90 protein-coding genes are annotated in these 103,591 nt (G+C 66.2%); 60 read left to right on the plus strand and 30 right to left on the minus strand.

Annotated elements, in window-relative coordinates:
- The first annotated feature begins 340 nt into the window (after nucleotides 1-340).
- From LPW26_RS13155 to LPW26_RS13195, 9 genes are all read left to right on the plus strand, one after another.
- A complete protein-coding gene (locus LPW26_RS13155) occupies nucleotides 341-661 on the plus strand; it encodes a HesB/IscA family protein (protein ID WP_238735819.1) in 321 nt (106 codons plus the stop codon).
- Between the two features lie 39 nt (nucleotides 662-700).
- Nucleotides 701-1,699: a Fe-S cluster assembly protein NifU gene (nifU, locus tag LPW26_RS13160; protein WP_238735822.1), complete on the plus strand. Its 999-nt coding sequence runs from the start codon at nucleotides 701-703 to the stop codon at nucleotides 1,697-1,699.
- Nucleotides 1,696-2,925: a cysteine desulfurase NifS gene (gene nifS / locus LPW26_RS13165; protein ID WP_238735824.1), complete on the plus strand. Its 1,230-nt coding sequence runs from the start codon at nucleotides 1,696-1,698 to the stop codon at nucleotides 2,923-2,925. The genes nifU and nifS overlap by 4 nt, the downstream gene beginning before the upstream one ends.
- Nucleotides 2,918-4,087, plus strand: a complete 1,170-nt coding sequence (gene nifV, locus LPW26_RS13170) for a homocitrate synthase (protein ID WP_238735829.1) — start codon at nucleotides 2,918-2,920, stop codon at nucleotides 4,085-4,087. The genes nifS and nifV overlap by 8 nt, the downstream gene beginning before the upstream one ends.
- A 165-nt stretch (nucleotides 4,088-4,252) precedes the next feature.
- Nucleotides 4,253-4,609 (plus strand): nitrogenase stabilizing/protective protein NifW, encoded by a 357-nt coding sequence (gene nifW / locus LPW26_RS13175; protein ID WP_238735831.1) that lies wholly within the window; start codon nucleotides 4,253-4,255, stop codon nucleotides 4,607-4,609.
- A gap of 327 nt (nucleotides 4,610-4,936) precedes the next feature.
- The gene (locus tag LPW26_RS13180; RefSeq protein WP_238735833.1) at nucleotides 4,937-5,782 is read left to right on the plus strand and encodes an electron transfer flavoprotein subunit beta/FixA family protein; all 846 of its coding nucleotides are present in this window, start codon (nucleotides 4,937-4,939) and stop codon (nucleotides 5,780-5,782) included.
- 25 nt (nucleotides 5,783-5,807) lie between these two features.
- Nucleotides 5,808-6,914: an electron transfer flavoprotein subunit alpha/FixB family protein gene (locus tag LPW26_RS13185; RefSeq protein ID WP_238735835.1), complete on the plus strand. Its 1,107-nt coding sequence runs from the start codon at nucleotides 5,808-5,810 to the stop codon at nucleotides 6,912-6,914.
- Nucleotides 6,915-6,926: 12 nt separating this feature from the next.
- A complete protein-coding gene (locus LPW26_RS13190; protein WP_238735836.1) occupies nucleotides 6,927-8,234 on the plus strand; it encodes an FAD-dependent monooxygenase in 1,308 nt (435 codons plus the stop codon).
- A gap of 39 nt (nucleotides 8,235-8,273) precedes the next feature.
- Nucleotides 8,274-8,570, plus strand: a complete 297-nt coding sequence (locus tag LPW26_RS13195) for a ferredoxin family protein (RefSeq protein WP_238735837.1) — start codon at nucleotides 8,274-8,276, stop codon at nucleotides 8,568-8,570.
- Nucleotides 8,571-8,631: 61 nt separating this feature from the next.
- Here LPW26_RS13195 and LPW26_RS13200 read toward each other — a convergent pair whose 3' ends face one another.
- Nucleotides 8,632-9,519: a helix-turn-helix domain-containing protein gene (locus tag LPW26_RS13200; RefSeq protein WP_238735838.1), complete on the minus strand. Its 888-nt coding sequence runs from the start codon at nucleotides 9,517-9,519 to the stop codon at nucleotides 8,632-8,634.
- Nucleotides 9,520-9,801: 282 nt separating this feature from the next.
- Here LPW26_RS13200 and LPW26_RS13205 point away from each other — a divergent pair, with 282 nt between their 5' ends.
- The 3 genes from LPW26_RS13205 to LPW26_RS13215 are packed head-to-tail and all read left to right on the plus strand — an operon-like array spanning nucleotide 9,802 to nucleotide 12,924.
- A complete protein-coding gene (locus tag LPW26_RS13205; protein WP_238735839.1) occupies nucleotides 9,802-10,965 on the plus strand; it encodes an NADH:flavin oxidoreductase/NADH oxidase in 1,164 nt (387 codons plus the stop codon).
- A 50-nt stretch (nucleotides 10,966-11,015) separates the two neighbouring features.
- Nucleotides 11,016-11,297, plus strand: coding sequence for a DUF485 domain-containing protein (locus LPW26_RS13210; RefSeq protein WP_238735840.1), 282 nt, complete (start codon nucleotides 11,016-11,018; stop codon nucleotides 11,295-11,297).
- 4 nt (nucleotides 11,298-11,301) lie between these two features.
- Complete coding sequence (locus LPW26_RS13215; RefSeq protein ID WP_249785178.1) at nucleotides 11,302-12,924, plus strand: sodium:solute symporter family transporter; 1,623 nt, start codon at nucleotides 11,302-11,304, stop codon at nucleotides 12,922-12,924.
- A 75-nt stretch (nucleotides 12,925-12,999) separates the two neighbouring features.
- Here LPW26_RS13215 and LPW26_RS13220 read toward each other — a convergent pair whose 3' ends face one another.
- The 3 genes from LPW26_RS13220 to LPW26_RS13230 form a co-directional block, all read right to left on the minus strand.
- Nucleotides 13,000-13,659 (minus strand): DUF2478 domain-containing protein, encoded by a 660-nt coding sequence (locus tag LPW26_RS13220; RefSeq protein ID WP_238735842.1) that lies wholly within the window; start codon nucleotides 13,657-13,659, stop codon nucleotides 13,000-13,002.
- A gap of 218 nt (nucleotides 13,660-13,877) precedes the next feature.
- Nucleotides 13,878-14,333, minus strand: coding sequence for a cupin domain-containing protein (locus LPW26_RS13225; RefSeq protein ID WP_238735843.1), 456 nt, complete (start codon nucleotides 14,331-14,333; stop codon nucleotides 13,878-13,880).
- 61 nt (nucleotides 14,334-14,394) lie between these two features.
- Nucleotides 14,395-14,667, minus strand: coding sequence for a phosphopantetheine-binding protein (locus LPW26_RS13230; protein ID WP_238735844.1), 273 nt, complete (start codon nucleotides 14,665-14,667; stop codon nucleotides 14,395-14,397).
- 352 nt (nucleotides 14,668-15,019) lie between these two features.
- On the opposite strand from LPW26_RS13230, the gene LPW26_RS13235 reads away from it, so the two are divergent.
- On the plus strand, nucleotides 15,020-16,243 hold the full coding sequence (locus LPW26_RS13235; RefSeq protein ID WP_238735845.1) for an acyl-CoA dehydrogenase family protein: 1,224 nt from the start codon (nucleotides 15,020-15,022) through the stop codon (nucleotides 16,241-16,243).
- A 32-nt stretch (nucleotides 16,244-16,275) separates the two neighbouring features.
- Nucleotides 16,276-17,217 (plus strand): amino acid--[acyl-carrier-protein] ligase, encoded by a 942-nt coding sequence (locus tag LPW26_RS13240; protein ID WP_238735846.1) that lies wholly within the window; start codon nucleotides 16,276-16,278, stop codon nucleotides 17,215-17,217.
- A gap of 245 nt (nucleotides 17,218-17,462) precedes the next feature.
- On the opposite strand, the gene LPW26_RS13245 is transcribed toward LPW26_RS13240, so the two are convergent.
- Genes LPW26_RS13245 through LPW26_RS13255 form a run of 3 tightly spaced genes read right to left on the minus strand, consistent with a single transcriptional unit; the run spans nucleotide 17,463 to nucleotide 19,801 of the window.
- Nucleotides 17,463-18,194, minus strand: coding sequence for an SDR family NAD(P)-dependent oxidoreductase (locus tag LPW26_RS13245; protein WP_238735847.1), 732 nt, complete (start codon nucleotides 18,192-18,194; stop codon nucleotides 17,463-17,465).
- The gene (locus LPW26_RS13250) at nucleotides 18,187-19,569 is read right to left on the minus strand and encodes a class I adenylate-forming enzyme family protein (protein WP_238735848.1); all 1,383 of its coding nucleotides are present in this window, start codon (nucleotides 19,567-19,569) and stop codon (nucleotides 18,187-18,189) included. Before LPW26_RS13250 ends, LPW26_RS13245 begins: the two co-directional genes overlap by 8 nt.
- Nucleotides 19,556-19,801, minus strand: coding sequence for an acyl carrier protein (locus LPW26_RS13255; RefSeq protein WP_182915439.1), 246 nt, complete (start codon nucleotides 19,799-19,801; stop codon nucleotides 19,556-19,558). Before LPW26_RS13255 ends, LPW26_RS13250 begins: the two co-directional genes overlap by 14 nt.
- 105 nt (nucleotides 19,802-19,906) lie before the next feature.
- On the opposite strand from LPW26_RS13255, the gene LPW26_RS13260 reads away from it, so the two are divergent.
- On the plus strand, nucleotides 19,907-20,773 hold the full coding sequence (locus LPW26_RS13260; RefSeq protein ID WP_238735849.1) for an acyl-CoA acyltransferase: 867 nt from the start codon (nucleotides 19,907-19,909) through the stop codon (nucleotides 20,771-20,773).
- A gap of 31 nt (nucleotides 20,774-20,804) precedes the next feature.
- On the plus strand, nucleotides 20,805-22,484 hold the full coding sequence (locus LPW26_RS13265; RefSeq protein WP_238735850.1) for a thiamine pyrophosphate-binding protein: 1,680 nt from the start codon (nucleotides 20,805-20,807) through the stop codon (nucleotides 22,482-22,484).
- Between the two features lie 186 nt (nucleotides 22,485-22,670).
- Here LPW26_RS13265 and LPW26_RS13270 read toward each other — a convergent pair whose 3' ends face one another.
- Together LPW26_RS13270 and LPW26_RS13275 are read right to left on the minus strand one after the other, a co-directional pair.
- The gene (locus LPW26_RS13270) at nucleotides 22,671-23,615 is read right to left on the minus strand and encodes a branched-chain amino acid aminotransferase (protein ID WP_238735851.1); all 945 of its coding nucleotides are present in this window, start codon (nucleotides 23,613-23,615) and stop codon (nucleotides 22,671-22,673) included.
- Nucleotides 23,615-25,435 carry a long-chain-acyl-CoA synthetase gene (locus LPW26_RS13275; protein ID WP_238735852.1) on the minus strand — a complete coding sequence of 607 codons (1,821 nt, stop codon included), beginning with the start codon at nucleotides 25,433-25,435 and terminating at the stop codon, nucleotides 23,615-23,617. The genes LPW26_RS13270 and LPW26_RS13275 overlap by 1 nt, the downstream gene beginning before the upstream one ends.
- Nucleotides 25,436-25,707: 272 nt before the next feature.
- On the opposite strand from LPW26_RS13275, the gene LPW26_RS13280 reads away from it, so the two are divergent.
- Nucleotides 25,708-27,012: an O-acetylhomoserine aminocarboxypropyltransferase/cysteine synthase family protein gene (locus LPW26_RS13280; protein ID WP_238735853.1), complete on the plus strand. Its 1,305-nt coding sequence runs from the start codon at nucleotides 25,708-25,710 to the stop codon at nucleotides 27,010-27,012.
- Between the two features lie 13 nt (nucleotides 27,013-27,025).
- Nucleotides 27,026-28,021 (plus strand): homoserine O-succinyltransferase MetA, encoded by a 996-nt coding sequence (gene metA / locus LPW26_RS13285; protein WP_238735854.1) that lies wholly within the window; start codon nucleotides 27,026-27,028, stop codon nucleotides 28,019-28,021.
- A 207-nt stretch (nucleotides 28,022-28,228) separates the two neighbouring features.
- Here metA and LPW26_RS13290 read toward each other — a convergent pair whose 3' ends face one another.
- Complete coding sequence (locus LPW26_RS13290) at nucleotides 28,229-29,581, minus strand: lipopolysaccharide biosynthesis protein (RefSeq protein WP_238735855.1); 1,353 nt, start codon at nucleotides 29,579-29,581, stop codon at nucleotides 28,229-28,231.
- A 252-nt stretch (nucleotides 29,582-29,833) separates the two neighbouring features.
- On the opposite strand from LPW26_RS13290, the gene LPW26_RS13295 reads away from it, so the two are divergent.
- Complete coding sequence (locus tag LPW26_RS13295) at nucleotides 29,834-30,193, plus strand: VanZ family protein (protein ID WP_238735856.1); 360 nt, start codon at nucleotides 29,834-29,836, stop codon at nucleotides 30,191-30,193.
- 16 nt (nucleotides 30,194-30,209) lie between these two features.
- On the opposite strand, the gene LPW26_RS13300 is transcribed toward LPW26_RS13295, so the two are convergent.
- Entirely contained in the window at nucleotides 30,210-31,730 is a 1,521-nt protein-coding gene (locus tag LPW26_RS13300; protein ID WP_238735857.1) for a glucosamine inositolphosphorylceramide transferase family protein, read from the minus strand.
- On the minus strand, nucleotides 31,727-32,929 hold the full coding sequence (locus LPW26_RS13305; protein ID WP_238735858.1) for a glycosyltransferase family 4 protein: 1,203 nt from the start codon (nucleotides 32,927-32,929) through the stop codon (nucleotides 31,727-31,729). Before LPW26_RS13305 ends, LPW26_RS13300 begins: the two co-directional genes overlap by 4 nt.
- A 425-nt stretch (nucleotides 32,930-33,354) precedes the next feature.
- Between LPW26_RS13305 and LPW26_RS13310 the strand changes: the two genes are divergently transcribed.
- Genes LPW26_RS13310 through LPW26_RS13320 form a run of 3 tightly spaced genes read left to right on the plus strand, consistent with a single transcriptional unit; the run spans nucleotide 33,355 to nucleotide 38,070 of the window.
- Complete coding sequence (locus tag LPW26_RS13310; protein WP_238735859.1) at nucleotides 33,355-35,412, plus strand: GumC family protein; 2,058 nt, start codon at nucleotides 33,355-33,357, stop codon at nucleotides 35,410-35,412.
- On the plus strand, nucleotides 35,409-36,746 hold the full coding sequence (locus LPW26_RS13315) for a VpsF family polysaccharide biosynthesis protein (protein WP_238735860.1): 1,338 nt from the start codon (nucleotides 35,409-35,411) through the stop codon (nucleotides 36,744-36,746). The genes LPW26_RS13310 and LPW26_RS13315 overlap by 4 nt, the downstream gene beginning before the upstream one ends.
- Before the next feature lies 1 nt (nucleotide 36,747).
- Nucleotides 36,748-38,070, plus strand: a complete 1,323-nt coding sequence (locus tag LPW26_RS13320) for a glycoside hydrolase family 5 protein (protein ID WP_238735861.1) — start codon at nucleotides 36,748-36,750, stop codon at nucleotides 38,068-38,070.
- Nucleotides 38,071-38,095: 25 nt separating this feature from the next.
- Here LPW26_RS13320 and LPW26_RS13325 read toward each other — a convergent pair whose 3' ends face one another.
- The 3 genes from LPW26_RS13325 to LPW26_RS13335 form a co-directional block, all read right to left on the minus strand.
- A complete protein-coding gene (locus tag LPW26_RS13325; RefSeq protein WP_238735862.1) occupies nucleotides 38,096-39,016 on the minus strand; it encodes a WecB/TagA/CpsF family glycosyltransferase in 921 nt (306 codons plus the stop codon).
- Nucleotides 39,017-39,264: 248 nt separating this feature from the next.
- Nucleotides 39,265-40,242: a UDP-glucose 4-epimerase GalE gene (gene galE, locus LPW26_RS13330; RefSeq protein ID WP_238735863.1), complete on the minus strand. Its 978-nt coding sequence runs from the start codon at nucleotides 40,240-40,242 to the stop codon at nucleotides 39,265-39,267.
- A 38-nt stretch (nucleotides 40,243-40,280) separates the two neighbouring features.
- The gene (locus tag LPW26_RS13335; protein ID WP_238735864.1) at nucleotides 40,281-41,516 is read right to left on the minus strand and encodes an O-antigen ligase family protein; all 1,236 of its coding nucleotides are present in this window, start codon (nucleotides 41,514-41,516) and stop codon (nucleotides 40,281-40,283) included.
- A 247-nt stretch (nucleotides 41,517-41,763) separates the two neighbouring features.
- Here LPW26_RS13335 and LPW26_RS13340 point away from each other — a divergent pair, with 247 nt between their 5' ends.
- The gene (locus LPW26_RS13340) at nucleotides 41,764-42,753 is read left to right on the plus strand and encodes a Bug family tripartite tricarboxylate transporter substrate binding protein (protein WP_238735865.1); all 990 of its coding nucleotides are present in this window, start codon (nucleotides 41,764-41,766) and stop codon (nucleotides 42,751-42,753) included.
- Between the two features lie 102 nt (nucleotides 42,754-42,855).
- Nucleotides 42,856-43,821: a S1C family serine protease gene (locus tag LPW26_RS13345; protein WP_238735866.1), complete on the plus strand. Its 966-nt coding sequence runs from the start codon at nucleotides 42,856-42,858 to the stop codon at nucleotides 43,819-43,821.
- Nucleotides 43,822-44,025: 204 nt separating this feature from the next.
- Here the strand turns inward: LPW26_RS13345 and LPW26_RS13350 are convergent, their stop codons facing one another.
- Complete coding sequence (locus LPW26_RS13350) at nucleotides 44,026-45,111, minus strand: BMP family ABC transporter substrate-binding protein (RefSeq protein ID WP_238735867.1); 1,086 nt, start codon at nucleotides 45,109-45,111, stop codon at nucleotides 44,026-44,028.
- 244 nt (nucleotides 45,112-45,355) lie between these two features.
- On the opposite strand from LPW26_RS13350, the gene LPW26_RS13355 reads away from it, so the two are divergent.
- The 6 genes from LPW26_RS13355 (at nucleotide 45,356) to LPW26_RS13380 (ending at nucleotide 51,421) form a co-directional block, all read left to right on the plus strand.
- Complete coding sequence (locus LPW26_RS13355) at nucleotides 45,356-45,640, plus strand: hypothetical protein (protein ID WP_238735868.1); 285 nt, start codon at nucleotides 45,356-45,358, stop codon at nucleotides 45,638-45,640.
- Nucleotides 45,641-45,707: 67 nt separating this feature from the next.
- The gene (locus LPW26_RS13360; protein ID WP_238735869.1) at nucleotides 45,708-46,406 is read left to right on the plus strand and encodes a cysteine hydrolase family protein; all 699 of its coding nucleotides are present in this window, start codon (nucleotides 45,708-45,710) and stop codon (nucleotides 46,404-46,406) included.
- 101 nt (nucleotides 46,407-46,507) lie between these two features.
- Complete coding sequence (locus tag LPW26_RS13365; protein ID WP_238735870.1) at nucleotides 46,508-46,999, plus strand: hypothetical protein; 492 nt, start codon at nucleotides 46,508-46,510, stop codon at nucleotides 46,997-46,999.
- A 330-nt stretch (nucleotides 47,000-47,329) separates the two neighbouring features.
- Complete coding sequence (locus LPW26_RS13370) at nucleotides 47,330-48,886, plus strand: Do family serine endopeptidase (RefSeq protein WP_238735871.1); 1,557 nt, start codon at nucleotides 47,330-47,332, stop codon at nucleotides 48,884-48,886.
- Nucleotides 48,887-49,073: 187 nt separating this feature from the next.
- Complete coding sequence (locus LPW26_RS13375; RefSeq protein WP_238735872.1) at nucleotides 49,074-50,117, plus strand: SDR family oxidoreductase; 1,044 nt, start codon at nucleotides 49,074-49,076, stop codon at nucleotides 50,115-50,117.
- Nucleotides 50,114-51,421, plus strand: coding sequence for a DUF2254 domain-containing protein (locus LPW26_RS13380; protein WP_238735873.1), 1,308 nt, complete (start codon nucleotides 50,114-50,116; stop codon nucleotides 51,419-51,421). Before LPW26_RS13375 ends, LPW26_RS13380 begins: the two co-directional genes overlap by 4 nt.
- Before the next feature lie 12 nt (nucleotides 51,422-51,433).
- Here the strand turns inward: LPW26_RS13380 and LPW26_RS13385 are convergent, their stop codons facing one another.
- Nucleotides 51,434-53,650 carry an alpha,alpha-trehalose-phosphate synthase (UDP-forming) gene (locus LPW26_RS13385; protein WP_238735874.1) on the minus strand — a complete coding sequence of 739 codons (2,217 nt, stop codon included), beginning with the start codon at nucleotides 53,648-53,650 and terminating at the stop codon, nucleotides 51,434-51,436.
- 264 nt (nucleotides 53,651-53,914) lie between these two features.
- Here LPW26_RS13385 and LPW26_RS13390 point away from each other — a divergent pair, with 264 nt between their 5' ends.
- Nucleotides 53,915-54,319: a BA14K family protein gene (locus tag LPW26_RS13390; protein WP_238735875.1), complete on the plus strand. Its 405-nt coding sequence runs from the start codon at nucleotides 53,915-53,917 to the stop codon at nucleotides 54,317-54,319.
- A 247-nt stretch (nucleotides 54,320-54,566) separates the two neighbouring features.
- Nucleotides 54,567-55,532, plus strand: a complete 966-nt coding sequence (locus LPW26_RS13395; RefSeq protein WP_238735876.1) for a cation diffusion facilitator family transporter — start codon at nucleotides 54,567-54,569, stop codon at nucleotides 55,530-55,532.
- Here the strand turns inward: LPW26_RS13395 and LPW26_RS13400 are convergent, their stop codons facing one another.
- Nucleotides 55,533-56,921, minus strand: coding sequence for a hypothetical protein (locus LPW26_RS13400; RefSeq protein WP_238735877.1), 1,389 nt, complete (start codon nucleotides 56,919-56,921; stop codon nucleotides 55,533-55,535). It abuts the gene before it with no gap.
- Between the two features lie 581 nt (nucleotides 56,922-57,502).
- Between LPW26_RS13400 and LPW26_RS13405 the strand changes: the two genes are divergently transcribed.
- The 4 genes from LPW26_RS13405 to LPW26_RS13420 all read left to right on the plus strand — a co-directional run bounded on the left by LPW26_RS13405 (nucleotide 57,503) and on the right by LPW26_RS13420 (nucleotide 61,886).
- Nucleotides 57,503-58,372: an ADP-polyphosphate phosphotransferase gene (locus tag LPW26_RS13405; protein WP_238735878.1), complete on the plus strand. Its 870-nt coding sequence runs from the start codon at nucleotides 57,503-57,505 to the stop codon at nucleotides 58,370-58,372.
- A 103-nt stretch (nucleotides 58,373-58,475) separates the two neighbouring features.
- On the plus strand, nucleotides 58,476-59,249 hold the full coding sequence (fabI, locus tag LPW26_RS13410; protein ID WP_238735879.1) for an enoyl-ACP reductase FabI: 774 nt from the start codon (nucleotides 58,476-58,478) through the stop codon (nucleotides 59,247-59,249).
- 19 nt (nucleotides 59,250-59,268) lie between these two features.
- Complete coding sequence (locus LPW26_RS13415) at nucleotides 59,269-60,687, plus strand: bifunctional enoyl-CoA hydratase/phosphate acetyltransferase (protein WP_238735880.1); 1,419 nt, start codon at nucleotides 59,269-59,271, stop codon at nucleotides 60,685-60,687.
- Complete coding sequence (locus LPW26_RS13420; protein ID WP_238735881.1) at nucleotides 60,684-61,886, plus strand: acetate/propionate family kinase; 1,203 nt, start codon at nucleotides 60,684-60,686, stop codon at nucleotides 61,884-61,886. Before LPW26_RS13415 ends, LPW26_RS13420 begins: the two co-directional genes overlap by 4 nt.
- A gap of 53 nt (nucleotides 61,887-61,939) precedes the next feature.
- On the opposite strand, the gene LPW26_RS13425 is transcribed toward LPW26_RS13420, so the two are convergent.
- A complete protein-coding gene (locus LPW26_RS13425; protein WP_238735882.1) occupies nucleotides 61,940-62,872 on the minus strand; it encodes a PaaI family thioesterase in 933 nt (310 codons plus the stop codon).
- A gap of 153 nt (nucleotides 62,873-63,025) precedes the next feature.
- On the opposite strand from LPW26_RS13425, the gene LPW26_RS13430 reads away from it, so the two are divergent.
- Nucleotides 63,026-63,346 (plus strand): hypothetical protein, encoded by a 321-nt coding sequence (locus LPW26_RS13430; protein ID WP_238735883.1) that lies wholly within the window; start codon nucleotides 63,026-63,028, stop codon nucleotides 63,344-63,346.
- Nucleotides 63,347-63,462: 116 nt separating this feature from the next.
- Complete coding sequence (locus LPW26_RS13435; protein WP_238735884.1) at nucleotides 63,463-64,203, plus strand: thermonuclease family protein; 741 nt, start codon at nucleotides 63,463-63,465, stop codon at nucleotides 64,201-64,203.
- A gap of 4 nt (nucleotides 64,204-64,207) precedes the next feature.
- On the opposite strand, the gene LPW26_RS13440 is transcribed toward LPW26_RS13435, so the two are convergent.
- Complete coding sequence (locus LPW26_RS13440; RefSeq protein ID WP_238735885.1) at nucleotides 64,208-65,008, minus strand: enoyl-CoA hydratase/isomerase family protein; 801 nt, start codon at nucleotides 65,006-65,008, stop codon at nucleotides 64,208-64,210.
- 114 nt (nucleotides 65,009-65,122) lie between these two features.
- On the opposite strand from LPW26_RS13440, the gene LPW26_RS13445 reads away from it, so the two are divergent.
- Nucleotides 65,123-66,679: a class I adenylate-forming enzyme family protein gene (locus tag LPW26_RS13445; RefSeq protein WP_238735886.1), complete on the plus strand. Its 1,557-nt coding sequence runs from the start codon at nucleotides 65,123-65,125 to the stop codon at nucleotides 66,677-66,679.
- Nucleotides 66,680-66,863: 184 nt separating this feature from the next.
- Here LPW26_RS13445 and LPW26_RS13450 read toward each other — a convergent pair whose 3' ends face one another.
- Nucleotides 66,864-67,751, minus strand: coding sequence for an IclR family transcriptional regulator (locus tag LPW26_RS13450; protein WP_238735887.1), 888 nt, complete (start codon nucleotides 67,749-67,751; stop codon nucleotides 66,864-66,866).
- Between the two features lie 126 nt (nucleotides 67,752-67,877).
- On the opposite strand from LPW26_RS13450, the gene LPW26_RS13455 reads away from it, so the two are divergent.
- The 6 genes from LPW26_RS13455 (at nucleotide 67,878) to LPW26_RS13480 (ending at nucleotide 73,367) form a co-directional block, all read left to right on the plus strand.
- Nucleotides 67,878-68,756 (plus strand): MaoC/PaaZ C-terminal domain-containing protein, encoded by an 879-nt coding sequence (locus tag LPW26_RS13455; RefSeq protein WP_238735888.1) that lies wholly within the window; start codon nucleotides 67,878-67,880, stop codon nucleotides 68,754-68,756.
- A gap of 89 nt (nucleotides 68,757-68,845) precedes the next feature.
- Entirely contained in the window at nucleotides 68,846-70,090 is a 1,245-nt protein-coding gene (locus LPW26_RS13460; RefSeq protein ID WP_238735889.1) for an ABC transporter substrate-binding protein, read from the plus strand.
- Nucleotides 70,091-70,093: 3 nt separating this feature from the next.
- Nucleotides 70,094-70,813 (plus strand): ABC transporter ATP-binding protein, encoded by a 720-nt coding sequence (locus tag LPW26_RS13465; protein WP_238735890.1) that lies wholly within the window; start codon nucleotides 70,094-70,096, stop codon nucleotides 70,811-70,813.
- Entirely contained in the window at nucleotides 70,806-71,510 is a 705-nt protein-coding gene (locus tag LPW26_RS13470; protein ID WP_238735891.1) for an ABC transporter ATP-binding protein, read from the plus strand. Before LPW26_RS13465 ends, LPW26_RS13470 begins: the two co-directional genes overlap by 8 nt.
- 10 nt (nucleotides 71,511-71,520) lie before the next feature.
- Complete coding sequence (locus LPW26_RS13475; protein ID WP_238735892.1) at nucleotides 71,521-72,384, plus strand: branched-chain amino acid ABC transporter permease; 864 nt, start codon at nucleotides 71,521-71,523, stop codon at nucleotides 72,382-72,384.
- Nucleotides 72,381-73,367, plus strand: a complete 987-nt coding sequence (locus tag LPW26_RS13480; RefSeq protein ID WP_238735893.1) for a branched-chain amino acid ABC transporter permease — start codon at nucleotides 72,381-72,383, stop codon at nucleotides 73,365-73,367. Before LPW26_RS13475 ends, LPW26_RS13480 begins: the two co-directional genes overlap by 4 nt.
- A gap of 54 nt (nucleotides 73,368-73,421) precedes the next feature.
- Here LPW26_RS13480 and LPW26_RS13485 read toward each other — a convergent pair whose 3' ends face one another.
- On the minus strand, nucleotides 73,422-74,489 hold the full coding sequence (locus LPW26_RS13485) for a glycosyltransferase family 4 protein (RefSeq protein WP_238735894.1): 1,068 nt from the start codon (nucleotides 74,487-74,489) through the stop codon (nucleotides 73,422-73,424).
- Nucleotides 74,490-74,745: 256 nt separating this feature from the next.
- Between LPW26_RS13485 and LPW26_RS13490 the strand changes: the two genes are divergently transcribed.
- From LPW26_RS13490 to LPW26_RS13505, 4 genes are all read left to right on the plus strand, one after another.
- Entirely contained in the window at nucleotides 74,746-76,503 is a 1,758-nt protein-coding gene (locus LPW26_RS13490) for an ABC transporter ATP-binding protein (RefSeq protein WP_238735895.1), read from the plus strand.
- A gap of 67 nt (nucleotides 76,504-76,570) precedes the next feature.
- Nucleotides 76,571-78,772: an amylo-alpha-1,6-glucosidase gene (locus LPW26_RS13495; protein WP_238735896.1), complete on the plus strand. Its 2,202-nt coding sequence runs from the start codon at nucleotides 76,571-76,573 to the stop codon at nucleotides 78,770-78,772.
- 45 nt (nucleotides 78,773-78,817) lie between these two features.
- The gene (locus tag LPW26_RS13500) at nucleotides 78,818-79,381 is read left to right on the plus strand and encodes a PRC-barrel domain-containing protein (protein ID WP_238735897.1); all 564 of its coding nucleotides are present in this window, start codon (nucleotides 78,818-78,820) and stop codon (nucleotides 79,379-79,381) included.
- A 1-nt stretch (nucleotide 79,382) separates the two neighbouring features.
- On the plus strand, nucleotides 79,383-80,702 hold the full coding sequence (locus tag LPW26_RS13505; protein WP_406677550.1) for an MFS transporter: 1,320 nt from the start codon (nucleotides 79,383-79,385) through the stop codon (nucleotides 80,700-80,702).
- Between the two features lie 113 nt (nucleotides 80,703-80,815).
- Here LPW26_RS13505 and LPW26_RS13510 read toward each other — a convergent pair whose 3' ends face one another.
- Together LPW26_RS13510 and LPW26_RS13515 are read right to left on the minus strand one after the other, a co-directional pair.
- Complete coding sequence (locus LPW26_RS13510; protein ID WP_238735899.1) at nucleotides 80,816-81,007, minus strand: hypothetical protein; 192 nt, start codon at nucleotides 81,005-81,007, stop codon at nucleotides 80,816-80,818.
- A 137-nt stretch (nucleotides 81,008-81,144) separates the two neighbouring features.
- The gene (locus LPW26_RS13515; RefSeq protein WP_238735900.1) at nucleotides 81,145-82,002 is read right to left on the minus strand and encodes a VOC family protein; all 858 of its coding nucleotides are present in this window, start codon (nucleotides 82,000-82,002) and stop codon (nucleotides 81,145-81,147) included.
- A 116-nt stretch (nucleotides 82,003-82,118) separates the two neighbouring features.
- Here LPW26_RS13515 and LPW26_RS13520 point away from each other — a divergent pair, with 116 nt between their 5' ends.
- Nucleotides 82,119-83,420 carry an NAD(P)/FAD-dependent oxidoreductase gene (locus LPW26_RS13520; protein ID WP_238735901.1) on the plus strand — a complete coding sequence of 434 codons (1,302 nt, stop codon included), beginning with the start codon at nucleotides 82,119-82,121 and terminating at the stop codon, nucleotides 83,418-83,420.
- Nucleotides 83,421-83,607: 187 nt separating this feature from the next.
- On the opposite strand, the gene LPW26_RS13525 is transcribed toward LPW26_RS13520, so the two are convergent.
- The 6 genes from LPW26_RS13525 to cysD all read right to left on the minus strand — a co-directional run bounded on the left by LPW26_RS13525 (nucleotide 83,608) and on the right by cysD (nucleotide 91,588).
- Nucleotides 83,608-85,245: an ABC transporter ATP-binding protein gene (locus LPW26_RS13525; RefSeq protein WP_238735902.1), complete on the minus strand. Its 1,638-nt coding sequence runs from the start codon at nucleotides 85,243-85,245 to the stop codon at nucleotides 83,608-83,610.
- A complete protein-coding gene (locus LPW26_RS13530; protein ID WP_238735903.1) occupies nucleotides 85,242-86,072 on the minus strand; it encodes an ABC transporter permease in 831 nt (276 codons plus the stop codon). The genes LPW26_RS13525 and LPW26_RS13530 overlap by 4 nt, the downstream gene beginning before the upstream one ends.
- A gap of 4 nt (nucleotides 86,073-86,076) precedes the next feature.
- On the minus strand, nucleotides 86,077-87,054 hold the full coding sequence (locus LPW26_RS13535; protein WP_238735904.1) for an ABC transporter permease: 978 nt from the start codon (nucleotides 87,052-87,054) through the stop codon (nucleotides 86,077-86,079).
- Between the two features lie 24 nt (nucleotides 87,055-87,078).
- The gene (locus LPW26_RS13540) at nucleotides 87,079-88,695 is read right to left on the minus strand and encodes an ABC transporter substrate-binding protein (protein WP_238735905.1); all 1,617 of its coding nucleotides are present in this window, start codon (nucleotides 88,693-88,695) and stop codon (nucleotides 87,079-87,081) included.
- A gap of 138 nt (nucleotides 88,696-88,833) precedes the next feature.
- Complete coding sequence (gene cysC / locus LPW26_RS13545; RefSeq protein WP_238735906.1) at nucleotides 88,834-90,750, minus strand: adenylyl-sulfate kinase; 1,917 nt, start codon at nucleotides 90,748-90,750, stop codon at nucleotides 88,834-88,836.
- 43 nt (nucleotides 90,751-90,793) lie between these two features.
- Entirely contained in the window at nucleotides 90,794-91,588 is a 795-nt protein-coding gene (cysD, locus tag LPW26_RS13550) for a sulfate adenylyltransferase subunit CysD (protein ID WP_238735917.1), read from the minus strand.
- 361 nt (nucleotides 91,589-91,949) lie between these two features.
- Here cysD and LPW26_RS13555 point away from each other — a divergent pair, with 361 nt between their 5' ends.
- The 10 genes from LPW26_RS13555 (at nucleotide 91,950) to cybH (ending at nucleotide 103,539) form a co-directional block, all read left to right on the plus strand.
- A complete protein-coding gene (locus tag LPW26_RS13555; RefSeq protein ID WP_238735907.1) occupies nucleotides 91,950-92,690 on the plus strand; it encodes a phosphoadenylyl-sulfate reductase in 741 nt (246 codons plus the stop codon).
- A gap of 124 nt (nucleotides 92,691-92,814) precedes the next feature.
- Nucleotides 92,815-93,804, plus strand: coding sequence for a sulfate ABC transporter substrate-binding protein (locus tag LPW26_RS13560; protein WP_238735908.1), 990 nt, complete (start codon nucleotides 92,815-92,817; stop codon nucleotides 93,802-93,804).
- A 330-nt stretch (nucleotides 93,805-94,134) separates the two neighbouring features.
- Nucleotides 94,135-94,971, plus strand: a complete 837-nt coding sequence (gene cysT / locus LPW26_RS13565; RefSeq protein WP_238735909.1) for a sulfate ABC transporter permease subunit CysT — start codon at nucleotides 94,135-94,137, stop codon at nucleotides 94,969-94,971.
- A gap of 4 nt (nucleotides 94,972-94,975) precedes the next feature.
- Entirely contained in the window at nucleotides 94,976-95,893 is a 918-nt protein-coding gene (gene cysW, locus LPW26_RS13570) for a sulfate ABC transporter permease subunit CysW (protein ID WP_238735910.1), read from the plus strand.
- Nucleotides 95,883-96,929 carry a sulfate/molybdate ABC transporter ATP-binding protein gene (locus LPW26_RS13575; RefSeq protein WP_238735911.1) on the plus strand — a complete coding sequence of 349 codons (1,047 nt, stop codon included), beginning with the start codon at nucleotides 95,883-95,885 and terminating at the stop codon, nucleotides 96,927-96,929. Before cysW ends, LPW26_RS13575 begins: the two co-directional genes overlap by 11 nt.
- Nucleotides 96,930-97,158: 229 nt before the next feature.
- Nucleotides 97,159-98,160, plus strand: a complete 1,002-nt coding sequence (locus LPW26_RS13580; protein ID WP_238735912.1) for an NADH-quinone oxidoreductase subunit B family protein — start codon at nucleotides 97,159-97,161, stop codon at nucleotides 98,158-98,160.
- Complete coding sequence (locus LPW26_RS13585; RefSeq protein WP_238735913.1) at nucleotides 98,157-99,602, plus strand: nickel-dependent hydrogenase large subunit; 1,446 nt, start codon at nucleotides 98,157-98,159, stop codon at nucleotides 99,600-99,602. The genes LPW26_RS13580 and LPW26_RS13585 overlap by 4 nt, the downstream gene beginning before the upstream one ends.
- 237 nt (nucleotides 99,603-99,839) lie before the next feature.
- Entirely contained in the window at nucleotides 99,840-100,979 is a 1,140-nt protein-coding gene (locus LPW26_RS13590) for a hydrogenase small subunit (protein WP_238735914.1), read from the plus strand.
- Nucleotides 100,980-100,997: 18 nt separating this feature from the next.
- Nucleotides 100,998-102,791 carry a nickel-dependent hydrogenase large subunit gene (locus LPW26_RS13595; RefSeq protein WP_238735915.1) on the plus strand — a complete coding sequence of 598 codons (1,794 nt, stop codon included), beginning with the start codon at nucleotides 100,998-101,000 and terminating at the stop codon, nucleotides 102,789-102,791.
- A 22-nt stretch (nucleotides 102,792-102,813) separates the two neighbouring features.
- Nucleotides 102,814-103,539 (plus strand): Ni/Fe-hydrogenase, b-type cytochrome subunit, encoded by a 726-nt coding sequence (cybH, locus tag LPW26_RS13600; RefSeq protein WP_238735916.1) that lies wholly within the window; start codon nucleotides 102,814-102,816, stop codon nucleotides 103,537-103,539.
- The last annotated feature ends 52 nt before the right edge of the window (nucleotides 103,540-103,591 follow it).

Consider the following 103,591-nt stretch of genomic DNA (forward strand, 5'->3'; position numbering starts at 1 on the left):
GGGGGGGGGGGGGGGCGCGCGCGGGGGGGGGGGGGGGGGCCCGCGAAGTTACGAAACCCTGTGCCCGCGGCTCACCCCACCCCGTCCCGCATCCCGCTTCGCGGGCTGCGTGCCGACCCTCCCCCTCCAGGGGAGGGTGAAGAGAGCGCCGGCGCTCCGTGCTCCCGGACTATTAGCTGCGATCCATTGTCGGAAACCGTCGCCTTCGTGACCATGTCGCAACTCCGACATTCGTCGATGGCTCATCTAAATCCCAATCAATCCAGCGGCTTGCTGCGGCGCTTCGGCGTTGGCACAGCGGTTGCAATTGCTCATGTCGGACCAACGCAAGGAGCCGATCATGATCATCCTGACCGAACAAGCTGGTAACGCCGTCAAGGCTGCGATGTCGCGGGCGGGCAAGACTGATGGTGGTCTGCGGATCATGGTCGAGGCGGGGGGGTGCGCTGGTTACAAGTACCTGATCGGCCTCGATCCCGCGCCGCGCGACGACGATGCGGTCGTCGAAGCGGCTGGTGTTCGGGTGTTCGTCGATCCGGACTCGCAGCCGCTGCTCAACGGTATGACCATCGACTTCGTCGAGAGCCTGGAAGGCTCCGGCTTTACCTTCGACAACCCCAATGCCGAAAACAAGTGTGGCTGCGGCAAGTCGTTCGGTTGAGGCAGACTTCAGGCAAGTTCAGGCAGGGATGCGCGCGTCATGCTGGATAATCTCGACAGGCTCGACGACCACTTTGTTAGTCCGCGCAATGCCGGCGTGCTGTTGCAGGCCAATGCGGTCGGCTCGTTCGGCACGCTGCGCTGGGGCGACTCGGTCAAGCTGATGCTGCGGATTGATCGGCGAACGAATCGGGTCGACCGCGCGCAGTTCCAGGCTTTCGGCTGCAGCGCGGCGATCGCGGCGGCTTCGGCCACCACCGAGATGCTGAGCGGCAAGAAACTCGACGATGCGGCGGCGATCAGCGCCGCCGACATCGCGGACTATCTCGGCGGCCTGCCGGCGGAGCGGATGTATTGCGCGGTGATGAGCTACGAGGCGTTGCAGCGCGCGATCGTAGCGTATCGCGGCGGCACCGTGCTGCAAAAGACCGATGCGACGCCGTCGTGCAAGTGCCTCGGCGTCAGCCAGATGATGATCGAACGCACCATCCGCTTCAACCGGCTGACCAGCATGGAGCAGGTGACCCAGCACACCAAGGCGGCGGGCAGCTGCAGCTCCTGCTTCAAGCAGATCGAGGGCCTGCTGGCGCGCGTCAATGCCGAGATGGTCGAGGACGGCCTGATCGAAAAGCGCGACGCGTATCAGCTCGGCTCGACGCCGCAGCGCGCGCTCGACCTCAAGCCGCGCGGCGAGCCGCAGCCCGGAACTAACATCTTTTCGGCCAAGATCGCCCCGGCGCATCTGCGCGCGACGCCGCGGCCCGAGCCGGCACGTGCGGCGCCGACGGCGACGACCACGCTCGAACTCGACGCGCCGACGCAGGCGACGCTGATCGCCGAGGCGCTCGACGAGCTGCGCCCGCATCTGAAGCGCGACGGCGGCGATTGCGAACTCGTCAGCATAGAGGGCAACATCGTCTATGTCCGGCTGTCGGGCAATTGCGTCGGCTGCCAGCTCTCCTCGGTGACGCTGTCGGGCGTGCAGGCCAAGCTCGCCGACAAGATCGGGAGGCCGCTGCGCGTGGTGCCGGTGTCATGACGGAGTCCCGCGTCGCACAGCCGCCGGCCAACATCGTCTATCTCGATGCCAACGCGACGACGCGCACCGATCCCCGCGTGGTCGATGCGATGCTGCCGTTCTTCTCCGGTTATTTCGGCAATCCATCGTCGAAGCACGCGCTCGGTGGCCACGCCGCGAGGGCGGTGAAGCGCGGCCGCGAGCAATTGCAGGCGCTGCTCGGCGCCGCGTCGCCGCACGAGCTGATCTTCACCTCCGGCGGCACCGAGAGCATCAACACGGCGATCCTGTCGGCGCTGGAGGCGCTGCCGCGGCGGCGCGAGATCATCACCACGTCGGTCGAGCATCCGGCCGTGATGGCGCTGTGCGCCTGGCTGGAGAAGGCCAAGGGCATTCGCGTTCACGTCGTCCCGGTCGATCGCCAGGGCCGGCTCGATATCGCGGCCTATCGCGCCGCGCTGTCCGATCGCGTCGCGCTGGTGTCGATGATGTGGGCCAACAACGAGACCGGGGTGATCAACCCGATCGCGGATCTGGCCGAACTGGCCAAAGAGGTCGGCGCGCTGTTCCACACCGATGCGGTGCAGGCGGTCGGCAGGTGCCCGATCGATCTGCAATCCACCGCGATCGACATGCTGTCGCTGTCGGGCCACAAGCTGCACGGGCCGAAAGGCATCGGCGCGCTGTATGTCCGCGGCGGCGCGCCGTTCAAGCCGCAGATCAAGGGCGGCCAGCACGAGCGCGGACGTCGCGCCGGAACCGAGAACGTGACTGGCATCGTCGGCCTCGGCATCGCGGCCGAACTCGCCGCCGCGGCGATGGCCGACGAAGACATCCGCGTGCGGGCCCTGCGCGATCGGCTGGAGCGCGAAATCCTGGCGCAGGTCGATCACTGCGTCGCGATCGGCGCCCGCGCCGAGCGGCTGCCGAACACGTCGAGCATCGCGTTCTCGTTCATCGACAGCGAGGCGATCGTGACGCTGCTCGATCGCGCCGGCATTGCGGCGTCGATGGGCTCGGCCTGTTCGACCGGCTCGTTCGAACCCTCGCATGTGCTGCAGGCGATGCAGGTCGCCGAGGATGCGGTGCGCGGCGGCGTGCGGTTCTCGCTGTCGCGCGACAACTCCGACGCCGACATCGATCGCGCGCTCGCGGTGATCCCCGGCGTGATCGCCAAGCTGCGTTCGATCTCGCCGTTCTGCGCCAACCAGGGCGCGCAGCAGTCGCTGGGGCGTGCTCATGTCTGATCTCGCCACATCCGCCGCGTCACGACTCCCGGTCGTCCTCAACGACACCACGCTGCGCGACGGCGAGCAGGCACCCGGCGTTGCCTTCTCGGCCGCCGAGAAGCTCTCGATCGCGCGTGCGCTCGCAGACGCGGGCGTGCCGGAGATCGAGGCCGGAACGCCGGCGATGGGGCTCGATGAGATCGCGGCGATCCGCGCCATCGCCGAGGCCGGCCTGCCGCTCACCACGATCGCCTGGTGCCGGATGCGCACCGAAGACGTCGACGCGGCGCTGGCGGCCGGCGTGACGATGGTCAACGTCTCGGTGCCGGTGTCGGACGTCCAGATCGCCGCCAAGCTCGGCGGCAAGCGCAGCAACGCGATCGAGACGGTGAAGCGCGTGGTGGGATACGCGCGCGACCGGGGGCTGGACGTTGCGGTCGGCGGCGAGGACTCCTCGCGGGCCGATCAGGAGTTTCTCGCCGAAGTGATCGCGACCGCGAAGGCGGCCGGCGCGCGGCGCTTCCGCATCGCCGATACGCTCAGCGTGCTCGATCCGTTCAGCAGCTTCAAGCTGCTCGCGGCGCTGCGTGCAGCCACCGATCTCGAACTCGAATTCCACGGTCACGACGATCTCGGCCTCGCCACCGCCAACACGCTGGCGGCTGTGCAGGCCGGCGCCACCCATGCGTCCGTCACGGTGATCGGCCTCGGCGAACGCGCCGGCAATGCGCCGCTCGAAGAAGTCGCGGTGGCGCTGAAGCAACTCTACGGTCGCGACACCGGCATCGTGCTGTCGGAACTGCGCCACGTCGCCGATGTGGTGGCCGAAGCCGCGGCGCGGGCCATCCCGCTCAACAAGGCGATCGTCGGCGAACACGTCTTCACCCATGAATCCGGCATTCATGTCGACGGCCTGCTCAAGGATCAGCGCACCTACCAGTCGCTCGATCCGCTGCTGCTCGGCCGCTCCAACCGGATCGTCATCGGCAAGCACTCCGGCCTGTCGGCGATCACCTCGTCGCTGGCCCGGCTCAACCTGCCGGCGACCGCCGACGAGGCGCAGGGCATTCTGGCGCAAGTGCGTCGCTACGCGGTCGCCCACAAGGGCCCGGTCGGCAATGAGACATTAACGGCAATCTGGCGCGAAGTCCGCGACCGGCCGCTGCCGAGCTGTGCGTGAGATGGCGGAGTTGGTCACCATCAGGCGTCCACGTTCAACCGTCATTGCGAGCGAAGCGAAGCAATCCAGAAGCGCCGTGGACCGGGCTGGATTGCTTCGTCGCTGCGCTCCTCGCAATGACGGCGGGGAGGGGCTGGCGGTGAACCTCAAACGAAGGAGACTGACATGAGCGCGTCCCTGGCGACCACGACCGAGCCCGCCGATATCATCGGCCAGTTGCAGCGCGCCGGTTCGGCGGAAGAGTTCTTCCAGCTGCTCGGCGTCGACTACGACCCCAAGCTGCTCAACGTCGCCCGTCTGCACATTCTCAAGCGGATGGGCCAGTATCTCGCCGGCGAGGATCTCACCGGCCTGCCGCAGGGCGAAGCGGCGGCGCGTTGCAAGGCGGTGCTCGAACGCGCCTACGCCGACTTCCTCGCCTCGTCGCCGCTCGATCAGCGCGTCTTCAAGGTGCTCAAGGACGCAGTGGCGCCGAAGTCGCCGCGCAAGGCGGCGTTCGTGTCGCTCGACGCGCTGAAGTAACCGCGGCGTACACCTCACCGAAAATACTTACCTTTCCGTCATGGCCGGGCTTGTCCCGGCCATCTGCGTCTTTTCCGGCTCTCCCTCCGCAAGGCGTGGATGCCCGGGACAAGGCCGGGCATGACGGCGCGTTGCGGATCAACCTCGCCGAACGCGCTGTCGCCTTCCTGACAAGTGTCACACTTGTCGGGTCGCCTTCATGGCGAAAGCCTGTCGGGCTTCGCGACAGATCGGCCAATGCCTTGCTTTCCCGAATGAATCCGGTGCGTCGCGAAGTTGGTACGGGGCTTGCTGATAGGTCTCTGTCAGCTTAGCGCGGAGCACATCATGCATATCGTCGTTTGTATCAAGCAGGTTCCGGACTCGGCGCAGATCCGCGTGCATCCGGTCACCAACACGATCATGCGCCAGGGCGTCCCGACCATCATCAATCCTTATGATCTGTTCGCGCTCGAAGAGGCGCTGCGGCTGCGCGACAAGCTCGGCGGCGAGGTCACGGTGCTGACCATGGGACCGCCCTCGGCCGAGGACTCCTTGCGCAAGGCGTTGACCATTGGCGCCAATCGCGCGGTGCTGCTGACCGACCGTTTCTTTGCCGGCGCCGACACGCTCGCCACCAGCTACGCGCTCGCCGCCGCGATCCGCAAGATCGGCGCGACCTTCGGGGCGCCCGATATCGTGTTCACCGGCAAGCAGACGATCGATGGCGACACAGCGCAGGTCGGCCCGGGCATCTGCAAGCGGCTCGACTTCCTGCAGCTCACTTACGTCTCGAAGGTCTGCTCGGTCGATCTCGCCGGCCGCACCATCGAGGTCGAGCGCCGCTCCGAGGGCGGCGTGCAGGTGCTGCGCAGCAATCTGCCCTGCCTGATCACGATGCTGGAAGGCACCAACGAGGTGCGCCGCGGCTCGATGCAGAATGCGCTGAACGCCGCCCGCGCCGAGATGGTGAAGTGGAGCGCGCAGGATGCCGGCGTCGAGGATATCTCGAAGTGCGGCCTGCGCGGCTCGCCGACCGTGGTGAAGCGCGTGTTCGCGCCGACGCCGCGCGCCGAGAAGGCCAAGGTCGTCGAGGCCGCGGGCCAGCCGCCGGCCGAGGCGCTGATCGACGAAATTTTCAAGCTCCGCCCCAAGCTCGAAGCCGAGATGTTCGAGCTGGCCCGCGGATTCTGACACCTCTTACAAGAAAGCCGTTGCGATGAGCCAGCCAGCCAAGCCTGCACCGCAGCCCGCCGGACGCGCCTCCGCCAAGAAGGAGCTGTCCGAGCACTTCAAGCAATACAAGCACGTCTGGGTCTTCATCGAGCAGGAGCGCGGCCACGTGCATCCGGTGTCGTGGGAGCTGATGGGCTCCGGCCGCCGGCTCGCCGACAAGCTCGGTGTCCAGCTCGCCGCCGTGGTGATCGGCCCGAAGGGCGAGGCGACGCAGGCCGCGGTGGCGGAGTCGTTCTGCTACGGCGCCGACCTCGCTTACATCTGCGCCGACGACGTGCTCACCGATTATCGCAACGAGTCCTACACCAAGGCGCTGACCGATCTGGTCAACACCTACAAGCCGGAGATCCTGCTGCTCGGCGCCACCACGCTCGGTCGCGACCTCGCCGGTGCGGTGGCGACCACGCTGCTCACTGGCCTCACCGCCGACTGCACCGAACTCGAAGTCGACGCCGACAATTCGCTCGCCGCGACCCGGCCCACGTTTGGCGGCTCGCTGCTGTGCACGATCTACACGCTGAACTTCCGTCCGCAGATGGCGACCGTGCGGCCGCGCGTGATGTCGATGCCCGACCGGGTCGAGAAGCCGGTCGGCCGCGTCATCGAATTTCCGCTCGGCCTGGTCGAGGCCGATATCGTCACCAAGATCCTGGCCTTCGTGCCGGATCGCGACAAGGCGACGTCGAACCTCGCTTATGCCGACATCGTCGTCGCCGGCGGTCTCGGGCTGAATTCGCCCGAGAACTTCCAGCTCGTGCGCCAGCTCGCCAGCGTGCTCGGGGCCGAATACGGCTGCTCGCGGCCGCTGGTGCAGAAGGGCTGGGTCTCGGCAGACCGCCAGATCGGCCAAACCGGCAAGACCATCCGGCCGAAGCTCTACATCGCGGCCGGCATCTCCGGCGCGATTCAGCACCGCGTCGGCGTCGACGGCTCCGACCTGATCGTCGCCATCAACACCGACAAGAACGCGCCGATCTTCGACTTCGCCCATCTCGCTCTCGTCACCGATGCGATCCGGCTGTTGCCGGCGCTCACCGAGGCGTTCCGCAAGCGGCTGTCGCCGCACACCCGCGACCGGATCGCAAGCTAACAGGAGGCTGCCATGATCGAGGAACGTTTCGACGCCATCGTGGTCGGCGCCGGCATGGCCGGCAATGCCGCCGCGCTGACGATGGCCAAGCGCGGCCTGAAGGTGCTGCAGATCGAGCGCGGTGAGTATCCCGGCTCGAAGAACGTGCAGGGCGCCATTCTCTACGCCGACATGCTGGAAAAGCTGGTGCCCGACTTCCGCGAGGATGCACCGCTGGAGCGGCATCTGGTCGAGCAGCGGTTCTGGATGATGGACGGCAAGTCGCACACCGGCCTGCACCATCGCTCGGACGACTTCAACGAAGAGAAGCCGAACCGCTACACCATCATCCGCGCGCAGTTCGACAAATGGCTGTCGAGCCGCGCGCAGGAAGCCGGCGCGATCGTGCTGTGCGAGACCACCGTCAAGGAACTGGTGCAGGACGCCTACGGCAAGGTGATCGGCGTGATCACCGACCGTGACGGCGGCGAGGTCCATGCCGACGTCGTGGTGCTGGCGGAGGGCGTCAACGGCCTGCTCGGCACCAAGGCGGAGCTGCGCGCGCGGCCGACGCCGGAGAACGTCGCGCTGGCCGTGAAGGAGATGCACTTCCTGCCGCGCGAGACCATCGAGGCGCGCTTCAATCTGAAGGGCGACGAAGGCGTGGTGATCGAAGCCGCCGGCACGATCTCCGCCGGCATGACCGGCATGGGCTTCATCTACACCAACAAGGAGTCGATCTCGGTCGGTATCGGCTGTCTGGTCTCCGATTTCCAGAAGTCCGGAGAGACGCCCTACGATCTGCTCGACCGCTTCAAGAAACACCCTTCGGTCGCGCCGTTGCTCGAGGGGTCGGAAGTCAAGGAATATGCCGGACATCTGATTCCGGAAGGCGGCTACAACGCGATCCCGCAGCTCTACGGCGACGGCTGGGTCGTGGTCGGCGACGCCGCGCAGCTCAACAATGCGATGCACCGCGAGGGCTCGAACCTGGCGATGACATCGGGACGGATCGCCGGCGAGGCGATCTTCCAGGTCAAGTCGCGCAAGGATCCGATGACCAAGGAGAACCTGGCGCTCTACAAGAAGATGCTGGACGACAGCTTCGTCATCAAGGATCTGAAGAAGTACAAGGATATGCCGGGCCTGCTGCATATCCAGTCGCAGAACTTCTTCCTGACCTATCCGCAGCTCGTCAACAAGGCGCTGCAGAACTTCGTCCGGGTCGACGGCACGCCGAAGCTGGAGAAAGAGAAGACCACGATCAAGTCGTTCGTTTCGGCGCGGTCGTGGGGCGGGTTGTTCGGCGACGCGTTCCGCTTCGCGCGGGCGTGGCGCTGAGCGTAGCAAGCGATAGTTCAGGAATTGGAGAGGCCAATCATGACCACGGAAGCCCCCATTCGGGTCGAAGACAAGCTGTTCCAGAACCGCTATCTGGTCGACGTCGGCAACGCCCACATCAAGGTGAAGCCGCACACCAAGCCGTCGCCGCAATTGCTGGCGCTACTGAAAGTATGCCCGGCGCATTGCTACGAGCTGAATTCTAACGGCCAGGTCGAAGTGACGCCCGACGGCTGCGTCGAATGCGGCACCTGCCGGGTGATCGCCGAGGGCGGCGGCGAGCTCGAATGGAACTACCCGCGCGGCGGCTACGGCGTGCTGTTCAAGTTCGGCTGAGCGTAATCAACGTCGAGAGCGGGACGGCCGAGACGGCGGCCCCGCGCCTCACTCCCACGCCTTATTCCCGCGCCGAGCGGAACAGGCCGGGAGTCACACCGAGTTGTTTGCGGAACACCTCCGACAAATGGCTCTGGCTCGAGAAGCCCGATTCCAAGGCGACCTCGACGATCGGCAGGTCGGTCGAGGCGAGCAGGTCCTTGGCTTTCAGAATCCGGCGCGAAACGACGTACTGGTGAACGCTCATGCCGAGGCGTTGATTGAAAGCGCGCGACAACGATCTCGGGGAAAGGCCGGCTTCCCGCGCGAGGGCCTCGAGCGGCAGGTCATCGGCGATCCGCTCGGCGATCAGTTGGCAAACGCGTCGCAGCGCGTGCTCCGGCGCCGCAGGAGCGTCGCCCTCGAATGCCGAGGAGCGGCCCGCCGCCGTGTAGTTGCGGACGACGTGTGCGTAGGCCGCGTGGGCGAGTTCATCCGCATAATAGCGTGCCCCGGCGTCCTCGGGCAGCCGTAACATTTTCAGGACGGCGAGGGCCAATTGCTCGAGCAGGGGATCGTGCACGCCCAGCGGCACGTCCAGTTCCACCCGCCCCACATGCTCGCTGCATAGCCGCGCGGCCGCCTCGTCCAGCAGATCCTGGCGAAGATACAGGGTCAGCATCTCCGAGCGGCCATGACGGTGCCATTCACTCGCCTCCAGCGCGGGAATGAGGTGGAATTGCCGCGGCCGAAGGGTGGTGGTTTCGACGGCGCCGCCGCCGCCGACGCGCTTCCGGATCCGGGCGGGTTGGCTGACGCAATAGCCGAGGCACGGGTTGCCGATCGGCGCGAGTTCACCGCACCAGGTATCGACCGCAATCAGTGCCGCTTGGATGTTGGACCATCCACGGCCACTGCTGCTCGCCAGCGTCGCGTTGCGTGGCCAAGAACCAATATCGTGCATGCGCATTCCGGACTCCTGGTCGCCGAGGCCTGCGCCCGGCCCGAGATCAGCGAAGCGATCTTCGATTGACCGAATTCTGTTAGCCATCGGCCGGATTATGGAAGAGGCCGAACTATCACGCGGCCAATATGAATGAAGGTCAAGCTGAGCGTTGGCTCAAATGCCGGCAGCAGCTGCCGAATTCGTAGCTGTTCTGCCGACTACGCGAGCAGGCGATGCAAAACGCAGGACCCGAGGTTTCAACTGATCGAAATGCAACCCCGCTCAGTGCGGGGAAATGAGGTCGATATGCCGTCTCTTTTCAGCGAGTTGAAAGTACGTGACGTGACCTTGCGAAACCGCATAGCGGTCTCGCCGATGACGCAATTTTCCTCTCCGGACGGTATCGTCACCGACTGGCATTTGGCCCATCTCGGGTCCAAGGCTGTGGGCGGCGCCGGAATGGTCGTGGTCGAGCAGGCGGCGGTCTCGCCTGAAGGCCGGATGTCGACGACCTGCGCCGGCCTGTGGAACGATGAGCAGGGCGTCGCGCTCGCGCGTCTCGCCGGCTTCGTCAGCTCGGTCGGCTGCGTGCCCGGAATTCAGCTCGGCCATTCCGGTCGACGGGGATGCGTGGAGGCGCCCTGGTTGGGCGGCGGCCATCTTCCTGCGGACCATCCCGATGCCTGGGAAATGATAGGCCCGTCCGCGGTGGCGTTCGGCGGCGTCATGCACCGCACGCCCCGTGAAATGACGCTGGACGATATCGCCGCCATGGCCCGCAACTACGCTGCGGCAGCGCGGCGGGCGCGCGAGGCCGGCTTCGCGTGGCTGGAGATACACGCCGCGCACGGTTTTCTGCTGTCGAGCTTCTTCTCGCCGCTCTCCAATCATCGCACCGACCAGTATGGCGGCGACTTCGCGGGGCGAAGCCGCTTTCTGTTGGAGGTGGTCGATGCGGTGCGCGCGGAGTGGCCGGATCGGCTTCCGCTCTCGATGCGCTTCGGCGTGACGGAGTTTGCGCCGGGTAGCCAGACCATCGAGGAATCGGTGGCGCTGGCCCGCATGCTGAAGCCGCGTGGTGTCGATCTCGTCGACGTCTCCTTCGGTGGCAACTCGGGACAGGCGCAGACGCCGTGGGATGCCGAAGGCTTCATGGTGCCGGCGGCGGAGCGCATCCGCAGGGAAGCGGACATCCTCACTGCCGCGAACTGGAATCTGGCCGACCCGCATTTTGCCGATGCCATCGTGCGCGAGGCGCGGGTCGACCTGGTGATGCTCGGCCGCCCGATGCTCGCCAATCCTCATTGGCCGGTCTACGCCGCCATGGTGCTCGGCCACGAGCGCCCCTACGACCTGCTGCCGGTCCAGTTCAGTACCTGGCTCAACAAGTACCAGCGCAGCCGTGTCAACGACGGCTTCGGCCACATCACCGGCCGGGCGACGGTGCCGGAAATTGCTGCCGCCGAATGAGCGGCCTTCGACAACACCCTCCCTCCCATCTCCAGTATGGAATGAAACCGATGTCCGCACTCAAGATGTCCTTACACGACGAGCCCGCGAAGGAAGCCGTACTACCTGCCGCGCGGCTCGGCTGGATTCTCGCCGCCGTCCAGGCGCTGATCTACGGCTCCTTCATCGCGACCTTCATCATCTCCCCGGCGAGCATGACGCGGCCGCTGGCTCCAGGACTTTCTATCACCGTCGCAGTGGTCTTCGGCCTCTGCGTGGTGTTCTCGACCATCGCCCTCGCGGGACTCTACGTCCTGATCGCCAATCGCACAGCCACCGAACGGGGAGAGTGACGCCATGAATGCTGGCAAGACTGCCAAGATTGCAACGACCCTTGCGGTCCTTCTCCCGGTGCTCGTGACCGGGACTTCCGCGCTCGCCGCAGAGCCGGCCGGCGGCGGCGCCAACGCCACCGCAATCTCTTTGTTTGTCGCCATCGTGCTGGTGACGCTGGGCATCACGGCGTGGGCCGCGAAGCGCACCCGATCGACCTCCGATTTCTACGCGGCCGGCGGTCAAATCTCGGGCTTCCAGAACGGCATCGCGCTGGCTGGCGACTTCATCTCTGCCGGTGCGCTGCTCGGCCTCGCGGGTCTGGTGTTCGCGTCCGGGTTCGACGGACTCATCTTCGCGGTCGGCTACTCCACGGGATTGCCGCTGGTGGTGTTCCTGGTGGCGGAGCGCTTGCGAAGACTCGGCCGCTTCACCATTGCCGACGTGCTCGCCACCCGGCTCGACGAACGGCCGATTCGCATCTTCACGGCCTTCGCGACTCTGGTGATTGTCGTCTTCTACCTGATTGCCCAGATGGTGGGAGCAGGGCAACTGATCCGGTTGCTGTTCGGCTTCGACTACATCTATGCCCAGCTTCTGGTCGGCGCCCTGATGATCTGCTACGTCGTGTTCGGCGGCATGATGGCGACGACATGGGTGCAGATCATCAAGGCCGCGATGCTGATCGGCGCGGGGTTGATCATGACGATCGCCGTGCTCGCCCATTTCGGCTTCAGCTACGATGCCGTTATCGCGCGCGCCATCGCCGTGCATCCTCGGCACGAAGCCATGATGTCGCCGCAGGTGTTCTCCGGAGGCACCCTGCAGACCATCTCGCTCGGTCTCACCCTGATGCTCGGCACCGCCGGCCTGCCCCACGTCCTGATGCGCTTCTTCACCGTTCCGGACGCCCGTGCAGCCCGCGTTTCGGTGTTCTGGGGAACGCTGTGCGTGAGCGGGTTCTTCGCGCTCATCTTCGTCCTCGGCTTCGGCGCGCTCGCTATCATCGGCGGCGACCCGAGCTACGTCGATGCGAACGGAGCGGTGCGCGGCGGCGGCAACATGGCCACCATCCACCTCGCACACGCCCTGGGCGGCAATCCGCTGATGGGGATCGTCTCGGCGGTGTCGTTCGCCACCATCCTCGCGGTCGTGGCGGGCCTGACGCTGGCGGGCGCCTCGTCCGTTTCGCACGATCTCTACGCCCGGATCCTCCGCCGCGGACGATCCAGCGAAGCCAGCGAGATCATGATCTCCCGCTTCGCAACCGTCGGGCTCGGGCTGCTCTCGGTGGCGCTCGGCATCGTGTTCCAGACGCAGAACGTCGCCTACATGATCAGCCTTGCCTATGCCATCGCCTGCAGTTCGACGCTGCCGCTGCTGCTGCTGACGTTGTACTGGGGCGGGTTGACGACGCGCGGCGCCATCAGCGGCGGCATGGTCGGCCTCGGCGCGGCGGTGATCCTCACGGTCCTCGGCCCCCCGGTATGGGTCAAGGTGCTCGGCAACGCGGCGCCGATCTTCCCGATCGATCCGCCGACCATCGTCTCCATGCCGCTGGCCTTCTTCACCGCCTGGTTCGTATCGGTGATGAGCCGCCGGACCGAGCAAGTATCGATGGCCACCGGCCTGGAAGCTGCGGAATAAAGCGGCACTGAGAACGATCGCAGAATCGACCGCCGGACGATTGTCGAAATCGCCCGGCGGTCGTCCGTCTGATCTTCAGGCTGCCGAGGTCAGCGCCTGTTGCACGCCGAGCCGGCGCGGCTGCACCCCGAGGCCGCGCCGCGCAAGCCATTGCTGCACCCGCGGCGAGTCGATCATCGCCTCTTCGGCGAGGCCGTTGGTGAATTCGCGCCAACTCGCCAGGCGACGCTCCGGCACGCCGACCACGACGGGAATCCCCAGATCCACCGCTTCGGTGATCGCGTCGGCGAGGCCGCCGCCGGTGGCTTCGAGCTGGCCGAATTTGTTGACGATCAGCAGTTCAGGGCACTTCTGGAATGCCGCGCTGATCAGCGCGGCCGCGTCCTGCATGGCGGTTGGATCAACCCGGCAACCGCTCGCCTGCGGGGTCTGGTCATCGGCAAGCTGCAGGATAATGCGCGACGACAGCTCCTCGATTTCCATATCGCAGCGCGGGGTTCCGTCGCGCGTGGCGTGATAGGCGACGATCCCGGCTAACGGGACGCCGCTGTCACGCAGCCGGTAGCCCAGCTCCGAAATCGTCCGGCAGGCTGCGGCGCCGTCCGAATAGACGAGCGCAAGAATCGAAGGTCTGCCGCTTCGGCCGAGAGTGTACCCCATCGTGTCCCGCCACGCTCCAATAAGACTTTCGCAGCATCGAAATGCCAGAATCGGCGCGGCCCGGCTTTGCGACAAATCAATCTCGTGAGCGGACGTGAAACGACAGAAAATGTCTCAGTGCAGTACGAACGCGAAGACCGTCTAAGTCATCCGCCGAGCGAGGGCCCTCACGAAGGGTTCGCGTACAAGCTGTTCGGCTATGCGTTCGGCACGACAAAGGGCGCCTCGCGACAGCGCGGCGCCCGGTTTGGTCGATATCAGGCTAGACGACGTCTGGAGCGTCCCGCGGAGAATTAGTTCGCGCCGAGCAGCGACTGCGTCGTGCGCTGACCGGAAGGCGTCAGCATCGAACGTAGCTTGGCGTAGATCCGGACGGCGAGGCCGATCAGCTTCGGCTGGGTGCGGCGACAGAACGCGATCTTGCGGATGTGGCCTTCGACATGCCAGCGCGCGCTGGCGCCGTCCTTGAAGAAGATCACGTCACCCGGCCCGTAGCGCTTTGCCGGCAGACCGTCGCCCTCGATCACCACCGAGCCTTCGAGGATGCAGATCGTTTCGTCGATGTCGTAGTGCCACTCGAACTTGCCCTCGGTGCAGTGCCAGATGATCGTCGAGGCCATGCCGTCGGCGCTGCGTGACAGGGGGCAGTTGGTCGCCACCGGATTGCCTTCGAGAATCCACGACGGCTCGATCGGTGCGGGCTTCAATTCGACTTGCGTCGTGGCGGTGAGGATCAGATTGCTGGTCATCCGGTCGGCTCCTCTGAGGTGCTACGGTTCATTGGTGTGATGCTGGGATGTCGAATGGAATTCAGGCGGCCTGCAATTGAAGGCGACGAAGAACGAGACGCTCGATGGTCTCGACCGACGTGAAGTTCTCGGGAGTGATCTCGGATTGCGGCAGCATGAGATCGAACGCCGCCTCGACGCCGAGCATCAGATTGACCATCTCCATCGAGGTCAGTCCGGCATCGGCCAGGCGCGTGTCGGGCTGCACGGGGCCGGAGGCCGCGTTCTGTGCGAGGATCGACTGCACCAATTCGAGGATTGTGGTCTGAACGGCAGTGGATGTGCCGGCCTGCATGGCTACCTCCGGGGCGGTGTTTCGCGCGCGTGGCCAAATCCCTCGCGTCGCGTATTTTGATTAGTCGAGATGTAATCGCAGAAAACTTGCGGAAACAATTGCGGCGCATTGTCCGCATCGGCTTTCGAATTTTAACGCTAACGGGAAACCCGCGATTTCTCGGTATTCATACAAGCCCGGATTAACCCTCGAATTCGAATGCAAATTGATTCACTTTGAATCATCTCGACGTCGCCAAGGCTCGTCCGTAGCGTGTCAGTCGCAAGATGCGGCGCGCAACGTCCTGCTGATCGCGCGGTGCAGCGTCCCGACTCATCACTTGCACTGTCCGTCTCAAAGGAGACCCGCCGCCATGGCGATGATGACTGATCATGCGGTCCACGATTTTGCCCCATCGGCCGTTCCGTTCCGGCACGCTGCTGTCCCATTGTCGCAACGCGTGGCACAGGTCGCCGCGATCGCGGCGGTCGAAGCCGACAGCGTCGACCAGGAGTCGCGCTTCCCGGCGGCCGCGATCGAGGCTGCGCGTGCTCACGGCCTGCTCGGCGCCCAGATCCCGGTCGAACTCGGCGGCGAGGGCGCGTCGATCCACGACGTCACCGAGATGTGCTACACGCTCGGCCGCGCCTGCGCGTCGACCGCGATGATCGTGGCGATGCATCAGACCAAGGTGGCTTGCCTGGTCCGCCACGGCCGCGGCAGCGCCTGGCACGAACAATTGATGCGCCGGCTCGCGGCGGACCAGCTGCTGCTGGCGTCGTCCACGACCGAGGGCAATAACGGCGGCAACATCCGCGCCAGCGCTGCGGCGATCGAAGTGACGGCCGAGGCGGTGTCGCTGGTACGCGACGCCACGGTGATCTCCTACGGCGCCCAGGCCGACGGCGTGATGACGATCGCGCGCCGCGCCAATGATGCGGCCGCGTCCGATCAGGTGCTGGTGGTGTTCACCAAGGAAGACTACACGCTGCGGCCGACGCTCAGCTGGGAGACGCTCGGCATGCGCGGCACCTGCAGCCGCGGCTTCGAGCTCAAGGCCAACGGTCTCGCCGCGCAGGTGTTCACGGATCCGTACGACCGCATTCACGCTCAGACCATGACGCCGGTGGCGCATCTGTCATGGTCGTCGGCCTGGGCCGGCATCGCGGCGGCGTCAGTGGAGCGCGCGCAGGCCTTCATCCGCAAGGCGGCGCGCGGTGCCGGCGGGCAGCTGCCGCCCGGCGCCGCGCACTACAATGCGGCGAAGCGCTCGCTGATCAAGCTGCGCGCGCTGATCGCCGCCAATCTCGATACGTTCGCGGCGGCGGAGTTCGACGAGCGCGCGCTCGGCTCGCTGGATTTTCAGTCGGGCATCAACCTGCTCAAGGTCGAGGCTTCGGAACTGGCGGTGGAAACCGTGATGAGCGCGATGCGGGCCTGCGGCCTGGCGGGCTATCGCAACGACGGCGACTTCACGATCGGGCGGCATCTGCGCGACGTGCTGTCGTCGCCGCTGATGATCAACAACGACCGCATCCTCGCCAATATCGGCACCGCCAGCCTGATGGCCGCCGTGCCGGCGACGCTGCGCGACTGATCAACGAACCAGATTCAGAGGAGTCACTCCGCATGAACGTCGCGATCCGCTCCATCCCGTCGGAAGCCGCCGCGCAGCCGGTCGATCCGCTCGATCATCTCGCCGCGCATCTGTTCCACAAGCTCGGCGCCGACGGCGTCTATGCGCGCACCGCGCTGTATGAAGGCATCGTCGAGAAACTCGCGGCGCTGATCTCGCGCCATCGCGAGACCGGCACCGAAGTGATGCGGTTCCCGCCGGTGATGAGCCGGGCTCAACTCGAGAAGTCCGGTTATCTGAAGAGCTTTCCGAATCTGCTCGGCTGCGTCTGCGGCCTGCACGGCACCGAGCAGGAGATCAACGCGGCGGTGAGCCGGTTCGACGCCGGTGGCGATTGGACCACCTCGCTGTCGCCGGCCGATCTCGTGCTGTCGCCCGCGGCCTGCTACCCGGTCTATCCGATCGCGGCGAGCCGCGGCCCGCTGCCGGCCGGCGGCCTGCGCTTCGACGTCGCCGCGGATTGCTTCCGCCGCGAGCCGTCGAAGCATCTCGACCGGCTGCAGTCGTTCCGGATGCGCGAATACGTTTGCATCGGCGCGCCGCAGGATGTCGCCGAGTTCCGCGAGCGCTGGATGGTCAAGGCGCAGGCGATCGCCCGCGATCTCGGCCTGGCGTTTCGGGTCGACACCGCGTCCGATCCGTTCTTCGGCCGCGTCGGCCAGATGAAGGCGATCAGCCAGCAGCAGCAGGCGCTGAAGTTCGAACTGCTGGTGCCGCTGCGCTCGGAAGAATCCCCGACCGCCTGCATGAGCTTCAACTATCACCGCGAGCATTTCGGCGTGACCTGGGGCATCGACGACACCGACGGCAACCCCGCCCACACCGGCTGCGTCGCCTTCGGCATGGACCGGCTCGCAGTCGCGCTGTTCGCCACCCACGGCATCGATACGAGCGCGTGGCCGGCGAGCGTGCGTGAGGTGCTGGCGCTGGACTAACAAACGCGCCGTCGTTCCGGGGCGCGCGTAGCGCGAACCCGGAAGCTCGTCTGTGGACACCAGCCTCTCCACGTCATTCCGGGATGCGCTGCGAAGCAGCGCAGGCCCGGAATCCATATCCACTGTCATTGCATTGAAGCACGGCTGCTGCAACGCCCATGTATCACCGAGAGTCCAGGGAGTATGGATTCCGGGTTCGCGCTTCGCGCGCCCCGGAATGACGAGAGGTTGGTAATCGAAGCGAGCTACGCCGTATTCCCGGCGTCGATGGTTTGCACCGATCCGGTGATGTTGCGGCCGCCGTCGCCGAGCAGGTACTCGACCATGCGGGCGACGTCGTCGGCTTCGGCGAGGCGGCGCAGGGCGCTGCGGTTCGCGATCTTGTCGCGGCCTTCGCCGGCGAGGCCAGAGGTCAGCTCGGTGTCGATGAAGCCGGGCGCGATGGCGTTGACGGTGATGCCGAGCCGGCCGACTTCGCGCGCCAGCGACCGCGTGAAGCCGATCGCCGCCGCCTTGGTGGCGCCGTACACCGACAGGCCGTTGTAGCCGGTCGAGCCGATGATCGATGACATGTTGATGATCCGCCCGCCGCCATCCGCCATCATGTTGCGGACGACGTACTTGGTCAGCACCATCGGCGAGGTTACGTTGATGCGCAGCAGCGCTTCGATCTGGCTGTTGTGCATCGTCGCCAGCACGCCCTCGGTGCCGATGCCGGCATTGTTGACGAGGCCGTAGATGGAGCCGAACTCGCGGCGCAGTTCCTTGACGAAGCCGGGGATGGCGTCGATCTCGCCGAGATCGAACGGCTTGAAGGCGATCGAGCCGTCGCCGTTCGCCGCGGCCGCGATCGCGGCCTTCAGCTCGTCGCTCTCGCGCCGCGCCACGGCGATCACCCCGTAACCGCCGGCTGCGAGGCGCTGCGCGATCGCCAGCCCGATGCCGCGGCTGCCGCCGGTCACGACGACTTTACGCATGACGGGCCAGCTTGCCGGAGGCGGTGACGTCGAGCTGCGGCACGAAGTTGACCACCGCCGGCACCTTGTGGGCCGGCAGCGCACGCCTGCACTCGGCGAGGATCGCCTCGCGGATCTCGCCGGTGCGTCCGGAGTCCGACACGTTGGCCAGCAGCACGTCGGCGACCACCAGCGCGCCGGTGATCGGGCTGCGCCGCGAGCGGATCCGCGTCATGCGGACCGCGGGGTGACGGTTGATCACGGCTTCGACTTCCTCCGGATGCACTTTTAGGCCGCCGACATTGATGATGCCGTCGCGGCGGCCGACGAAGTAGTAACGATCGTCACGCAGCTCGACCATGTCGCCCGTGTCGATGAAGCCCTCGGCATCGGCGAGCTGCGGTGCGCCGGCGCCGACGTAAGTATGCGCGGTGCGGCCGGAGCGGATCCGCAGCGAGCCGTCGACGACCTTCATCTCGACGCCGGTGGGGCTGGTGCCGATCATCGCGGCGGGAAAGCCCTCGCGACCATCATTGACCGCGAAGCCGACGCCGGCCTCGGTCGACGCGTAGGCATGGCCGATCGACGCGTCGGGAAAGGCGCGGCGCAGGCTGTCGAGCACCGCCTGGTCGGCGATCTCGCCCGACAGCCGCACGTAGTTCGGGCGGAAGCTGGTGATCGCGGCACTCATCAGCGCCTTGCGCCAATGCGACGGCGTTCCCGAAAGATGCGTGACGCCGCGTGCGGCGAGCCGCGCCAGATGATTGATCACCTGCTCGCCCGGCGCCGACAGCACCATCGAGCCGCCGCCGAGCACGGCGCGCAGGAAGATCTGCAGACCGCCGTAGCGGCGGATGTCGTAGAAGGTCGCCCAGGTCGGCGGCGTGCCAGACGGCGCACCATCGGCAACGATCGCGCCGGTCAGGGCAGCCAGCGTATGGGCCACGATCTTCGGCGCACCTGTGGTGCCGGAGGTCAGCATCAGCCACTGCGTGCTATGCGCCAGCTCCGGCGGCTGCGCCGACCGCAACGGCAGCGCTGCCGGCACGATCAGGTCGACGCCGAGGCCGGCCCAGCGTGCCGCATCGTCGGTCACGATCGCGTCGATCTGCGCGTCCGCGATCAGCGTGGCGGCGTAGTCCATGTTGAAGTCGGGCGGGCACAGCAGCATCCGCCGCACCACGCCATCGAGCTCGATCATCGCGATGCCGCTGAGCAGCTGCGTCGACAGCGACAGCACCACGGCGCGGCCCGCCAGCTCCGGGAGTCGGCCGCCCAGCACGGTTCCGCGTGCGATGTCGGCGATCGCGACGGTGTCTGCCGCGTCGGACAGCGTGCGGTCGCTCACACCCGCCGCGAGATAGTTGCGCAGCGCGCTGATTTCACGCGGGGACATTCTCGTACGCCTTGATGAAGTCGCCCAGCGTCACCGGAAAGATCGCGTCGTCGGCGGTGGTGAACGGATCGACGCCGAGCGTGTCCTCGAGCCGTGCGACCAGAATGGCGAAACACAGCGAGTCGAAGCCGGATTGGTGTAGTACCAGATCGTCGGTGAGCGCCGGCAGCTTGCGGTTCTGCTCGGCTGCGATCTCTTCCATCATCTTCACAATCGTTAACCGTACAGACATCGTTATTTCGCCTTCCTGATCGATCCGTGAGACAACACCATAGGGCGCAAAGATGAAGCGAATCTATGTGCGTAGCTCGCAATTCCGGTCGATTGGTAAACGCTGATGAACGCCCCTCAAGTGCGCTGCCGTGAAATCGTCGAAGGCGATATCGAAGCGGTCTCGGACCTGCTGACGCGGGGGTTTTCGGGTCGTACGCACGATTACTGGCGCAGCGGTCTCCACCGCCAGCGCGCACGGGACATTCCGGCTGATTGTCCGCGTTACGGTTATCTGCTCGAGACCGAGGGCCGGCCGGTCGGCGTGCTGCTGCTGATCTATGCGCCGCGCGGTTCGGGTCTGCTTCGCTGCAACGTGTCGAGCTGGTATGTCGACCCCGAGTTCCGCAACTACGCGACGATGCTGACCTCGATGGCGCAGAAGAACAAGGCGGTCACCTACGTCAACATTTCGCCGGCGGTGAATACCTGGCCGATCATCGAGGCGCAGGGCTTCCGCCGCTATTGCGCCGGCATGTTCGTGGCGGTGCCGCTATTGTCGCGCGCCGAGCCCGGCATGCGGGTCGAACGTATCACCGGCGACACCGGCGCGGTGGCCGGGCTGCCGGAGGCCGAGTTCGACTTGCTGCGCAGCCACGCCGGCTATGGCTGCCTGTCGCTGGTGGCGCGCGTCGGCGGACAGGCGATGCCGTTCATCTTGCTGCCGAAGCGGATGAAGCACGGCCGCTATCCGACGCCGGCGATGCAACTGGTGTATTGCCGCGACGTGGCGGAGTTCGTGCGCTGCGCCGGCGCGCTCGGCCGCGCGCTGCTGTGGCGCGGCGCTCCGCTGGTGGCGCTCGACGCCAACGGACCGATCGACGGTCTGAAGGGCCTCTACTCGGATTCGCGCGGCCGCAAATACTTCAAGGGGCCGAACCCGCCGCGGCTCGGCGATCTCACCGAAACCGAACTGGTGCTGTACGGCCCGTGACGGCCGGCGCCTCACAACACAGGGAAACGCCATGCATCAACCGCTGAAGAGCCGCACCGCCGCGGAGGCGCTGGTCGATCAACTCGTGATCTGCGGTGTCAAGCACGTGTTCTGCGTGCCGGGCGAGAGCTTTTTGCCGGTGCTGAACGCGCTGCGCGACCGCGACATCACCATCACGGTGTGCCGCCACGAAGGCGGCGCCGCGATGATGGCGGAGGCGATCGGCAAGGCGACCGGCCAGCCCGGCATCTGCTTCGTCACTCGCGGGCCGGGCGCCACCAACGCGTCGGCCGGCATTCACGTCGCGCGGCAGGATTCGACGCCGATGATCATGTTCGTCGGCCAGGTCGAGCGCAGCGTCAAGGAACGCGAGGCGTTTCAGGAACTCGATTATCGCGCCGTGTTCGGCAGCATGACGAAGTGGACTACCGAGATCGACGATGCGGAGCGCGTCACCGAACTGGTGTCGCGCGCGTTCTACACCGCGACCAGCGGCCGGCCCGGTCCTGTCGTGGTGGCGCTGCCGAAGGATATGCTGAGCGAGCGCGTCAATGTCGGCAACGCGCCCGGTTACAAGCAGGTCGAGACCTCGCCGGGCGACGAGGAAATGCTGGAACTGGCGGCGCTGCTGGCGAATGCGCAGCAGCCGCTGCTCGTGCTCGGCGGCAGCCGCTGGAGCCTGAAGGCGCGCGAGCAGATCGAGGACTTCGCGACCCGCACCGGTCTGCCGGTCGCCACCAGCTATCGCCGCGGCACGCTGTTCGACGTGATGCATCCGCGCTATGCGGGCGATCTCGGCCTCGGTCCCAATCCGAAACTGGTGGCGCGCGCCAAGGCGGCCGACCTGATGGTGCTGATCGGCGGCCGGCTCGGTGAAATCCCGTCGCAGGGCTATGCGTTGCTGGAGAGTCCGGTGCCCGCCACCAAGCTGGTGCATATCCATCCGGGCGCCGAGGAACTCGGTCGGGTGTATCGGCCGCAACTCGCGATCCACGCCTCGCCGATCCGCTTCGTCGCGGCGCTGAGCAAGCTCGACATCGCGCCGCAGCCGGCTTGGCGGGAGGCGGCCGATGCGGCGCATGCGGAGTATCTGGCCTGGACCGAGACCGCGACGCCGCAGCCGGGCGACGTCAATCTCGGCGAGGTGATGGTCTGGCTGCGCGACAACGTGCCGGCCGACACCATTCTGTGCAACGGCGCCGGCAACTACGCGTCGTGGATCCATCGCTTCTATCGTTTCCGCAACTACATGACGCACATTGCGCCGACGTCGGCCTCGATGGGCTACGGCATGCCGGCCGCGATCGCGATGCAGCGGCTGCATCCGGAGCGCCTGGTGCTGTCGGTCAATGGCGACGGCGACTTCCTGATGAGCGGGCAGGAGTTCGCGATCGCCGTGCAATATCGGCTGCCGATCGTCACCATCATCGCCGACAACGGCATGTACGGCACCATCCGGATGCATCAGGAGCGCGAATTCCCCGGCCGCGTCGCGGCGACCGAGCTGCATAATCCGGATTTCGCAGCCTACGCCCGCGCATTCGGCGGCTTCGGCGCGAATGTCGACAAGACCGCCGATTTTCCGGCGGCGTTCGCGGCAGCACGTAGCTCGGGATTGCCGTCGATCATCCACCTCAAGATCGACCCCGACGCGATCCTGCCGGGCGCGACGCTGTCGGGCATCAAGCAGGCAGCGCTGGCGAAGGGGTGAGGGTGCGGTTTCCTTGCCACTAGCACCGTCATTCCGGGGCGCGCGCCCTTGCGCGCGAACCCGGAATCCCGAGGTAGTTTGGCACACTGCTTCACCGCGCGAGATTCCGGGTTCGCGCTACGCGCGCCCCGGAATGACCGCGGAGAGGACCTTGATTGTTCGATAGTCAGAGGCGGTTGACCGCACTCACCCGTGCGCGAAGTCCCAGTACAGCTTCCTTGCACGCGCATAAAACGGGCCGGGCTGCAGGGTGCGGTCGTCGATGCGGATGATCGGCTGGACCTTGGCGAAGTTGCCGCTGGCGAAGATCTCGTCGGCCGTGGTGAAATCCTCGTAGCGCATTGTGGTTTCCACCACGTCGGCGCCGTCGCCCCGCAGCAGGTCGATGACTCGCCGCCGGGTGACGCCGTTGAGGAAGGTGCCGTTCGGCGCCGGCGTGTAGATCACACCGTCCTTGGCCATGAAGATGTTCGAGTTGCCGAGTTCGGCGATGTTGCCGAGCATGTCGCGCATCAGGCAATTGCCGAAGCCGCGGCTCTGCGCTTCGATCATCGCGCGTGAATTGTTCGGATACAGGCAGCCGGCCTTGGCGTCGACCACCGCGCAATCGGCGCTCGGCTTGCGGAACGGCGACAGCGTGATCGACAGGCCGGTCGGTTTCGGCATCGGCGCTTCGTAGATGCACAGGCACCAGTTGGTCGTCTCGGGATCGAACAGCACGCCGCCGCCGGCGCCGTTCTGCGCCCAGTACATCGGGCGGATGTAGAGCTCAGCTTGGGGGGCGAACCGCTTCAGCCCGTCCTGCACCAGGCCGTGCCAGGTCGCATGGTCGACCATCGGCTTGAGCTTGAAATTGGTCGCCGACCAGTTGACCCGCGCGATGTGTTTGTCGAGATCAGGCGTCACGCTTTCGAAGGCGCGCCCGCCGTCGAACACCATCGAGCCGAGCCACGCGGCGTGGGTGCGGGGGCCCATGATCGGCACGTTGCCGTCGTGCCAGTCGCCGTCGAAGAAGGTCCAGGTCGTCGAGTAGTTCACCGCGGCGACGGCGGGCGCGGCGAGGCGGCTGCGCGGCGGCGGGGCTGCGGTGTCGGGGCGGACAGAGCGGGCTTCAAGCGTATCGTGCGGCATCACACTCTCACCTCTGCGTTGACGAGACGTCGATAGAGCGCCGCGTCCAGCGCTACGTAGTGGCCGGCTGGGGCATCGGCGAAATACAGCGGATCGCTGATCCGATCGGGGTCGAAGCCGTCGTCGATCAGGTCCTGTTTCTTCTGCTTGAAGGTGCCGGTGATCTCCAGCGCCGGACGCAGCCGGACAAACAGCGGGCGCGCGAAAGCCGGAAGCCGCTCGGCGACGTGGCGATACAAAGCTTCCAGATCGAAGCCGTCAGCGACCACCAGCGCCGCCATGCCGGCGCGGCCATCGCTGTGCGGCACAGCCACGCCATAGACGCTGGCGTCGACCACGCCGGGGCAGGTGGCGAGTGTCTCTGCGACTTCGCTCGCCGCGACGTTCTCGCCCTTCCAGCGGAAGGTGTCGCCGATGCGGTCGACGAAATGAAAGAAACCCTTGTCGTCGCGCAACATCAGGTCGCCGGTGCGAAACCAGGCGTCGCCGTCCGCGAACACGTCGCGCAGCACTTTCTTGTCGCTCTCCGCCGCGCTGGTGTAGCCCTCGAAGCGGCCGCCGCGCGCATCGGCTTCGCCGATCCGGCCGATCGCCTCGCCGGCCTCGCCGGGCGCACAACGGATGCAGCGCCCCTCGGCATCGCGCAGCGGCAGTCCGGCCTCGATGTCGAACTTCACGATCGCGGCCGGAAAGCGATGCGCCAGGAACGACGGGATACGCCCGATCGCCCCTCGCTCGCCCTCGACATTGTAGAGCGAGAAATTGCCTTCGGTTGATGCGTAGAATTCGAGGATGCGCGGGATCGCGAACCGGGTCTGGAACGCGTCCCAGACGTCTCCGCGCAGGCCGTTGCCGCAGACGAGTCGCAGCCGATGCCGCGTCTCGCGCGGCGAGGGCGGCGCCTGTAGCAGATAGCGGCACAGCTCGCCGATATACTGAAACAGTGTGCAGTCCCAGTGAACGATGTCGTCCCAGAACCGGCTCGCCGAGAACTTCTCGGCGATCACCACCGCGCCGCCGGCCATCAGCATGCTGCCCGGCGCGACCACGCCGCCGACGCTGTGATACACCGGCAGGCAATTGTACATCCGGTCGTCGGCCGCGGCATCGGTCAACCCGGCGAACCAGCCGGCCCAGCTCATCACCCGCCGATGCGTCACGCGCGCCGCCTTCGGGAGCCCGGTGGTGCCGGAGGTGTAGATCAGCAGCGCGAGGTCATCGACGGTGATGTGGCGCTGCTCACGAAGAGCTTTGCCTTCGCTGGCAGCGAGCGCGGGTTCGATCGAGTTCTCACCGAGGTTTCCGCCGTGCTGCCACAGTCGCGGCGCCGACGTGAGATGTGCGCGGGCGCCGGCGAAAGCGTCGATCAGATCGTGCGCCACGATGATGTGCCGAGCCTGCGCGATGTCGATGCAGTGCGCCAGCGAGGCGCCGAGCAGCTGGGTGTTGATCAGTGCCACGACGCCGCCGACGCGTGTGATGCCGAGCCAGGCGGCCAGATAGTCCGGCCGGTTCGGCATCAGCAGACACACCGTGTCGCCCCTGGCGATGCCATGCGCGATCGCCCAGTTCGCATAGCACCCGATGCGGGCCGCGAGCTCGGCGTAGTTCAGCGAGTTCTGCTCGGACAGAATGGCAGGGCGGTCCGGCGTCGCGGCGGCGTGGTCGGCGATGACGTCGGCGAGCAGGCGATCCGGCTGCTGCTCGATCCGCGCGGTGATCTCGATCGCCTTCAGCCAGCTCTTCGCGACGGACGGTTTTGCGGCCGGCGGAGCACCATTCGAAGCGGTGGCTATCAATGCGGTTGGTTGCATGTTCATGAACGCCGGCCAGGCAATCTGTCGAGAAATCTCGATGCAGTTTATGCGAAACTGCTTGGCGATTGCTTGTGCCCGCTGTGACAAAGCGTCGGCAAGGTAAACGAATGGAATTGCATAAAATTTGAATCAAATTCGCTCGAAATGATCATCTGTCGTTAGGGTTAGTACGTCGTCGTTTCCGAAACTTGTTGTCGAATTAATCCTCCGCGTCTTAGCTAGCAGCATGCGCGAACTGCGTGCGAAGTGCAGGACGCCGATGCGGAGGTGACGCCATGCGCAACGAGACGATTGCGATCCACGCCGGCTACGATCCCGATCCGACCACCAAGGCCGTCGCGGTCCCGATCTATCAGACGGCCTCCTACGCATTCGACAGCGCCGATCACGGCGCCGCGCTGTTCAATCTCGAAACCGAAGGCTATCGCTACTCGCGGATCGCCAATCCGACCAGCGCGGTGCTGGAGAAAAGGGTCGCAGAACTGGAAGGCGGCGTCGGCGCGCTGGCGGTGGCGACCGGGCAGGCAGCGCTGCATTACTCCTTCGTCAACGTCGCCGATCATGGCGGCAACATCGTTTCGGTGCCGCAGCTCTACGGCACGACGCATACGCTGCTCGCGCACATCCTGCCGCGGCAGGGCATCACCGGCCGGTTTGCGGAGAGCGATCAGCCGGAGGCGATCGAGCGGCTGATCGATGATGACACCCGCGCAGTGTTCTGCGAGACCATCGGCAATCCGGCCGGCAATGTCTGCGATATCGAGCGGATCGCCGAGGTCGCGCATCGCCACGGCGTGCCGCTGATCGTCGACAACACGGTGGCGACGCCGATCCTGCTCAAGCCGATCGATTACGGCGCCGATATCGTGGTGCACTCGCTCACCAAGTTCCTCGGCGGCCACGGCACCACGCTGGGCGGCATCATCGTCGACAGCGGCCGGTTCGACTGGGCGGCGCAGCCGAAGCGTTTTCCGGCGTTCAATCAGCCGGATCATTCGTATCACGGCATGGTGTATGCCGAGCGGTTCGGGCCGACCGCCTATATCGAACGCGCGCGCAGCATCTATCAGCGCACGATGGGCTCGGTGCTGTCGCCGTTCAACGCCTTCCTGCTGCTGCAGGGCATCGAAACCGTGGCGCTGCGGATGGAGCGGCACGTCGAGAATGCCCGTAAGGTCGCCGAATTCCTCAAGGGCGACCCGCGCGTCGCCTGGGTGAACTACACCGGCTTCCCCGACAGTCCGTATTATCCGCTGGTGCAGAAGTATCTCGACGGCCAGGCGTCGTCGCTGTTCACCTTCGGCATCAAGGGCGGGATGGAGGCCGGCAAGGCCTTCTACGACGCCCTCAAGCTGATCACCCGCCTGGTCAATATCGGCGACGCCAAGTCGCTGGCCTGCCACCCGGCGTCGACGACGCATCGTCAGATGTCGGTGGAGCAGCAACGCGTTGCCGGCGTGCTGCCGGAGACCATTCGGCTGTCGATCGGCATCGAGCACATCTCCGACATTCTGGCCGATCTCGATCAGGCGCTGGCCGCGGCGAGCGGTCAGCAGCCGCGCCTCCTCGCCGCCGAATAGCAGGCGGGGCAGCATGACCCTGCTGTTCGACAACATCGACCTGGCCCATGAGGCTTCGCTGGTTCCGGTCGGCGCATCCGACGCCGCGGCGAGTCTCGGTCCGCAGCCGGGCCGCCGCGTGTTGGAGATCGGCCTCGTCAACAACATGAGCGATGCGGCGCTGCGCGCGACCGAACGGCAGTTCCAGCGGCTGCTTCGCTTCGGCTCGGGGGATCAGCCGGTGCGGCTGCATTGCTTCGCGCTGCCCTCGGTGCCGCGCGCGGCCGCGACCCGTCACCGCATCGCCAGCCTCTACACCGATCTCGCCGGACTCGATCACCTTCGGCTCGACGGCCTGATCGTCACCGGCGCGGAGCCGCGCGCAGGCTCGCTGCGCGAGGAACCGTACTGGGACGAGATGCGGGCGCTGGTCGACTGGGCGGCCGCCAACACGCGCTCGACGATCTGGTCTTGCCTGGCCGCGCACGCCGCGGTGCTGCATCTCGACGGCATCGAACGGCAGCGGCTGCGGCGCAAATGTTCAGGCGTCTATGGCTGCGCGCGGCAGGGCGACGACCCGCTGCTGGCCGATCTGCCCGCGCAGGCGCGCGTGCCGCATTCGCGGCTTAACGATCTTCCCGCCGAGAAGCTGAGCGCGGCCGGCTACACCGTGCTGACCCAGGCCGAAGGCGCCGGCGTCGATATCTTCACCCGCGACGCCAGCAGCCGTTTCGTGTTCTTCCAGGGCCATCCCGAGTACGATCCGGCCTCGTTGCAGCGGGAATATCTGCGCGACATCGGCCGCTACCTGGTCGGCGAACGGGACGACTACCCGGACGTTCCGGTCGATTACTTCGACGCCGGCACCGAGCTGGCGCTGCAGGCCTTTCGCGCGGAAGCCGAAGCCGTCCGCGATCCGGCCCTGATCGCCAAGCTGCCGGCTTTGGCGATGCGCGACGGCATGGCCGCCGCAATCGAAGCCACCGCCGCCGCGCTGTTCCGCAACTGGCTGACAAGCCTCGCACAGTAACAGGGCGGCGCGAGCGCTGCTGAGGCCTTCTGCGTTCCAGACGCTGGACCATCCCCGTCATGCCCGGCCTTGTGCCGGGCATCCACGCCTTGCTGCAGGAAATGCGTCAAAGGCGTGGATGGCCGGGACAAGCCCGGCCATGACGAGCGTCGTGAACGATTGAGAATCTAGAGTGATCGTTCGTCAAGACACCTGAAAGAGCGCGCCTCACTCCGGGCGCAGCGAGACCGGGTCGCGGCGCAGGCGTGTCAGCAGGCGGAGCACCGAGCCGTCGATGCCCGCCATGCTCTTGGCGGCGCCGCGGAGCAGCAGCGCCAGGGTGACGAACGAGATGGTGGTGGCGGCCACCGCGCCGGTGATGCCGAACATCGGGATCAGCACGAAGAAGCCGACCGCGCGCATCAGGAAGGTGCCGCCGACGATCGTCAGATAGGTGCCCTCGTGCCCGGTCAGCATCAGAATCGAACCCGACGGACCGGCGGCCGCGACCGCCGCGGTTCCGATCGTCAGCAGCGCCAGCGCGCCGTAATACGGCACGTAGTCCGCGTTGAAGGCGAGCAGGATCCAATGTCCGCCGCCGATCACGACGACGAGGCCGGCCGTGACGATCGCCAGCGTGATCAGGGCGACGGAGTCGAGCAGGCTGTCGAGCTGCCGATATTGCCGATTGTAGTACAGATTGGGGAAGTGCCGGGTCGAGAAGATGTAGACCGCACCGGTCGCGGTCGCGAACGCGTTGGCGATCCGGGTGGTCACGAAGTAGGCGCCCGCGATCGTCGGGCTCATCAGATAGCCGATGATGACGACGTCGGCATATTGATTGGCGGCTTCGAGGCCGCTGGAGATCCACAATTTGGTGGAGCGCGCGATCCAGGTGCCGAACTCGAAGCGCGAGCCGGATTGGCCGATTTCCGGAAACTGCGCGCGCACCCGCCGGCGCAGCAGCGTCATCTGGATGATCACGGTGATGCTCGAGGCCGCCGCCATGCACAGGAAGATGCGGTAGATCTCGATCGGGAAGCCGAGCACGTAGCACACGGCCAGATACGCCATCGGACACAGCGCCACCGGCAGATAGGTGAGCCCGTCGCCGACCCAGACGCCGACGGCGCCGCGGGCGAGATGCGCCGAGGTCAGCATCAGCGAGTAGCAGATCAGATACAGCGTCGCCGCCACCGTCAGGGCAGCGTCGTGCTGTGCCAGGAACCAGACGAAGAACGGCAGACCGACCAGGATGACGCCGGCGAGCGACGCCAGCGCCGTAAACGTCATCGCGCCCTTCAGCGTCTGCTGGTCTCCGGCCGAGCTGAATTCGCTCCACGACCGGGTGATGAAGATCTGCTGGCCCAGCGTGGCGACGACGCTGAGCAGGCCGGCGGCGCTGAACAGCATCGAGTAGGTGCCGAAATCGTGACCGCTCAGCATCCGCGCGGCCAGCGTCACCAGGCCCAGATTGGCGATCGTGATTCCGACGCGCAACGCGAACGCGCCCGACATGGCGCGGACGGCGACGTTGTGGCGGAGACCAATCAATCTGGCGGTGGGGAAGCTGAACTTCACTTATTGAACCTGGCCGGAGCGAAACTGTCGGATGGTGACGACACGCGCATCGCCTTTTCGTCTCCGATCTGCCGCAACACGGATGTGGCAACGGAGCACTGGCATCGATACGCAATCTACTCTAATTGAAGCGACTTCGATGGCATGCAAATCGATAATTGCGTGTAGGGTAAAGAGCCTCGGTATTCGTTTGCAGAGAACCCCGCGACGTGTGCCCGGTTAACCATACCCGTACGAGCGGACGAGGTGTGGATGGATCAGCTCCCGGCGAGATACGAGACGCTGCTGCGCATCGCGGCGTGGCTGTGTCTCGGGTTCATCGCGATGGCGACGCTCAGTCCGCTCGGGCTGCGGCCGACGACCGGATGGTCACCGTCGATCGAGCGGTTTCTTGCCTTCGCCTTGGTCGGCGGCCTGTTTGCGGCGGCCTATCCGCGCTACATCGTGTTCGCCGCGCTGGTCGTGCTCGGCGGAGCTGCGTTGTTCGAAATTCTGCAGGTTTTCACGCCATCGCGGCACGGCCGATTGTTCGACGCCGCCGTTAAATTCTCCGGCGGGACGTTCGGATTGATCGCGGGCTGGCTGTTCGTGCGCTTGCTGCCGCGACGCTGACGTCGTCCGCTGTCTTTCAACGGCTGTCTGCGGCGGCTGGTGCGCCGAGTTTGTCGGGCAGTCGAAGCCCCTCGATCCGCGGCTGAATGATGGTGCCGTCGATCAGCTCGAGCCGGCCGCAGCGGTTCAGCGTGTGCAGTTTGCGCCCAGGCCAGCGCGGACCCGGGGAGACGGTGTGATGCACCGTCTGGGCGAACCGGGTCGGCGACAACTCGGTGATCTCCGCGAGTCCCAGCGCACCGCCGTAACCGCGGGTGCAGTCCTGAACCGGCCGCCAAAGCCGACCGCCATGGTGCACAAATTGGCCGGCCGGGCGGGCGCTGGCGCGATCGACCAGCACCGGCCGCTGCGCATGCGGCAGCCACGGCCCGAATAGATTGTCGGCATGATAGATGGACAGCGTATCCGAATAACCGCCGGCGCCGTCACGCGTCGCACCGAACATGTAGTGCCAGCCGTCGTGTTCCACGATCGTGGCGTCGGCGAACTCGACGCCGGACAACAGCGTCGCGTGGCGCTCCCAGCGACGCGGGAACTCGACGCATCGGTAGATCGTCACCTCGTGCTGCGTGCTGCTCTCCGGGATCATCCAGAGTTGGTCGTCGTGGACGATCAGGAACGGATAGGAGAGGTGCCAGGGCTCGTCGAGCACGGGGATCGCTTCGCCGATCGGGCCGCTCTCGCCGAACTCGATCGCCGAGATGAAGCCCTTGCCGACGCGATGATCGAGCTCCTCGAAGAACACGAAGGTGCGGCCCTTCCAGGTGATCGGAAACGGATCGGCGTAGAAGCGGTTCGCCGGGCTCGGCACTGCGCGCCAGCTCGGGCCGGACAGATCGCCGGACGTCCAGATGCCGGCGTCATCAGTGTGGCGCCAGCCGATGCGCCAATGCGGTGAGTAGCAGCACAGCCGATAGACCCGTCGCGCGATGCACTCTGCGAGGCCGCGCAGCACGAAAGCCGCCGGCGCGCGCGGGCTGCGCGGATGCGGCGCGGGATGCGGCAATGCCGGCCGCGGGCCGCTGTCGATCACGCCCTTCAGCAGCGTCGCGGTGCGGGCCATCACGGTTTCGATCGCGCCCCCCAGGCCGTCGGCGGCTTCGCCGGAGGGTTTGCCCGACCACGCGATCGCGTCGCTCATTTCGTCGGCAATGTCGATGCGTGGCAGATCGCCGGCCACGATTGCGGCGATCGCGGCATCTTCGCCGGCGGCGCCGTCATACAGCGGGCGTAGATAGTGCAGATAGGTGTGAGCTGGATCGCGCGGCATCGCGGTGAAGTCCACCACGATGTCGGCGGCCTGCAGCGCCGGCCGGCTGGCCTGGGCAAAGTCGGTGTCGGCGTCGGCCCCGCAGCTTCGGCCGCGCCGCATCAGCATGCGCTCGAGTTCGAGCAGCGATTCGAGCCCGGCGGCACGTTCCGCCTCGGTGCGCACCCAGGCGATCTGAACCGCGTGCGGGCCGCCGCCCAGCAGCGCCATCACATGCCGCATCCAGCGGCGCGGTCTTTGAGCGTCGAAGCGGAGCTCGACGATCATTGCGCGGGCTCCGGCCCGCCGGGACCGATCGCCTGCTCGATGATGCGGACATATTCGTCGACCATCGCGTCGACCGAGTAGAGCGTCTTCAGGCCGTCGCCGGCCCGGCGAAGCTGCGCGCCGAGTGCCGGATCGCCGACCACGCTGGCGATCGCTGCGCCGAGCGCGGTCGGATCCGACGCGTCGACCAGCACCGCTGCGGGCTCGCCCTGATACGCCAGCACCTCGCGCAGCACCGGCAGGTCGTTGGCGACCACCGGCACGCCCGCATGGGCGGCCTCGACCGCCGCCAGCCCGAAGGTTTCGGCCAGCGACGGGAACACGAAGACGTCGAGACAGGCGAGGAAGTTCGCGACCTGCTCGGGCGAGATCTCGCCGACGAAATGCACGCGGTCGGCGACGCCGAGTTCGGCAGCGAGCTGGCGCAGCCGCGCCTCGTCGGGGCCCTGTCCGGCGAGCGCGAGGCGCCAATCCGGATACAGCGGCAGCACGCGCAGCGCGGCATCGAGTTGCTTCAGCGGATGCAGCCGCGCCACCGAGCCGAGCAGGGTCGCGTCCGGCGGCAGGCCGAAGTGACGCCGGGCCTCGGCTTTCGACAGCGTCGGCCGCTTCTGATCGAAGCCGTGCGGCACATGGGTCAGCCGCTTGCGATAGCCGGCCGGATAGCGCGAGTAGTCGCGCAGCATGTCGTGCGAGTTGACGGTGATCCGCCGGAAAATTCCGAGCTGTCCCATCACGCGGTCGACCGCTTGCAGCCAGGCCGGCATCGTCAGCCGCGCCGACACCTGGTTGGCGATCACTGGGGCCGGGCCGGCGAGGCGGGCGATGCCGCCGCCAATCGCGTTGCCGTAGTGCTGGAAGGTGAGGATCACGTCGGGGCGCAGCGCCCGCAGCCTGCGGTGCAGCACGCCGAGAAAGCGCAGGAACGACAGCGGATCGCCCGGCCGCCGCGGCGCGCAATAGCTGGTCTGCGGCGGCTCGTCGAACGAGCGCGACTGGCGGAAGAAGAACAAATTGTGGACGTCATAGCCCCGCGCCGCGAGCCCGGCGCCGACCAGCCGCGAGATTTCCTGCGCGCCGGCGTTCTCTGCCTGGGTTTGCACCAGCAACACGCGCGCCCGCTTCGCCGCGCCCGCAGGCTCGGCGCGAGGCTCCAGCACGTCGATCGTTTCGGCGCGAGGCTGAGGTTCGTTGGTCATTGACGATGTCGTGGACAAAAGGACTTCCCGAGTCTCGGCTGAACATCGGAATGCGCTAGCCGAAGGTTAATCAACGATTAAATATCCGTGTATCTGGTTTACACCAATCCGTGGCACTGCGGGTGAAGTTCCACCTCGTGCGGTTAATCGGATTCCGGCGACTGTACTCGCCGCCGCTTGGTCCACGAAGGCCCCACATCCATCACGGGTCGCAGCCGTTCGCGCAGCAGCCGTAACGCCCGATTAACCGTAGTTCTTTACTTTGTAGTGAGTATGCAGGGCGGCTTGGGCGCGGCCGAATAGTTCGGCGGTGTCGCGGCGAGGTCAATAGGCATCGAGACCGTTGCGGCACGAGGCCGCGCTTACACCCATTGGCCGCAGCGGCTAATCATCGGATTCGTAGATCCAGCGAGTTGTAAAGTATCATGTCCCGCATGCCGCCTCCGCCCGATGCGCCGGCCAACCGTCTCTCCGACGGCGTCGATTTTCGGAACGTGCTCGGGATCCTGTCACGGCGTCGTAGTTGGGTTATCGGCATCCCGGCGGTGCTGTGCGGCATTGTGGTGGCTTATCTGTTGGTGGCGCATCCCTCCTACACCGGGACCGCGCAGGTGTTCGTCGACCCGCGCGATCAGTACACGCCGAAGGACGACCCGCTGCAGAACTCGGTGCCGGGCGACGGCCTGTTGCTGGTGGAAAGTCAGCTCAAGATCATCACCTCGAACGAGGTGCTGAACCGTGTCATCGAGCAACTGAATCTGCAGAACGATCCGGAGTTCAACGGCGAACGCATCACCATCGGACGGCTGGTGAAGTCGGTGATCGGGCTCGGCAGGACCGAAGACCGGATGCTGGTGACGCTGCGCAATCTCCGCAAGAACGTAGCCACCAAACGGATCGACCGCTCCTTCGTGATCGATATCCTGGCTTCGGCCGACACCGCGCCGCGCGCGGCGACGCTCGCCAACGCGGTGGCGACTGCATATCTGGAAGAACAGTCCGGCGCCAATTCTGCGTTCCAGCGCCGCACCTCCGAGGCGATCTCGTCGCAGCTCGGCAAATTACGCCAGGAAGTGAAGCGCGGCGAGGAAGCGGTCGCGGCCTTCAAGGCGGCCAACAATCTGGTCGGTTCGCGTAGCCGCATGGTCAGCGAGCAGCAGCTCGACGAGGCCAACACCCAGCTTACCAACGCCAAGACGCGTCTCGCGGACGCGCAGGCGCGGGTGCGATTGATCGAAACGATCGAGCACGGCGATGCCGGGCTCGAGGCGTTGCCCGAGGCGATCCAGTCCGCCGCGATCGTGCAGCTCCGCTCCCGTCTGGCAGATGCCTCGCGGGAAGAAGCGCAGCTTGCCCAGATCGACGGCCCCAACCATCCGGCGCTGCAGGCGGCGCGCGCCCAGGTGCGCGACGCGCAGGCGGCGATCCAGCGCGAGCTCAAGACCATCGCCCGCTCGGTGCGCAACTCCGAGACCAGCGAACGCAGCAATGTGCAGAACCTGCAGGCCAATTTCGAAGCGCTGAAGAAACAGTCGCAGGCCAACGAACAGGCGATGGTTCCGTTGCGCGAACTCGAGCGCAAGGCGGAGTCGAGCCGTGTCGTGTACGAGACGTTCCTGGCCAAGGCCAAGACCGCCGAAGAACGTCAGGGCATCGACACCACCAACATCCGGCTGATCTCGCGCGCGACCACGCCGGAGAACAAGAGCTGGCCGCCGACGCTGATCATGCTGGCAGCGGCGATCTTCGCCGGAATCACCATCGGCATCGCGGCGGCGCTCGCGCGTGATGCGTTCGATCGCCCCGGTCGCGAGCCTGATCCCGAAGCCGTACCGGATGCGCCGGCGCCGGCCGAGGTTGTGGCGCCCCCGATGCCGCGGCCCGCGATGGCTCAGGACCACGTCAGCCGGCTCGAAGCCCTCGGCGAAGAGTTGCTTGCTGCGCCGAAGGGCACCACCATCGTGCTGGTCCAGGTGCAGCGCGACGCGTGGCTGAGCGACGTCGCCCTGCAACTCGCCCGCAGCCTGATCGCCAACCGCGTCGACGTCACGCTGGTCGACGCCGATCTGGCGCGTCACCCCACCACGTCCCGGCTCGGCTTCGACAGGGTGCCCGGCCTTTGCGACGTGCTGATCGGCGCCGCAGACATCCACGACGTGGTGCGGCTGCACAAGCCGACCGCGATGCGTGTGGTGCCTGTCGGCCTGTCGGCGATCGGCAGCCGCGATCCGCAGGCCCGGCAGTCGCTGTCGGCCGCCCTGCGGCAGCTTCGTGCCTTCGACCGCGTCGTCATCGACGGTGGCGAGATGGGCGAGTCGGCCTCCGAACTCGGCCTGTACTACATGGCCGATGAGGTCGTGTTCCTGGCGCAGCGCGAGGGCGGCAAGAGCGACGACGCGGAGATTTTGGTCGAGCTGTTGCGCCATCGCCAGATCAAGGCGCGCGTGGTGATCGTCGAGCCGGACGTCTCGGTGGCGGCATGACGGCGCGCGGCGAGGGCACGCCGCTCGCGCCGGCGGGGTTCGCGCCAGCCACTGCCTCGGCGTCCGTCGTTCGGCTGCGGCTGCCCTTCGCCGGGCCGTTCGTCCAGAAGCTGATGGCCGTCTACATCGTGCTGTTGTTCGTGGTGTCGGCCAATGTTCTCGACCTGATCGGCTACGATTACAGTTCGATCGGCGGCTCGCCGATTACCAAGATCCACATCTCCACCTACTTCATCGTTCTGCTGTTCGGCGTGTTCGTCGTCACCTATCCGCACAAGCGCGATCTCGCCCGCTATTATCTGGCCACCAAGCTCGGCTCGATCTTCTTCCTTTGCGCCGCGGTGTTCGCGGTGGTCAACATCGTCGCCGACGGCCGCAACGGCTTCGGCATGTTCTTCGACACCGATCTGCACCTGTTTCTGTGCGCGATGCTGCTGCCGTTCGTGTCGCCGGACAACATGGACCGGCTGGAGCGCTTCCTGCACTGGTTCTTCTTCGCCAATGCGCTACTGGCAGTGATCGAACTCGCCATCGGCTTCAACATCTTCCCCCTGATCACCTATTCACCGGACGGCATGACTACGGTCGAGCCGCGCGCCACTGCGTTCCTCAGCCATCCGCTGCACGCCGCCACCATCACCTGCGTCTACATCGTCAGCCTGCTGTGCGGCGCCGGCACGGCGCTGCGGGCCAATCTGCGGATGCCGATGATCGGGCTGCAATGCGCCGCGCTGCTCGCGTTCGGCGGCCGCACCGCGTTCCTGCTGACCGCGGTGATCATGGCCGGGATGCTGCTGTGGACCTTGCTGCGCGCGGCGGCCGGCATGAAGCTGTCGCGCACCGCGCTGATCGTCTGGTTCACCATCATTCCGATCGGGATTGCCGCGGTCGCGGTGCTGGCCTCGATCGGCGCCTTCGATCAGATGTTCGACCGCTTCACCGAGGACGGCGGCAGCGCCCGCACCCGCTGGCTGATGGTGCCGCTGCTGCTGTCGTTCAACTGGGGCGACATGCTGTGGGGCGCGCCGACCGACTATGTGCGCTCGCAGGTCTATTCCTACGGGCTGGAGTGGGGCGTCGAGAATCCATTCATCCAGATGAGCGTGTTCCAGGGCGTCGTGGTCGCCTCGATGATCATGCTCGGCGCGCTGTTGCTGATCTGGGAAGCGTACCGACGGATGACCTGGAAGGCGATCTTCCCGATCGCGGTGTTCCTGTTCCTGTGCAGCACGTTCGGCTCGTTCGCCGGACGGTTCTTCACCTTCTCGATCTTTCTGGTGGTGATCTCGGCGCTGTTCCGCAGGCCGGATGCGCCGCGTGACTGGGTGAGCTGAGGTGGACGCAGCGGCACCGACCCGGCTCGCCGACCCGCCCGCCATCGTGCGCCAGGCGCCGGATCTGCGGCCCGCCGGCCGCGGCGGCTATCTGCTGCCTCCCGGTTATCTCAGCACACGCGGCAGCCAGATCGTCGACAATAGCGGCCGTCCCGTGCGCATCGCCTCGATCGGCTGGAACGGCACCGAAGGCCCGCCGGGCGCTGCGCCTTCAGGGACCTGGACCGTCAGCTACAGGACCGTGCTCGACTCCATCGTTGGCGCCGGGTTCAACACTGTGCGCATTCCCTGGATCGATCTCGGCCTCGACACGCCGCTGCACGGCTACAGCGATCGGCTCGGCTGGATCAACACCACGCTCAATCCGGAACTGCTGGCATCCGATACGCCGCGCGCCAACGGCCGCTACAAGTATGTCACGACGCTGACGGCGTTCCGGCGCATCGTCGACTACGCAGGCGAGATCGGCCTGAAGGTGATCTTCGATCACCACACCAATCAGGGCACGGCCGGCCAGCAGCGCAACGGGCTGTGGTTCGACCTCGGCCCCGGCACCAACAACACCGACGGCATCGTGCCTGGCCGGTTCTCCGCCGAGATGGTCAAGCAGAACTGGCTGCGGATCGCCAAAACCTTCGCGGGCAATCCGACCGTGATCGGCTACGATCTGCACAACGAGCCGAACGGCGATCGCGGCCAGATCACCTGGGGCGGCGGCGGCCCGACCGACATCAAGGCGATGTGCGAGGATTATGGCTCGGCGATCCAGGACGTCGAGCCCGGCGTGCTGATCATCTGTGAGGGGCCCGAGACCTACAAGCCGCCGCCGAAGTCATCGGGCATGGACCCGAATCTCGCGGCGCCGGCCGGCAATCTGACGGCCGCGGGCGCCAATCCGGTGCGGCTGAAGATCGCCAACAAGCTTGTGTATTCGATCCACGAATATCCGGAGGAGATCGCCGACACCAAGCGCTGGGGCATTCCGGAAACCGGCAAAGGCTTCGTCGACCGGATGAACGCCACCTGGGGCTATCTGGTTCGCGACAACATCGCGCCGGTGTGGATCGGCGAAATGGGCGCGTCGCTGCGCACGCCGGAGACGCGCGAGTGGGCGCGCAATCTGCTCGACTACATGAACGGCAAATACGGCTCCGAGGGCGGCCCGACCTTCACGGGCGATCAGCAGCCGATCAGCGGCAGCTGGTGGCTGATCGGACCGTCGAACGATCCGCCCTACGGGCTGCAGACCGAGTGGGGCGTCGGCCACTATCGGCCCGATCAGATCGCCATCACCGACCAGATGCTGTTTCGGCCGCGCAAGTAAGTGAGGCCAGCCGCTTCGGCCCGGATCAGCGCGTCGTCTGCGTCAGCAGCAGATACATCGCGTACGGATTGGTTTTCAGATAGCGCATGCCGAGCCGGCGCGGCTCCAGCGCCATGCGCCACGCCCATTCGAGGCCGAGCTGCTGCATCCACTGCGGGGCGCGCGGCTTGGAGCCCGACAGAAAGTCGAACAGGCCGCCTGAGGTCTTGATGACGCCGACGGTCGTGAGCCGATGGCGGTTGCGGCCGATGAACAGCTGCTCGCGCGGCACGCCCATCGACACCCACAGGATGTCGGGCGCAAGTTCGGCGATCTGCCGGCACGCTGTGATTTCTTCGTCCTGATCGGCGAAGAAGCCGTTGCGGCGGCCGATCAGCTTGAGGTCGGGATAGCGCTTCGCGACCAGTTCGGCAGCGAGCCGATTGGAGTCTTCGCTGGCGCCGAGCATGAACATGCTGGCGCCGCGTGCGATCGCTTCCCGTGCAACGTCGTGAAACAGATCGGTGGTGGCGACCCGCTCCGGTAGCGGCACGTCGCACTTGTAACGCGACACGAACACGTGCGGCATGCCGTCAGCATGGATGGCGTCGGCCTGCAGGAACATCGCATGCTCGGCCGGATCGACGGCGCAGCGATAGGTGACCTCGCCGTTGGTCGACGTCATGTAGGCCGGATAGCGCCACAGCCCGCGACGCTTCAGGGCTTCGTCGACCATCCCGCGCGCGGTTTCGGTGCGATCGGCGACAACGATCGGCAGGCCGCCGATCACGTTGCGCTTCCAATGCAGGAAGCGGGTGCGACGACGCTCGCCGCTGACGCGGCGCTCGCCGAATGGCAACGAGTCGATGGCCGCGATCGAGAACGGCGCAACCCGACGATCCAACAGGCGCCGTTCGGCTCCCGCTGCCTGCGTCAGGCTTCGCTGCACAATCTGCACGTAAGGCATCGCGAATTCCGCTCGTCACTTGGTCGGTGAAGACGTGGTTCGATCAAACTCAGCATAAACAATCAGCGCTTCCTAATTGGGTTTCAAGCGCGTCTTTACCGTTTCTGTTCAACAAGGTAAAACAGTTAACGGTTTAGTAAGGATTAGCTGGGGATTTCTGCTCGACTGTCCCATTTCGCGCCAACATCGCCGCGCGGCGAGGTGGCGTGTCATCCCGGGGCAATGCCGCCCACAGGCGGGTGCGGCGCCTAGAGCTGCCGTTCCCAGGCCAGCGCATGCCGCACGATGGTCTCGAGATCGTCATAGCGCGGCGTCCAGCCGAGTTGGGTCTTGGCGCTGTCGTTCGACGCCACCAGCACCGCCGGGTCGCCGGCGCGGCGGCCCTCGAGGCGCACCGGAAAGTCCACACCCGACACGCGCTTCACGACCTCGATCACCTCCAGCACCGAATAGCCGGCCGCATAGCCGATGTTGCAGGTGATACTCGGCTGGCCGGCGCGCAGATAGCGGAGCGCGTCGAGATGCGCGGCGACGAGGTCGCTGACATGGACGTAGTCGCGGATGCAGGAGCCGTCGGGAGTCGGGTAGTCGGTGCCGAACACGTCGATTCCATCGCGCTTGCCGAGCGCGGCCTGCACGGCGATCTTGATCAGATGCGTGGCATTGGGGGTCGATTGCCCGGTGCGGCCCTCCGGGTCGGCGCCGGCGACGTTGAAATAGCGCAGCGCCGCGTAGCTGAGCGGATGCGCGCGCGCGACGTCGCCGAGGATCCACTCGACCATCAGCTTGGAACGGCCGTACGGATTGATCGGCTGCGTCGGCAGATTCTCGCCGATCGGCGTGCGGTCCGGCTCGCCATAGACCGCGGCGGTCGACGAGAACACGACATGCGGCACGCCGCGCTGCACCGCGCAGTCGATCAGTGTCCGCGCATTGGCGGTGTTGTTGCGATAGTAGTCCAGCGGATGCGTGACCGAGTCAGGCACCACGATGCTGGCAGCGAAGTGGATGATCGCGCCGATCGGGTAGCGATCCATGACGTCCCCGACGAAGCCGGCATCGCCGACCGATCCCTGGAACAGCGGCACGCCGGCGGGGATCGCCTCGCGTCGCCCGGTGGAGAGATCGTCGATCACCACGGCGCGTTCGCTGGCCGCCTGCAGCGCCAGCGTCATGTGGCTGCCGATGTAACCGGCGCCGCCGGTGACGAGGATATGGCTCTCCATCTGAGCTTTCCGTGGCTGGCGTTCGGAGACGGTCGAGGTCAGGGGACGGCGTTGCTTTGGAACCGGATGCGACTGCTCGCAATTGCGACGCCCCAGGTCAAGCCGATCAGCAAGAAATAATGCCGCCAATGGTCGGTATCGATAATGAAGCTCTCGAGCAGCGTCACGATCATGGCCGAGACGATCACGATGGAGGTGCGCTGCCACGGCGTGCGGACGAACACGTTGCGCAGCCCATAGGCGGCCGTCATGAACACCAGGGCCGGATACAGGATGCCGCTGATCCAGCCGCCCGACATGAAGGCGTTCAGGAACGAATTGTGGGTGTCCTCCGGGAAGAATCGGCGGAATTGCAGCGGCCCGATGCCGAACGGATAGTCGAGCGCCATCGCGGCGCCGAGCAGGTGTCGGCCGAACCGGCCGAACCGGCCGCTGTCATAGGGCTGCGACAGGCTTGCGCGCTCCTTGAACAGCGCGTCGATCCGATCGAACGACAGCAACACCGCGAGTGCGGCGATCAGCAACGCGCCCGCCAGCAGCGCCAGAAACACGATGCGCAGGCGGCGCTGCTGCGTCGGCGCGGTGACGAACATCAGCGCGACCATCAGCAGCGAGGCGCCGGCCAGCGTGCCCCAGGCGGCGCGCGAGAAGGCGAGGAACACCGCCAATGCGATGATGCCGAACGCCACAGCATTGCGCACCGCGCTCCAGAACGAGCCTTCGATCACCCGCTGCAGCGCCAGGATCGCCGGAAACACCAGGAACGCGCCGAGCACGTTGGGGTCCTTGAAGGTGCCCCGTGCGCGGCCGACATAGGTCAGGAGATCGCCGGCGCCGGGGATCAGATTGAAGTAGCCGGCGATGCCGGCGAGCGCCGCGATCAGGCCGCCGACCAGATAGCCATTGGCGATCGCGTCGATCCGCGCGCTGGTGTCCTCCAGCGCGACCAGCGCGAAGAACATCGCGGTGATCGCCATGTACCAGGACGTCAGCAGCCAGTTCAGGATCAGCGGATCGCCCAGCAGCGCCGACGCGCCGATGGTGTAGCCGAATTCGATGCCGATCAGCAGCCCGATCGGAACGATCAGCGCCGGCGTGATCCGCAATCCGGTCGCCACGAACAGCAGCAGGGACGCCAGCACGGCGAATTCGTAGGGGCTCGGCTCGATGAACACGATCGCGCCGCTGGCGCCGACCAACCACAACAGCGCGAGCTGGAGCGCGCGCAGCCTCGGCGTCGTGCTGGAAGAAGCCGCGATGGCGAAGTCGGTCATGCTGCAACCTTGCGTCGCCGGCAGATACACATGGTTAACTGTGTCGCCGCGCGTGCGCGCAGCGATCCAGGCCGCGGGGACGCCGCGCGCGGAGTGTAGAAAACCGGGATTAATGCCGGCTTAGCACCGGCACACGCCCGTCGGCGTTCCGAGTGCAGTGGCCTTTACCACATCCGTGGCATTCGCATGAAGCCGCCGCGGAACCGGGCTATAGCCGCGGATGGATTTCGCCGATCGGAGACAAATGATGATCAGCAAGCGAGCTTTTCTCGGTTCGGCCGCAGGGGCCGCCGCCGCACTGTTCGGCGTCAGGGCCGCGCCGGCCTTCGCCGAGGCCATCACTTATCCGACGCGGCCGGTGCGCTGGATCGTGCCCTATGCGGCGGGCGGCGCCACCGACGTGTTGTCGCGGATGGTCTGCCAGAATCTGTCCGAGAAGCTCTGCCAGTCCTTCGTGGTCGAGAACAAGCCGGGCGCCGGCAGCACGATCGGCACGCAGGCGGTGATCAACTCGCCGGCCGACGGCTACACGCTGTTGCTGACCAGCACGGCGAACGCCATCAACGCGTCGTTCGATCGCACCCTGCCGTTCGATTTCGCCAAGAGCATCGCGCCGGTGGCCGGGCTCGCCCGCATTCCGCTGGTGCTCGTCGTCAACAACGACATTCCGGCCAGGACGGTCGCCGAGTTCATCGCCTACGCCAAGGCCAACCCAGGCAAGATCAGCGTCGGTTCGTCGGGCATCGGCACGTCGCTGCATCTGTCGGGCGAGTTGTTCAAGTCGCTGGCCGGCGTCGATCTGGTGCACGTGCCGTATCGCGGCTCGGCGCCGGGGCTGACCGATCTGATGTCGGGCCAGATCCAGGCGATGTTCGACAATGTGACCTCGTCGTTCGAACTCGCGAACGCCGGCAAGATCCGCGCGCTCGGCGTCACCATGCAGCAGCGCTCGGCGGTGCTGCCCGATGTTCCGCCGATCAGCGATACGCTCGCCGGCTACGACACCAGCTCGTTCTACGGTTTGGGTGCACCGCATGGTACGCCCGCGGACGTGATCGACCGGCTCAACCGCTCGATCAACGCCGCGCTCGACGATCCGACCATCAGGCAGCGGATCGCCGGTCTCGGCGCCATCCCGCTGCACGGCGACGCCGCGCAGTTCGGCGCCATGATGAGGGCCGAGACCGAGAGCTGGCGCAAGATCGTCGAAGCGTCGCACCTTCGCAAAGAAGGCTGACGCCCGCGCCGGCCGTCTCCGCACGGCAGCGCCGGCTTGCAATTGAGCGTGCCGGCTCCGATATTTCCCGTTCCGCCAGTCGTGCTGAACAGGAGACGCCGGATGCCTTCCTTGCCCGAATGGAATGTGCCCGCCGCGATCCGGCCGCGGGCCGCCGATTTCCCGTTCGATCTCGATCGCGTGCTGTCGGCGGTGGTCGGGCTGCACGCGATCATTCCGCCGGATGCCTTCACGGCCAACACGCTCGGCACCGAACGCGCCGGCAACGCGGTGCTGATCGACGATGGTCTGCTGCTCACCATCGGTTATCTCATCACCGAAGCCGAGACGGTGTGGCTGCATCTCGGCGATGGCCGCGTGGTTGCAGGGCACGCGCTGGGCTTCGATCAGGACAGCGGCTTCGGCCTGGTGCAGGCGCTCGGCGCGATCGATCTGCCGCCGTTGCGGCTCGGCAATTCCTCCGCGGCGAAAGCCGGCGACCGCGTGATCATCGGCGGCGTTGGCGGGCGAGTCCGGTCGGTGGCCGGACGGATCGCCGCTCGGCAGGAATTCGCCGGCTATTGGGAGTATCTGATCGACGATGCGATCTTCACCGAACCGTCGCATCCGAACTGGGGCGGCACCGCGTTATTGTCGGCGACCGGTGAGTTGATCGGCATCGGCTCGCTGCAAATCGAGCGCAGCGGCAGCGACGAGCACTACAACATGATGGTGCCGATCGACCTGTTGAAGCCGGTGCTCGGCGATCTGCGCACCATCGGCCGCGTCGACAAACCGGCGCGACCGTGGCTCGGGCTGTACTCGACGGAGATCGAAGGGAAGATCGTGGTGGTCGGCATCGCGCCGAAAGGCCCGGCGTCGCGCGCCGAGTTGAAGACGGGTGACGTCATCCTGGCAATCGCCGGCGAGAAGGTGACGACCGAGGCGGAATTTTATCGAAAGCTCTGGGCGCTCGGCAGTGCCGGCGTCGAGGTCCCACTGACCTTGTTCAGCGGCGGCGCCACCTTCGACGTCGTTCTGCATTCCGCCGACCGAGCGAAGTTCCTGAAGGGGCCGCGGCTGCATTGAGCGTTGTCTGATGGATTGTCTTGCCCGACCACGCACGTCGTCAGTGCCGGGCTTGGACCCGGCAATCCATCCTCTTTGCAACAATCAGGCATCTTGTAAGCGCGCTGACGCGCGCGAGGGATACGCGGGTCAAGCCCGCGTAGGACAGCGAGTTTGAAGAGGGGCTTTGCCCCAAGACAACGGTAGTCCCCGCGCTGCGCGCCGCTACTTCTCCGGCATCTTGTCGTCGATGCCCTTGACGTAGAAATCCATGCCGAGCACCTGGCCGTCGTCGAGGTGGTCGCCGCCTTTGCATTCGATGTCTTTGCCGTCCTGATCGGCGATCGGGCAGGCGAACGGCTTGATGGAGCCGTCGACGATGCCGGCTTCGGTGTCGGCCGCCAGTTTCTTCACGTCCTCCGGCATGTTGGTGTAGGGCGCCATTACGATCATCTTGTCCTTCAGCCCGCCCCAGCTGTCGCCCGCCTGCCAGTTGTTATCGAGCGCCGCCCGCACGCGCGCCACGTAGTAGGGTGCCCAATTGTCGACGATGCCGGTGAGCTGCGCCTTGGGGCCGAACTTGATCAGGTCCGAGTCCTGCGCGAATGCGTGGGCGCCGCGCTCGTTCGCGACCTGCATGGCGGCGGCGCTGCCGGTGTTCTGCATGATCACGTCGGCGCCCTGGCGGAGCAGGGACTTGGCAGCTTCGGCTTCCTTGCCGGGATTGAACCACGCGCGCACCCAGACGATCTTGATCTTGATGTCCGGATTGATCTTCTGCGCCGCCAGCAGCGTGGCGTTGATGCCGGAGATCACTTCCGGCGTCGGGAACGGCGCGATGTAGCCGAGCACGCCGGTCTTCGAGATCTTGGCGGCGATCGTGCCTTGCACGGTGCGGCCCTCGTAAAAACGCGCCGAATAGGTCGCGACGTTCTTCTCGCGCTTGTAGCCGGTGGCGTTCTCGAATTTCACGTCGGGATATTTCTTGGCGACATTGACGGTCGGGTCCATGTAGCCGAGCGACGTGGTGAAGATCAGCTTGTTGCCGGCGCGGGCGAGTTGCTCGATGGTGCGCTCGGCCTCGGCGCCTTCGCCGACGCCGGCCAGCACGGTGGTCTCGACCTTGTCGCCGAATTCCTTGACGACCGCCTGGCGCGCCTGATCGTGCTGATAGGTCCAGCCGTAGTCGCCGACCGGGCCGATATAGACGAAGCCGATCCTGAGCTTGGCGGGCTTGTCCTGCGCCGCGGCGCAGGACAAGCCCGCACATCCTGCCAGCAGCAGCGCCGCCGTCACCATCGCCTTCGTCATTCGTCTCTCCGGTTGCCGGCTGTCGTTGTGCGCATCGAAGGACGGCGACTCCGCCATTGACCGTCCCGACCGTGTGGAGATCAGCACCTACGCCCGTACCATGGCAAGATTGGGCTGTGCGGTCATCAGCCGCGCCGCTGGCACCAATGGTTCGCTCGCCTCGCAGCGTCATCCGATCGTTGACTTCACGGGCTAGGACGAAAGCTGTAGTCATGACGGCGACAGAACCTGCGGGAAAGTTCGAATGGCGGTCCGGTTCATCCTCATCTGGCTGGCATTGGCCGCGGTCGCCGCTTGGGCAGCGTGGTATCAGGCGCGCGCGCCGCGCCGGGCGCTGTGGGTTCGGATCGCCGTGGCGGCGGTGCTGCTCGGCGGCTGCGCGGCCGGCTTCCTGATGTATGGCGACCATCTCGACAAGACGATCGGCTCGGTCGTGCTGTATTTCCTGGTCTGGGGCTCGGTGTTCGGCCTGTCGGCCGCGTGCGGCGGCGTCATCATCGGGACGCTGATCGCGCTGCTGATCGGCTGAATTGATTCGGCTGACTTTTCGGCGTCGCTTGCTTTATCATGGGACGACCGTCGATCCGGAGCCTGCGATGCCGACCCCGCCATCCCCCGCGCCCGCGACCATCTTGGCGGAGCCCGCCCCGATCGGCCTCGACTGGGCGACGACGGCACTGCTGATCATCGACATGCAGCGCGATTTTCTCGAGCCTGGCGGCTTCGGCGAGACGCTCGGCAACGACGTGTCGCAGCTCGAGCGTGCGGTGGCGCCGATCGCCGCGGTGCTCGCTGCCGCGCGGCGGATGGGGCTGCCGGTGATTCACACCCGCGAGGGCCATCTTCCGGATTTGTCCGACGCGCCGCCCGCCAAAGTCGCGCGCGGCGTGCCCAGCCTGCGGATCGGCGATCCCGGACCGATGGGGCGCATCCTGATCCGCGGCGAGCCGGGCCACGACATCATCGCCGACCTGGCGCCGGGTGCCGACGAGATCGTCATCGATAAGCCCGGGAAGGGCGCGTTCTACGCCACCGAGCTCGAGGACGTGCTGCAAAAATACGGCATCGAGACGCTGCTGGTGTGCGGCGTCACCACCGAGGTCTGCGTCAACACCACGGTGCGCGAGGCCAATGACCGCGGCTATCGCTGCGTCGTCATCGGCGACGGCTGCGCCTCCTATTTCCCCGAATTCCACGTGGCCGGTCTGGCGATGATCAAGGCACAGGGCGGAATCTTCGGCTGGGTCGCGGATTCCGATGCGGTGCTCGCGGCGATGGCAAACGAGCAGCGCTGAGCTCGCCGTGCCACAGTGGTGACACCATCACCGCAACTTGACGAAACCGGATCCGCGATCCGCCGTTGTGGCTTTCGGCGCTTTACTGAAAGGAACTCCCGATGAACTCTTCTTCCGCCACGCGGCTTCTGTCGGTTGCCGTACTGTTCGGCACGCTCGGGCTGACGTCGACGGCGAGTTACGCTGCCGGTGCATTTGATGGCATGTCCGGCTATTGGAACGGCGGCGGCACAGTGCAACTGTCGGACGGCTCGAGCGAACGCATTCGCTGCCGGGCTTCCTACGCGGTCGCCGGCGGCGGGAGGCTCCTGCAGCAGACGCTGGTGTGTGCCAGCGACAGCGCGCGGTTCGACATCACCAGCCATGTCGAGGAAAACGGCGGACGCATCACCGGCACCTGGAGCGAGGCGACGCGCAACGTCAACGGCCAGGTGACGGGCACCGCCCAGACCGGCCGCGTCAACGCCCAGGTTGCCGGCCCCGGCTTTTCGGCCTCGCTGTCGGTCGCGACGCGCGGCTCGTCGCAGTCGGTCACGATCACGCCGCAAGGCAGCGACATCCGCAACGTCTCGGTGTCGCTGAAGAGGCGCTAAGCGAGAGTGATGCGAGGGCAGCCGCCCATGTCGCCGCCTGACTGATCACCGAGACTGCTAACACCATCGCGATGCCCGGCCCCGTGCCGGGCATTTGCGTTTGAGGATCCTCGAAGCAGCAAGGCGTTGCTGCCGGGACGAACCTGTCCCTCTCTTCATGACAATTTGGACAGATCGATCACGCATAGCGCGTAGTTGCACGCGCGCTGGTCGCAATTGGCGTTCATCCGTTGCCAAAGATTAATTCTCCAAACAGCTCGGCGTAATGTGGGCCATCTATATTCTGGCGAGTAGTTCACGCCCCGTTCATTCCGCAAGTGGAGCCTCGCCATGGATCACAATGACATCGACTACACCCCGAAATCGACGACACAGCTGCGCCGGATCATGAAGCCGCGACGCTTCGCCCTGCTGGCGTCCGCCGCAGCGCTGAGCGCCGCGCTGGTGACCGGCGGTTATCTCACCCACGATTTTCCGTCCTTCGCGTCGCCTGCTCACGCCGCCGAGGGCGCGGCGTCGCCGGCTCCTGTGGCCGGCTTCGGCGATCTCGTCACCAAGGTGAAGCCCGCGGTGATTTCGGTGCGCGTCAAGATCGACGAAGACAGCCGCACAACGCCGCTGATCCGCAACGACGACAGCGAAGACCAGATGCAGGGCGCGCCGTTCCAGCAGTTCGAGCGCCAGTTCGGCTTCCGCGGCGGCCGCGACGGTGCGCCGAAGCGTCACGAGATGGTGACCGGCGAAGGCTCGGGCTTCTTCATCTCGGCGGACGGCTACGCGGTCACCAACAATCACGTCGTCGACCATGCCAAATCGGTGCAGGTGACGACCGATGACGGCACCGTCTACACCGCCAAGGTGGTCGGTACCGACAAGAAGACCGATCTGGCGCTGATCAAGGTCGACGGCGGCAAGTCCGACTTCACCTATGTGAAGTTCGCCGACAAGCCGGCGCGCGTCGGCGACTGGGTCGTCGCCGTGGGCAATCCGTTCGGCCTTGGCGGCACGGTGACGGCCGGCATCGTCTCGGCGCGTGGCCGCGACATCGGCTCGGGTCCGTACGACGACTACGTGCAGATCGACGCGCCGATCAACAAGGGCAACTCCGGCGGCCCGGCGTTCGATACCAATGGCAACGTCATCGGCGTCAATACCGCGATCTACTCGCCGTCGGGCGGCTCGGTCGGCATCGGCTTCGACATTCCGGCGGCGACCGCCAAGCTGGTGATCGCGCAGCTCAAGGATAAGGGCACGGTGACGCGTGGCTGGCTCGGCGTGCAGGTGCAGCCGGTGACGGCGGACATCGCCGACAGCATGGGCCTCAAACAGGCGCGCGGCGCTTTGGTCGACAGCCCGCAGGACGGCAGCCCGGCCGCCAAGGCCGGCATCGCCGCCGGCGACGTGATCACTGCGGTCAACGGCGACGAGATCAAGGACTCGCGCGCACTGGCACGGACCATCAGCATGATGGCGCCCGGCACCTCAGTGAAGCTCGACGTGCTGCACAAGGGTGAAGCCAAGGCCGTGACGCTCAGCCTCGCCGAGATGCCGAACGACACGCAGAAGGTCGCGAGCAACGATCAGTCGGCGCAGGGCGAGGGCCGTCCTTATCTCGGCGTGCGCGTCGCGCCGGCCGGTGACGTCGAAGGCTCCGGCCAGAAGGGCGTCGTCGTCACCAGCGTCGATCCCGAAGGTCCGGCCGCGGACCGCGGGGTGCGCACCGGCGACGTCATCCTCGACGTCGCGGGCAAGGCAGTGTCGAACTCCGGCGATGTCCGCGACGCGCTGAAGCAGGCCAGCGACAGCGGCCGCAAGACCGTGCTGATGCGGGTGAAGAGCGCCGATGCGGCGGCTCGCTTCGTCGCGGTGCCGATTGCCAAGGGCTGATCGGCCGCGAGCCTTCAACGAACGCGTGGTCAACAAGGGTGGTCGCAGGACCGCCCTTGCTCGTTCTGGGCGCAACTCCGTCCGCGGGGCGCCGGCGGATGATGGGGTGCAACCGGTCTGGCGGCCTGGCGTTAGTGCGGGACCGCGCTTCGTGATACCCTCCCCCCAACTGCCGAAAGGTCCCGACATGACGATCCGCAGATCCAAGACCGTGGTGGTGACTGGGGCCAGCGCGGGCGTCGGCCGCGCGATCGCGGCAGCGTTCGGGCGGCTCGGCTGGCAGGTCGCATTGATTGCGCGCGGTGAGGAGGGGCTCGAAGGTGCGCGCCACGAAATCGAATCGTCCGGCGGTCGCGCGCTACCGATCGTGGCCGATGTCGGCGACGCCGATGCGATGTTCGCCGCGGCGGAGCGGATCGAGCGCGAACTCGGGCCGGTCGACGTCTGGGTCAACAACGCCATGGTGACCGTCTACGGCGCCAGCGTCGACATCACGCCGGAAGAATTCGCCCAGGTCACGCGCGTCACCTATCTGGGGCAGGTGCACGGTACGCTGGCGGCGCTGCGCCATATGCGGCCGCGCGACAGCGGCGCGATCATCTCGATCGGATCGGCGCTGGCGTATCGGTCGATTCCCTTCCAAGCACCGTATTGCGCCGCCAAGGCGGCGACGCGAGGCTTCATCGACTCGCTGCGCAGCGAGCTGATGGCCGAAAACAGCGCCGTCACCTTGACGATGGTGCATCTGCCGGCGGTGAACACGCCGCAATTCGACTGGGCCCGCAACAAATTCGACCGCAAGCTCGCGCCGGTGCGGCCGATCGTGCAGCCCGAGCCGATCGCAGCCGCGGTGGTCCGCGCCGCGGTCGAGCGACCGCGCGAATATTGGGTCGGTGCTTCCGCCGTGAAGGCGATCGCTGCGCAGATGCTGATGCCGTCGATTGCCGACCGGCTGCTGGCGCGCGCTGGCATCGAGAACGAGACCACCAACGAACCGGCCGATCCGAACGCGCCGGACAATTTGTATCAAGCGGGCCGCGGCGATCCCGGCGCGCACGGGCGGTTCGACAGCGAGTCCGCTCATCACGCGTTCCCCTTCAATCCCACGCTTCTCCGCGCGGGGGCGGCGCTTGGGCTCGCGGCCGGCGCCGCGCTGCTGTGGCGGGCCGCAAGGTCCGCCCGGGCCCGGGAGACCAGGCTGTTCCAGCACAGGCAAGTGGGGGCTCGGTGAACGCGCGTCTCCGCAAACTCTACGACGATCTGTCCGATACCTTCTGGCTGTTGCCGGCACTGCTGGTGCTGCTCGGCTCGGTCTCGGCGTTCGGGCTGATCGAGGTCGATCGCAGCGGCGCGGTGCCGGCCTGGCTGCTGGAAAACTGGCTGTACAACGGCGGCGCGACGGGGGCTCGCACGCTGCTCGGCGCGGTTGCGTCGTCGACGATCGGCGTGGCCGGCACGGTGTTCTCGATCACCATCGCGGCGCTGTCGCTGGCGGCCGGCCAGATGGGGCCACGCCTGCTGCGCAACTTCACGCGCGACCGCGGCAATCAGACAACTCTCGGAATCTTTCTCGGGACGTTCTGCTACGCGCTGATCGTCCTGCGCAGCGTACGAACCGCGGAGGAGGGCGCCTTCGTGCCGCATCTGGCGCTGGGCGTCGGCGTCGCGCTGGCGTTCGTCTGCGTCGGAACGCTGGTGTATTTCGTCGATCACATGGCGGGGCGCATCAATGTCGACACCGTCATCGGTCTGGTCAGTGACGACATTCGCCGAACGATGCGGTCGCTCGCGGCCGAGGGCCCGCAGCCCGCGCCGCCGCCGCCCAATCACTGGCGCGACGCCGCGGCCGTCTGCGAGCAGCGGCAGGGCTACCTCCAGCATCTCGATGAGAACGGACTTGCGACCTGGGCGTGCGAGCAGCAGACCGAAATCCGCCTACTGGTGCGCCCTGGCGACTATGTGTTTCCGGGAGCGCCGATCGCGCTGATCCTGCCGCCGCGCGAGGGCGCCGAGGAGGCGATCCGCAACGCCACGGCGCTTGCGCCGACTCTCACCTCCTCGATGGATCTGCGGTTCGCGATCCGGCAACTCGTCGAGGTCGCGGCGCGGGCGTTGTCGCCCGGAATCAACGACCCGCACACCGCGATCAGCGTGCTCAACCGGCTCGGTGCCGTGTTGTGCGAGATGCAGCAGATCCGGCTGCAGAGCGGCGTCTGGATGATGCAGGGCCGCAGCGTTCTGGTGGTCCCGCACGTGCAGTACGACGAACTGGTCGACGCGATGCTGCACACGATCCGCCAGAACGCGGCGGGCAAGCCATCGGTGCTGATCGGCATCATCGTCGTGCTGACGCAGGTGGCGAGTGTCGAACGCGACCCGCCGCGTCTGTCCAGCCTGCGTAAGCACGCCGGGTTGGCGATGAAGGACAGCGAGCGCGATATCCCGTCGCCCGACGATCTGGCGGATCTGCGCCGTCGCTACGATGCCTTCATCGACGTGGCCGATAACGGTCCGCTGGCGATTTTCCGGCAGTAGCCGGGCGGTCGCTCATCCCTCAGCGAGATCGAGGATGCGTTGGCGGCGTCGGCTGGTGGCGGCGTCGATCAGCATCCGGCCGGCCCAGCGATAGACGTTCCATTCGCGGACCTGCTGGCGCATCGCGCTCATCCGCTCCTGCTGCTCGTGGGCCGGCATCCGTAGCGCGGTGTCGAGCGCGGTGGCCATCTCGTGGACGTGATAGGGATTGACGATCAGCGCCTCGGAGAGTTCGCGCGAGGCGCCGGTGAAGCTCGACAGCACCAGCACGCCGTGCTCGTCATCGCGCGCGGCGACGAACTCCTTGGCGACGAGATTCATCCCGTCATGCAGGCTGCTGACGACGCACAGGTCGGCGGCCCTGAACAGCTTGAACACGTCGCGCGAGCCGTGATGGCGGATCAGCAGCACGATCGGCTTGTAGGAGTCGGTGCCGTGTCGCTGGTTGATGGCCTTGGCGAGCGCCACCGCGTCGTCCTGCAGCGTGCTGTAGCTCGACAATTTGCTCCGCGTCGGCGCCGCGACCTGCACGAACACGAGCCGCTGCTTCCAGTCGGGCTGACGGGTCAAGAGATCGTCCACCGCCCGCATGCGATCGAGAATGCCCTTGGTGTAGTCGAAGCGCTCGATGCCGACGGCGATCTTGACGTCCGGCGCTAGGCCGAGCGCTTCGCGGACCTCACGGCGGCAGGTTTCGATCGGGGGCTGACCGTCGAGCGCGGCCGGCGGCCATTCGATCGAGATCGGATAGGGCCGCACCATGGTCTCGTGGCCGTTCAACGTCACCGTGGCGTGTTCGCGGTCGATCCGGCTCTCGACGAAGCGATCGACGGTTTCGAAGAAGTTGTTGCAGTGAAACTGGGTGTGGAAACCGAGGATGGTCGAGCCGAGCAGCCCGTCGATGATCTGCTCCTTCCACGGACAGATGCTGAAGGTCTCGGCGTTCGGCCAGGGGATGTGCCAGAAGGTGATGATGGTGGCCTTCGGCAGCTTGTCGCGGATCATCCGCGGCGCCAGCGCGAAGTGATAATCCTGCACCAGCACAATCGGATTGTCGGTCTTCGCCTCCTCGACCACGGCGGCGGCGAAGCGCTCGTTGATCGCCTGATACGCGCTCCAGTCGGACTCACGGAAGGCCGGGCGCACGAACGCGATATGACACAGCGGCCACATGCCTTCGTTGGCGAAGCCGTAGTAGAAGCCGTCCTGCTCGTCGTCGGTGATCCAGATCCGGCGCAGCTTGTAGGATGGTTGGTCCGGCGGCACATCGATCCGGTCGTGGGAATCGACCGTGTCGCGATCGGCATTGCCGCTTCCGTGAGCGATCCAGGTGCCGCCGCACGCACGCATCACCGGCTCCAGCGCCGATACCAGCCCGCTCGCGGGAATCTGCACCTCGATCCGGTCGCCGTCGCGATTGTGGATGTAAGGCTCTCGGTTCGACACGATCAGTACTTCGGCGTCGGGCAATGTCGAATGCAGCAATTGCTGCAGAGTAGCGGGCGACCAGTCGATCTGCGCCGAACTGATCGAATGACGGCCGGTTTCCACCTCGCTGAGTAGTTTCTTGATCTGCAGGTCGATCTCGCTGGCGTCGCGCTTCGGCAACCGCGCCGCCGCGCCGGAGCGAACATCGTCGACCGCCCGCCGCAAGGCGTTCATCCAGCCGCGCAACACCAGGACGACAAACAGCGCGGCGCCGCCGGCGATCATCACCGCCATGCCGACCAGCGCCGCGATCATGAAGCCCTGCGCCTCGCTGGAGCGGACGTCGACGAAGCTGAGATCGTGCAGGATGACCAGATAGGCCTTGCGGGTGCGGTCGACGATCGGGAAGGCGCCGACCATGACCCGCCGGCCGTCGATGACGATCGTCGAGAAGCTCTCGGCTTCGGAGCGGGCGACCTTTTCGCAGGAGAACGTCGCGGGCATCATCCGGGTCGGCGCGATCAGCTCGCCTTTGTCGCTGCACAGGCCGACCGCGAGAATACGCTGATCGAGCGCGACGGATTCGAAGCTGACGGAGAGCTGCACGACATTGTCGTCGGCCATCGCCGTCGCGATCTGGCTGCGGATCGCGTGGTACACCAACCGCGACCGCGCCTCGACGTCGCTCCGCGACCATTGCTCGACGAGTCGTTTGGAGAAGGGAGTGATGGCAACGCCGAGCAGCAAGGTCACGACAAGTCCGACACCGAGATATTTCAGGGCTGCCATGTAGCGCGGCATCGGCCGAAGGTCCTCCATACGAGCAGTCGCTGTTTACACCACAGCTGCCGCCGCGTCAGGCCGGTTGACAACCAAGCGTTTGTACGGAACCGCGCGCCGCTCGGCGTTTTAGTATTGTCAATTCTCACGTCGCTGAGAGCGATTGGACAGGTTCGGTACGTTGCCGGACAGTGTGCGAATTGTCGCGACTCCGCGAAACTGGGAACTCAGTCCGGGCCGGGATGTTAGCCTCCCTGAAAGCTGACGCAAGAAAGGGAGAACTTGATGAAGATGTCACGCACGATGCCCGCCATGGCGCTGATCGCCGGTTCGCTGGCTGTCGCGACGGTTCCGGCCTCGGCGGCGCCGCTGATGGCGAATTCGAATCCTGTGGCTGCGAAGGCAAACATCGAGCAGGTCCAGTATCGTCACGGTTGGCACGGCCACCGCGGCTACGGTTACGGACACCGCGGATATTACGGACATCGCCACGGTGGTGGCTGGGGTGCGGGTGCCGCGCTCGGCGGCCTTGCGGCGGGTGCCATCATCGGCGGCGCGATCGCCAACAGCCAGGCGCAGGCAGCGGCACAGAACGACGCGGTAGCGTATTGTTCGCAGCGTTTCCGGACCTACGATCCGGCCTCGGGCACCTATATCGCCAAGGGCGGTGTGCGGCGCTCCTGCCCGTAATTCCACATCATCACGACTGCGAAAGCCGCGCGGGCAACCGCGCGGCTTTCGTTTGCGCCGGTCGTGGCTTTAGATCTGTGAAAGACCATATTCTGCCATTCGAGCCAAACTGCTCTGTTCGAGCTGTGAAACCGAACGTCTCCGGTCGCGTTGGGGCGGGGCCGTGCGGCCGACCTTCCAGCCGTTCAGGACTGGGCGGGGCCTTGGTCTAGGATCCAGCCGGCGCCGCCACTCCGGAGCTCGTCCGATGTCGTCATCTTCTTCCAAGCCTGCGATCTACGCGGCGCTGGTCGGCAATCTGGCGATCGCCGTCACCAAGCTGGCGGCCGCGAGCTGGACGGGCAGCTCGGCAATGCTCAGCGAAGGCGTGCATTCGCTGGTCGATACCGGCAACGAAATCCTGCTGTTGTACGGTCTTCACCGGGCGGAGCGACCGGCCGACGAGATGCATCCGCTCGGCCACGGCCGCGAATTGTACTTCTGGAGCTTCATCGTCGCCCTGCTGATCTTCTCGATCGGCGCCGGGGTATCGTTTTACGAGGGGGTGATCCACATCATCACGCCCGAGCCGATCACGGACGTGAAGGTCAACTACATTGTCCTCGGTGTCGCGTTCCTGTTCGAAAGCGGCTCATGGTACGTCGCCTGGAAGGGCTTTCGAACGGCCACGCCCGACCTCGGCGTCGTGCCCGACCTCGACTACATCGAAGCTGCGACGCGCAGCAAGGATCCGACCACGTTCATCGTGCTGTTCGAGGACAGCGCCGCGCTGATCGGACTTCTGATCGCGTTGGCCGGCACGTTCGCGTCGGATTATCTTCAGATGCCGTCGCTCGACGGAGTCGCATCGATCGGCATCGCCTTGCTGCTGGCCGCGACCGGCGCATTCCTGGCTCGGGAAAGCAAAGGCCTGCTGATGGGCGAGCCCGCCGGCCCACGTACCCGTGAACGCATCCTGCAGATCGCCTGCCGGCACGGCGATGCGGTGAGCCCCGATGATCTGTTCACGGTGCACCTCGCCCCGCGTCAGGTGCTAGTAGCCCTGCGGCTGGATTTTGCCGAATCCAAACCAGGTCGCGAGATCGAGCGGGAATTCAGCCGGCTCGACGCGGAGATCCGGCAAAGCTGCCCGGACGTCGTGGCGGTGTTCATCAGGCCGCGGCTGCAAGCCCGATCCGCGCCGATGGCGCGGACCGAGGACCAAACGGCCTGATCAGTCCGTGAGTTCTTCGTCGCCGACGGTGTTGCGACGATCGGCGAAGTATTTGATCGCTGCGATCAGCACCACGAAGGTGGCGATCCAGACGATGCGCGAGCCGTAGCGGTCGTGGGGGCCGGAGATGATGCCGCAGATCATCGCGTTGCCGAGCAAAGCGGTGGCCACAAAGCCGGCGAGCAGCGAGACGTCGTCGAGTTCGCGGCGGGCCAGCGCGCGGCCGAGGATCGCCAGCAGCAGCACCATCGAGGCCAGCGCCACCGGCACGTGCACCCAGTTCACCGCGTTGAAGTTGATGTCCCAATGCTGCTGCCGCGCGGCGCGCATCGCCGGCACCTGACTGGGCATGTAGCGCTCGATGATGCCGTAGGTGTGCGGAATCCAGCCGTTGGTGCCTTCGCCGGTGCCGACGTGGACGAGTTGATCCCAGGTCGCCTTGGCGGCGGCCTTGGCCTGCATCCACGGATAGGCGGAGACGGCCTGTCGCGAGATGAATTCCATCTCGTCGCTCAGCCCCTCGAAGCGGCCGAGCTTGTCGAACATGTTGTTGCCGCCCCACAGGAAGTCGTCGCCGGTCGGCGGCAACTCGTTCTTATAGGGGCAGAGCTTGAGCTTCACGGTGGCGCAGTGGTCGTCGAGGTAGCGCTTGATGATGCCGTCCTGCAGCATCCGGCCGAACGCGACGCTGGAGCCGCCGGGCGTCCACGACACCGTGCCGGACAGCGTGTAATTGGTGACCAGCAGCAGCAGCGAGCCGGCGATCACCGTGGCGCTGCCCTGCAGCAGGCCGACGGCGCTGAGCCGGCCGCGCAGGAACGGCAGCAGCAGCCAGCCGGCGCAGCACAGCCCGGTCAGGACGCCGACGGTGGCGCTATGGGTGGCGGCCGAGAAGGTCGTGAAGGCGAATAGCAGCAGCTTTTCGATCGTCGAAGTGCGGTCGCGGCAGGCCACCAGCAGATACAGCGTCAACACCGACAGGCCGGCGAAGATGTCGGTCAGCAGCATGCTGGTGATCCACGGCAGCGCCGTGGTGGCGACCAGTGCAACACCGATCGCCGCCAGCCAGAACGGCCGGGTGATGTTGAAGACCCGCAGGGTCAACTGCATGATCCACAGCGTGACGATCGCCTGGAAGCCGAGATTGATCCAGAACTGCGAGCTCTCGCCGAAGTGGAGATAGAGCCCGTAGGTGGTCGAGCGGCTCGGGACCAGATAGCCTTCGTACCAGCGCGCCAGGTAACCGCCGGTGTCGTATTGGAGCAGGGGGTAACCGTTCCACAGCGCCGGAGCGAGCAGCAGCAACGGCAGCGCGAACAGCGCAATCCGGGCCGACAGCGCGCGGCGAGACTGCGCGGAAAGAACCTTGGCTTGAGCGGAAGTATCCATGTCGAGGGTGTTCTCAGCCGTTTTATGCTGCGTTCGCTCGGCTGAATACGGCGGGCGGGTTGGCGCCGCGAAGACGCCTCACATGCAGCACCATACTTATTTCCCGCCGATCTCTCAAGTTGACCTGATCGGTGGGCTAGCCGTCCGTCCGGCATCCTTCCGTGAAGGGCGAATTGCGAGGGGTCTAATTGCTTGAAATTACGGTCGCTTTGTGTCCTGTCCGGCCGTCCGCCGGGTCCGACAAGGGGGCCGGGCAGGGGCGCGGCGACCATAAGTCGGCGATCATGAACGAAGGCTGACTATCAGACGCCCGGACGATTCTCGGGCGGGGGGGCGGGCGCACGGCCGCCGAGCTCTTCGCCCCAGGCACCGTCATTCCGGGGCGTCGCGGAGCGACGAACCCGGAATCTCGACGGGTTCTGCGACTCCGGCGTTTCCACAACGTCTGGATTCCGGGTTCGCCCGCGAAGTGCGGGCGCCCCGGAATGACGGCGGAGGAGTGGGTGCTCTTGGAGCCGGAGAGGGCTATATTCCGCCGGATGGCCAGCTCACGCGGGTCCGACGGGAAGTGGAAACACCGCATGAAGATCAAGACCAAGCAGTTTCGCGTCGAGGAAGGCAGCAAGGTCGACCTCGACAAATGGCCGACGCTGGTCGACCCGTTCTACGAGTCCAAGGAAAACTACCAGGAAATGCTGCGGGGGCACGTCGCGCGGCTCGCCGAGCAGCAGAAGCTGCTCTACGCCAGCAACCGCCATGCCATCCTGCTGATCTTCCAGGCGATGGACGCCGCTGGCAAGGACGGCGTAATCCAGCACGTCATGTCCGGCGTCAATCCGCAGGGTTGCCAGGTGTTCAGCTTCAAGCATCCGAGCGCCACCGAGCTGAAGCACGACTTCCTGTGGCGCACCACCCGCGACCTGCCGGAGCGCGGTCGGATCGGCATCTTCAACCGCTCCTACTACGAAGAGGTGCTGATCGTCCGGGTTCACCCGCATATTCTGCTGAGCGAGGCGGTGCCCAACGGCACGGAATTCGGCAAGCAGTTCTGGCACAAGCGCTATCGCTCGATCCGCGACGCCGAGCGGCATCTGCACGCCAACGGCACGCGGATCGTCAAGTTCTTTCTGCATCTGTCCAAAGAGGAACAGCGCAAGCGCTTCCTTGCGCGCATCGACGAGCCCGACAAGAACTGGAAATTCAGCGCCGCCGATATCGAGGAGCGAAAGTACTGGGACGACTACATGAAGGCGTATGAGCACTGTCTCACCGAGACCAGCTCCGACGACTCGCCGTGGTACATCATCCCCGCCGACGACAAGCAGAACACGCGCCTGATCGTCTCTCAGGTCATTCTCGAGACCATCGAAGACCTCAAGATGTCCTATCCGGAGACCTCGCCGGCGCGGCGCAAGGAGCTCCTGAAGCTGCGGCGGCAGCTCGCGAAGTAGCGCACCCTGACTCGCAGCTGGGCCGTGTGGCCCGTGTGCATTGGCCGATGGTCCAAGACCCGCGGTCATGGGCATGACACAACAGGCAGGTTAGGGATCGGCCATGACACAGCAAGCACCCCTGCAGGGCAAGAAGGGCCTGGTGGTCGGCATCGCCAACGCCGACAGCATCGCGTTCGGCTGCGCGCGCGCCTTTCGCGACGCCGGCGCCGAACTGGCCGTCACCTATCTCAACGACAAGGCCAGGCCCTATGTGGCGCCGCTGGCCGAGCAGCTCGGCAGCGACATCGTGCTGCCGTGCGATGTGCGCGAGCCCGGGCAGCTCGAAGCCGTCTTCGCGCAGATCGCCGAGCGCTGGGGACGGCTCGACTTCCTGCTGCATTCGATCGCCTTCGCGCCGAAGGACGATCTGCACGGCCGCGTGGTCGATTGCTCGCAGCAAGGCTTTGCGATGGCGATGGACGTGTCCTGCCACTCCTTCATCCGCATGGCGCGGCTCGCCGAGCCGCTGATGCCGGATGGCGGCTGCCTGCTCACCGTGACGTTCTACGGCTCCGAAAAGGTGGTCGAGGACTACAATCTGATGGGACCGGTGAAGGCGGCGCTGGAAAGCTCGGTGCGCTACATGGCGGCCGAATTGGCGCCGAAGCGGATCCGCGTCCACGCGCTGTCGCCGGGGCCGTTGAAGACCCGGGCCGCCTCCGGCATCGGCCGGTTCGACGAACTGATGGAGCGCACCCGCGCCCGCGCGCCGGCGCATCAGCTGGTGAGCATCGAGGACGTCGGCCATGTCGCGGCCTTCCTGGTCGGAGACGGTGCGCGCGCGCTGACCGGCAACATCGAATATATCGACGCCGGCTATCACGTCGTCGGCTGATCGCCGGCTGGAGAATGGCATGGAGCAGATCCAGAACCGCACCTTCGACGAGATCGCGGTGGGCGACACCGCGAGCCTGGTGCGCACGCTGACCTACCGCGACATCGAAGTGTTCGCGGTGATGTCCGGCGACGTCAATCCGATGCATGTCGACGCTGAATTCGCCAAAAGCGATCACTTCCACCAGGTGGTGGCACACGGCATGTGGGGCGGGTCGCTGATCTCGACGCTGCTCGGCACGCAACTGCCCGGCCCCGGCACGATCTATCTCGACCAGTCGCTGCGCTTCGTGCGCCCGGTGCTGCTCGGCGACACGGTGACCGTCTCGGTCACCGTGAAGGAGAAAAACGACGCGAAGAAGCGGCTGCTGCTGGATTGCCGCGCCACCAACCAGAAAGGCGACGACGTCATCGTCGGCCTGGCCGAAGTCATCGCGCCTGCCGAGAAGATCCGGCGGCCCCGCGTGCAGTTGCCGGAGATCGACCTGCATCCGGCCGCGCGCCGCTACGAGCGGCTGATCGAGATGACGCAGGGCCTCGAGCCGATCCGCGTCGCGGTCGTGCATCCGGTCGATACGCCATCGCTGCTCGGCCTGGTCGAGGCGCAGCGCGCCGGGCTGATCGTGCCGGTGCTGGTCGGGCCGGAGGCGAAGATCCGCGCCGCCGCCGCGCAGGCCTCGGTCGATTTGTCGGCCTACGAGATCGTCGCCACCGAGCACAGCGACGCCGCGGCGGCCGCTGCGGTGGCGATGGCCCGTGCCGGGCAAGTCGAGGCGCTGATGAAGGGCGCGCTGCACACCGACGAATTGATGCGCGCGGTGGTCGATCCGGAGCGCGGCCTGCGCACGGCGCGCCGCATCAGCCACGTCTACGCGATCGATGCGCCGGACTATCCGCGGGCGCTGCTGGTGACCGACGCGGCGATCAACATCTATCCGAGCCTGACCGACAAGCGCGACATCATCCAGAACGCCATCGAGCTGGCGCATGCGCTCGGCATCGAGCAGCCGCGGGTCGCGATCCTGTCGGCGGTCGAGACCGTCACCGAAAGCATCCGCTCGACGCTGGACGCGGCGGCGCTGTGCAAGATGGCGGAGCGCGGCCAGATCACCGGCGGCATTCTCGACGGGCCGCTGGCGTTCGACAACGCGGTGTCGGCGGAAGCGGCCAAGACCAAAGGCATCGTCTCGCAGGTCGCCGGCCGCGCCGATATCTTCGTGGTACCCGACCTCGAAGCCGGCAACATGCTGGCCAAGCAGCTCGAATATCTGGCCCGCGCGCATGTCGCCGGCATCGTGCTCGGCGCGCGTGTCCCGATCATCCTCACCAGCCGCGCCGACAAGACGCTGGCGCGGCTCGGCTCCTGTGCGATCGGCCTGTTGATGGCGCGGCACAGGGCGGCGGCGCTGCCGAGCCTGACGGCCGGAGCCGGCGCATGAGCGATGTCCTGCTCGTGCTCAATGCCGGCTCCTCCAGCATCAAATTCGCCCTGTATGAGGCGCATACCGAGCCGACCCAGGACCACCTGATCTGCGAAGGCGGCATCGGCAGCATCGGCCATCGGCCGCATCACAAGGTGGTCGACCGCGACGGCGGGGTGGTGCACGACGCCTATCTGGTCGAAGGCGCCAGCCATGACGATGCGATCGCGACGCTGATCGGCTGGATCGAGCAGCGCTTCCCCGACCGGCGGATCGCCGCGGCGGGGCATCGCGTGGTGCATGGCGGCGATCAGTTCGACGCGCCGGCGCGGATCGATGCCGGCGTGATCGAGCGGCTGCGCAGCTACATTCCGCTGGCGCCGCTGCACCAGCCGCACAGCGTCGCGGCGATCGAGGCGCTGGCGAAGCTGCATCCGAAGCTGCCGCAGATCGCCTGCTTCGACACCGCCTTTCACCATCGCCTGCCGAAGCTCGCCACCTGGTACGCGCTGCCGCGCGCGCTCACCGACGAAGGCGTGCGGCGTTACGGCTTTCACGGCATCTCCTACGAGTACATCGCCAGCCGGCTGCCGGACGTTGCCGGGCAAGAGATTGCCGATGGTCGTGTCGTCGTGGCGCATCTCGGCGCCGGCGCCAGCATGTGCGCGATGCGGGCGCGCCGCAGCGTCGCGACCACGATGGGCTTCACCGCGCTCGACGGACTTGTGATGGGAACGCGCACCGGCGTGCTCGATCCGGGCGTGGTGCTGTATCTGCTGCAGCAGAAGGGCATGACGCCCGAGGCGATCAGCGACCTGCTGTATCGCCAGTCCGGTCTGCTCGGCGTCTCCGGCATCAGCGACGACATGCGCACGCTGCTGGCGAGCGACGATCCGCGTGCCGAGGAAGCGATCGCGCTGTTCGTCTATCGGATCGGCCGCGAGCTTGGTTCGCTCGCCGCCGCGCTCGGCGGGCTCGACGCGCTGGTGTTCACCGCCGGCATCGGCGAGCGCGCCCCGGAGATCCGCCGCCGCGCCTGCGCTCAGGCGGAATGGCTCGGTGTCGCTCTCGATGATGAAGCCAATTCTGCCGTCTCGGGCGCGGGCCGGATCAGCCGCCCGGACAGCAAGGTTTCAGTCTGGGTGATTCCGACCGACGAAGACCTGATGATCGCCTGTCAGGTCTGGCGACTGGTCGACGGCGGCCAGCCAAATTAGCTCCGTCATGCCGGGACAAGCCCGGGCATGACGACGTCAGGGGGTGGGATTCTCTAAGAATCACCAGGCGCTACGGCGTCGTCGCCTTGCGCACGCAACTTGAAGTGCCCGTAGCAGGAGGCAATCGGCTTGTCGGGATCGGCCTGATAGGCCTGGACCTCGAAGGCGACGACGCGGCGTCCCTGCTTGACGATCGAGACCTTGGCGAAGGTGTCGATCGGACGGCCGGAGCGCAGATAGTTCACCGTCAGGCCTATCGGCTTCGGCGCGGTGGCGAGCCCGATCTCGCGGTGCACCTTGAGCACCGCGGCGGTCTCGAGGAAGGCGCCGATCACGCCGCCATGCAGCGCAGGCAGGATCGGATTGCCGATCTGCTTCGGATCATACGGCATCACGGCATTGGCCTGCTCGTCGACCTGAATGCCGAGAAACCGCGCATAGGGGCTGATCGCCAGCGGTCCGCCGGTGTCGTCCGGCACCACCAGCGGCGGCGGCGTGTCGAACCACACCTTCGGCTCCTGACGCAGCATGTCGGTGCGGTTGGCGGCGATCATGAACAGAGCGGTGGCGCTGGCGATCGGATCGGCCTCGGAATCCTGATAGGCGGTGGCGCGCACGAACGCGATCGAATGGGTGACGTGATAGCAATGCGCATGCGCCCGGATCGCCTGGCCCGGTGTCGCCGGCCGCAGGTAATCGATCCGCAGATCGAGCGTGGCGATGGCCTGGGTGCTCTGCAGCGCCAGTTGCACCGCCATGCCGCAGCTCTCGTCGAGCATCACCGTCACCACGCCGCCATGGATCACGCGGGTGCTGGTGTCGCCGACGAACACCGGATGATAGGGCAGGCTGCTCCACGCCTCGCCCGGGGCGTGGCGGTCGAGCTGCAGGCCGATGAGGCCGCCATGGACCGAGCGGCGGCGCTTGATCAGGCTCGCCTTCTGCTCGATGGCGAACGAGGAATCGGGGGAGGGGGTGCTGGTCATTGTGCCGTTTTCTAGCAAGCCCTTTCGCTCAGGCAAAGCGCTCTGGCTCGGTTCGACCCATGCGTGAACACCCGGGCCGGCGGCGGCGGCGCTGCAGGCTTTGTTTACCATCTCGTGCGACGCTCGCGCAGTGGTCGGGTGTGGAGTTGCGTTGTGCGTCTAGTCAAACTGATGTTGCCGCTGCTGGCGAGTGTCGTGACCTCTTCGTGGGCGATGGCCGCCGACTATCCGGCGCCCTACCGGGAGAGCTATCGGCCGGCTCACCGTCCCCACGTGGTCTATGCGCCGCGGCCGATCGGCATTCCGCAGGCGCCGCCGGTGATCTGGGTCGAGGCGCCGCCGCAATATGTGCAGCGCCTGGTTCCGACCGGCAGTTGCGGCGGCTGCGGACCGCGCTACGCTCCGGTCGGCGAATGGCGCCGGACCCCGCCGCCGTCGTTCTGGGATTCGGTCATCCGCGACTACGACTACTGATCTTCGCGCCCCTCTGGACGCTGCACGATCGCTGCTGCGCCCGCCCGGAATCGCGCTATAGCTACGTCACAGCCGCCGCTGGCGGCCATGGGCGTGGCTGAGGCGAGAGGGCAGGGATGTTTGCGGTCATTTTGGTGCTGGCGTTGCTGGTCGGAACGCCGGCGGTGGCGGCCGAACTCATCGTCAAGGATGCGGCGACGGTGCAGCTCGGCGGCGTCACCTACCGGCTCGAGGGCATCGACGCGCCGGAACTCGATCAGCGCTGCATCAATGAATTCGCCGATCCGTCGGCCTGCGGTGTCGAGACCCGCGACGCGGTGGTGAAGTTGATCGCCGGCCGCGCCGTGACCTGCCGCGATCTCGGGGCGGATCCGATGTTCAGCGGCCGGCGGACAGGCGCCTGCACGATTGCCGGCGACAGCATCAGCCTCGGCCAGCGACTGGTGCAGGCTGGGCTGGCGCTGAATGCCGACCCGAAAGGCCGGTTCGCGGCCGACGAAGCCAAGGCCAAGGGCGAGCGGCTGGCGCTGTGGCGAGGCTGCTTCGTCGCCCCGCAAAGCTTCCGCCGCTGGGACAAAACCGCGCCGCTGCTCGGCGCCGCGTGCCGCGACGATCGCAAGACGGCGATGCTCGACCTGATGTTCCTTGATATGCCGCCGATGCCGGATGGCTGCACGATCAAGGGCAGGCTCGCCAAGCGGGCGCGGCTCACCGGCAATGTCGGCGTCTATCAGTTGCGCGGCTGCCCGAGCTACGCCAGCCTCGAAAAGCCGAACCGCTGGTTCTGCTCAGAGGACGATGCCCGTGCGGCCGGGTTCCGCAAGGCCTACAACTGCCGGAGCGGCGCCAAGCGCTGATCCCTCACGATCCGCGCTGCGCCTTGAAGTCCGGCTTGCGCTTGCCGAGAAACGCCGCGACGCCCTCGGCGAATTCGTCGCTGCCGAACGCCACGCCCTGAGCGAAGGCTTCCAGCGCGAAGAACTGCTCGATCGGCGTGAACGCGCCGTTGACCAGCATCTTGGTCAGCCCCAGCGATGTCGCCGGTCCGGCAGCGAGCTCGGCGGCGAGCGCCGTCGCGGTGTCCAACAGCTCGCCCGCCGGCACCACACGCTTGGCGATGCCGAGCGTCAGTGCCTCCTCGGCCTCGACGCGGCGGTTGGTGAGCAGGATGTCCTTGGCCCGCATCGCGCCGATCGCGCGCGGCAGCGTCAGCGCCAGGCCGAGATCCGGCGCGGCGCCAAGGCCCGGAAAGGCGGCGCGGAAATACGCCTGATCCGACATCAGCACGATGTCGCACAACAAGGCCAGCGAGAAGCCGGCGCCGGCGGCGGAGCCGTTCACCGCGGCGATCACCGGCTTCTCGGCGGTCAGCAGTCGCTGCGCCCAATTGTGTGTCACCTGCATGCGCTGGCGCACCTGCGGCGCGCCGCGATCGGCCATGTTGCTGATATCGCCGCCGGCACAGAACGATTGTCCGGTGCCGGTGATCACCAGGCAGCGCACCGACGGGTCGGCGAGCAATTCCGGAATGCGGGTTTCGAGCTGATGTTTGACGGCGGGCTGCAACGCGTTGCGGCTGGCCGGGCTGTTGAGCCGGACGATCATCACGGCGTCGCGGCGTTCGAAGATCACGGCATCGTGGCCGGCTGTTTCGGCTGACATGTTCCCATCCCTTTGCTGTTTGCTGCAGCTTAGAACATCGCGGCGGTGTTTGCGAAATCGATTTTCGCAATGCTAGGATTGCGCAAACGACAAGACACCACGGGACGGAAATTCATGCAGCTCACCGCGGGCCTCCGCAAGGCCGCTTCCTTTCGCGCGCACGAGACCGCGCTGGTGACGGCGGAGCGCAGCTTCAGCCATGGCGACTTACAGGACCGCATCGCGCGTGTCGCCGCTGCGTTGCAGCGGCTCGGCCTCGCGGCGGGCGACCGCGTTGCGATCCTGGCGGCGAATGGCGGCGGGTATGTGGAGAGCTACTTTGCGGTGCTGTGGGCCGGCGGCGTGGTGGTGCCGGTCAATTCGCGCTTCGCGCTGCCGGAGATGATCGAGCAGATCACCGATGCCGAACCATCGCTGCTGATCTGCGACGGCAGCTTCCTCGACACCGCGGTGCAACTATCAGATGCCTGCCCGTCGCTGCGCGACGTGATCGCGGATGCGCCGGTGGTAGGGGTGCCGCATGTCTACAATTACGAAGAGCTGATTGCCGACACGCCGCCCTGCGTCGATGCCGGACGCGGCGGTGAGGACCTCGCGTGCCTGTTCTACACCGGCGGCACCACCGGGCGCGCCAAGGGCGTGATGCTCAGCCATCGCAATCTCTGGGTCAACGCGGTGGTGACCGCGATGGCGTTCGGCTTCGACGAGCACACCGTGTCGTTGCATGCCGGGCCGCTGTTTCATCTCGGCGCCGGCGCGCGCGTCTACACGACGTCGATCATGGGCGGTCGGCACGTGGTGATTCCACGCTTCACGCCGGCCGATGTGCTGGGCGCCATCAGCCGTCACAAGGTGACGGTGGCGACCTTCGTGCCGACCATGCTGGGCATGATCCTGCAATCGCCGGATATCGAGCGCTACGATCTGTCCAGTCTGAAGCTGATTACTTACGGCGCGTCGCCGATGCCGGAGCCGGTGCTGCAGGAATGCCTGCGGCGGTTTCCCAACATCCGCTTCGGCCAGTCCTACGGCATGACCGAGCTGTCTCCGGTCGCGACCATTCTGACGCCCGACGATCATCTGCCGTCGGCGCCGCGGCACCGGCTGCGCTCCGCCGGCCGGCCGATCGTCTCGGCGGAGGTGAAGATCGCCGATGCCGAGGATCGCGAGTTGCCGCATGGCGAGGTCGGCGAGATTTTGGTGCGCGGCCCGATGGTGATGATGGGCTATTGGCGCAAGCCGGAGCTAACCGCTCAGACGCTGCGCGGCGGCTGGATGCACACCGGCGATTCCGGCGCGTTCGACGCCGACGGCTATTTGTACATCTCCGATCGCATCAAGGACATGATCATTTCGGGCGGCGAGAACGTGTACTCGATCGAGGTCGAGAACGCGATCGCCGCGCATCCGGACGTTGCGCAATGCGCGGTGATCGGCATCCCGCATCCGAAGTGGGGCGAGACCGTTCATGCCGTGGTGGTGCGCAAGCCTGGCGCCGCGCTCACCGCCGACGAGCTGATGGCGTTCTGCCGCGCCGCGATCGCCGACTACAAGGTGCCGCGCAGCATAGACTTCCGCGACGAACCGCTACCGCTGTCGAGCGTCAACAAGGTCAACAAGGCCGCGCTACGCGCACCGTATTGGGCCGATCAGGATCGACGGGTGAATTGAGGTTGGCAGCTGACAACGGTCGTCATTGCGCGGAGCACCCGGATCGGCGCTACGCGCCGTCCGAGCGCAGGCTCCGCGACGAAGCAATCCAGCCCCGTGCACGGACCTGGATTGCTTCGCTTCGCTCGCAATGACAGGGAGAGGCCGTGACTTTGACTTCGGCGGAGTATCACGGCAGGCAACGTCACCCGCCCAGCGCCGCGCTGATCGCTTTCGCGGCGTGTGCCAAAGCGGGGCCGTGTCTTTCGACGAGCTGCTGCTGCGACACCAGATAGGCCGGGCCGCCAAAACTCAACGCGTAGACCGGGCCGCCGTTCGGCGGCACGATCGCGGCGCCAACGGCGTTGATATCCTTGCGCCATTCGCCGGTCGAGACACAGAAGCCGCGCTTGGCGATCTCCCGCGTCGAGCGCGCGATCGCCTTTTCGAGCTTCGGCCAGTCGGTGCCGTGATGCGCACGCAACTCGTCGAGCAGTGCACTGCGCTCGTCCTCGCCAATCACCGCGAGATAAGCTCTGCCGAGCGAGGTCGTGGCGATCGGCACGCGCGAGCCGGGCGGCAGCCGCAGCCCGATCAGCGCGTCGCTTTCGCAGCTTTCGATGTTCAGCATCGTCAGCCGCTCGCGGGTGCCGAGCCCGACATGCAGCTGGCTGTCTTCGGCCAGTCGGGTCATGATCGGCAGCGCCGCCTTGCGGACGTCGAGATTGGCCAGCGCCGCGTAGCTCAGCGCCAGCGCGCGTGCGCCGAGCTGATAGGTCGCCGAACGCGGCTCGTAGGTCAGATAACCGAGCTGGATCAGCGTGTGCGTCATCCGCGAGATCGTCGGCTTGGGCAGGCCGGTGCGCTCGGCGAGTTCGAGATTGCCGAGCGCGCGGTCGCCGGCGCGAAACGCGCCGAGCACGTCGAGGCCGCGGGCGAGTGCGGACACGAACATTCGCCCGGCGTCGTCCGCCGGCTCGGCGCGCGGCCGCCGCGAGGCGCGTTGCATCGCCTGGTCGTTGCGCGCGGTGGTTTTCTTGGCCGCCGGGGCCCGGCTGGGCTTGGTCGGGCGGCGCGATTTACCGGTGGTCATCGGCGGCTCCGGAAGCTCGGCCGCAGCGGCGGCAGATCAAAACATTTGCGAAAATCGATTTCGCATATTGTGCGAGCCCCGCCCGGGTGGCAAGTTGTCGCAAAAATACAATGAGGAAACTCCCCGATGGCGATTGACCCGACGCGGCTGCGCGACTGGCCCATTCCCGAGATCGAGCAGTCCTACACCGAGCGCGACACCATGTTGTACGCGCTGGGGCTGGGGCTGGGGCTGGGGCTCGGCGCCGAGCCGCTCGACGCCAGACAATTACGTTATGTCTACGAGCAGGACCTGCAGGTGCTGCCGTCGATGGCGGTCGTGCTCGGCTATCCGGGATTCTGGCTCGGCAATGACGAGACCGGCGTCGACTGGCGCAAGGTGCTGCACGGCGAACAGGGCTTCGAGATCTTCAAGCCGCTGCCGCCGAAGGGCGCGGTGGTCGGCCGTTCGCGCGTCACCGGCCTGTTCGACAAGGGCGCCGGCAAGGGCGCGGTGCTGCTGTCCGAGCGTGACGTTGTCGACAAGGCCAGCGGCGAATTGCTGTGCCGGCTGACCTCGACCACCATGCTGCGCGGTGACGGCGGCTTCGGCGGCCCGTCGGGTCCGCTGCCGGCGCCGCACCCGCTGCCGGAGCGCGCGCCCGATCTGCAATCGCGGATCGAAACCTCGCCGCGCGCCGCGCTGATCTATCGGCTGTCCGGCGACTACAACCCGTTACACGCAGATCCCGAGGTGGCACGCAAGGCCGGCTTCGACAAACCCATCCTGCACGGCCTGTGCACCTTCGGCGTGGTCTGCCGCGCGCTGGTCGAACTGTGCTGCGACGATGATCCGAAGCGGCTGGTGAAAATGCAGGTGCGCTTCAGCTCGCCGGTCTATCCGGGTGAAACCGTCGTCACCGAAGTCTGGAACGACGGCGAGGCGCAAGTCTCGTTCCGCGCCAAGGTGGCCGAGCGCGATATCGTGGTGATCAACAACGGCGCGGCGACCATCGCCTCGGCCTGAGCCGCAATGCCGTCCGCAGCGAAGCCGCGGACGGGTCGTCGATAAAGCGGCGCTCGCCGCGAACCAAATAACAACCAGGAGGAACGCGCTTGTCCATTTCCCGTCGCTCATTCGGTATCGGCGCCACTGGTGTGATGCTCGGCACCGTCGCGGCCCCGTGGATTCGCAACGCCAACGCGGCGCCGCCGCCGATCAAGGTCGGCGTGATCAATTCGATGAGCGGCGGTCTGGCCGCCTACGCGCAGGAAGGTCAGCCGGCGTTCGAATACGTCATCAAGAAGATCAACGACGGCGGCGGCATCAAGAGCAAGGACGGCGCCAAGATTCAGCTGATCCAGGCCGACGACACCAGCCAGCCGGCGCGCACCGCCACCGAGGCGCGGCGCCTGATCACCGAGGAGAAGGTGCAACTGCTGACCGGCACCATCCTCAGCGCTCAGATGCTGGCGCTGACGCCGGTGCTCGACGAACTGAAGGTGCCGACGCTGTCGATCTGGGCCGGCGGCGCGCACTCCAGCTACATGTTCTCGCTCGGCTATCCTTATGATCGCGGCTACGCGCAGTCGATGCACGACTTCATCAAGTCGCTGCGCGACGACAGCAAATTCCCGATCAAGACCGCGGTGATGAGCTACTCGAACTACGAGGCCGGCCAGCAGGTCAACAAGTTCCTGGTCGAGAAGCTGAAGGCCAGCGGCATCGAGGTGATCGGCGAAGCGCCGCTCGACACCAAGGCGCAGGACCAGACCTCGGCGATGATCCGCGTCCGCTCGCTGAAGCCCGATATCGTCACCGGCCTGGTGACGCCGCGCGACGGCATCCTGCTGCATCAGGCGCGCTACAATCTCAACTATCACAACAGCCTGTTCATCGGCGGCACCGGCGGCTACTCGGATCTGTCGCTGTGGAAGGATCTCGGCCCCGAGATCGGCAAGGCGGTGCTGACGCGCAATCTGTTCGCGATGACCGGCTTCAGCCCGGGCGCCAAGATCGACTCGATGCAGAAGATCATCGCCGAGCTGCGCGACGTCGCCAAACTCGACCGCATCGGCCAGGGCGCGATCCAATACGCGCAGGGCGCCCGCGTGCTGCAGCGCGTGCTTGAAAAGGCGTCGTCGCTGGAGCCGGCGGCGCTGCTCGAATCGTTCAAGGGGTTCGAGATCCCGTTCGGCGATCCGGATCTCTACGTCGCCAAGCCGAAGGGGCTGCAATTCGCCGACGATCGCCTGCTCAAGGACGGCACGGCGATGATGGTGCAGTGGATGCCGGATCAATCGCAGGAGGTCGTGTTCCCGAAGGAATTCGCGCAGGTCGCGCCGCGCCCGAAGAGCTGAGCCGTGGCGCTCCTCGAAGTCGACAATGTCAGTAAGCGGTTCGGCGGTCTGCTTGCGCTCAACGACGTGAGCTTCGCCGTCGAGCGTGGCGAGATCCTCGGCATCATCGGCCCGAACGGCGCCGGCAAGACGACGCTGTTCGGCGTCATCTCCGGCTTCACGCCGCCGTCGAGCGGCGAGGTGCGGTTCGACGGTCAGCGCATCACCGGGATCTCGCCGGACCGGCTGACGCGGCGCGGCCTGGTGCGCAGCTTCCAGATCGTCCAGACCTTCGCCGACATGACGACGCTCGAGGTCGTGACCACGGCCGCGCTGACGCGCCGTCCGATCCGCGAGGCAACCGACTACGCCGCCGCGGTGCTGACCCGCGTCGGCCTCGGCGGCAAGCTGGACGAGACGCCGGCGACGCTGTCGCTGCAGGACAAGAAGCTGCTCGAAGTCGCCAAATGCGTCGCCACCGATCCGCAATGCATCCTGCTCGACGAGGTGATGGCCGGTCTCACCATGGCCGAGACCGAGGCGCCGATGCAGATCATCCGCGAGCTCAACCGCTCCGGCGTCACCATCGTGATGGTCGAGCACGTGATGCCGGTGATCATGCGGATGGCGACCCGGATGGTGGTGGTCAATTTCGGCGAGAAAATTGCCGAAGGCACGCCGGATTCGATCATCAAGGATCAGAAAGTCATCGACGCGTATTTCGGGGAGCACCTCGATGCTTGAGGTCGAAGGTCTGGTCGCGGGCTATGGCGGCGCGCCGATGCTGCGCGACGTCACGGTGCGGCTCGCGGCCGGCGAGATCGTCGGCCTGCTCGGCGCCAACAATGCCGGCAAGACCACGCTGATCAATTGCCTGTCGGGCCTGGTGCCGCCGATGTCCGGGCGCATTTTGTTCGAGGGGCAGGACGTCACCCGCGCCAGCGCGCGCGAGCGTGTCGAGCTCGGCATCATCCAGGTGCCCGAGGGGCGGCTGGTGTTTCCGGAGATGAGTATCCGCGAGAATCTGCTGCTCGGCGGCTTCTGCGATCGCGCGCGGCCGCATCGGCCGGCGCAGATGGAGAAGGTGCTCGAGCTGTTTCCGCGGCTCAAGGAGCGGCTGACGCAGGCGGCCGGTACGCTGTCCGGCGGCGAGCAGCAGATGCTGGCGATCGGCCGCGGGCTGATGGCCGAGGCGCGCGTGCTGATGCTCGACGAGCCGTCGCTCGGCCTGTCGCCGCTGTTCGTGCAGTACATTTTCGAGATCATCGACCGGCTGCACAAGGACGGGCTGACCATGCTGCTGGTCGAACAGAATCTCAATCTGACGCTGCGCCATGCGCAGCGCTGCTACGTGCTCGAACGCGGGCAGATCGCCGTCGAGGGCGATGCCGATGTCGTCAGGGACGATCCGCGCACGCGGCAGGCATATCTGGGTCTGTGAGGAGAACGACGTGAGCGAATTCTGGCAGGCCTTGGCACAAGGCGTTCTGATCGGCAGCACTTACGGGCTGCTCGCGCTGGGGATGGGGCTGGTCTACGGCGTCAGCGGCATCGTCAACTTCGCACATGGCGATTTCATCTCGCTGGCGATGTTCATGTCGCTGGCGTTGTTCTCCGCCTTTGCGATGGACCCCTACGTCTCGGCGGTGATCACCATCCCGGTGATGGCGGTGATCGGCGCGCTGGTCTATCGCTTCCTGCTGCGGCCGATGGCCGGGCATCAGTTCCTGATGATCGTCCAGCTCACGCTCGGCCTCAGCCTGCTGCTGCAGAACGGCATTCTCATGGTGTTCGGCGGCCAGCCGGCGCGGGTGCCGTCGGTGGTCGAGTCGAAGCTGATCATTCTGGGCGACGTCGTGCTGCGGATGCCGAATGTGATCGCCTGCGTGGTCGCCTTCGCGATGGCGATCGGTCTCTACGTGATGCTGCGCTCGACCGATTTCGGCCGCTCGATCCGCGCCGTGCATCAGAACGCGCGCGCCGCCGCGCTGATGGGGGTCGATGTCGGCCGTGTCCAGGTCGTCACCTTCGCGATCGGCGTCGCCATTCTGGCGGTCGCGGCCGCGCTGCTGCTGCCCGGCACGCCGATCCAGCCGACGCAGGGGCTGCAATACACCGTGATCACTTTGCTGATCGTCGTGCTCGGCGGCATGACCAACTTCGTCAGCATCATGCTCAGCGGCCTCGTCATCGGGCTCGCCGAAGCCTTCGGCACTGTCTACATTTCGGACGCGCTCGGCCGGCTGGTGCCCTATGCGATCTTCGTGCTGATCATGCTGTTCCGTCCGCAGGGTCTGACCTGGAGGACGTCATGATCAACGACGGCTTCTATAAGACGCTGGCGTCGCCCGCCCTGTGGGTGCTGTTGCTGCTGGCGGCGTCGGTGCCGTTGGCGCTGAACAGCTATTATCTGCACATCCTCACCATCGCGCTGGTCTATGTGGCGCTGGCCTCGGCGTGGAACATCGTCGGCGGCATGGCCGGACAGATCTCGCTGGCGCACAGCCTGTTCATCGGCACCGGCGCGATGCTGGCGGCGGCGCTGCAGGTCAAGTTCGGGATCAATATGTGGGCCGGGCTGGTGATCTCTGCGGCGGTCGCCGGCGCGCTCGGCGCGATCATTGCGTGGATCGACTTCCGGTTTCAGCTCGGCCATCTGTCGTTCGTACTGATCACGCTGGCGTTTGCCGAGATGGCGGCGATCGTTGTCGAAGGCTGGGAGTTTCTCGGCGGCGCCTCCGGCCTGCTGCTGCCGCGCGACACCGGCGATGTGCTGGCGTTCCAGTTCGGCGGGGTGCAGGGGGCGTATTGGGTGATGCTCGGGCTGTCGGCGGTGATCGTGCTGATCAACGTCGCCATCCTCAATGCGCCGCTCGGCTATTATCTGCGCACCATCCGCGACAACGAGAAGGCCGCGCAGGCGATCGGCGTCGATGTGCTGCGCCACAAGATCACCGCGATGACGATCTCGGCGGTGCTGACCTCGATCGTCGGCACCTGCTACGTCCGCTATCTCACCTTCGCCGATCCGTATCAGTTGGCGTCGCCCACCATCACCATCGAGATCGTGCTGTTCGCCACCGTCGGCGGGCTCGGCCGCGCCTTCGGCCCCGCACTCGGCGCACTGCTGCTGGTGCCGCTCGGCGAGGTGCTGCGCGGGCAGCTCGGCGGCGCGGTGCCCGGGCTGCATTACTTCATCTACGGCGTGGTGGTGATCGCGGTGATCCTGGTGACGCCGCGCGGGCTGCTGCCGCTGTTCGAGAAGTTGCTGCGCCGTCGCCGGCCAGCCGCGACATAAAAAATCGGCGCGGATGACCCGCGCCGATTTCGTCTGCCAGAGTTGTAGAGGCGGTTACTCGCCTGACACCAGCTTGATTCGCGGCGGCGTCGCCTTGGCGACCAGGCTACGATAGGCCGTCAGATAATCCAGCGCCATCCGTCGCGCCGTGAAGCGCTCCTCGAACCGCGCGCGAATCGCCGAGCGGTCGAGATCCTGCAACTGATGCACGGCGGCAACCGCACTGGTTTCGTCTTCGACGATGAAGCCGGTCAGCCCGGATTCGATGATTTCGGGCACCGAGCCGCGGTTATAGGCGATCACGGGCGCGCCGCAGGCCATCGACTCGATCATCACCAGGCCGAACGGCTCCGGCCAGTCCAACGGCAGCAGCAGGCCCAGCGCGCCGCTGAGGAACTCCGACTTCTGCTGATCGCCGATCTCGCCGATAAACTCGATCAGCGGGTGATGCAGCATCGGCTCGATCACCTGCTCGAAATAGTCCTGGTCGGCGCGGTCGACCTTGGCGGCGATCTTGAGCGGGATATCGGCCCGGATGGCGATCCGAATGGCGCGGTCGACGCCCTTCTCGGGTGCGATCCGGCCCAGCACGGCGAGATATTCCGGCTTTCGAACCAGCGGCGTCAGCAGATCGGCCGGCAGACCGTGATGGATCGTGCTGATCCAGTTCGCCTTCGGCACGGGGCGCCGCTGCGAATCCGAAATCGAGACGACCGGAACATCCGAGAACGTCGAGAACACCGGTTGATGTTCGGGCAGATCGAGGCGGCCGTGCAGCGTGGTGATGAAGGGAGTGGGCTGCCGATGAAATAGCGACCACGGATAGTAATCGAGATGGAAGTGGATGAGGTCGAACTCTTCGTTGTCACAACGCCGTCGTACTTGTTCCAGCATCACCATATGCAGGGCGTTTGGATCACGCACGGCACCGTCGAGCCGCAATGCGCGCGGCCAGGTGGACTCAAGCTTCGCCGACGTCGTCGAGTCGCCGCTGGCGAACAGCGTGACGTCATGTCCGAGAGCCACCAGCTCTTCGGTCAACCAATGCACGACTCTTTCCGTGCCGCCATAAAGCTTCGGCGGGATCGCCTCCGTCAGCGGAGCAACCTGCGCAATGCGCATTGACCAGTCTCCCGTGTTTTGATGTGAGGACAAAGCATCAATCGTGTGGCACCGGCATTGCCGCGATCGCGTAAGGAACAGTTTCGCAGATGCGAAGTTCCTTCGGAACACTTGCTTCTTCCATGTTCCCGTCTCGTTGGTGCCACATCCAGATGGCCTGTTGCGATGTGAGTAGGATGGAACAAGGCGGCGGCTGGTAGCGTAGTGATCTATCGCTCGTGACCTTGGCGAAGATGCGTTGCGGAGGCGGACTTTTATGGACTCTCTATCGGGGTACTCGCGTCGTCCCTTTGCCTTCATTTTGCGCTACGTGCGCCAAAGACCGGGCACACATCTGATCATTCTGTTGTGCGTTCTACTGGCAGTTGCCTGTTCTGTCGGCACGCAATACGGCGTCAAGTATCTGGTCGATGGACTGAGTGGTGGACGCTCGGGCGCAGTGTGGCTCGGATTCGTCTTCCTGGTCTCGCTGATTGCCGCCGATAATCTGTTGTGGCGCGTCGCAAGTTGGGTTGCGAGCTTCACATTTCCCGCCGTCACGGCCGATCTGCGGCGCGATATGTTCCGGCATCTGACCGGCCATGCGCCGAGTTACTTCTCCGATCGTCTCCCCGGCATGCTGTCGAGCCGGATCACCGCCACCTCAAATGCAGTGTTCACCATCGAGAACATGTTCGTCTGGAACGTGTTGCCGCCATTCGTCGCCACATTCCTGGCGATCGCGCTGATCTCCACCGTCAGTATGCAAATGGCGCTGGCCCTGTCGGTCGCGGCAGCGCTGCTGATGGCGCTGGTGTTCAAGCTCGCCGCCGACGGCAAGCCGCTGCACGACGAGTTCGCCGACAAGGCTGCCACGGTCGACGGAGAAATGGTCGACGTCATCAACAACATGCCGCTGGTACGCGCATTCTGCGGGCTGGGCTACGAGCATGCGCGGTTCGAGAACACGGTGAATCTCGAAGTGAACGCGCGCGGCCGTAGTCTGCGCTATCTGGAGCGGCTGCGCCTGCTGCATGCGGTGATCACCGTGATCCTCACTGTCGCGCTGCTCGCCTGGGCCATTCAATTGTGGCAGCGTGGCGGCGCGTCGACCGGCGACGTGGTGCTGATCTGCACGCTGGGCCTGTCGATTCTCCATGCCACACGGGATCTCGCCGTGGCACTGGTCGACGTGACTCAGCACGTTGCCCGGCTGTCCGAGGCAGTCGCGACGCTGCTGGTGCCGCATGAACTCAGCGATCATCCCGAGGCCGAGCCGCTGGTGCGGGCCGGCGCGGCGATCTCGTTTAATAATGTCTCCTTCCAGTATCCGGGCGGATCGAAAGTGTTCGATCGCTTCACGCTGCGCCTCAATGCCGGCGAACGTGTCGGATTAGTGGGCGCCTCGGGTGGCGGCAAGTCAACGTTATTCGTTCTGCTACAGCGGTTCTACGACGTGCAGGACGGCAGCGTGACGATTGACGGGCAGGATATCTCGCGCGTCACTCAGCACAGCCTGCGGGACGCGATCTCGGTGGTGCCGCAGGACATCTCACTGTTCCAGCGCTCGATTCGTGACAACATCCGTTACGGCCGCCCCGGCGCGAGTGACGAAGAGGTGCTTCGCGCAGCGATCGCGGCGCGCTGCGATTTCGTCGAAACGCTGCCCGAAGGGCTCGACACCATGGTGGGCGACCGCGGTGTCAAGCTATCGGGCGGACAGCGACAGCGGCTGGCGATCGCCCGCGCGTTCCTCAAGGACGCTCCGATCCTGCTGCTCGACGAAGCCACTGCGGCGCTCGACTCGGAATCCGAAGAAGCCATCCGCGAAGCATTGGCTCGGCTGATGCATGGGCGTACGGTGATCGCTATCGCGCACCGTTTGGCAACGCTGCGCAATTTCGATCGCGTCGTCCTGCTGCAGGGCGGCAAGATCATCGAGGAGGGGCCGCCGGATCGGCTGATGCAGGGCCAGGGCCCGTATCGTGAACTCGTTGCGCGTGAGATCAGCCGTCTGGCTACGCATGCCGCCTGACGTTCCGAATGATGCGTCAGCATCGCGCGGCACCCGCCGTGCGATCAGCAGCCGATAGGGTCGATCAATGTTCTCTGACGTCATCTCGCATCCCGCGCCCGCCGACGAGCAGGCGCCCGCATCCGAATCGCCGTTCTACATTCCGATGATCGGCCCCGCGGCCCGCCCGCGCACGGCGCTGAAACATGACGACACGTTCCTGGTGCTGGACAGCCACGGAGATATCGGCGCCTCGGCCGGCGGCACCGACGGACTGTTTCACGCCGACACGCGCTATCTGGCGCGGTTGCAGTTGCGGCTCGATGATGTCCAGCCGCTGCTGCTCGGCTCGAATCTGCGCGACGACAACTCGGTCCTCACCGTCGACCTCACCAATCCGGACATCTATCGCGACGGCCGGCTCGTGCTGGCCAAGGATCTGCTCCACATCGTGCGCACGATCTTCCTGTGGCGCGGCACGGCGTTTCAGCGGATCGGATTGCAGAATCACGGCGACGTCGAGGCCAGCCTCGATCTGACGCTCGACTTCGACAACGACTTCGCCGATCTGTTCGAAGTCCGCGGCAGCGTGCGACCCAAGCGCGGTGAATTCCTCAGCCGCCGTGCATCTCCATCCGACGTCACGCTCGATTATCGCGGCCTCGACAAGGTCACGCGTAGCACCACCGTCCATTTCGATCCCCAGCCGGCGCAGCTGAAGGCGGGGCGCGCGGTCTTCCACATCACGCTCGCGCCGCAGCAGACCGCGTCCGTCTTCATCGCCGTGAGCTGCAACAAGCCGGCGTCGCAGAAGCTGATGCCGTTTTTCCGCAGCCTGCTCGCGCATCGGCGCGAGATGCGGGAGACCACCTCGGGCGGCACCACCATCGCGACCTCGAACGACATCTTCAACGAGGTGCTGTGCCGGTCCATGGCCGACCTCAACATCCTGACGACGGAGACCGCGCAGGGCCGCTACCCCTATGCGGGCATTCCCTGGTACTCGACGACATTCGGCCGTGACGGACTGATCACCGCGCTGCAGATGCTGTGGATCGACCCACGCGTCGCCCGCGGCGTGCTGCGCCGGCTCGCCGCCTATCAGGCCACGACGGTCGATCCGCTCAACGACGCCGAGCCCGGCAAGATCCTGCACGAGATGCGCGGCGGCGAGATGGCGGCGCTGCGCGAGGTGCCGTTCGCGCAGTATTACGGCAGCGTCGATTCGACCCCGCTGTTCGTGATGCTCGCAGGCCTGTATGTCCAGCGCACCGGCGACGACACCACGCTGAAGGAGCTGTGGCCGGCGATCGAGAAGGCGCTCGGCTGGATCGACGGCCCGGGCGATCCGGACCGTGACGGCTTCGTCGAGTATCAGCGCGCGACCGATCAGGGCCTGCAGAACCAGGGCTGGAAGGATTCTTACGACGCGATCTTCCACGCCGACGGCAAGCTTGCCGAGGGCAATATCGCACTCGCCGAAGTGCAGGGCTACGTGTTCGCCGGCAAGCGGCTTGCCGCGATGTGCGCACGACGGCTCGGCCACGCCGACCGCGCCGATCAGCTCGAAGAGCAGGCCGACAAGCTGGCGTCGCAGTTCGAGCGTTGGTTCTGGTGCGAGGAGCTTGGTACCTACGCGCTTGCGCTCGACGGCGCCAAGCGGCCGTGCAAGGTCCGTAGTTCCAACGCCGGGCAGTTGCTGTTCACAGGTATCGTCCGGCAGGATCGCGCCCGGCTGGTCGCGACCGATCTGATGCGGCCGCACTTCTTCTCGGGTTGGGGCATCCGCACCATCGCCTGCGGCGAGGCGCGTTACAATCCGATGTCGTATCACGACGGTTCGATCTGGCCGCACGACAACGCGCTGATCGCGCTCGGCCTGGCGCGCTACGGTTTCAAGGCTGCGGTCGAGAACGTGTTCAAGGGCCTGTTCGACGCCGCGAGCTACATGGAGTTGCGCCGGCTGCCGGAACTGTTCTGCGGCTTCCAGCGCGAGCGGCGCCGCGGTCCGACGCTGTATCCGGTCGCCTGCGCGCCGCAGGCCTGGGCCAGCGCGACGCCGTTCACGCTGCTCGAAGCCGCGCTCGGCATCCAGTTCGATGCCGACCGGCACGAGATTCGCTTGGTCAATCCGCGGCTGCCGGCGTTTCTAAACGACGTGGTGCTCCGCGATTTGCGGATCGGTGCATCCAGCATCGATCTGCGGGTGCGCCGGCACGGCGACGGCGTGTCGATGGAAGTGCTGCGCACCGATGGGCGCATTCAGGTTTCGATCGTGTTGTCTCGGTAGACATTCGTAGGAACGCGGCGACACCGTCGCCGCGGGGGAGGCTCGATGCACATCCGGTTCAGTACTGCGTTCGCCATGGTGGTGATCACCAGCGTCGTCTCGGCCGGCCTGCGCGCCGATCCGGCCGATCCTGCGAAGTCCGCAGAGCCGGCCAAACAGGTCGAGCCAGCCAAACCGGCTGAGCCTGCGAAGCAGGCCGAGCCTGCCAAACCGGCCGAGCCGGTCAAATCATCTGCGACAGCAAAGAGCGATCCGCCGACCGTGACCGTGATCAGTCCGGAGGACGCCCGCGGGGTGCTCGGCCGCGAGGTACGTAGCGCCGCCGATGAAGACATGGGCCGCATCGTCGACATCGTGGTCGACAAAGAGGGCAAGACCCGCGCCGCCATCATCGACTTCGGCGGCTTTCTGGGCGTCGGCAGTCGCAAGATCGCGGTCGATTGGACCGCGCTGAAGTTCAGCACCATCGCCAAGAAGGAAGACAAGGTCACGCTCGCGCTCACGCGCGATCAGGTGCGCGCTGCGCCGGAATACAAGGACGAGCAATCGGTCGTGGTGCTCGGCGCATCCGGCAAGCTGTCGCCGCTCGAGTTCGGGCCGGAGAAGTAGGCTGAGCGCGCCGCTTCCCGACCGCGGAGCCGGCCACGGCCCGCACTCGCTTGGGCCAGCCGCGCCGCCCGGCGACGAGCCGGTGCAGCCGCCGGAGTCCCGCACGCCGTCGCAGCAGAGCCAGCGCGGGCTGGACTGGTTTATCTTTTTCCTCGCCGACGTGCAGACCGGCTTCGGCCCGTTCATCGCGGTCTATCTCACTACGCAGAAATGGACCCAGGTCGAGATCGGCCTGGTGTTGTCGGTCGGCGGCATCATCGGGCTGATCGGCCAGATGCCCGGCGGTGCGATCGTCGATGCGGCCAAGGATGAGCGCAAGGTCGCCGGCGCCGCGGTGGCGGCGATCGGCGTCGCGGCGCTGGCCTATGCGCTGCTGCCGATCTTCCCGGTGGTGATGGCGGCGGCGACGCTGCATGCGGCCGCAAGCTGCGTGCTCGGCCCCTCGATCGCGGCGATCAGCCTCGGGCTGGTCGGGCCCTATCTGATCGGCGAGCGGCTCGGCCGCAACGCGCGCTGCGCCTCGCTCGGCAACGGCGTTGCCGCGGCGGTGATGGGCACCGCCGGTTATCTGTTGTCGAGTCGCTCGGTGTTTCTGGTGACGTGCCTGCTGGTGATCCCGACGCTGATCGCGCTGTCGCGGATTCGCGGCCAGGAAATCGATTCCGCCCAGGCCCATGGCGCCGTGCGGCGCGATGAGGGGCCGGCCTTCCGGTTTTCCGATCTGGCGAATTTGCTGCGGCAGCGCCCGCTGCTGGTGTTCGCGGCCGCGATGCTGATGCTGCAGCTCGCCAATGCGGCGATGCTGCCGCTGATGGCGAGCGCCGTCACCTCGCGCTCCAGCGATTCGGCACCGGCGCTGATCGCGTTCTGTATCGTCGTGCCGCAGGCGATCGTCGCGCTGTTCTCGCCCAGGGTAGGCCGGTGGGCGCAGTCGATCGGCCGCAAGCCGCTGCTGTTCGCCGGCTTCGGTGCGCTGGCGATCCGCGGCGTGCTGTTCTCGACGGTGACGGATCCGTATCTGCTGGTCGCGGTGCAGCTGTTCGACGGCGTCACCGCCGCGGTGTTCGCCGTCCTGGTGCCGCTGATCATTGCGGACGTCGCGTTCGGCAGCGGACATTTCAGCTTCGCCCAGGGCGTGGTCGGCACCGCCGGCGGCATCGGCGCCTCGCTCAGCAACGTCCTGGCCGGCCTGATCGCCGACAAATTCGGCAGCCACGCAGCCTTCCTCGGCCTCGCCTGCGTGGCGGCGCTCGGCCTGACGGTGGTGTGGCTGCTGATGCCGGAAACGCGCCGGGTCGAGCCGGAGAAGGCTGAGGGCTAAGTCCGCACGCACGCCGTCATTGCGAGGAGCGCAGCGACGAAGCAATCCAGAAGCGCCATGCTCGGCGCTTCTGGATTGCTTCTCTTCGCTTGCAATGACGAACGAGAGCGGCTTCAGCCCATCAGCTTGCGGATCTGCTCGGCGCAGGACTTTGCCGCCTTCTGGGCGGCGACCAGTGACGCGAAGGTGCGGCGTTCGAGGCTGTGGAAGTCGCGGTGGGCGGCGTGGAAGCAGAAGTTGCGTCCATCGCGAACGACGATGCCGGCGGTGCGTGAGCTCACTTCGATAACGTAGGCGTCGGACATCAACCCTCGCTGGCCAAGCCAGCGCCCCCGGAAACGGCGCCCCCAAGGGTGCCGGCACGCTTCAGACCGTCGAACATCTCGACGGCGCTGAAACGCGACGGACCGGGAAATCGTTCCTGAGGTTTGTCTTTAAAATCTCAACGTTGCACGAAAACCAGCAGCACCCCGTTGGCGGCGCTCGGCTTCACCACGACGCGGTCGCCGAGCGTTACGCCTGCTGCGCCCGCCGCCTGTGCGGCCGCGGCGAGATCATCCACCGCGATGATCAGCCCGGCGCCGCCGCGCTCCGGTACGCCATCGAGCGAAACGCCGGGATATTGCTGCGCCAGCGTGTCGCGCGACAGGAAGACGAGCTCGGCGCGGCCTTCGCCGGACGGCACCACGACGCTGCCGTCCGGCTCCGAATATTGCTCGCCCTCGGTCAGCCGCACCATGTGCCGCGCGTCGCTTTCCGGCCGCGGCGCGGTGATCAGCACCCGCACCAGCCCGGTGGCGTGATTGGCATGCTGCTGCAGCTCGGGAATCCACACGGTGTCGCGGGTGTGGTGCTGGCAGGCGAAGATGCGCAGCCCGGCGGGCGACTCGGTCAGCGGCCACTGGAAGATGCTGAAGCGTGCTTCGCCTTCGCCGCCGCCCGGCAACGGCACCGGCCGGCCGAAATCGATCGGGCCGACCGCATCGAGGCCGAGGTCGCGCAGCTCGTCAGCGCCCTTGGCGGCATCCGTGGTGGTGAAGGCGATCCGCTCGATGCCGTCGCCACGTTCGGCGAGGAAGGCGCGGCTCGGCGCGTTGTGCTCGGTCGGGGTCAGGACGCCGAGCAGCTCGATGTAGTCGTGCCCGAACATGATGGTGTAATTGCCGGAGCCGAGCGCCGGGCTGTGCGTGCCGCGCGGCGACAACGTAAAGCCGAGCCGCTGCCAATTGGCCGCAGCCGCATCCAGATCCTTGACCATGACCACGGCATGATCGATTCCGACGACGTATTGCAGTGACACGCTGACTTTGCTCCCCAAGACTCTTGCAGGGTAGGCTAGCCAGATCGTTCCGCCGCCGCAACCCGACGCAGGTCGCAGGCAGGACGGGGGCGATCGAATCGATGGAAGGACCGAAGATGACTGCCGAAGTACGCTGGCCGGATTCGCTGTGGGCCGCGGTGACGCCGCCGGGGCCCGATCTGCCGGAGCTGCGCGGCACGGAGGTGGCCGACGTGGTGGTGATCGGAGGCGGCTTCAGCGGGCTGTCGACGGCGCTGCATCTGCGCGAGGCCGGCGTCGACGTCGCGGTGATCGAGGCCGCCGAGCCCGGCTGGGGCGCGTCGGGCCGCAACAACGGCCAGGTGATCCCGACGCTGTCGCGGCCCGATCCGGACGACATCGTCGCCAAGCACGCCGCCGCCGGCGAGCGGCTGGTCGGGCTGATCCGCGACAGCGCCTCGATCCTGTTCGATGTCGCAAAGCGCCACGGCATCGACGCCGAGCAGGAGCAGAACGGCTGGGTGCAGCCGGTGCATTCGCCGGGCCGCATCAAGATTGCCGAGCGCCGCTTTCGGCAATGGTCGAAATTCGGCGCGCCGGTCGAGCTGTTGTCGCGCGAGCAGGTGCGCGACATGCTCGGCTCCGACGCCTGGTTCGGCGGCTTTTGGAACCGGACCGGCGGCCACATCAATCCGCTGGCGCTGGCCCGCGGGCTGGCGCGGACCGTTGTGGCACAGGGCGGCCGGATCTTCGCACGCTCGCCGGCGGTGAGCATCGAGCGAAGCGGTGACCGCTGGATCGTCAAGACCGCGCAGGGACAGATCAGCGGCCGCGCGCTCGTGGTCGCCAGCAATGCCTATACGGGCGAATTCGCCAAAACGCTGGCGCCGGCGATCGCCAGCGAGGTGATGCCGGTGCGGTCGTGGCAGATGGCGACACAGCCGCTCAGTGACAATGTCCGCAAGAGCATGATCCCGGGCCGGCAGGCGATGTCGGACACCCATGGCGAGCTGATCTTCGGCCGCTTCGACGCTCGCAACCGCTTCGTCACCGGCGGCGCGATCATCCGGCCGTTCAACCAGATCGCGACCTTGCGGGCGCGGGTCGGCAAGCGGCTGCAGAGCCTGTGGCCACAGATCGGCGAGGTCCGGTTCGACTACGTCTGGAACGGCTTCATCGGCATGACCACCGACTATCTGCCGCACATCCACCGCCTCGGCCCCAACGCCTACGGCTGGACCGGCTGCAACGGCCGCGGCGTCGCGCTGTCGATCGCGCTCGGCGATGAGCTGTCAAAGGCGGTCCGCGGCGTGCCGGACAGCGAACTGGCGCTGCCCTTCACCGAACCGACCCCGATCCCCGCCAACGAACTCCTCCGCCCCTTCGCCCCGCTGATGATGGTGCTGTACCGGCGCCGCGACAGCAAGGAGATCGCGTAGTCAGCGGCTACGCGTCCACTTTTGCCCGTCATGCTCGGGCTTCCACGTCCTGCCGCGCACTTATTGCCTGTATCAGTAGATGCCGGCTTCGTAGGATGGGTTGAGCGTAGCGAAACCCATCATAGGCGCGCTCTGTCTGACCAATGGTTTCGCTGCGCTCAACCCATCCTACTTTACTATGGCCGGCCTATTGTGCCGGTTCCACCGCATGGCTCCGCGCAAAATCCCCGCCGGGGATCGAGGCCAGCAGGGCCTGCGTATACGGATGCTTCGGCGTGTTGAAGACCTCGCCCGCGGGGCCGTGCTCGACGACTGCGCCGTCCTTCATCACCGCGACGAGGTCGCAGATCTGCGCGGCGACGCGCAGGTCGTGGGTGATGAAGATGATCGACAGGCCGAGCCGTTCGCGCAAGCTCGCGAGCAGCTTCAGCACCTGGGCCTGGACCGAGACGTCGAGCGCCGACACCGCTTCGTCGGCGATCAGCACGTCCGGCTTCAGCGCCAGTGCGCGGGCGAGCCCGATGCGCTGGCGCTGGCCGCCGGAGAATTCGTGCGGCAGGCGGTCGCCGGCCGATGGATCGAGTCCGACCAGCGCGAACAGCTCGCGCGCCTCGGCGATCGCCTGCTTGCGCGGCGTGCCGTGGATGATCGGGCCTTGCGCAACTAATTCCTCGGCCTTGTGCCGCGGGTTGAGCGAGGCGAACGGGTCCTGAAACACCATCTGCATGTGCCGCGTCTCGCGGCGTACGTCTTCGCGCGGCATCGTCGCCCAGTCGCGGCCCTCGAGCAGGATCGAGCCGCTATCGGGATCGAGCAGCCGGATGATGCAGCGCGCCAGCGTCGACTTGCCGGAGCCGCTTTCGCCGACGATGCCGAGCGTGGCGCCGCGCGGCAGATTCAGCGACACCGCCTTCACCGCATCGGTGACGCGGGCGCCGCGGCCGAGGAAGCCGCCGGTGCGAAACGTCTTCGACACGTTGTCGATGCTCAGGATGGTGTCGGCCGCGATCGGACGCGGCGGCGGCGCGGTCAGCGGCGGCACCGCGGCGATCAGTTGCCGCGTGTAAGCATGCTGCGGCCGGTGCAGCACGTCGTCGGCCGCGCCCTGTTCGACGATCACGCCGTGCTGCATCACCACGACACGATCGGCGATCTCGGCGACGACGCCGAAATCGTGGGTGATGAACAGCACCGCGGTGTTGCGGCGGCTCTGCAGTTCGCGGATCAGCGTCAGGATCTGCGCCTGCGTGGTGACGTCGAGCGCGGTGGTCGGCTCGTCGGCAATCAGCAGCTTTGGATCGAGCGCCAGCGCCATCGCGATCATCGCGCGCTGGCGCTGGCCGCCGGAGAGTTCGTGCGGATAGGCGTCGGCGGCGCGCTGCGGATCGGGAATGCGGACGTCCTGGAGCAGCGCCAGCACCTTGGCGCGAATCTCTTTCTTCGACAGATCGGTGTGGATGCGAAACATCTCACCGATCTGATCGCCGATCGGGCGCAGCGGGTTGAGCGCCGTCATCGGCTCCTGGAACACCATGGCGATGCCGGCGCCGCGCACGGCGCGCATCTCGGCGGCGCTGGCCTGCGCGAGATCGCGGCCCTCGAACAGCACGCGGCCGCCGTCGATCGCGACGCCGCCGGGCAACAGCTGCATCACGGCATTCGCCATGATCGACTTGCCGGAGCCGGACTCGCCGACCACGCAGAGGATTTCATTGGCGGCGATCGTCAGCGAGGCGCCCTGCACCGCATGCGTGCGGTCGGCGCCGGTGGGCAGCCGGACGCTCAGCTTGTCGAGCGTCAGGACGGCGGGCTTGCTTTCCGTCATCGTCCCTTCAGCCTCGGATTGAGCGCGTCGTTGAGGCCCTGACCGACCAGCGACACCGCCAGCACGGTGATCAGGATGGCGATGCCGGGGATCGCCGCGACGTACCACTGCACGCGCAGCACGTCGCGGCCGAGCCCGATCAGATTGCCCCAAGAGGCGACGTTGGGGTCTGACAATCGCAGGAACGCCAGCGCGCTTTCGAGCAGGATCGCCACCGCCATCACCACGCTGGCATAGACGATCACCGGCGGCAGTGCGTTGGGCAGGATCTCGCCGAGGATCAGTTGCAGATCCTTCATGCCGAGGGTGCGGCCGGCCTGCACGAATTCGCGGTTGCGCAGCGACAGGAATTCGGCGCGCGTCAGCCGCGCCGGCGCCGGCCACGACACGATGCCGACCGCGATCGTCACGGTGGTCAGCGTCGAGCCGAACACCGCGACCAGCACCAGCAGCAGCACGAAGTTGGGCAGGATCTGGAACGCTTCGGTGATCCGCATCAGCACGGTGTCGACCCAGCCGCCGAAGTAACCCGCGAAGGCGCCGATCAGCACGCCGATGACGATCGCGATCGCCGTGGCGGCGCCGCCGATCAACAGCGCGATGCGCGCGCCGTAGAAGATCTGCGCGGCGATGTCGCGGCCGGAATTGTCGGTGCCGAGCAGGAAGCGCGGATTGCTGAACGGCCAGATCAGCGGCCGGCCGGCGAGCGCCAGCGGGTCGCGCGGATAGATCCAGCCCGCGCTGATCGCCATCGCGACAATCAGCAGCAGCAACAGCAGGCCGACTACGGCGGCGGGGCTGCGGAAGTAGCGCTTGATCGCGTCCATCGCCTCAAGTCCCGGCGGTGATGCGCGGGTCGAGCCGCGCGTACAGCAGGTCGACCAGGAAGTTGACGGCGATCACCAGCAGCGCCGAGACGAACACGATGCCGAGCAGCGTGTTGAGGTCACGCTGCACGACCGACTCATAGGCGAGCCGGCCGAGGCCCGGCAGCGAGAACACGCTCTCGACCACCACCGAGCCGCCCAGCATGGTGCCGGCCTGCAGGCCGATCAGCGTCACCATCGGCAGCAAGGCGTTGCGCAGCACGTGGCGGACGACGATGCGGGTCTCATCGAGCCCCTTGGCGCGGGCGGTGCGGACGAAATCGAGATTGAGCACTTCCAGCATCGAGGCCCGCATGATGCGCAGATAGATCGCCAGAAAGATCAGTCCGAGCGTCAGCGTCGGCAGCACCAGATGCGCGGCGATGTCGAGCGTGCGCGCGAAGCCGGTCGCGGCCGCGCCGATATCCTCGAAGCCGCCGGCCGGCAGCCATTGCAGATAGACCGAGAACACCACGATGGCCATCAGGCCGAACCAGAACGACGGCGTGGCGTAGAAGATCAGCCCGAGCGTCGAGATCAGCGTGTCGGGCCATTTGTTGACGCCGCGGGCAGCGATCACGCCGAGCACCAGGCCGGCGAAGAACGCGAACGACAGCGACGCGGTCATCAGCAGCAGCGTCGGTGGCAGGCGCTCGAGGATCACGGTGGCCACCGGCTTGCCGTAGATCGACGAGAAGCCGAGGTCGAACCGCACCAGCCGCCACAGATACTGGCCGAGCTGCAGCGGGATCGACAGATCGAGCCCGTAGAATTTACGCAGCTCGCGCGCGGTGGCGGCATCGCCGCCGCCCATCTGCGCCATCATCGCGTCGACGGTGTCGCCCGGCGCGAATTGCAGCAGCAGGAAGATGCCGATCAGGATCAGAAACAGGGTCGGGATCGAGGCGGCGAGCCGCCGCCCCGCGAGGCTCAGGATACGCATGCGTTCATCTTGGCGGAGTTGGCGCTATTCGGCCAGCCAAAGATCATGCCAGGTCGATGACGCCCAGCGCGGCGTATTGGAGTGATTGCGTGCCTTCGCGGTGATCACCGTGACGAACAATTGCTCGATCGGCATCCAGATCGGCAGCTCGGTGTTGGCGCGGGTGACGAAGTCGGCATACAGCGCCTTGCGCTTGGCCGGATCGACCTCGGTCGCCGCGTCGTCGATGATCTTGTCGATCGTCGGGTCTTCCCAGCCCCACTGGTTGGTCCACGGCGCGCCCTTCGGCTGGCCGGAGCGATACCACACGGTGGTCGAGACGGCAGGATCGTTGCGATACTGATGCCAGCCGGTGGCGAGGTCGAAGGCGTGCTCGTCATAGACCTGCTTGAGGAAGCCGCCGCCGTCGTTGCGCACCACCTCGACCTGGATGCCGACTTCGCCGAGCGACTGCTGGATGAAGGTCGCCCACAGCGAGATGTCCTCGCCCCACGGCGCGGGCAGGAGCCGCAGCGACAGCCGGTTGCCGCCGGCGGCCGGCTTCAGCCCGGCCTCGTCGAGCAGCGCGATCGCCTTCTTCTTGTCGTAGGGATATTGCGGGGTGTTCGGGCCCGGATAGAAGTCGGTCGAGGTCGAGGGGATCGGGCCGGTGCCGAGCTTGGCGAAATCGCCGAGGAAGTTCTCGATGAAGAACGGCACGTTGATGGCGTGCGCGATGGCGCGGCGGACGCGGATGTCCGACAGCTCCTTGCGGCGGAAATTGAACTCGATGGTGTTGGTGCGGGCGTTGCCCTCGTTGCCCTTGGTCGAGACGATGAAGCGCTTGTCCTTGCCGAGCCGCGCCATGTCGGAGATCGTCAGGCCCGAGAACGGGCTGAGCTGCAGCCCGCCGGCCTCGAGCTGCGCGGCGGCGGCGGCGCGGTCGGTGATCACCTTCCAGACGATGCGGTCGAGATAGGGCGCATTCGGCCGCCAGTAGTTATCGTTGCGGTCGGCGATGATGTACTGGCCGCGCTCGTATTTGTTGAACTTGAACGGGCCGGTGCCGATCGGCGCGAGGTTGGCCGGGTTCTGGCGGATGTCGCCGGTCTCGTAGATGTGCTTGGCCGAGATGTAGCCGAGGTCCGGTAGCGCACGCAGCAACAGGTTGAGCGGCATCGGCCGCTCGTAGCGGAAGATCGCGGTCTGCGGATCGGGGGTGTCGACCGCGGTGAGGAAGAGCTGCAGCGTCGATCCGTAGTTGAGGATCTTCTTCCACATGTTCATCGCTGTGAAGGCGACGTCCTCGGAGGTGAACGGCTTGCCGTCGTGCCAGGTGACGCCCTTGCGCAGCTTGAAGGTGATGGTCTTGCCATCCGGCGTCGATTCCCAGCTCTCGGCCAGCACACCGACCGGATTGCCGGCGGCGTCGAGGTCGACCAGCGGCTCCTGGATCTTGCCGCCGATGATGTAGACGCCGGTCGAGGCCTGCAGGCTCGGGTTGAGCTGGCGCTGCTCCGCACCGTAATGGACGTTGAAGACACCGCCCTTGCGCGGCGTCTCCTGCGCGAAGGCGCGCATCGGATTGATCACATTGGCGGCGGTCGCGGCCGACGTCAGCAGAATGGTACGGCGATTGATCTCGAAGCGCGACAAGGCCATGCGGTCTCCTGGCAGGAATGAGCGGGGCGGCATCATCAAACGATACGACGCCGCGGCTGATCAAGCCATTTTCATTTTCTGAGCGGACAAGCAACTTTCTGTCGCCGCGGCGCGCACGCCGCGACGCATTTCGCCGCGTTAAATATGCGCGGCGAGGTCGATCAGTTCGCCGACCAGCACGCCACTGCCAGCCAGCATGGTCTCGACCTTGTCGGCTGCCTCGGCGACGCTCTGTGCCGAGGTGTCGATCGTCAGCTCGCTGGCGGTCGGCGGCTGATAATCGTTGCCGATGCCGGTGAAGTTCTGCAGCGCGCCGGCGCGGGCCTTGGCGTAGTGCCCCTTGGGATCGCGCTGCTCGCACACTTCCGCCGGCGTCGCGACGTAGATCTCGCGGAAGTGCTCGCCGGCGATGCGGCGCGCGGCGTCGCGATCGCCGCGGGCCGGCGACACCGCGGCGACGATTGCTACATGGCCGTTGGCGGCGAGATGCGCGGCGATCTCGGCGAGGCGCCGGATGTTTTCGCTGCGATCCTCGGGCGAGAAGCCGAGATCGCTGTTGAGCCCGGCGCGCAGCGTGTCTCCGTCGAGCAGGATCGGCGAGCCGCCGCGGTCGAACAGCCGCCGCTCGACCGCCTTCGCCAGCGTCGATTTGCCGGAGCCCGGCAAGCCGGTGAACCACAGCACCGCGCCGGTGTGGCGGAAGCGCGCCGTGCGCTCCTCGGGCTTCAGAGCCGACTCCACCGGCACGATGTCGGCGGTGGCGGCGCGCTGGCCGCTGTCGACGCTGAGCACCAGACCGCCGCCAGCGATGCGGCCGCCGACTTCGATCACCAGGCGCCCGGTGCGCTGGAAGTCTTCGGCCGGGTCGGCCGCGACCGGCTGCGCCAGCGACAGGTCGATTTCGCCGACGTGATTGCGGGCGATCGCCTTGGCTTCGCTGCTGGCGAGATCGCCGGGATCGACCGCCTTCTCGATCGCCACCACGGTGGCGCGGGTTTCGCGGGTGCCGAGCCGTACCAGGATCGACGCGCCGGCTTCGAGCGGCTGATCGTGCAGCCAGAAGATTCGGGCGCGCAGCCGTCTCGTATCACGCGGCGCCGAGCCCGCATGCGCGATGACGTCGCCGCGCTCGATGAACAACTCACGATCGAGCGTGATACCCACCGAACGGCCGGCGCCCTGCGGCCCCGCCACCGGGGTGACCGGCCAGCTCTCGACCGATTTGATCTTGGCGATCTTGCCGGCCGGCATGATGACGATGTCGTCGCCGGTCTGCAGTTTGCCAGACTCGATGCGGCCCGCGACGATGCGGCGGTCGTCGAATTTGTAGATCGCCTGAACTGGGAGCCGCAGCGCGAGCAGATCGAGTGGCTGCGACGGCGTCAGCGCGTCGAGCGCTTCGACCACGGTCGGGCCTTGGTACCAGCTGATGTTGTCGGTGCGTTCGGCGACGCCGTCGCCGTCGCGAGCCGAGATCGGGATCACCGCGGTCGGCGTCACGCCGAGCGACAGAAGATGCGCGGTGATCTCGTCGCTGATGGCGTTGAACCGGTCGGCCGAGAAGTCGACGCGGTCCATCTTGTTGACCACCACCGCGACCTGCTTGATGCCGAGCAGATGCAGCAGATAGCCGTGCCGCCGCGTCTGGTCGCGCACGCCTTCGAGCGCGTCGATGATCAGCACCGCGCCATCGGCCTGCGAGGCGCCGGTGATCATGTTGCGCAGGAATTCGGCGTGGCCGGGCGCGTCGATCAGCACGACGTCGCGCGAGCGGGTGCGGAAGCTGATCTGCGTGGTGTCGATGGTGATGCCCTGGTCGCGCTCGGTCTGCAGCGCGTCGAGCAGGAACGACCATTCGAACGGCATGCCGCGCCGGGCGCTGACGGCTTTGAGCATCTCCAGCTTGCCGTCGGGGAGCGAACCGGTCTCGTGCAGCAGGCGGCCGACCAGCGTCGATTTGCCGTGGTCGACATGGCCGACGATGACGATGCGAACCAGCGGGCGCGTCGTGCCGTTCGGTGTGGCGAGGGTGGAAGGCGAGACGGCGATGGTCATGGCGTCACTCATTGTCGGTGATCACTTGGTGCGGATGCGCAAATCACAGATAGCCGGCGACGCGCAGACGTTCGAACGCGTCCTCGGTCTCGTGGTCGAGCGCACGGCCGGCGCGCTCCGGCACCTTGGTGGTCTGCAATTCGTGCAGGATCTCGTCGATCGACGACGCGTTCGACGCCACCGGGAAGGTGATGTCCTGATCGCCCAGTGAGCGATAGCGTTTGCCGTCCTTGGCCAGATACAGCGGGATGATCGGGATGCCTTCGCGCTGGGTGTAGGCCCAGATGTCGGCCTCGGTCCAATGCAGGATCGGGTGGATACGCAAGTGAGCGCCGGGCGGCGGCGAGGCGTTGAACTGATCCCAGAATTCCGGCGGCTGATCGCGCACGTCCCATCCGCCTTCAGTGCCGCGCGGCGAGAACACGCGCTCCTTGGCGCGGGTCGCTTCCTCGTCGCGGCGGATGCCGGCGATCAGTCCGTCGAAGCCGTATTTGGCGAGCGCCATCTTCAGGCCCTCGGTTTTTCGCGCAGCGGAGCGCGCCGCCGGGGGCAGCGTCGGGTCGACGCTGTCGATCGGGGGGCAGGGATCGACGCGCAGGTCGAGATCCCACTCTTTCGCGTAGTGCTCGCGGAAAGCGTACATTTCGGGAAATTTCTTGCCGGTGTCGACATGCAGGGCCGGGAACGGCACCTTGCCGAAGAACGCCTTGCGGGCCAGCCAGATCATCACGTTGGAGTCTTTGCCGAGTGACCACAGCAGCGCCAGCTTCTTCAGCCGGGCGAAGCCCTCGCGCAGGATGTAGACGCTCTGTGCTTCCAGCGCGTCGAGGTGATCCATCGGCCGCAGCGGGTCATGCGGCGCAATTTCCGGCAGCTGGATCGTCTGAGCTGCGCGAATTTGGGGGGCGGCTAGGGTCATTCACAGGCTCCCGGCAAAGCGTGTCCGGATCGGTCCGGACCGTCGGTGTCGCGCAACCGGGACGGCGTTATCATCGTCAAGAGAACGAACATCTCTGCGGCACGCTAGTAAGGGATGGAATTTCTACAGCGGAAGCGATCAACAGAAAGAATAATTTTCTATCAATCTGGCTTGTAAGATACATAGATAGAAAATATTTCTAGTCAATCCTTCTTCGGTACCTTCGCAACCATCCGCAGTGGCGGACGGCGAAAACACCGGCGCAGAAAGTTATTCGGGAATGAGCGACCTCACTCAGTACTCTCCATCTTCGGCCAGGACGCCCGAGGCGACGACCTTGCGGGCCGCCGCACTCGAGAGCGATCTGCGCGACGCGTCCCCTGCCGAGATCATCGCCGCCGCGGTGCGCGAACTCGGCCGCGATCGTGTGGCGCTGGTGTCGTCGTTCGGAACCGAGTCGGCGGCGCTGCTGAAAGTGATGGCGGATGTCGATCCGGCGATCCCCGTGGTGTTTCTCGATACCGGCTGGCTGTTCGTCGAAACGCTCGCGTATCGTGATCAACTGATCGATCATCTCGGCCTCGTCGATGTGCGCTCGATCAAGCCGCTCGGAGCCGATCTCGACCGCGACGATCCGGCACAGGATCTGTGGTTCTCCGATCCGGACAAATGCTGTTTCATCCGCAAGGTCGAGCCGCTGCGCCGCGCGTTGGCACCGTTCGACGGGTGGATCAACGGACGCAAGCGTCATCAAGGTGGCGCGCGCGCCAAGATCCCCGTCGTCGAAGCCGATGGTGTGCGTCTAAAGTTCAACCCGTTCGCCAACGTGTCGCGCGAGGAGATCGCCGCGATCTTTCAACTCGGCAAACTGCCGTCGCATCCGCTGCTGGCGTCGGGCTTTCTATCGGTCGGCTGCATGCCGTGTACGAGTCGCGCGTCGTCGGAGGACGATACACGCTCCGGGCGTTGGCAGGGACGTAGCAAGACGGAATGCGGCATTCACACGATGAAGACTTCGTAGCAGATTGCTGTTGCGCCTGACCGAACAACGAAATGCGGTTCCGTTGACTTGAGCGGCTTCATTCTTGAGTTTCGCAGCTCCGCCGCAGACGACGAAGACGCCGTCCGGACCATGGAGAATTGAAATGTTTCGCCGAATGATTCCGCTGCTCGCCGGCCTCTTGATCGCGACGTCCGCGCAGGCGGCGAACGTGACGCTGCTCAACGTGTCCTACGATCCGACCCGCGAACTCTACAGTGATTTCAACAAATCGTTTGCCGCCGCGTATCAGAAGGACACCGGCGACAAGGTTACGCTCAAGCAGTCGCACGGCGGCTCGGGCGCACAGGCGCGCTCGGTGATCGACGGCTTGCAGGCCGATGTCGTGACGCTGGCGCTCGCCTACGATATCGACGCCATTGCCAACAAGGGACTGCTCGCGAAGGACTGGCAGAAGCGTCTGCCGCAGAACTCGTCGCCCTACACGTCGACGATCGTGTTTCTGGTTCGCAAGGGCAACCCCAAGGCGATCAAAGACTGGGACGACCTGCTCAAGCCCGGCGTCAGCGTGATCACCCCGAACCCGAAGACGTCGGGCGGTGCGCGCTGGAACTATCTGGCGGCGTGGGGCTATGCGCTGAAAAAGTCCGGGTCGGAAGAAGGCGCCCGCGACTTCGTCGCCAAGCTGTACAAGCAGGTGCCGGTGCTCGACACCGGCGCGCGCGGCTCGACCGTCACCTTCGTCGAGCGCGGCGTCGGCGATGTGCTGCTGGCGTGGGAGAACGAGGCCTATCTGGCGGTGAAGGAATTCGGTGCTGACAAGTTCGAGATCGTGGCGCCTTCGGTGTCGATCCTGGCTGAGCCGCCGGTCGCGGTGGTCGATACCGTCGTGGACAAGAAGGGCACCCGCGCGGCCGCCGAGGCCTATCTGAAGTATCTCTATTCCAAGGACGGTCAGGAAATCGCCGCACGGAACTTCTATCGTCCGCGCGACCCGGAGATCGCGAAGAAGCACGAGGGATCGTTCGCCAAGGTCGAGCTGTTCACGATCGACGAATTGTTCGGCGGCTGGACCAAAGCGCAGACCGAGCACTTCGCCGATGGCGGCGTGTTCGACAAGATCTACAAGAACTGAGCGACGGCGGGGTCCGCGTGGTAAAGTCGCTATCCGTAGAAGAGAGAAATGTATGCTTAGCACCGACGGCAGTGCGCTCCCTCTCTGCGGGCCCAGTCATCGCATGTGGATCGAATATTCATCCGCTGAATCCGCAACGAGTCGTCCCCGCGCAGGCGGGGACCCATATCCCCTGGCTTCGCAAGTGAAGCAGGGCATCTGCCGTCAGGCTTCAATCGAAACGCTGCGGAGTATGGGTCCCCGCCTGCGCGGGGACGACACGCGGATAGCCGAGGCGCCACTCGCTGATGGCGTCCGCGCGTCAACTCCGACGCATCCACAGGTGATTCCGTGAGCACCGTGGCGCGTAGCCGTTCCTTGCCCGGGTTCGGGCTCACGATGGGTCTGACGATCACCTGGCTGTCGCTGATGATCCTGATCCCGCTCGCGGGCTTGTTCGTGAAGACGGCGGAGCTCAGCCCCGCCGAATTCTGGGCCACGGTGACGGCGCCGCGCACGCTGCATGCGCTGAAGATTTCGTTCGGCCTCGCCTTCGCGGCCGCCTGCGTCAATCTCGTCGCCGGGCTGGTGATCGTGTGGGCGCTGGTGCGCTATCGCTTTCCGGGGCGACGGATCTTCGACGCCATCGTCGACATCCCGTTCGCGCTGCCGACCGCGGTGGCCGGCATCGCGCTGACCACGCTGTTCGCCCAGAAGGGCTGGCTCGGCGCGCCGCTCGCCGCGCTCGGCATCAAGGTGGCGTTCACGCCGCTCGGCATCTTCCTGGCGATGATCTTCATCGGCATCCCGTTCGTGGTCCGCACGGTGCAGCCGGTGCTGATCGATCTCGATGTCGAACTCGAGGAAGCCGCCGAGTCGCTCGGCGCATCGCGCTGGCAGACCATTCGCCGCGTCATTCTGCCGAGCCTGGTGCCGGCGGCGCTGACCGGCTTCGCACTGGCCTTCGCCCGCGCGGTCGGCGAATACGGCTCGGTGATCTTCATTGCCGGCAATCTGCCGAACGTCTCGGAGATCGCGCCGCTTTTGATCGTGATCCGGCTGTCCGAATTCCGCTATTCCGACGCGACGGCGATCGCGGTCGTGATGCTGGTGTTTTCCTTTCTGATCATCTTCATTCTCAACCGGATCCAGCACTGGGCGCAGTCCCGGTCGCTGGCCGCGGCGTGATATCATGACGATGGTCGCAACCAGCCAAGTGAGGCGCCAGGTGCGCAAATCGGCCGAAACGGGCCCAGCCACCGCGGCTGCATCACGGCGTGCCGCGCATACCGAGCCGGCGTGGGTCCGGCTGGTCGTGATCGGCTTTGCGGTGGCCTTTCTCACCGTGTTCGTGGTGCTGCCGCTGGCGCTGGTGTTCTCCGAGGCGCTGTCGAAGGGCATCGGCTTTTATCTGTCGGCACTCGCCGACGAAGAGGCACTGGCCGCCATCCAGCTGACGCTGATCGCGGCGGGCATTTCGGTCGGCCTCAATCTGGTGTTCGGCGTGATCGCCGCCTGGGCGATCGCCAAGTTCGAATTCCCCGGCAAGACGCTGCTGATCACGCTGATCGACCTGCCGTTCTCGGTGTCGCCGGTGATCTCGGGCCTGGTGTTCGTGCTGCTGTTCGGCGCGCAGGGCTGGTTCGGGCCGTGGCTGATGTCGCACGGCGTGCAGATCCTGTTCGCGGTGCCGGCGATCGTGCTGGCCACCACCTTCGTGACCTTCCCGTTCGTCGCGCGCGAACTGATCCCGCTGATGCAGGAGCAGGGCCAGCTGGAGGAAGAAGCCGCGATCTCGCTCGGCGCCGGCGGCTGGACCACATTCTGGCGCGTCACGCTGCCCAACATCAAATGGGGCCTGCTGTACGGCGTGCTGCTATGCAACGCCCGCGCGATGGGTGAATTCGGCGCGGTGTCGGTCGTCTCCGGCCACATCCGCGGCGAAACCAACACCATGCCGCTGCTGGTGGAAATTCTCTACAACGAGTACCAGATGGTCGCTGCGTTCGCGATCGCCTCGCTGCTGGCTTTGCTGGCGCTGGTGACGCTGATCGTCAAGACCGTGCTGGAAAGCCGCATCGAACAAGGGCTGCATCCCGATGACCATTGAAGTCCGTAACATCGTCAAGGAATTCGGCAGCTTCCGCGCGCTCGACAATGTCGATCTGCGGGTCGAGACCGGCGAGCTGATGGCGCTGCTCGGCCCGTCCGGCTCCGGCAAGACCACGCTGCTGCGGATCATCGCCGGGTTGGAATGGCCCGACTCCGGCTCGATCGCGTTCGACGGCGAGGACGCGCTGGCGCGCGGCGCCGCGGAGCGCCACGTCGGCTTCGTGTTTCAGCACTACGCGCTGTTCCGGCACATGAGCGTGTTCGAGAACGTCGCGTTCGGGCTGCGGGTGCAGCCGCGCAAGATCCGCAAGAGCGAGGCTGAGATCAAGAAGCGCGTCGGCGATCTGCTGGATCTCGTGCAGCTCGGCTGGCTCGCCGATCGCTACCCGAACCAGCTCTCCGGCGGCCAGCGCCAGCGCATCGCGCTGGCCCGCGCGCTGGCGATCGAACCGCGTATCCTGCTGCTCGACGAGCCGTTCGGCGCGCTCGACGCCAAGGTGCGCAAGGAGCTGCGCGCCTGGCTGCGCAATCTGCACGAGGAGATCCACGTCACCTCGATCTTCGTCACCCACGATCAGGAAGAAGCGCTCGAAGTCGCCAACCGCGTCGTGGTGATGGACAAGGGCCGGATTGAACAGATCGGTTCGCCCGGCGACGTCTATGAGCGTCCGGCGTCCGCCTTCGTTCACAGCTTCATCGGCGAATCCATCGTACTGCCGGTCGAGGTGCAGGATGGCCGCGTCCGGCTCGGCGACCGTGTGCTCGATCTGGCGCCGACCGACACCGCCTCCGGCCCGTCGAAACTGTTCGTCCGCCGCCACGACGTCGCGGTCGGCCCGAGCGGCAGCGGCGTGCTCGAGGGCGCGGTGAAATCGGTGCGCGCGTTCGGCCCGATGCAGCGCGCCGACATCCTGCTGCAAGGCGTCGGCGGCGACACGCTGGTCGAGATCGACGCGCCGCGCGACCATTCGCTGAAGGTCGGCGACCGCATCGGCCTGCAACCGCAGCGCTACCGCATTTTTGCGGATCACTGAGCGCTCGATCTTCGCACTGCGATTACTTCCGTCATGGCCGGGCTCGTCCCGGCCATCCACGCCTTGGGCGTTGCAACGCCGTAAAGGCGTGGATGCCCGGCACAAGGCCGGGCATGACGGAGGCATGTGGTCTCGGCCGTCCTCATCCCAACGCCTTGCTTGCGGCGCCGGGAGAAACTCGCTTTAGTCCGTTCCCGCATATACGAAAAACAGCGGGGAGGCCGCGGGCATGGAGCGCTTCAACGTGCTGTGGCTGCAAGGCGCGAGCTGTGGCGGCTGCACCATGGCGGCGCTCGACAACGGCCACGCCGGCTGGTTCGCCGAGCTCGCCCGCTTCGGCATCGATCTGATCTGGCATCCGTCGCTGAGCGAGGAAACCGCGGGCGAGGCGGTGGCAATCTTCGAACGCCTCGTGCACGGCACCCAGCGGCTCGATGCGCTGGTGCTGGAAGGCGCGGTGCTGCGCGGGCCGAACGGCAGCGGGCGTTTCAACATGCTCGGCGGCACCGGCCGCTCGATGCTGCATTGGGTGAACGCGCTGGCGCCCTGCGCCAACTACGTCGTCGCCGCCGGCAGCTGCGCGGCGTTCGGCGGGGTGCCGATGGCCGGCACCAATCCGACCGACGCCAGCGGCCTGCAATTCGCCGGCGCTGACTGTGGCGGCGTGCTCGGCGCCGGCTTCCGATCCCGCGCCGGCCTGCCGGTGATCAACATCGCCGGCTGCGCGCCGCATCCCGGCTGGATCTCCGAAACACTGGCGGCGCTGGCGCTCGGCGGCGTCGAGGCCGACGCGCTCGACAGCTTCGGCCGGCCGCGGTTCTACGCCGATCACCTCGCGCATCACGGCTGCGCCCGCAACGAGTATTACGAGTTCAAAGCCAGCGCCGAGGCGATGTCGCAGCAGGGCTGCCTGATGGAGCATCTCGGCTGCAAGGCGACGCAGGCTGTCGGCGACTGCAATCAGCGCGGCTGGAACGGCGGCGGCTCCTGCACCAGCGGCGGCTATGCCTGCGTCGCCTGCACGTCGCCGGGCTTCGAGACGGCGCAGAATTTCCTCGAGACCGCCAAGCTCGGCGGCATACCGGTCGGCCTGCCGCTCGACATGCCGAAGGCGTGGTTCGTGGCGCTCGCGGCGCTGTCGAAATCGGCGACGCCGAAGCGCGTCCGCGCCAACGCCGCCGCCGACCACATCGTCGTGCCGCCGCGCACCGACAGCGGCCGCCGCAAATGACCCGCCGCATCACCGTCGGGCCGTTCAACCGCGTCGAGGGCGACCTCGAAGTCAGGCTCGATATCGACGACGGCGTGGTGAGCGCCGCCGAAGTCACCGCGCCGCTGTATCGCGGCTTCGAGCAGATTTTGCGCGGCCGGCCTGCACTCGACGCGCTGACGCTGGCGCCGCGGATCTGCGGCATCTGCTCGGTGTCGCAATCGCTCGCCGCGGTGGCGGCGCTGCGCGCGGTCGACGGCATCCGCGCGGCCGAGAACGGCGTGCTCGCCGCCAATCTGGCCCATGCGGCGGAGAACACCGCCGATCACCTCACGCACTTCTATCTGTTCTTCATGCCGGACCTCGCACGCGATGCTTACGCGGACCGGCCGTGGCACGGCGACGTTGCGGCGCGGTTCAAGGCGGTGCAGGGCAGCGCCGCGCAGGCGATGCTGCCGGCGCGGGCGCGGCTGTTGCAGATCATGGGCCTGCTCGCCGGCAAATGGCCGCATTCGCTCGCGTTCCAGCCCGGCGGCACGACGCGGGCGATCGATCTCGGTGAGCGCGTGCAACTGATCTCGATCATCGGCGATCTGCGCGACTTCCTCGAACGCATCGTGTTTGCCGATACGCTCGACAATGTGCTGGCGCTGGACAGCGCCGCGGCGCTGGACACATGGCGCGACGGCCGCGGCGGCGACTTCGCCCGGTTCCTCAGCGTCGCCGACGATCTCCGCTTCGAGCGGCTCGGCCGCCTCGCGCTTCCGCTGATGAGCTATGGCGCCTATCACGGCGGCGACACGCCGCTGTTTTCACGCGGCGTGTTCGATCCAATCTCCGCGACTCTCGCGTCGCTCGACCCCGACGCCATCTCCGAAGACGTCGCCCATGCGTGGATGCGCGATACCGCGCTGCGCCCAGCGGACGCCGAGACCGATCCCGATGCCGACAAGCCGGCCGGGTACAGCTGGTGCAAGGCGCCGCGCTTGAACGGCAAACCCGCCGAGGTCGGCGCGCTGGCGCGGCAGGCGGTGGACGGCGATCCGTTGATCCGCGATCTGCTCGCATGCATCGGCCCTTGTGTGACCACGCGGGTGATCGCGCGGCTGCGCGAGACCGCCAGGCTCGCCGTTGAGATGCACGACTGGGCGCGCCGGCTCGATTTGCGCGCGCCGTTCCTCGAACGCGGCGAGCGGCGCGGCGAGGGCGCCGGCGTCGGCCTGATCGAGGCCGCGCGCGGCAGCCTCGGCCACTGGATCGAACTGTCGGACGACAAGATCCGCCGCTACCAGATCATCGCGCCGACCACCTGGAATTTTTCGCCGCGCGATCGCGATGGCGTCGCCGGTCCGCTGGAGCAGGCGCTCGCGGGCACTGAGGTCGGCGGCGACGGCGCGAAGTCCGTCGCCGTCCAGCACGTCGTGCGCTCGTTCGATCCCTGCATGGTGTGCACTGCACACTGATCGCTGCGGCATCCGCGCATGCGGTCACGCGCTTATCAGCATCGCAAGCGGCTTATCACCTGCGACGGCCATGCGAACTAATCGCATGAAACAGGCGCTTCGTATCTTTACCGGCCCTTTCAAACACTTGCGTGGCGAGCGACGCAACGCGACGCCACTGGCACGCTTCTTGCGAACTTAGCCTGAACGCGAAGCAGACACTGACTTCGCACGCGGCGAGGACACCGAGGAGCCATCATGGGCGCAGCGACCGAAACCTTCTACGAGGTGATCAGGCGGCAGGGCATCAGCCGGCGCAGCTTCGTGAAATTCTGCAGCCTGACGGCGACCAGCCTCGGCCTCGGTCCGATCGGATCGAGCCAGATTGCGCACGCGCTGGAGACCAAGCCGCGCGTGCCTGTGATCTGGATGCACGGGCTCGAATGCACCTGCTGCTCGGAAAGCTTCATCCGATCGGCGCATCCGCTCGCCAAAGACGCCGTGCTGTCGATGATCTCGCTGGACTACGACGACACCCTCATGGCGGCTGCCGGCCATCAGGCCGAAGCGATCCTCGAAGAGACCCGCAAGAAGTACAAGGGCCAGTACATCCTCGCCGTCGAAGGCAATCCGCCGCTCAACGAGGACGGCATGTACTGTATCGACGGCGGCCGGCCGTTCGTCGAGAAGCTGAAGGAAATGGCCGACGATTCGATGGCGGTGATCGCCTGGGGCGCCTGCGCGTCGTGGGGCTGCGTCCAGGCTGCCAAGCCGAACCCGACCCAGGCGGTGCCGATCGACAAGGTGATCAAGAACAAACCGATCATCAAGGTGCCCGGCTGTCCGCCGATCGCCGAGGTGATGACCGGCGTCGTCACCTACGTCACCACCTTCGGTCGCTTGCCCGAGCTCGACCGCCAGGGCCGGCCGAAGATGTTCTACTCGCAGCGCATCCACGACAAGTGCTATCGCCGGCCGCATTTCGATGCCGGCCAGTTCGTCGAAGCCTGGGACGACGACGCCGCGCGCAAAGGCTACTGCCTGTACAAGATGGGCTGCAAAGGCCCGACCACCTACAACGCCTGCTCGACCGTGCGCTGGAACGGCGGCGTGTCGTTCCCGATCCAGTCGGGCCACGGCTGCATCGGCTGCTCGGAAGACAATTTCTGGGATCAGGGCTCGTTCTACGACCGCCTCACCACGATCAATCAGTTCGGCATCGAAGCCAACGCCGACAAGATCGGCGCCACCGCGGCCGGCGTGGTCGGCGTCGCGATTGCCGCGCATGCCGCGGTCACCACCGTGCGCAACCTGTCGCGGCGCAAGGACGTGCCGACCAACGGCAGCGGTGACGGCAACGGCAAGTCCAATGGCAATTCGAACGGCGCGTCGGCTTAAGCCCGGGAAAGCAGCAACATGACCAACGTCACTACACCCAACGGCTTCAAGCTCGACAATGCCGGCCGCCGCGTCGTGGTCGATCCGGTCACCCGGATCGAGGGCCATCTCCGCGTCGAAGTCAACGTCGACTCCGACAACGTCATCCGCAACGCCGTCTCCACCGGCACGATGTGGCGCGGCATCGAGACCATCCTGAAGGGCCGCGATCCGCGCGACGCCTGGGCCTTCACCCAGCGGATCTGCGGCGTCTGCACCGGCACGCACGCGCTGACCTCGGTGCGCGCGGTCGAGAACGCGCTCAAGATCGACATTCCCGAGAACGCCAACACCATCCGCAACATCATGCAGCTGACGCTGCAGGTGCACGATCACGTCGTGCATTTCTATCATCTGCACGCGCTCGACTGGGTCGACGTGGTGTCGGCCTTGAAGGCGGACCCGAAGGCGACCTCGACGCTGGCGCAGTCGATCTCGCCATGGCCGCTGTCGAGCCCGGGCTACTTCAAGGAGATCCAGACCCGGCTGAAGAAATTCGTCGAGTCGGGCCAGCTCGGCCCGTTCAAGAACGCCTATTGGGGCCACCCGGCCTACAAGCTGCCGCCTGAAGCCAATCTGATGGCCGTGGCGCACTATCTGGAAGCGCTCGATTTCCAGAAGGACATGGTCAAGATCCACGCCGTCTATGGCGGCAAGAACCCGCATCCGAACTGGCTGGTCGGCGGCGTGCCCTGCGCCATCAATATCGACGGCGTCGGCGCGGTCGGTGCCGTCAACATGGAGCGGCTCAACCTGGTGTCGTCGATCATCGACCAGATGGTGACCTTCGTCGATCAGGTCTATCTGCCCGACCTGCAGGCGATCGCTTCGTTCTACAAGGACTGGACCTACGGGGGCGGGCTGTCGGGCAAGTCGGTGATGAGCTACGGCGACATCCCGGAACACGCCAATGATTATTCCGCCGCGTCGCTGAAGCTGCCGCGCGGCGTGATCCTCAATGGCAATCTCGCCGAGGTGCTGCCGGTCGATCTCGCGGACCCCACGCAGGTGCAGGAGTTCGTCACCCACTCCTGGTACAAATATCCCGACGAGACCAAGGGCCTGCACCCGTGGGACGGCGTCACCGAGCCGAACTTCAAGCTCGGCCCCAACGCCAAGGGCACCAAGACCAAGATCGAGGCGCTCGACGAGGAGGCCAAGTACTCCTGGATCAAGTCGCCGCGCTGGAAGGGCAACGCCGTCGAGGTCGGGCCGCTGGCGCGCTACATCATCGGCTATGCGCAGAACAAGCCGGAGTTCAAGGAGCCGACCGACAAGCTCTTGAAGGATCTCGGCCTGCCGCTGCCGGCGCTGTTCTCGACGCTCGGCCGCACCGCGGCGCGCGCGCTCGAGGCGCAGTGGGCGGCGAACCAGCTGCGCTACTTCCAGGACAAGCTGGTGGCGACGCTGAAAGCGGGCGACAGCGCCACCGCCAATGTCGACAAATGGAGCCCGGAGAGCTGGCCGAAGGACGTCAAGGGCGTCGGTTTCACCGAGGCGCCGCGCGGCGCGCTCGGCCACTGGGTCAAGATCAAGGACGGCAAGATCGACAACTATCAGGCGGTGGTGCCGACCACCTGGAACGGCAGCCCGCGCGATCCCAAGGGCGGCATCGGTGCGTTCGAGGCTTCGCTGCTGGGCACGCCGATGGCCGATCCGAACCAGCCGCTGGAAATCCTGCGCACGCTGCATTCGTTCGATCCGTGTCTCGCCTGCTCGACGCATGTGATGAGCGAGGACGGCCAGGAAATGACCAAGGTCACCGTGCGCTGAGCGCCGTCACAGGGAGACGATCATGACCACGGAGATCGCACGGGTTCAGGGCGCGCTCGATTCGGCCGGCGAACGCGCAAGGTCGCTGCAGACCGTCTATGTCTATCAGGCGCCGGTGCGGCTGTGGCACTGGGTGAATGCGGCGCTGATCCTGGTGCTGTGCGTCACCGGCTATCTGATCGGCTCGCCGCTGCCCTCGGTGCAGGGCGAGGCTTCTGCGAACTTCAGCATGGGCTACATTCGCTTCGTGCATTTCGCCGCCGGGCAGACGCTGGTGGTGTTCTTCCTGCTGCGGGTCTACTGGGCGTTCGTCGGCAACAAATACTCGCGCCAGATCTTCTGGCTGCCGCTCACCAACAAGACCTGGTGGTGGGGCATGCTGTACGAGTTCAAGTGGTACGCCTTCCTGGTCAAGGACCCGAAGAAATACATCGGCCACAACCCGCTGGCGCATGTGGCGATGTTCTCCTTCATGGTGTTCATGGTGCTGATGATGCTCAGCGGTATGGCGCTGTATTCCGAGGGCCACGGCATCGACAGCTGGCAGTACAAACTGTTCGGCTTCATGTTCTCGCTGTTCACCAGCCAGACGCTGCACACGCTGCACCATCTCGGCATGTGGGCGATCGTGGTGTTCGTCATCGTCCACATCTACGCCGCGGTGCGCGAGGACATCCTCAGCCGCCAGAGTATGATCTCGTCGATCATCTCCGGCGAACGCCTGTTCCGCGACGATCTGCCGGATTGAGAGGCGGAGGGATCAAGCATGGCAGTCGCGCCCCGACTTTCGTTACGGGCCC

This window comes from Rhodopseudomonas infernalis (assembly GCF_022271405.1).
GTDB classification, from domain to species: Bacteria; Pseudomonadota; Alphaproteobacteria; order Rhizobiales; family Xanthobacteraceae; genus Rhodopseudomonas; species Rhodopseudomonas infernalis.

Bases quoted from the DNA above. Each gene is read 5' to 3' on its own strand.
- LPW26_RS13560 (WP_238735908.1), top strand. From the start codon at position 92,815: ATGTTTCGCCGAATGATTCCGCTGCTCGCCGGCCTCTTGATCGCGACG.
- nifS (WP_238735824.1), top strand. From the start codon at position 1,696: ATGACGGAGTCCCGCGTCGCACAGCCGCCGGCCAACATCGTCTATCTC.
- LPW26_RS13510 (WP_238735899.1), bottom strand. From the start codon at position 81,007: ATGTCCGACGCCTACGTTATCGAAGTGAGCTCACGCACCGCCGGCATC.
- LPW26_RS13540 (WP_238735905.1), bottom strand. From the start codon at position 88,695: ATGGCCTTGTCGCGCTTCGAGATCAATCGCCGTACCATTCTGCTGACG.
- cysD (WP_238735917.1), bottom strand. From the start codon at position 91,588: ATGGATCACCTCGACGCGCTGGAAGCACAGAGCGTCTACATCCTGCGC.
- LPW26_RS13240 (WP_238735846.1), top strand. From the start codon at position 16,276: ATGAACGTCGCGATCCGCTCCATCCCGTCGGAAGCCGCCGCGCAGCCG.
- LPW26_RS13400 (WP_238735877.1), bottom strand. From the start codon at position 56,921: ATGGATACTTCCGCTCAAGCCAAGGTTCTTTCCGCGCAGTCTCGCCGC.
- LPW26_RS13345 (WP_238735866.1), top strand. From the start codon at position 42,856: ATGCCTTCCTTGCCCGAATGGAATGTGCCCGCCGCGATCCGGCCGCGG.
- LPW26_RS13425 (WP_238735882.1), bottom strand. From the start codon at position 62,872: ATGACCAGCACCCCCTCCCCCGATTCCTCGTTCGCCATCGAGCAGAAG.
- LPW26_RS13185 (WP_238735835.1), top strand. From the start codon at position 5,808: ATGAGCCAGCCAGCCAAGCCTGCACCGCAGCCCGCCGGACGCGCCTCC.
- LPW26_RS13205 (WP_238735839.1), top strand. From the start codon at position 9,802: ATGCCGTCTCTTTTCAGCGAGTTGAAAGTACGTGACGTGACCTTGCGA.
- LPW26_RS13255 (WP_182915439.1), bottom strand. From the start codon at position 19,801: ATGTCTGTACGGTTAACGATTGTGAAGATGATGGAAGAGATCGCAGCC.
- LPW26_RS13455 (WP_238735888.1), top strand. From the start codon at position 67,878: ATGGCGATTGACCCGACGCGGCTGCGCGACTGGCCCATTCCCGAGATC.
- LPW26_RS13355 (WP_238735868.1), top strand. From the start codon at position 45,356: ATGGCGGTCCGGTTCATCCTCATCTGGCTGGCATTGGCCGCGGTCGCC.
- LPW26_RS13390 (WP_238735875.1), top strand. From the start codon at position 53,915: ATGAAGATGTCACGCACGATGCCCGCCATGGCGCTGATCGCCGGTTCG.
- LPW26_RS13525 (WP_238735902.1), bottom strand. From the start codon at position 85,245: ATGACGGAAAGCAAGCCCGCCGTCCTGACGCTCGACAAGCTGAGCGTC.
- LPW26_RS13305 (WP_238735858.1), bottom strand. From the start codon at position 32,929: ATGACCAACGAACCTCAGCCTCGCGCCGAAACGATCGACGTGCTGGAG.
- LPW26_RS13575 (WP_238735911.1), top strand. From the start codon at position 95,883: ATGACCATTGAAGTCCGTAACATCGTCAAGGAATTCGGCAGCTTCCGC.
- LPW26_RS13200 (WP_238735838.1), bottom strand. From the start codon at position 9,519: ATGCGCATGCACGATATTGGTTCTTGGCCACGCAACGCGACGCTGGCG.
- LPW26_RS13280 (WP_238735853.1), top strand. From the start codon at position 25,708: ATGCGCAACGAGACGATTGCGATCCACGCCGGCTACGATCCCGATCCG.
- LPW26_RS13415 (WP_238735880.1), top strand. From the start codon at position 59,269: ATGGAGCAGATCCAGAACCGCACCTTCGACGAGATCGCGGTGGGCGAC.
- LPW26_RS13275 (WP_238735852.1), bottom strand. From the start codon at position 25,435: ATGAACATGCAACCAACCGCATTGATAGCCACCGCTTCGAATGGTGCT.
- cybH (WP_238735916.1), top strand. From the start codon at position 102,814: ATGACCACGGAGATCGCACGGGTTCAGGGCGCGCTCGATTCGGCCGGC.
- LPW26_RS13245 (WP_238735847.1), bottom strand. From the start codon at position 18,194: ATGCGTAAAGTCGTCGTGACCGGCGGCAGCCGCGGCATCGGGCTGGCG.
- LPW26_RS13180 (WP_238735833.1), top strand. From the start codon at position 4,937: ATGCATATCGTCGTTTGTATCAAGCAGGTTCCGGACTCGGCGCAGATC.
- LPW26_RS13215 (WP_249785178.1), top strand. From the start codon at position 11,302: ATGAATGCTGGCAAGACTGCCAAGATTGCAACGACCCTTGCGGTCCTT.
- LPW26_RS13595 (WP_238735915.1), top strand. From the start codon at position 100,998: ATGACCAACGTCACTACACCCAACGGCTTCAAGCTCGACAATGCCGGC.
- LPW26_RS13365 (WP_238735870.1), top strand. From the start codon at position 46,508: ATGAACTCTTCTTCCGCCACGCGGCTTCTGTCGGTTGCCGTACTGTTC.
- LPW26_RS13190 (WP_238735836.1), top strand. From the start codon at position 6,927: ATGATCGAGGAACGTTTCGACGCCATCGTGGTCGGCGCCGGCATGGCC.
- LPW26_RS13500 (WP_238735897.1), top strand. From the start codon at position 78,818: ATGCACATCCGGTTCAGTACTGCGTTCGCCATGGTGGTGATCACCAGC.
- cysC (WP_238735906.1), bottom strand. From the start codon at position 90,750: ATGACCATCGCCGTCTCGCCTTCCACCCTCGCCACACCGAACGGCACG.
- galE (WP_238735863.1), bottom strand. From the start codon at position 40,242: ATGGAGAGCCATATCCTCGTCACCGGCGGCGCCGGTTACATCGGCAGC.
- LPW26_RS13270 (WP_238735851.1), bottom strand. From the start codon at position 23,615: ATGCCGCACGATACGCTTGAAGCCCGCTCTGTCCGCCCCGACACCGCA.
- LPW26_RS13530 (WP_238735903.1), bottom strand. From the start codon at position 86,072: ATGGACGCGATCAAGCGCTACTTCCGCAGCCCCGCCGCCGTAGTCGGC.
- LPW26_RS13585 (WP_238735913.1), top strand. From the start codon at position 98,157: ATGACCCGCCGCATCACCGTCGGGCCGTTCAACCGCGTCGAGGGCGAC.
- LPW26_RS13360 (WP_238735869.1), top strand. From the start codon at position 45,708: ATGCCGACCCCGCCATCCCCCGCGCCCGCGACCATCTTGGCGGAGCCC.
- LPW26_RS13210 (WP_238735840.1), top strand. From the start codon at position 11,016: ATGTCCGCACTCAAGATGTCCTTACACGACGAGCCCGCGAAGGAAGCC.
- LPW26_RS13155 (WP_238735819.1), top strand. From the start codon at position 341: ATGATCATCCTGACCGAACAAGCTGGTAACGCCGTCAAGGCTGCGATG.
- LPW26_RS13235 (WP_238735845.1), top strand. From the start codon at position 15,020: ATGGCGATGATGACTGATCATGCGGTCCACGATTTTGCCCCATCGGCC.
- LPW26_RS13445 (WP_238735886.1), top strand. From the start codon at position 65,123: ATGCAGCTCACCGCGGGCCTCCGCAAGGCCGCTTCCTTTCGCGCGCAC.
- LPW26_RS13470 (WP_238735891.1), top strand. From the start codon at position 70,806: ATGCTTGAGGTCGAAGGTCTGGTCGCGGGCTATGGCGGCGCGCCGATG.
- nifU (WP_238735822.1), top strand. From the start codon at position 701: ATGCTGGATAATCTCGACAGGCTCGACGACCACTTTGTTAGTCCGCGC.
- LPW26_RS13375 (WP_238735872.1), top strand. From the start codon at position 49,074: ATGACGATCCGCAGATCCAAGACCGTGGTGGTGACTGGGGCCAGCGCG.
- LPW26_RS13225 (WP_238735843.1), bottom strand. From the start codon at position 14,333: ATGACCAGCAATCTGATCCTCACCGCCACGACGCAAGTCGAATTGAAG.
- nifW (WP_238735831.1), top strand. From the start codon at position 4,253: ATGAGCGCGTCCCTGGCGACCACGACCGAGCCCGCCGATATCATCGGC.
- LPW26_RS13325 (WP_238735862.1), bottom strand. From the start codon at position 39,016: ATGCCTTACGTGCAGATTGTGCAGCGAAGCCTGACGCAGGCAGCGGGA.
- LPW26_RS13440 (WP_238735885.1), bottom strand. From the start codon at position 65,008: ATGTCAGCCGAAACAGCCGGCCACGATGCCGTGATCTTCGAACGCCGC.
- LPW26_RS13300 (WP_238735857.1), bottom strand. From the start codon at position 31,730: ATGATCGTCGAGCTCCGCTTCGACGCTCAAAGACCGCGCCGCTGGATG.
- LPW26_RS13495 (WP_238735896.1), top strand. From the start codon at position 76,571: ATGTTCTCTGACGTCATCTCGCATCCCGCGCCCGCCGACGAGCAGGCG.
- LPW26_RS13450 (WP_238735887.1), bottom strand. From the start codon at position 67,751: ATGACCACCGGTAAATCGCGCCGCCCGACCAAGCCCAGCCGGGCCCCG.
- LPW26_RS13315 (WP_238735860.1), top strand. From the start codon at position 35,409: ATGACGGCGCGCGGCGAGGGCACGCCGCTCGCGCCGGCGGGGTTCGCG.
- LPW26_RS13265 (WP_238735850.1), top strand. From the start codon at position 20,805: ATGCATCAACCGCTGAAGAGCCGCACCGCCGCGGAGGCGCTGGTCGAT.
- LPW26_RS13335 (WP_238735864.1), bottom strand. From the start codon at position 41,516: ATGACCGACTTCGCCATCGCGGCTTCTTCCAGCACGACGCCGAGGCTG.
- LPW26_RS13395 (WP_238735876.1), top strand. From the start codon at position 54,567: ATGTCGTCATCTTCTTCCAAGCCTGCGATCTACGCGGCGCTGGTCGGC.
- LPW26_RS13535 (WP_238735904.1), bottom strand. From the start codon at position 87,054: ATGCGTATCCTGAGCCTCGCGGGGCGGCGGCTCGCCGCCTCGATCCCG.
- LPW26_RS13420 (WP_238735881.1), top strand. From the start codon at position 60,684: ATGAGCGATGTCCTGCTCGTGCTCAATGCCGGCTCCTCCAGCATCAAA.
- LPW26_RS13195 (WP_238735837.1), top strand. From the start codon at position 8,274: ATGACCACGGAAGCCCCCATTCGGGTCGAAGACAAGCTGTTCCAGAAC.
- LPW26_RS13250 (WP_238735848.1), bottom strand. From the start codon at position 19,569: ATGTCCCCGCGTGAAATCAGCGCGCTGCGCAACTATCTCGCGGCGGGT.
- LPW26_RS13435 (WP_238735884.1), top strand. From the start codon at position 63,463: ATGTTTGCGGTCATTTTGGTGCTGGCGTTGCTGGTCGGAACGCCGGCG.
- cysW (WP_238735910.1), top strand. From the start codon at position 94,976: ATGACGATGGTCGCAACCAGCCAAGTGAGGCGCCAGGTGCGCAAATCG.
- nifV (WP_238735829.1), top strand. From the start codon at position 2,918: ATGTCTGATCTCGCCACATCCGCCGCGTCACGACTCCCGGTCGTCCTC.
- LPW26_RS13385 (WP_238735874.1), bottom strand. From the start codon at position 53,650: ATGCCGCGCTACATGGCAGCCCTGAAATATCTCGGTGTCGGACTTGTC.
- metA (WP_238735854.1), top strand. From the start codon at position 27,026: ATGACCCTGCTGTTCGACAACATCGACCTGGCCCATGAGGCTTCGCTG.
- LPW26_RS13485 (WP_238735894.1), bottom strand. From the start codon at position 74,489: ATGCGCATTGCGCAGGTTGCTCCGCTGACGGAGGCGATCCCGCCGAAG.
- LPW26_RS13370 (WP_238735871.1), top strand. From the start codon at position 47,330: ATGGATCACAATGACATCGACTACACCCCGAAATCGACGACACAGCTG.
- LPW26_RS13340 (WP_238735865.1), top strand. From the start codon at position 41,764: ATGATCAGCAAGCGAGCTTTTCTCGGTTCGGCCGCAGGGGCCGCCGCC.
- LPW26_RS13350 (WP_238735867.1), bottom strand. From the start codon at position 45,111: ATGACGAAGGCGATGGTGACGGCGGCGCTGCTGCTGGCAGGATGTGCG.
- LPW26_RS13490 (WP_238735895.1), top strand. From the start codon at position 74,746: ATGGACTCTCTATCGGGGTACTCGCGTCGTCCCTTTGCCTTCATTTTG.
- LPW26_RS13580 (WP_238735912.1), top strand. From the start codon at position 97,159: ATGGAGCGCTTCAACGTGCTGTGGCTGCAAGGCGCGAGCTGTGGCGGC.
- LPW26_RS13555 (WP_238735907.1), top strand. From the start codon at position 91,950: ATGAGCGACCTCACTCAGTACTCTCCATCTTCGGCCAGGACGCCCGAG.
- LPW26_RS13520 (WP_238735901.1), top strand. From the start codon at position 82,119: ATGACTGCCGAAGTACGCTGGCCGGATTCGCTGTGGGCCGCGGTGACG.
- LPW26_RS13230 (WP_238735844.1), bottom strand. From the start codon at position 14,667: ATGCAGGCCGGCACATCCACTGCCGTTCAGACCACAATCCTCGAATTG.
- LPW26_RS13260 (WP_238735849.1), top strand. From the start codon at position 19,907: ATGAACGCCCCTCAAGTGCGCTGCCGTGAAATCGTCGAAGGCGATATC.
- fabI (WP_238735879.1), top strand. From the start codon at position 58,476: ATGACACAGCAAGCACCCCTGCAGGGCAAGAAGGGCCTGGTGGTCGGC.
- LPW26_RS13480 (WP_238735893.1), top strand. From the start codon at position 72,381: ATGATCAACGACGGCTTCTATAAGACGCTGGCGTCGCCCGCCCTGTGG.
- LPW26_RS13590 (WP_238735914.1), top strand. From the start codon at position 99,840: ATGGGCGCAGCGACCGAAACCTTCTACGAGGTGATCAGGCGGCAGGGC.
- LPW26_RS13310 (WP_238735859.1), top strand. From the start codon at position 33,355: ATGTCCCGCATGCCGCCTCCGCCCGATGCGCCGGCCAACCGTCTCTCC.
- LPW26_RS13405 (WP_238735878.1), top strand. From the start codon at position 57,503: ATGAAGATCAAGACCAAGCAGTTTCGCGTCGAGGAAGGCAGCAAGGTC.
- LPW26_RS13295 (WP_238735856.1), top strand. From the start codon at position 29,834: ATGGATCAGCTCCCGGCGAGATACGAGACGCTGCTGCGCATCGCGGCG.